This window comes from Paenibacillus sp. FSL F4-0100 (assembly GCF_037993005.1).
Taxonomy (GTDB): Bacteria; Bacillota; Bacilli; order Paenibacillales; family Paenibacillaceae; genus Paenibacillus_AQ.
Map to the genome: position 1 here is coordinate 4,547,711 of NZ_CP150303.1, position 115,343 is coordinate 4,663,053.

114 protein-coding genes, 2 pseudogenes and 1 riboswitch (2 of these 117 running past the window's edge) are annotated in these 115,343 nt (G+C 45.2%); of the genes and pseudogenes, 18 read left to right on the forward strand and 98 right to left on the reverse strand.

Annotated features, from left to right (window positions below; all coding sequences use genetic code 11):
* The 8 genes from MHH48_RS20470 to MHH48_RS20505 all read right to left on the reverse strand — a co-directional run.
* A protein-coding gene (locus MHH48_RS20470) for a heparinase II/III family protein (protein WP_076321756.1) crosses the window boundary here: on the reverse strand, nt 1-1,214 show its 5' portion. Its footprint begins 1,030 nt before the window's first position; only the first 1,214 of its 2,244 coding nucleotides appear in the window; it begins with the start codon at nt 1,212-1,214; the stop codon falls past the left edge of the window.
* An 8-nt stretch (nt 1,215-1,222) separates the two neighbouring features.
* Nucleotides 1,223-1,990, reverse strand: coding sequence for a 3-oxoacyl-ACP reductase family protein (locus tag MHH48_RS20475; protein WP_076321757.1), 768 nt, complete (start codon nt 1,988-1,990; stop codon nt 1,223-1,225).
* A 15-nt stretch (nt 1,991-2,005) separates the two neighbouring features.
* On the reverse strand, nt 2,006-3,877 hold the full coding sequence (locus MHH48_RS20480) for a sensor histidine kinase (RefSeq protein WP_076321758.1): 1,872 nt from the start codon (nt 3,875-3,877) through the stop codon (nt 2,006-2,008).
* Nucleotides 3,874-4,923, reverse strand: coding sequence for a response regulator (locus tag MHH48_RS20485; protein WP_076321759.1), 1,050 nt, complete (start codon nt 4,921-4,923; stop codon nt 3,874-3,876). Before MHH48_RS20485 ends, MHH48_RS20480 begins: the two co-directional genes overlap by 4 nt.
* Before the next feature lie 110 nt (nt 4,924-5,033).
* Nucleotides 5,034-6,611 (reverse strand): extracellular solute-binding protein, encoded by a 1,578-nt coding sequence (locus MHH48_RS20490; RefSeq protein WP_076321760.1) that lies wholly within the window; start codon nt 6,609-6,611, stop codon nt 5,034-5,036.
* Nucleotides 6,612-6,736: 125 nt separating this feature from the next.
* A complete protein-coding gene (locus MHH48_RS20495; RefSeq protein WP_076321761.1) occupies nt 6,737-7,609 on the reverse strand; it encodes a carbohydrate ABC transporter permease in 873 nt (290 codons plus the stop codon).
* Between the two features lie 18 nt (nt 7,610-7,627).
* Nucleotides 7,628-8,590 (reverse strand): ABC transporter permease subunit, encoded by a 963-nt coding sequence (locus MHH48_RS20500; RefSeq protein ID WP_076321762.1) that lies wholly within the window; start codon nt 8,588-8,590, stop codon nt 7,628-7,630.
* A 6-nt stretch (nt 8,591-8,596) separates the two neighbouring features.
* Entirely contained in the window at nt 8,597-8,779 is a 183-nt protein-coding gene (locus MHH48_RS20505) for a tautomerase family protein (protein ID WP_076321763.1), read from the reverse strand.
* A gap of 261 nt (nt 8,780-9,040) precedes the next feature.
* On the opposite strand from MHH48_RS20505, the gene MHH48_RS20510 reads away from it, so the two are divergent.
* Nucleotides 9,041-10,234 carry a glycoside hydrolase family 88 protein gene (locus MHH48_RS20510; RefSeq protein WP_076321764.1) on the forward strand — a complete coding sequence of 398 codons (1,194 nt, stop codon included), beginning with the start codon at nt 9,041-9,043 and terminating at the stop codon, nt 10,232-10,234.
* A gap of 25 nt (nt 10,235-10,259) precedes the next feature.
* Here MHH48_RS20510 and MHH48_RS20515 read toward each other — a convergent pair whose 3' ends face one another.
* The 13 genes from MHH48_RS20515 to MHH48_RS20575 all read right to left on the reverse strand — a co-directional run bounded on the left by MHH48_RS20515 (nt 10,260) and on the right by MHH48_RS20575 (nt 26,866).
* Nucleotides 10,260-11,342: an ATP-binding protein gene (locus MHH48_RS20515; protein WP_076321765.1), complete on the reverse strand. Its 1,083-nt coding sequence runs from the start codon at nt 11,340-11,342 to the stop codon at nt 10,260-10,262.
* Entirely contained in the window at nt 11,339-12,031 is a 693-nt protein-coding gene (locus tag MHH48_RS20520; protein ID WP_076321766.1) for a response regulator transcription factor, read from the reverse strand. The genes MHH48_RS20515 and MHH48_RS20520 overlap by 4 nt, the downstream gene beginning before the upstream one ends.
* A gap of 149 nt (nt 12,032-12,180) precedes the next feature.
* The gene (locus tag MHH48_RS20525) at nt 12,181-13,020 is read right to left on the reverse strand and encodes a sugar phosphate isomerase/epimerase (RefSeq protein ID WP_076321767.1); all 840 of its coding nucleotides are present in this window, start codon (nt 13,018-13,020) and stop codon (nt 12,181-12,183) included.
* Nucleotides 13,021-13,023: 3 nt separating this feature from the next.
* Entirely contained in the window at nt 13,024-14,097 is a 1,074-nt protein-coding gene (locus MHH48_RS20530) for a Gfo/Idh/MocA family oxidoreductase (RefSeq protein ID WP_076321768.1), read from the reverse strand.
* A gap of 293 nt (nt 14,098-14,390) precedes the next feature.
* The gene (mglC, locus tag MHH48_RS20535) at nt 14,391-15,410 is read right to left on the reverse strand and encodes a galactose/methyl galactoside ABC transporter permease MglC (RefSeq protein ID WP_076321769.1); all 1,020 of its coding nucleotides are present in this window, start codon (nt 15,408-15,410) and stop codon (nt 14,391-14,393) included.
* Nucleotides 15,388-16,944, reverse strand: a complete 1,557-nt coding sequence (locus MHH48_RS20540) for a sugar ABC transporter ATP-binding protein (RefSeq protein ID WP_076321770.1) — start codon at nt 16,942-16,944, stop codon at nt 15,388-15,390. Before MHH48_RS20540 ends, mglC begins: the two co-directional genes overlap by 23 nt.
* A 95-nt stretch (nt 16,945-17,039) precedes the next feature.
* Nucleotides 17,040-18,092 (reverse strand): galactose ABC transporter substrate-binding protein, encoded by a 1,053-nt coding sequence (locus MHH48_RS20545; protein WP_076321771.1) that lies wholly within the window; start codon nt 18,090-18,092, stop codon nt 17,040-17,042.
* Between the two features lie 171 nt (nt 18,093-18,263).
* Nucleotides 18,264-19,265 (reverse strand): substrate-binding domain-containing protein, encoded by a 1,002-nt coding sequence (locus MHH48_RS20550; protein WP_076321772.1) that lies wholly within the window; start codon nt 19,263-19,265, stop codon nt 18,264-18,266.
* Nucleotides 19,258-20,994 carry a sensor histidine kinase gene (locus MHH48_RS20555; protein ID WP_256720498.1) on the reverse strand — a complete coding sequence of 579 codons (1,737 nt, stop codon included), beginning with the start codon at nt 20,992-20,994 and terminating at the stop codon, nt 19,258-19,260. The genes MHH48_RS20550 and MHH48_RS20555 overlap by 8 nt, the downstream gene beginning before the upstream one ends.
* A 99-nt stretch (nt 20,995-21,093) precedes the next feature.
* On the reverse strand, nt 21,094-22,728 hold the full coding sequence (locus MHH48_RS20560) for a response regulator (protein WP_076321773.1): 1,635 nt from the start codon (nt 22,726-22,728) through the stop codon (nt 21,094-21,096).
* Between the two features lie 198 nt (nt 22,729-22,926).
* Entirely contained in the window at nt 22,927-24,285 is a 1,359-nt protein-coding gene (locus MHH48_RS20565; protein ID WP_076321774.1) for an MATE family efflux transporter, read from the reverse strand.
* A 320-nt stretch (nt 24,286-24,605) separates the two neighbouring features.
* Nucleotides 24,606-25,766, reverse strand: coding sequence for a phosphoribosylglycinamide formyltransferase 2 (gene purT / locus MHH48_RS20570; protein WP_076321775.1), 1,161 nt, complete (start codon nt 25,764-25,766; stop codon nt 24,606-24,608).
* A gap of 80 nt (nt 25,767-25,846) precedes the next feature.
* A riboswitch (ZMP/ZTP riboswitch) is annotated at nt 25,847-25,927 on the reverse strand.
* Nucleotides 25,928-25,990: 63 nt separating this feature from the next.
* Nucleotides 25,991-26,866: a LysR family transcriptional regulator gene (locus tag MHH48_RS20575; RefSeq protein WP_076321776.1), complete on the reverse strand. Its 876-nt coding sequence runs from the start codon at nt 26,864-26,866 to the stop codon at nt 25,991-25,993.
* Between the two features lie 111 nt (nt 26,867-26,977).
* Here MHH48_RS20575 and dapA point away from each other — a divergent pair, with 111 nt between their 5' ends.
* The 3 genes from dapA (at nt 26,978) to MHH48_RS20590 (ending at nt 30,043) form a co-directional block, all read left to right on the forward strand.
* Nucleotides 26,978-27,877 (forward strand): 4-hydroxy-tetrahydrodipicolinate synthase, encoded by a 900-nt coding sequence (gene dapA / locus MHH48_RS20580; RefSeq protein ID WP_076321777.1) that lies wholly within the window; start codon nt 26,978-26,980, stop codon nt 27,875-27,877.
* 243 nt (nt 27,878-28,120) lie between these two features.
* Nucleotides 28,121-29,563, forward strand: coding sequence for a PAS domain-containing sensor histidine kinase (locus MHH48_RS20585; RefSeq protein WP_076321778.1), 1,443 nt, complete (start codon nt 28,121-28,123; stop codon nt 29,561-29,563).
* Nucleotides 29,564-29,590: 27 nt separating this feature from the next.
* Nucleotides 29,591-30,043, forward strand: a complete 453-nt coding sequence (locus MHH48_RS20590) for a hypothetical protein (protein ID WP_076321779.1) — start codon at nt 29,591-29,593, stop codon at nt 30,041-30,043.
* A 30-nt stretch (nt 30,044-30,073) separates the two neighbouring features.
* Here the strand turns inward: MHH48_RS20590 and MHH48_RS20595 are convergent, their stop codons facing one another.
* Nucleotides 30,074-30,706, reverse strand: a complete 633-nt coding sequence (locus MHH48_RS20595) for a YdcF family protein (RefSeq protein WP_076321780.1) — start codon at nt 30,704-30,706, stop codon at nt 30,074-30,076.
* 145 nt (nt 30,707-30,851) lie between these two features.
* The gene (locus MHH48_RS20600) at nt 30,852-31,373 is read right to left on the reverse strand and encodes a GNAT family protein (protein WP_076321781.1); all 522 of its coding nucleotides are present in this window, start codon (nt 31,371-31,373) and stop codon (nt 30,852-30,854) included.
* Nucleotides 31,374-32,148: 775 nt separating this feature from the next.
* Here MHH48_RS20600 and MHH48_RS20605 point away from each other — a divergent pair.
* The 4 genes from MHH48_RS20605 to MHH48_RS20620 all read left to right on the forward strand — a co-directional run bounded on the left by MHH48_RS20605 (nt 32,149) and on the right by MHH48_RS20620 (nt 37,238).
* A complete protein-coding gene (locus MHH48_RS20605; protein WP_076321782.1) occupies nt 32,149-33,321 on the forward strand; it encodes an ROK family transcriptional regulator in 1,173 nt (390 codons plus the stop codon).
* 18 nt (nt 33,322-33,339) lie between these two features.
* Nucleotides 33,340-34,620, forward strand: a complete 1,281-nt coding sequence (locus MHH48_RS20610; protein WP_076321783.1) for a hypothetical protein — start codon at nt 33,340-33,342, stop codon at nt 34,618-34,620.
* Between the two features lies 1 nt (nt 34,621).
* Nucleotides 34,622-35,803: an MFS transporter gene (locus MHH48_RS20615; protein WP_076321784.1), complete on the forward strand. Its 1,182-nt coding sequence runs from the start codon at nt 34,622-34,624 to the stop codon at nt 35,801-35,803.
* Between the two features lie 226 nt (nt 35,804-36,029).
* Complete coding sequence (locus MHH48_RS20620; RefSeq protein WP_076321785.1) at nt 36,030-37,238, forward strand: peptidase; 1,209 nt, start codon at nt 36,030-36,032, stop codon at nt 37,236-37,238.
* A gap of 121 nt (nt 37,239-37,359) precedes the next feature.
* On the opposite strand, the pseudogene MHH48_RS20625 reads toward MHH48_RS20620, so the two are convergent.
* The 7 genes and pseudogenes from MHH48_RS20625 to MHH48_RS20655 form a co-directional block, all read right to left on the reverse strand.
* Nucleotides 37,360-37,575: pseudogene (locus MHH48_RS20625) on the reverse strand (YebC/PmpR family DNA-binding transcriptional regulator); the annotation flags it as partial.
* Nucleotides 37,576-37,808: 233 nt separating this feature from the next.
* Nucleotides 37,809-38,006: pseudogene (locus tag MHH48_RS20630) on the reverse strand (hypothetical protein); the annotation flags it as partial.
* A gap of 363 nt (nt 38,007-38,369) precedes the next feature.
* Nucleotides 38,370-38,864 carry a DUF4411 family protein gene (locus MHH48_RS20635; RefSeq protein WP_076321786.1) on the reverse strand — a complete coding sequence of 165 codons (495 nt, stop codon included), beginning with the start codon at nt 38,862-38,864 and terminating at the stop codon, nt 38,370-38,372.
* A 2-nt stretch (nt 38,865-38,866) separates the two neighbouring features.
* The gene (locus tag MHH48_RS20640; RefSeq protein WP_076321787.1) at nt 38,867-40,015 is read right to left on the reverse strand and encodes an ImmA/IrrE family metallo-endopeptidase; all 1,149 of its coding nucleotides are present in this window, start codon (nt 40,013-40,015) and stop codon (nt 38,867-38,869) included.
* Nucleotides 40,016-40,795: 780 nt separating this feature from the next.
* Nucleotides 40,796-42,034, reverse strand: a complete 1,239-nt coding sequence (locus MHH48_RS20645) for a HEPN domain-containing protein (protein WP_076321788.1) — start codon at nt 42,032-42,034, stop codon at nt 40,796-40,798.
* A gap of 57 nt (nt 42,035-42,091) precedes the next feature.
* Nucleotides 42,092-42,904 (reverse strand): hypothetical protein, encoded by an 813-nt coding sequence (locus MHH48_RS20650; RefSeq protein WP_256720464.1) that lies wholly within the window; start codon nt 42,902-42,904, stop codon nt 42,092-42,094.
* A complete protein-coding gene (locus tag MHH48_RS20655; RefSeq protein ID WP_076321789.1) occupies nt 42,905-43,351 on the reverse strand; it encodes a hypothetical protein in 447 nt (148 codons plus the stop codon). It lies immediately after the preceding gene.
* Nucleotides 43,352-43,650: 299 nt separating this feature from the next.
* On the opposite strand from MHH48_RS20655, the gene MHH48_RS20660 reads away from it, so the two are divergent.
* Nucleotides 43,651-44,301 carry a hypothetical protein gene (locus MHH48_RS20660; protein ID WP_076321790.1) on the forward strand — a complete coding sequence of 217 codons (651 nt, stop codon included), beginning with the start codon at nt 43,651-43,653 and terminating at the stop codon, nt 44,299-44,301.
* Between the two features lie 225 nt (nt 44,302-44,526).
* Here the strand turns inward: MHH48_RS20660 and MHH48_RS20665 are convergent, their stop codons facing one another.
* From MHH48_RS20665 to MHH48_RS20720, 12 genes are all read right to left on the reverse strand, one after another.
* Nucleotides 44,527-44,730, reverse strand: a complete 204-nt coding sequence (locus MHH48_RS20665; RefSeq protein ID WP_076321791.1) for a hypothetical protein — start codon at nt 44,728-44,730, stop codon at nt 44,527-44,529.
* A gap of 195 nt (nt 44,731-44,925) precedes the next feature.
* The gene (locus MHH48_RS20670; RefSeq protein WP_076321792.1) at nt 44,926-45,780 is read right to left on the reverse strand and encodes a hypothetical protein; all 855 of its coding nucleotides are present in this window, start codon (nt 45,778-45,780) and stop codon (nt 44,926-44,928) included.
* Nucleotides 45,780-47,252, reverse strand: a complete 1,473-nt coding sequence (locus tag MHH48_RS20675) for an AAA family ATPase (RefSeq protein ID WP_076321793.1) — start codon at nt 47,250-47,252, stop codon at nt 45,780-45,782. The genes MHH48_RS20670 and MHH48_RS20675 overlap by 1 nt, the downstream gene beginning before the upstream one ends.
* 316 nt (nt 47,253-47,568) lie before the next feature.
* On the reverse strand, nt 47,569-47,883 hold the full coding sequence (locus MHH48_RS20680) for a hypothetical protein (protein ID WP_076321794.1): 315 nt from the start codon (nt 47,881-47,883) through the stop codon (nt 47,569-47,571).
* A 17-nt stretch (nt 47,884-47,900) separates the two neighbouring features.
* The gene (locus tag MHH48_RS20685) at nt 47,901-48,488 is read right to left on the reverse strand and encodes a hypothetical protein (RefSeq protein ID WP_076321795.1); all 588 of its coding nucleotides are present in this window, start codon (nt 48,486-48,488) and stop codon (nt 47,901-47,903) included.
* Nucleotides 48,489-48,683: 195 nt separating this feature from the next.
* Complete coding sequence (locus MHH48_RS20690) at nt 48,684-49,256, reverse strand: hypothetical protein (RefSeq protein ID WP_076321796.1); 573 nt, start codon at nt 49,254-49,256, stop codon at nt 48,684-48,686.
* 68 nt (nt 49,257-49,324) lie between these two features.
* Nucleotides 49,325-49,756 carry a hypothetical protein gene (locus MHH48_RS20695; RefSeq protein WP_076321797.1) on the reverse strand — a complete coding sequence of 144 codons (432 nt, stop codon included), beginning with the start codon at nt 49,754-49,756 and terminating at the stop codon, nt 49,325-49,327.
* Nucleotides 49,757-50,260: 504 nt separating this feature from the next.
* The gene (locus tag MHH48_RS20700; protein WP_076321798.1) at nt 50,261-51,556 is read right to left on the reverse strand and encodes a DEAD/DEAH box helicase family protein; all 1,296 of its coding nucleotides are present in this window, start codon (nt 51,554-51,556) and stop codon (nt 50,261-50,263) included.
* Nucleotides 51,557-51,558: 2 nt separating this feature from the next.
* The gene (locus tag MHH48_RS20705; RefSeq protein WP_076321799.1) at nt 51,559-51,747 is read right to left on the reverse strand and encodes a hypothetical protein; all 189 of its coding nucleotides are present in this window, start codon (nt 51,745-51,747) and stop codon (nt 51,559-51,561) included.
* Nucleotides 51,748-52,683: 936 nt separating this feature from the next.
* Nucleotides 52,684-55,740: a hypothetical protein gene (locus MHH48_RS20710; protein WP_076321800.1), complete on the reverse strand. Its 3,057-nt coding sequence runs from the start codon at nt 55,738-55,740 to the stop codon at nt 52,684-52,686.
* Complete coding sequence (locus tag MHH48_RS20715) at nt 55,737-55,949, reverse strand: helix-turn-helix transcriptional regulator (protein ID WP_076321801.1); 213 nt, start codon at nt 55,947-55,949, stop codon at nt 55,737-55,739. Before MHH48_RS20715 ends, MHH48_RS20710 begins: the two co-directional genes overlap by 4 nt.
* 883 nt (nt 55,950-56,832) lie before the next feature.
* On the reverse strand, nt 56,833-57,345 hold the full coding sequence (locus MHH48_RS20720; protein WP_256720499.1) for a winged helix-turn-helix transcriptional regulator: 513 nt from the start codon (nt 57,343-57,345) through the stop codon (nt 56,833-56,835).
* 707 nt (nt 57,346-58,052) lie between these two features.
* Between MHH48_RS20720 and MHH48_RS20725 the strand changes: the two genes are divergently transcribed.
* Complete coding sequence (locus MHH48_RS20725) at nt 58,053-58,676, forward strand: NUMOD4 domain-containing protein (RefSeq protein WP_076321802.1); 624 nt, start codon at nt 58,053-58,055, stop codon at nt 58,674-58,676.
* A gap of 50 nt (nt 58,677-58,726) precedes the next feature.
* On the opposite strand, the gene MHH48_RS20730 is transcribed toward MHH48_RS20725, so the two are convergent.
* Together MHH48_RS20730 and MHH48_RS20735 are read right to left on the reverse strand one after the other, a co-directional pair.
* Nucleotides 58,727-59,557 (reverse strand): SHOCT domain-containing protein, encoded by an 831-nt coding sequence (locus tag MHH48_RS20730; protein ID WP_076321803.1) that lies wholly within the window; start codon nt 59,555-59,557, stop codon nt 58,727-58,729.
* A gap of 28 nt (nt 59,558-59,585) precedes the next feature.
* On the reverse strand, nt 59,586-59,777 hold the full coding sequence (locus MHH48_RS20735) for a hypothetical protein (RefSeq protein ID WP_076321804.1): 192 nt from the start codon (nt 59,775-59,777) through the stop codon (nt 59,586-59,588).
* A 142-nt stretch (nt 59,778-59,919) separates the two neighbouring features.
* Between MHH48_RS20735 and MHH48_RS20740 the strand changes: the two genes are divergently transcribed.
* Nucleotides 59,920-60,282: a helix-turn-helix transcriptional regulator gene (locus MHH48_RS20740; protein WP_076321805.1), complete on the forward strand. Its 363-nt coding sequence runs from the start codon at nt 59,920-59,922 to the stop codon at nt 60,280-60,282.
* Between the two features lie 39 nt (nt 60,283-60,321).
* Here the strand turns inward: MHH48_RS20740 and MHH48_RS20745 are convergent, their stop codons facing one another.
* Nucleotides 60,322-60,768 (reverse strand): hypothetical protein, encoded by a 447-nt coding sequence (locus MHH48_RS20745; RefSeq protein WP_076321806.1) that lies wholly within the window; start codon nt 60,766-60,768, stop codon nt 60,322-60,324.
* A 185-nt stretch (nt 60,769-60,953) separates the two neighbouring features.
* On the opposite strand from MHH48_RS20745, the gene MHH48_RS20750 reads away from it, so the two are divergent.
* Nucleotides 60,954-61,199, forward strand: coding sequence for a helix-turn-helix transcriptional regulator (locus MHH48_RS20750; RefSeq protein WP_076321807.1), 246 nt, complete (start codon nt 60,954-60,956; stop codon nt 61,197-61,199).
* 1,102 nt (nt 61,200-62,301) lie between these two features.
* Here the strand turns inward: MHH48_RS20750 and MHH48_RS20755 are convergent.
* Both MHH48_RS20755 and MHH48_RS20760 read right to left on the reverse strand, forming a co-directional pair.
* Nucleotides 62,302-63,213 carry a tyrosine-type recombinase/integrase gene (locus MHH48_RS20755; RefSeq protein ID WP_076321808.1) on the reverse strand — a complete coding sequence of 304 codons (912 nt, stop codon included), beginning with the start codon at nt 63,211-63,213 and terminating at the stop codon, nt 62,302-62,304.
* Between the two features lie 209 nt (nt 63,214-63,422).
* A complete protein-coding gene (locus tag MHH48_RS20760; RefSeq protein ID WP_076321809.1) occupies nt 63,423-64,142 on the reverse strand; it encodes a YebC/PmpR family DNA-binding transcriptional regulator in 720 nt (239 codons plus the stop codon).
* A 230-nt stretch (nt 64,143-64,372) separates the two neighbouring features.
* Here MHH48_RS20760 and MHH48_RS20765 point away from each other — a divergent pair, with 230 nt between their 5' ends.
* Both MHH48_RS20765 and MHH48_RS20770 read left to right on the forward strand, forming a co-directional pair.
* On the forward strand, nt 64,373-64,636 hold the full coding sequence (locus MHH48_RS20765; RefSeq protein ID WP_340386812.1) for a LysR family transcriptional regulator substrate-binding protein: 264 nt from the start codon (nt 64,373-64,375) through the stop codon (nt 64,634-64,636).
* A 106-nt stretch (nt 64,637-64,742) separates the two neighbouring features.
* Nucleotides 64,743-65,948 carry an MFS transporter gene (locus MHH48_RS20770; protein WP_256720465.1) on the forward strand — a complete coding sequence of 402 codons (1,206 nt, stop codon included), beginning with the start codon at nt 64,743-64,745 and terminating at the stop codon, nt 65,946-65,948.
* A gap of 49 nt (nt 65,949-65,997) precedes the next feature.
* On the opposite strand, the gene MHH48_RS20775 is transcribed toward MHH48_RS20770, so the two are convergent.
* The 4 genes from MHH48_RS20775 to MHH48_RS20790 form a co-directional block, all read right to left on the reverse strand.
* The gene (locus MHH48_RS20775; protein ID WP_076321812.1) at nt 65,998-67,125 is read right to left on the reverse strand and encodes a DUF4179 domain-containing protein; all 1,128 of its coding nucleotides are present in this window, start codon (nt 67,123-67,125) and stop codon (nt 65,998-66,000) included.
* Nucleotides 67,118-67,669, reverse strand: coding sequence for a sigma-70 family RNA polymerase sigma factor (locus tag MHH48_RS20780; protein WP_076321813.1), 552 nt, complete (start codon nt 67,667-67,669; stop codon nt 67,118-67,120). Before MHH48_RS20780 ends, MHH48_RS20775 begins: the two co-directional genes overlap by 8 nt.
* A gap of 155 nt (nt 67,670-67,824) precedes the next feature.
* The gene (cysI, locus tag MHH48_RS20785) at nt 67,825-69,543 is read right to left on the reverse strand and encodes an assimilatory sulfite reductase (NADPH) hemoprotein subunit (protein WP_076321814.1); all 1,719 of its coding nucleotides are present in this window, start codon (nt 69,541-69,543) and stop codon (nt 67,825-67,827) included.
* Between the two features lie 37 nt (nt 69,544-69,580).
* Nucleotides 69,581-71,419 (reverse strand): assimilatory sulfite reductase (NADPH) flavoprotein subunit, encoded by a 1,839-nt coding sequence (locus tag MHH48_RS20790; protein WP_076321815.1) that lies wholly within the window; start codon nt 71,417-71,419, stop codon nt 69,581-69,583.
* Nucleotides 71,420-71,664: 245 nt separating this feature from the next.
* Here MHH48_RS20790 and cdaS point away from each other — a divergent pair, with 245 nt between their 5' ends.
* Nucleotides 71,665-72,282 (forward strand): sporulation-specific diadenylate cyclase CdaS, encoded by a 618-nt coding sequence (cdaS, locus tag MHH48_RS20795; protein ID WP_076321816.1) that lies wholly within the window; start codon nt 71,665-71,667, stop codon nt 72,280-72,282.
* Between the two features lie 218 nt (nt 72,283-72,500).
* Here the strand turns inward: cdaS and bshB2 are convergent, their stop codons facing one another.
* The 31 genes from bshB2 to MHH48_RS20950 all read right to left on the reverse strand — a co-directional run bounded on the left by bshB2 (nt 72,501) and on the right by MHH48_RS20950 (nt 94,501).
* Nucleotides 72,501-73,157: a bacillithiol biosynthesis deacetylase BshB2 gene (gene bshB2 / locus MHH48_RS20800; RefSeq protein WP_076321817.1), complete on the reverse strand. Its 657-nt coding sequence runs from the start codon at nt 73,155-73,157 to the stop codon at nt 72,501-72,503.
* A 22-nt stretch (nt 73,158-73,179) separates the two neighbouring features.
* Nucleotides 73,180-73,524: a YojF family protein gene (locus MHH48_RS20805; protein ID WP_076321818.1), complete on the reverse strand. Its 345-nt coding sequence runs from the start codon at nt 73,522-73,524 to the stop codon at nt 73,180-73,182.
* Nucleotides 73,525-73,626: 102 nt separating this feature from the next.
* The gene (locus MHH48_RS20810) at nt 73,627-74,118 is read right to left on the reverse strand and encodes a DUF523 domain-containing protein (protein ID WP_076321819.1); all 492 of its coding nucleotides are present in this window, start codon (nt 74,116-74,118) and stop codon (nt 73,627-73,629) included.
* A 184-nt stretch (nt 74,119-74,302) separates the two neighbouring features.
* Nucleotides 74,303-75,097, reverse strand: a complete 795-nt coding sequence (locus tag MHH48_RS20815; protein ID WP_076321820.1) for an AraC family transcriptional regulator — start codon at nt 75,095-75,097, stop codon at nt 74,303-74,305.
* 188 nt (nt 75,098-75,285) lie between these two features.
* Entirely contained in the window at nt 75,286-76,374 is a 1,089-nt protein-coding gene (locus tag MHH48_RS20820) for a Gfo/Idh/MocA family oxidoreductase (protein ID WP_076321821.1), read from the reverse strand.
* Between the two features lie 14 nt (nt 76,375-76,388).
* Nucleotides 76,389-77,336 (reverse strand): AraC family transcriptional regulator, encoded by a 948-nt coding sequence (locus MHH48_RS20825; RefSeq protein WP_076321822.1) that lies wholly within the window; start codon nt 77,334-77,336, stop codon nt 76,389-76,391.
* 22 nt (nt 77,337-77,358) lie between these two features.
* A complete protein-coding gene (locus tag MHH48_RS20830) occupies nt 77,359-78,360 on the reverse strand; it encodes a Gfo/Idh/MocA family oxidoreductase (RefSeq protein WP_076321823.1) in 1,002 nt (333 codons plus the stop codon).
* A 157-nt stretch (nt 78,361-78,517) separates the two neighbouring features.
* Nucleotides 78,518-79,042 carry a YfiT family bacillithiol transferase gene (locus MHH48_RS20835; protein WP_076321824.1) on the reverse strand — a complete coding sequence of 175 codons (525 nt, stop codon included), beginning with the start codon at nt 79,040-79,042 and terminating at the stop codon, nt 78,518-78,520.
* A 91-nt stretch (nt 79,043-79,133) separates the two neighbouring features.
* Nucleotides 79,134-80,042, reverse strand: a complete 909-nt coding sequence (locus MHH48_RS20840; protein WP_076321825.1) for a hypothetical protein — start codon at nt 80,040-80,042, stop codon at nt 79,134-79,136.
* Nucleotides 80,039-80,404, reverse strand: coding sequence for a glyoxalase superfamily protein (locus MHH48_RS20845; RefSeq protein ID WP_076321826.1), 366 nt, complete (start codon nt 80,402-80,404; stop codon nt 80,039-80,041). Before MHH48_RS20845 ends, MHH48_RS20840 begins: the two co-directional genes overlap by 4 nt.
* 174 nt (nt 80,405-80,578) lie before the next feature.
* Entirely contained in the window at nt 80,579-81,214 is a 636-nt protein-coding gene (locus MHH48_RS20850; RefSeq protein ID WP_076321827.1) for a DedA family protein, read from the reverse strand.
* Between the two features lie 18 nt (nt 81,215-81,232).
* Nucleotides 81,233-82,474, reverse strand: a complete 1,242-nt coding sequence (locus MHH48_RS20855; protein ID WP_076321828.1) for a glycosyltransferase — start codon at nt 82,472-82,474, stop codon at nt 81,233-81,235.
* Nucleotides 82,475-82,496: 22 nt separating this feature from the next.
* Nucleotides 82,497-83,033 carry a phosphatase PAP2 family protein gene (locus MHH48_RS20860; RefSeq protein WP_076321829.1) on the reverse strand — a complete coding sequence of 179 codons (537 nt, stop codon included), beginning with the start codon at nt 83,031-83,033 and terminating at the stop codon, nt 82,497-82,499.
* Complete coding sequence (locus MHH48_RS20865; protein ID WP_076321830.1) at nt 83,034-83,651, reverse strand: VTT domain-containing protein; 618 nt, start codon at nt 83,649-83,651, stop codon at nt 83,034-83,036. It lies immediately after the preceding gene.
* Between the two features lie 331 nt (nt 83,652-83,982).
* On the reverse strand, nt 83,983-84,630 hold the full coding sequence (locus MHH48_RS20870) for an HAD family phosphatase (protein WP_076321831.1): 648 nt from the start codon (nt 84,628-84,630) through the stop codon (nt 83,983-83,985).
* A 31-nt stretch (nt 84,631-84,661) separates the two neighbouring features.
* Nucleotides 84,662-84,823 carry a zinc ribbon domain-containing protein gene (locus MHH48_RS20875; protein ID WP_144023430.1) on the reverse strand — a complete coding sequence of 54 codons (162 nt, stop codon included), beginning with the start codon at nt 84,821-84,823 and terminating at the stop codon, nt 84,662-84,664.
* Nucleotides 84,774-85,472 carry a YjjG family noncanonical pyrimidine nucleotidase gene (locus MHH48_RS20880; RefSeq protein ID WP_076321833.1) on the reverse strand — a complete coding sequence of 233 codons (699 nt, stop codon included), beginning with the start codon at nt 85,470-85,472 and terminating at the stop codon, nt 84,774-84,776. The genes MHH48_RS20875 and MHH48_RS20880 overlap by 50 nt, the downstream gene beginning before the upstream one ends.
* Nucleotides 85,473-85,590: 118 nt before the next feature.
* Nucleotides 85,591-86,172, reverse strand: a complete 582-nt coding sequence (locus MHH48_RS20885; protein ID WP_306024207.1) for a GNAT family N-acetyltransferase — start codon at nt 86,170-86,172, stop codon at nt 85,591-85,593.
* A gap of 28 nt (nt 86,173-86,200) precedes the next feature.
* Nucleotides 86,201-86,857 (reverse strand): HAD family hydrolase, encoded by a 657-nt coding sequence (locus tag MHH48_RS20890; RefSeq protein WP_076321834.1) that lies wholly within the window; start codon nt 86,855-86,857, stop codon nt 86,201-86,203.
* A gap of 51 nt (nt 86,858-86,908) precedes the next feature.
* Complete coding sequence (locus MHH48_RS20895) at nt 86,909-87,388, reverse strand: GNAT family N-acetyltransferase (RefSeq protein ID WP_076321835.1); 480 nt, start codon at nt 87,386-87,388, stop codon at nt 86,909-86,911.
* Nucleotides 87,389-87,403: 15 nt separating this feature from the next.
* Nucleotides 87,404-88,126 carry a class I SAM-dependent methyltransferase gene (locus MHH48_RS20900; protein WP_076321836.1) on the reverse strand — a complete coding sequence of 241 codons (723 nt, stop codon included), beginning with the start codon at nt 88,124-88,126 and terminating at the stop codon, nt 87,404-87,406.
* A 135-nt stretch (nt 88,127-88,261) separates the two neighbouring features.
* Nucleotides 88,262-89,008, reverse strand: a complete 747-nt coding sequence (locus tag MHH48_RS20905) for a GNAT family N-acetyltransferase (RefSeq protein ID WP_076321837.1) — start codon at nt 89,006-89,008, stop codon at nt 88,262-88,264.
* A 121-nt stretch (nt 89,009-89,129) separates the two neighbouring features.
* On the reverse strand, nt 89,130-89,687 hold the full coding sequence (locus MHH48_RS20910) for a GNAT family N-acetyltransferase (RefSeq protein ID WP_076321838.1): 558 nt from the start codon (nt 89,685-89,687) through the stop codon (nt 89,130-89,132).
* 36 nt (nt 89,688-89,723) lie between these two features.
* Nucleotides 89,724-90,203 (reverse strand): hypothetical protein, encoded by a 480-nt coding sequence (locus MHH48_RS20915; RefSeq protein WP_076321839.1) that lies wholly within the window; start codon nt 90,201-90,203, stop codon nt 89,724-89,726.
* Nucleotides 90,193-90,837 (reverse strand): hypothetical protein, encoded by a 645-nt coding sequence (locus tag MHH48_RS20920; RefSeq protein WP_076321840.1) that lies wholly within the window; start codon nt 90,835-90,837, stop codon nt 90,193-90,195. The genes MHH48_RS20915 and MHH48_RS20920 overlap by 11 nt, the downstream gene beginning before the upstream one ends.
* Nucleotides 90,838-90,964: 127 nt before the next feature.
* Nucleotides 90,965-91,510, reverse strand: coding sequence for a GNAT family protein (locus MHH48_RS20925; protein ID WP_076321841.1), 546 nt, complete (start codon nt 91,508-91,510; stop codon nt 90,965-90,967).
* A gap of 48 nt (nt 91,511-91,558) precedes the next feature.
* Complete coding sequence (locus MHH48_RS20930) at nt 91,559-91,900, reverse strand: DUF3139 domain-containing protein (protein ID WP_256720466.1); 342 nt, start codon at nt 91,898-91,900, stop codon at nt 91,559-91,561.
* Nucleotides 91,901-91,917: 17 nt separating this feature from the next.
* Entirely contained in the window at nt 91,918-92,547 is a 630-nt protein-coding gene (locus MHH48_RS20935; protein WP_076321843.1) for a hypothetical protein, read from the reverse strand.
* 4 nt (nt 92,548-92,551) lie between these two features.
* Nucleotides 92,552-92,677 carry a hypothetical protein gene (locus MHH48_RS20940; protein ID WP_256720467.1) on the reverse strand — a complete coding sequence of 42 codons (126 nt, stop codon included), beginning with the start codon at nt 92,675-92,677 and terminating at the stop codon, nt 92,552-92,554.
* 53 nt (nt 92,678-92,730) lie between these two features.
* Nucleotides 92,731-93,897, reverse strand: a complete 1,167-nt coding sequence (locus tag MHH48_RS20945; RefSeq protein WP_076321844.1) for a metallophosphoesterase family protein — start codon at nt 93,895-93,897, stop codon at nt 92,731-92,733.
* 199 nt (nt 93,898-94,096) lie between these two features.
* Nucleotides 94,097-94,501 (reverse strand): NusG domain II-containing protein, encoded by a 405-nt coding sequence (locus MHH48_RS20950; RefSeq protein ID WP_256720468.1) that lies wholly within the window; start codon nt 94,499-94,501, stop codon nt 94,097-94,099.
* 61 nt (nt 94,502-94,562) lie between these two features.
* On the opposite strand from MHH48_RS20950, the gene MHH48_RS20955 reads away from it, so the two are divergent.
* Entirely contained in the window at nt 94,563-94,994 is a 432-nt protein-coding gene (locus tag MHH48_RS20955; RefSeq protein WP_144023431.1) for a hypothetical protein, read from the forward strand.
* A 186-nt stretch (nt 94,995-95,180) separates the two neighbouring features.
* Nucleotides 95,181-96,365 (forward strand): MFS transporter, encoded by a 1,185-nt coding sequence (locus MHH48_RS20960; protein WP_076321846.1) that lies wholly within the window; start codon nt 95,181-95,183, stop codon nt 96,363-96,365.
* A gap of 93 nt (nt 96,366-96,458) precedes the next feature.
* Here MHH48_RS20960 and MHH48_RS20965 read toward each other — a convergent pair whose 3' ends face one another.
* The 12 genes from MHH48_RS20965 to MHH48_RS21020 all read right to left on the reverse strand — a co-directional run bounded on the left by MHH48_RS20965 (nt 96,459) and on the right by MHH48_RS21020 (nt 107,579).
* Nucleotides 96,459-97,442 carry a response regulator transcription factor gene (locus MHH48_RS20965; RefSeq protein WP_076322178.1) on the reverse strand — a complete coding sequence of 328 codons (984 nt, stop codon included), beginning with the start codon at nt 97,440-97,442 and terminating at the stop codon, nt 96,459-96,461.
* Nucleotides 97,443-97,518: 76 nt separating this feature from the next.
* Nucleotides 97,519-97,989, reverse strand: a complete 471-nt coding sequence (locus MHH48_RS20970; protein WP_076321847.1) for a hypothetical protein — start codon at nt 97,987-97,989, stop codon at nt 97,519-97,521.
* A gap of 14 nt (nt 97,990-98,003) precedes the next feature.
* Nucleotides 98,004-98,543: a thioredoxin fold domain-containing protein gene (locus MHH48_RS20975; RefSeq protein WP_076321848.1), complete on the reverse strand. Its 540-nt coding sequence runs from the start codon at nt 98,541-98,543 to the stop codon at nt 98,004-98,006.
* 10 nt (nt 98,544-98,553) lie between these two features.
* Nucleotides 98,554-99,084 carry a MauE/DoxX family redox-associated membrane protein gene (locus tag MHH48_RS20980; RefSeq protein ID WP_076321849.1) on the reverse strand — a complete coding sequence of 177 codons (531 nt, stop codon included), beginning with the start codon at nt 99,082-99,084 and terminating at the stop codon, nt 98,554-98,556.
* 22 nt (nt 99,085-99,106) lie between these two features.
* Entirely contained in the window at nt 99,107-99,742 is a 636-nt protein-coding gene (locus MHH48_RS20985) for a hypothetical protein (RefSeq protein WP_256720500.1), read from the reverse strand.
* A 210-nt stretch (nt 99,743-99,952) separates the two neighbouring features.
* On the reverse strand, nt 99,953-101,404 hold the full coding sequence (locus MHH48_RS20990) for a carbon starvation CstA family protein (protein ID WP_076321851.1): 1,452 nt from the start codon (nt 101,402-101,404) through the stop codon (nt 99,953-99,955).
* 209 nt (nt 101,405-101,613) lie between these two features.
* Complete coding sequence (locus tag MHH48_RS20995; RefSeq protein ID WP_076321852.1) at nt 101,614-102,351, reverse strand: LytTR family DNA-binding domain-containing protein; 738 nt, start codon at nt 102,349-102,351, stop codon at nt 101,614-101,616.
* Nucleotides 102,352-102,370: 19 nt separating this feature from the next.
* Nucleotides 102,371-104,122 (reverse strand): sensor histidine kinase, encoded by a 1,752-nt coding sequence (locus MHH48_RS21000; RefSeq protein ID WP_076321853.1) that lies wholly within the window; start codon nt 104,120-104,122, stop codon nt 102,371-102,373.
* Nucleotides 104,123-104,330: 208 nt separating this feature from the next.
* On the reverse strand, nt 104,331-104,930 hold the full coding sequence (locus MHH48_RS21005) for a GNAT family N-acetyltransferase (protein ID WP_076321854.1): 600 nt from the start codon (nt 104,928-104,930) through the stop codon (nt 104,331-104,333).
* Nucleotides 104,931-104,945: 15 nt separating this feature from the next.
* Nucleotides 104,946-105,530, reverse strand: coding sequence for a DUF6320 domain-containing protein (locus tag MHH48_RS21010; RefSeq protein WP_256720469.1), 585 nt, complete (start codon nt 105,528-105,530; stop codon nt 104,946-104,948).
* A 92-nt stretch (nt 105,531-105,622) separates the two neighbouring features.
* Nucleotides 105,623-106,894, reverse strand: coding sequence for an alcohol acetyltransferase (locus tag MHH48_RS21015; protein ID WP_076321856.1), 1,272 nt, complete (start codon nt 106,892-106,894; stop codon nt 105,623-105,625).
* A gap of 85 nt (nt 106,895-106,979) precedes the next feature.
* Nucleotides 106,980-107,579 (reverse strand): polysaccharide deacetylase, encoded by a 600-nt coding sequence (locus MHH48_RS21020; protein WP_256720470.1) that lies wholly within the window; start codon nt 107,577-107,579, stop codon nt 106,980-106,982.
* 437 nt (nt 107,580-108,016) lie between these two features.
* On the opposite strand from MHH48_RS21020, the gene MHH48_RS21025 reads away from it, so the two are divergent.
* Nucleotides 108,017-110,407 (forward strand): hypothetical protein, encoded by a 2,391-nt coding sequence (locus MHH48_RS21025; protein WP_076321857.1) that lies wholly within the window; start codon nt 108,017-108,019, stop codon nt 110,405-110,407.
* Between the two features lie 1,170 nt (nt 110,408-111,577).
* Here MHH48_RS21025 and MHH48_RS21030 read toward each other — a convergent pair.
* The 4 genes from MHH48_RS21030 to MHH48_RS21045 form a co-directional block, all read right to left on the reverse strand.
* Nucleotides 111,578-113,041 (reverse strand): glycosyl hydrolase family 18 protein, encoded by a 1,464-nt coding sequence (locus MHH48_RS21030; RefSeq protein ID WP_076321858.1) that lies wholly within the window; start codon nt 113,039-113,041, stop codon nt 111,578-111,580.
* A 692-nt stretch (nt 113,042-113,733) separates the two neighbouring features.
* On the reverse strand, nt 113,734-114,342 hold the full coding sequence (locus MHH48_RS21035; RefSeq protein ID WP_076321859.1) for a YdcF family protein: 609 nt from the start codon (nt 114,340-114,342) through the stop codon (nt 113,734-113,736).
* 162 nt (nt 114,343-114,504) lie between these two features.
* Nucleotides 114,505-115,047 carry a GNAT family N-acetyltransferase gene (locus MHH48_RS21040; protein ID WP_076321860.1) on the reverse strand — a complete coding sequence of 181 codons (543 nt, stop codon included), beginning with the start codon at nt 115,045-115,047 and terminating at the stop codon, nt 114,505-114,507.
* A 99-nt stretch (nt 115,048-115,146) separates the two neighbouring features.
* Nucleotides 115,147-115,343: the 3' portion of a hypothetical protein gene (locus MHH48_RS21045; protein WP_256720471.1), read on the reverse strand. 286 nt of this gene lie beyond the right edge of the window; only the last 197 of its 483 coding nucleotides appear in the window; its start codon lies beyond the right edge, outside the window; the stop codon is at nt 115,147-115,149.

The following is a 115,343-nucleotide window of genomic DNA, read 5'->3' on the forward strand; positions in this document are numbered from 1 at the left end:
ACTTCGATGATGTCCCCTACTTCCCATACTCCTCCCGCTGTCTCCCTATGAGAACCCTTCGTCTCAGAAGAAGCCACTCCGGATCTTCCATCCCAATGGCCCGTTCCGTATAACAGAGCTTCCAGCATGCCAACCCGGCCGGCTTCTCCATTCAGTTCACGATACACATTGTCAAGCAGTCGTTGATAGCTCTTGTCTCCAAATACGGATAAACCGATTTCCGCAATCTCGGCAATTTCTCGCTCATAAGGAGCCCTGCAATAAGGACCGTCGTGAAGTGCTGGCAGGAAGCCGTTTGGGTCTGCCAATCGAACCAGTACCGTCAGCATGCCCTGCATGGATTGGCCTTGCTCTCCTCTCAGGGAAAACAGCTCTTCACCAACCCGGGTCCCCATTTCCGCAGCAATCAGGTAGGCACGGAGTACGAATACGTGGTAATAAATGCTGCCTTCAAATTCGAGCTGATCCGGCCTGATGGCAATGCTGAGATGATGCCGCAAGCCGCCTTCCTTCACGACCAGCTGCCGCAGCTTCTCCGTTTCGCCTTGTACCGCATAAATACTGAACAGCGCGGCAATCAGCCAGGCGGTATAGTTGTTCTCGGGATTTCCGCGCTCCCGGGTCAAAATATGATGATACTCTGTCATGCTGCTCTCGAGCATGTGCAAGAACCGGTTAATCTTCCGGCGATCAGCCTCGTCGAACGACACTTGCGCATCCTCCAGCAGCAGGTAGCCGCGAAGCAATGTCGTTGCCCATATGGCCTCGGTCAAAGCCTGATGGAATGCGCGCCCTTTCAGCATCCAGGGCTGGGCATCGGGATGTACCGGGTATAGCGGAAATTGCTCCGCATAGCGGACAATCAACTTTTTTCCAAGATCGGCGTAGGCCTTCTCTCCGGTACCGGCATAGACGGCGGCAGATTGCAGGACGTATCGGGCCATGGCCTGATGCTTGAATACCAGCCACGCCCCCCTGTACGGTTCTCCTTCCACTTCGCAGCCATACGGACAACGAAAGGTGCTGCAGTCCGCCTCCAGCGGATCAAACACCAATTCCGTGTGATGTTCGGGACACACGTATTGGTGCCACCAGCCGCCTGGATCAACGGGAACATCCAGCCTCCGGTCGATGACTTGATCGAGCTCGGCCTTCAGGATATCGATCGTTTGCACGCTCCAAGGATAGAATTTCGACTTCGCGTTGACCTTCATCCAATCCCTCATCGCATGAACATACCGCCGTTGATTTCGATCGTCTCTCCCGTTATATAAGAAGACAGCTCAGAGACGAGGAACAGCACGGAGCCGGCGACATCGTCCGGGGTGCCCTCTCGGCCTAGCGGGATACCCTTGATCGTTGCTTTTCGCGCATCATCCGGGGTAAAGGTCGCATGAAACGCCGTTTGCCCGATAAAGCCGGGGGATACGGCATTCACATTAATTCCGCTTGAAGCGAGCTCCTTCGCCAAGCCTTTGGTAAAGCTCAGGACGGCAGCCTTGCTCGCTGCATAAATGCTTGCGCCCGGTCCACCGCCATTGTGCGCCGCAACGGAAGTCATGTTCACGATACGGCCTTGACCGGCCGCTTTCATCCCCGAAATGACGGCTTTGCTCACGAATACCGTGCTTTTCATATTCACATCCATGACCTTGTCGTAGAGCTCCTCGGTCATTTCCGCATTCGCCAGACGCTCAACCAAATGCCCTGCATTATTAACCAGAATCGTAACCGGGCCGCCGAATGCCTTCTCTACTTCCGCTACGAGCGCCTCTGCCTGCTCCACATGCGTAACGTCTGCTTGAAATGCATGAGCCTCACCGCCAAAACCTCGAATCTCCGCTACGGCTTCTTCAGCGGCATCCTTGCTGCTCAGATAGTTTAGGGCTACCTTAGCCCCACTTCTTGCCAGCTTCAACGCAACTGCACGACCAATCCCTCCACTCGAACCTGTGACTAATGCGATGTTACCCGATAAGTTAATATGCATGTTGATCCCTCCTGATTAGGTTTGCAGCTGTTTCAGTCTGCTTTCTTGTTCACGCACTCTTTCCATTCGCGGCATCGTCATGACGATGCTTGTGCCTTGATCCGGCGAACTATGAACCGTAATCCCGTACTCTTCGCCATAAACCATCTGAATTCGCCGATGGACATTCACGATACCGATGCCACCCCTGCGCCGCGCATGCATCCCCTCTTCATCATCGACCAGGCGGTTTTCCTCGAGCCTTTTGCGCAGTTTATGAAGCTTATGGTCCGCTATGCCTGCCCCGTTGTCCTCGACGATAACCAGCAAGTTGTCCTGTTCGATTCTCGTGTCGATCCGAATGTAATGCCATGCTTCGATCCCTTCCGGAAAAGCATGCTGAAAAATATTCTCGACAATCGGTTGTAAGGAGAGCCTGACCATCTTCTCCAATAGGAGCTCGGGCGGCGTCGCCACCTCGATCTCGAAATCGCGCCCGATCCGATGCTTTAAAATCATCATGTAATGCCGCACATGATTCAGCTCGTTAGCAATGGTGATTTCCTCCAGGTTGGTCTGAATGGAATATCGAAGCATGAAAGCCATGGCCTCCACCATGTCCGAGATCTCGTCGGAATCCTGAACGATCGCGTAACAATTGATCGTTTCCAGCGTGTTGTACAGAAAATGCGGATTGATCTGTAATTGGAGCGCCTGGAACTCTGCCCGCTGGCGCTCCAGCTGGATGTCCTGCAGCTCCAGCTGCGTTTTCTGATTGTGGAGCTCCGTGTCGTATACCTGCTCGATCATATCGGACAAGCGGCTAACCATGAGATTGTAGCTATGGATCAATCCGCCGATCTCGTCCTCCCGCGGCTTCACATCGGTGATATGCGTCCAGTTCCCTTTCTCCGTCTGCCTCATCCCGTTCTTCAAATTGCGGATCGGATTCACGATCGATTTCCCGAATCTGTAAGCCAGAACGAGCGCAATGATCAAAGTGACAACGCCTACGATAATGGTGGTGGAGCGAATGCCCGAAATCGGCGCCCGAAGCTCATCCAGCGGCATCATAATGACGAGGCTCCAGCCCGAATACTCGGACTGGCGCGAGATGATCATCGCTTTCTCGCCTAATACCGGTTCAATGAAGCGATGATCACCCTTAGCGATAATGCGCTTCGGCAGGTCCGTGGTCGTGATTCCCTCCATATCCACGTGATCTGGGGCATAGACGACCTCGCCTTCGCGATCCAGGATGAAGAAGAAACCCTGCTCTCCGAGATCGACGCCATTCCATAAACCCGACAACTGATCTTCATTGAACTCCACCGCGAGCACGCCTTTAACGTCGTAGGAATCCATTCCCCGGATTTTGCGGGCAACCGTAATGACGTTGTCGCGATCCTGTTCCAGCAGGCTGGTCTTCAAGATGACGATCTCCCCGTTCCCCGGCGTCTTCTCCGTCAATTCACGAAGTCGGTCCGACGGATCGATCGACATGGCGGAGAAATTCTGATTCTGATCGAAAATCGACCGGCCATGGAACCCCAGTATGTACATCATATGGGTCTGGGTGGGGTATTGAATGAAGATCTTCTGAAAGACATCCTTTCGAATGAGATGGGTGAACCGGTAATGCTCGTAGCTGTCGCTGGGGTCCATATCCAAAAATCGCTTCACCGAATCCTGCAGCAAAATCGTATTGCTGATCCGCTCGAACATCTTCAGCTGATTATCCGTTTGCCTTGCGGCGTTCGTGATGACGGTGGTCATATACTTCTCGACCTGCTCGTCAATCGCTTCGGATGATTTCATATAGAAGAAAACGCCGACCGTCGTAAGCGAGAACATCACGACGATGAAAAAGTACAGGAAGATTTGACGGGACAGGCTCCTCCGCATCATTGTATCCCCAGCATCTCCCGGTATTCGGAAGGGGTGTATCCGGTGACCTTCTTAAAGGTTTTCGTAAAATGGGGATGATCCGCATACCCCACTTCGAACGAAATGTCCGTAATTTTATAATGCGGAATGGCGAGGAGTTTCTTCGCCTTCTCCATTCGTTTCTTGATCCGGTAATGGACAAAGGTCTCGTCCGTCATCTGTTTGAACAGCTGGCTGAAATACGACGGATTGAGTCCGAGCATATCGGCAACCTCATCCAGCGAGAGATCGCGGGACAAATTGCGCTCAATGTAGGCTTTTGCTTCCTCGACAGGCTCCTTGGCATTTCCTTTTCTCTTGTCGCGTATGAGCTTTACCGTCTGATTTACGGCCTGACGAAATCTCTCGAAATAATGATGGTTCCCTCCGGGTTCAGCCCCCGAGATTCCCGTCATGCGTTCAAACGAATACACGTCCCTGCCGTTTAACTGCTTGATCAGTTTCGCGTACAGCTCATCCAGCAGCTCCTGAAGCTGAATCGATTCGAGCCTGCGCTCACTGCAATAATCCTCGATTTCCTGCAGCTTCGCCTGGATATCGTTCATTTGCAAATGCCATACGGCCAGCTCGAGCTGCTCCAGCCAATCCTCCAGCTTGGAGAGCGGAAAATAAAACCGCTGCTTCTCCTGCATGGACTTTCGATCCGCCATCAATTTATTCATGGTGTTATGTACCACCGATTTGGTCACGGGCTTGAGCAGATATTCCTTAACCCCATACGACATGCATTTCTGGGCGTATTCGAAATCGCCGTAACCGGAAATGACAACTACCGTGATATCGCCGTATGTTTCATATAGCTGCTTGCTTAGCTCCAGGCCGTCCATCTTGGGCATCTTGATATCCGTAAAAATGAAGTCCGGTCGTGCCGTCTGGATCGCTTCCAATGCTTCCATGCCGTTTCCGGCCGTTGCCGCTTGAATCATGGCCGGATCCGTCTGCGTGATCAGTTTCGCCAAGCCCATCCTTATCATAGGTTCATCATCAACGACCAGAATGCGGTACATCACCCATTCCCCTTTCAAAACAGCGAGAGTAGTTTAGCTTTAGCAAGATACTCCTCTGCTTAGACAAGCAGAGGAGTCATTCTTCAACACTATACTAAAACATGCTCTGCTTATTCGAAAGCGTTTTCTTTTTCGTTATATCGTTTCGTGGCTTCCTCAATAATCTCGCTGCCGCCTTTGGACAGATATTCCTCGAGCACCTTGCCATAGTTATCGATAGGCTCCCTGCCGTATACCATGCGGAGCACATGTTCTAGAATCAGCGGCGGCAGTTCATCCGATTTCGGATTCAGCTCCGGATATTTCACCATCGCCTCCAGACGCGGATCGAATTCAATGCCGCGGCGGCCCTCTTTCGTAAGCATGTTATCAAAAGCATTAATCAGCTCTTTGCCGGAATCTGACAACTCGGATACGCGTTTGTTGTAGGTCGTGTCCTGCACCAGCCACAGCCAGTAGTTCAAATAACGCATTTTATCCGCTCCTGCCGTGTCCGTTGGAACCTCGAAGATCGGCTTGCCGTCGGTTACCTGATAATCCTCGCCTTCAAGGCCGAAGCTGAAGAACAATTCCGCATCTTCACTGACCATCCAGTTGAAGAACTTCACGATATCCTCCGCTTTATCCTTCGCCTTCGCGTTGATGAAGAAGGAACGCGTTACCGGATTGTAATGGGCATATCCCCCTTTACCGTCAGGTCCTACAGGCGAAGGAATCAGCGCCACTTTCGCGTCCGGCACATTCTCCTTCAGCTGGGTGCCCCAGATCGGGAGCTCATTGGCATTCATGGACCACATGCCCGCTTTGCCGCTCGTGACGATGGATTTGAAATCCGCGCTTTCAATCGTCGCGAATTCCTTGCTGATCAATCCTTCCTCGTGCATCGTCTTATAGATCTGAATGGCTTGCTTCATGCTTTCTTCATCAAAGAAGGTTGGCTTTACCTTCCCGTCCGGGAACACCTTGAATTGGTTCAGGTAACCCAGCACGTCATACGCACCGAAGAAGGTATCCGCATATTTGAAATTCTGACGTCCGGCATAAGGCTGCTCCACCCCGGCTTCCTTGAACGCGCGCAGCACATCCATCGTCTCTTCCACCGTTGTCGGAATCTCCTTGCCTACCTTCTCCAGCAGGTCGGTCCGAATCCATGTGGCCCGTCTCGACGGATTGGACAAGATTTCGGGAATTCCGTAAGTATTGCCCGTCTTGGAATCCGTCATCCGCTTCCAGGCTTCCTCCGGGATAAACTTGAGCAGGTCCTGCCCATGCTCCTGCAGGAGGTCGTTCAGCGGAAGAAAGACTCCGTTCTCCACGGCACCCGCCAGCTCGGGACCGCTGATTCCGCCAGTGCCCTGCACCACATCCGGAATGTCATTCGTTGCGAACATCTGTACCATTTTATCCTGATATTCGTTATGCGGAATCAGACGGATATCCAGGTCCGTATTCGTCAATTTCTCTAGCTCCAGCACGTACTTATCCTTGTTGATATCCGGATTCTTCTCAACGTAGGATACGTTAAGCGTCCGCATCGAAATGGAAAATTTCGTGGCTCCCGCTTCATTCCCGCCTTGGTCGTCTCCGCCGGCATTGGCTCCTCCGCCCCCGCCATTGTTGCCTGAACAGCCAACGAGCATGGCCAGTACGAGACCTGACGTAAGCGCACGTGTCCAGCTTTTTCTCATGAATACCCCTCTTTTCAAGCTAATATAGTCGCTTATAATAGCGCTTTCAAACTTAATATCAGTATAGAGAGCCGTCTGAGCGGGAACAAGGAATGTCTTTGGCTCGGTTTGTCGTTTTTTTAGGGTTATTCCTTGATCGACCCTATCATCATCCCATGAATGAAGAAGCGCTGCAGAAACGGATACAAGAGAATGATGGGCAGCGTGGCTACCAGAATAACCGCCATCTGAATGCCCTGCACGGACTGGGAGCTTGCTTCGAATGCCATATTGCCTGTATCGGTCAGACCCTCGTTCACCAGAAGCTCCCTCAATTTTACCTGGAGCGGATACTTGGCCCGATCATTGATATAGTAAAGGGCGTCCATATATTTGTTCCAATTGGTTACGGAGTAGAATATCCCTACCGTCGCCAGCGCCGGTTTCGATAACGGAAGCACGATGCTCCACAGGGTACGGACCTCGCTGCATCCGTCGATTCGGGACGAATCGATCAGTTCGCTTGGAATTTGGGTGAAGAAGGTTCGAAGCACAAACAGATTGAATGCGCTGATCGCCGATGGCAGCATCAAGGACCACAGCGTGTTGACGAGATTCAGCTCGCGCATCAGAATGAATTGCGGAATCAGCGGTGCTGTGAATATCATGGTCATCAGGATGATAATCATGATTGTTTTTCGACCGACGTATTCAGGCCTGGAGAGCGGATACGCTAGCGAAGCGGTTGCCGCCAGATTAATGAAGGTTCCGAATAGCGTAATATAGACGCTGATCCCGAATGCCCTCCAGATGGAAATATCGTTGAATACATGCTGATAGTAGGCAAAGGTAAATTCCACCGGCCAGAACATCACTTCTCCGCGATCGATAGCGCCTGGGCTGCTGAACGACTGGGCAATGACGTTGAGAAAAGGGAGCAGCATGGTGAGTGCAAGAAAGGTAAGGATGATATAGTTCAATACAAGAAACAGTTTTCTGCCCGCACTGTCATATTTCACGTTGGTGGTCACTCCCCTCTAATACAGCGACTCGTCGGTCGCCTTCTTGCTGATGGTGTTTGCAATGGAAATCAGGAACAAGCCGACAACGGATTTGAACACCCCGATGGCGGTGGCATAGCTGTACTGAAGCTGCTGCAAGCCCGCTTTGTAAATGTACGTGTCCAAGATTTCGCTGGACTGGATGTTGAGCGGGTTCTGAAACACGAATACGCGTTCAAACCCGTAATCCATGAAGTCCCCGATCTTGAGCAGGAACAGGATCGTTATTACGGGAAGCAGCGCTGGCAGGGTAATGCTGAGGGTCTGGCGCCATCTTCCCGCTCCATCAATTTCGGAGGCTTCGTAGAGATCCGGATTTATGCCTGCGAGCGCCGCCAGATAGATGATGGTCCCCCATCCGACATCTCTCCATAATCCGGAGCCCACCAATACCGTTCGAATGTAGGAATCTTCACCAAGGAAATAAATCGGCTCTATGCCGAACCAGCCGAGTATCACGTTCACGATCCCCGATGATGGGGACAGGATACCCACAAAGATACCGCTTACAATAACCCATGACAGAAAATGTGGCGCATAGAATATTGTCTGGACAATTTTCTTGTACACGACCTGACGAACCTCATTGAGCAATAAAGCCAGAACAATGGGGGCCGTAAAAGCAAACAGAATGTCATATGTACCCAGCAGAAGCGTATTACGCAGAATTTTCAAAAAATCATAGTGCTGGAACATTCGTTGAAAGTGCTCAAGACCCACCCAGGGACTTCCCGTTACTCCCGCAAACAAATTGTAGTTCTGGAATGCGATCACGGAGCCCATTAACGGAACATATTTGAATAATCCGAAGAACAGCAGTCCCGGCAGCGATATGAAGTACAGCGCCCTGTATTTCCACATGAAGCCAAGTATCTTTCTCCGTTTATCGAGCTTTCCCACCACATTCGGGCTTACCGCTGCTTTGTTTGGCTCGGCCATCTGTCATCACCTCTTGTTTCTCAAATTGGCCGGTGCGTTGTCATCTATCGGAATTTCGTCAAACCGGATGCTGATAAATTCAGGCTCACGGTCAATGATCCGCGACAGCTCCTTTGTAAAAACATCAACGATTTCGTTTTTCTGCTCATCCGTGCGTCCTTCGTACATTTTAATCGTAATTTGCGGCATCGGCTTATCGCCTCCTTAGGTAATGGATGTGATGAATATCCTTATCCTATAAGTTTTCATGACCGGGCAGCAATGGAGGAAGATCGGTTCCTTTGTGTTTTTTTTAGGTGGTTCGAAAGGCTTGTGTTTTTTTAAGATCGGCTTGTTATTTCAATAGTTCTTAAGCGGTTGGTATAGAATTCCGAAGCGTTCTGTGGAACAATGGTTCAAAGCAGATGCCAACTCGGGCCGCTCGATGCCATCAGTTATGGGAGGTTAGCGATGAACGGACAAGTTAAGGAAGAGGTAACAACCTATGGGTCGTTATGGGGGAAACTGGAAAAGAAAGTAATGCATATGACGGGACAGCTACAAGACAAAGTTCCCCATGCGACAAAGAACGGGATCTATGATTCCACCCGGATCGATTGGTGGACCTCCGGTTTTTGGCCGGGAATGCTCTGGATCATGTATGATATGACCAAGGAGCCGCAGTATAAGGAATGGGCTTGGGAATGGGATGTTCGACTTGAACAAGCGCTGATCGGGGACAGTAATTTTCATCACGACGTCGGCTTTCAATTTCTGCCGACAGCCGTCATCAAATATAAACTGACCGGCGATCCGGATGCCAGGCGGAGAGGATTGTTGGCGGCTACCCTGCTGGCCGGGAGGTATAACCCGGTCGGCAGATTTATTCGTGCTTGGAATCAAGTGAAACCAGCCTCATGGAATCATGGGAATGAAGGCTGGTCCATTATCGACTCCACCATGAACCTCTCCCTCCTATTCTGGGCTTCCGAGGAGAGTGGCGACCCGAGATTCGCTCATATCGCCAGCGAGCAAGCCAATACGGTTGCCGAGTTTTTCATAAGACCGGACGGCTCCGTTCGGCACATCTGCCGATTTGATCCGTTAACGGGAGAATTCATCGAAGCGCTGGGAGGACAAGGCTATGGTCCGGAGTCTGCGTGGAGTCGTGGAGCGGCCTGGGCATTGCACGGCATGGCTAATACCTATCGTTATACCCGCGATATACGGTATCTTGAAGCCGCCAAGCGGGTTGCCCATTTTTTCATAGCTTCCCTTGAGGAGGATTCCATACCCCGCTGGGATTTCCGTGCGGAGCGCAAGGAGATGGGACCATCCGATCGTGAAGAGACGGAATCGACCCCGATGACTTCCGAACCACGGGATACGTCAGCAGCATCCTGCGCTGCTTCCGGTCTGCTTGAAATCGCGGACCTGGTGCCTTTAACCGAAAGCGCTCTGTACCGCCAAAGTGCCCTGCGTATCATCGACTCCTTGACGGCCCATTACGCCGAATGGGATGACCCCGCGTATGAAGGCATCCTGAAGGAAGCCACGGGACATCTGCCTGCAGGACAAAATATAAATGTCTCGCTTATCTATGGCGATTACTATTATGTTGAGAGCGCAGCCAAGTTAATGGGATGGAAAAACCGGATCTTCTGATCCGGTTTTTTGCATGTCCATTCATCTATTCTTCTTTCGGAATCCGGATATAGAAGCAGCTCCCGCCGGCAAACTCATCTCCGCTTTCGGCCCACACTTGACCGCCATGAGCGGAAACCAGCTGCTTGACGATGGCCAGCCCCATCCCGCTTCCGCCGCTTAACCGATTTCTTGACTTATCGCCCCGATACAGCCTTTCGAAAATATACGGCAGATCGGAGGAAGAAATCCCCTGACCTGAATCTTTGATTCGAATCAGGGCATTTGCCCCTTCGTCCACGAGCTCGGCTTGTACCGTTCCGCCAGCTGGCGTGTAGTGTAAGGCATTACTTAACATATTGATTAGAACCTGGAGCATCCGGTCGGCATCCACCTCGGCTAGGATCGGCGAACCGCTGACATATTGCAGGTCCACCTTTTTTTCTTGATACATTGCTGCCGCCAAGGTGATGGCCCTCTCCATAATTTGACCAAGCTCCTGCTTGGATCGGGATAGTTGAAACTCCGGCGATTCCATATCGTGCAAATCTTCGAGCTCCGTGACGAGCTGAATCAATCGATCAATCTCTTTCAGGCACGTTTGAAACCGATCTGCGGTCGGCTCCCATATGCCATCCTCAAGTGCACGGGTGTGACTCTTTAATGTGGTTAACGGCGTTCGCAGTTCATGTGCGATATCTTGGGTCATATTCCTGCGAAGCAACTCCTGCTTCTGTAACTGCACAGCCAGCTCGTTCAGCGAAGAGCCGAGTCCCGCGATTTCATCGTACCCTTTGGTTGTCACACGGATGTCCCACTTCCCCCGCGTCATCATTTCAGCCGCTCGCTTCATCTGGACGAGGGGGGCCGATATTCTCCTTGCAACATATATGCCTATTACGGAAGCAATCGCAATGGATAAAAGACATGTCAAAATGATGGATTGCATCTGCGCCTGCTCCAAATGATAATTCAGCTCAGCCATCCCATGTTGCACGGATGATTGCTGTTCAAACATGGCGATATGATAATGGTTGGTCACAATATTGATCACGGTAAACATGATTAGAATCCCTGCCGTGATACTGATAATGATGGCGGCAAGCCTCAGGTCCAGCCGATGCTTCAAGCCCCATCACCTCCAAAGCGGTATCCGAATCCGTATACGGTGATGATATACTTGGGCTGTCTGGGGTCTGATTCAATCTTTTGCCTCAGATTCTTGATATGCTGATCAATGATTCGGATGTCGCCGATAAAGTCATAGCCTAACACCCGGTCGACCAGTTCTTCGCGCGAAAAAATGCGCTGGGGGTACTTGGCCAACAGAAGCAGCAGTTTGTATTCGCTTGGCGTCAAGTTTACAACCTGTCCATGGCAGGTAACTTCGTGTTTCATTGAATGAATGGCCAGCGCGCCTTGGTGATATACAATAACGTCCGCCAGCAGCTTGCTGTCATCTCCCCGTCTCAAGACGGCCTTGACTCTGGCCACAACTTCCCGAGGATCGAACGGCTTCACGATATAATCATCGGCTCCGATGGCAAACCCGCCAATCCGGCTGCTCTGGGCAACCTTAGCCGTTAACATCATGATGGGTACCGAGCTGAACGTACGAATTTCCTGGCATATCCGCTCACCATCCATATCCGGAAGCATGAGGTCCAGTATGACAAGATCGACGGATTGCTCTCGCAGGAAATCGAACGCTTCGGCACCGTTGGCCGCTTCCAGCGTCAGATAATGTTCTTTGTTCAGGTAAGATACAAGAACTTCTCGAATATTCGGTTCATCATCCACGATTAATATGGTCTTCATTCTGGTTTCTCCTTATTGAATCCTTCATCAGTACAAATCAACTTTAACATAAGACCCCATTGTAACTGAAACTTGTGAAGATTCAATGAGGATGAACCAAGAAGCCCATAACATTCATGGGTGCTGCTGTTATTGCGTTGAAGTTCGTGTCATAACGTGGCCGCTGTGATTTGGGTCTTCAGATAAGAGACGCTTTGCGGCACCTGACGTTCATGCAGGCCATGAAGAATAAGGGGACCCTTGAAATGATAAACGTGCAGCAATTTCATGTAAGCTTTATAATCCAGTTCACCGGTTCCTGCAGCCGTATAATGGAGTCCGTCTACCGTCGAATAATCCTTGGCATGCGCAATAATGACATGTTCACTGAGCAGTGACAGCGCTTGATCGATAACCTCTGTCAGTGGCCTCCTCTCAGTCGAACTGAACAAATTCGCTGCATCCAAGACTAACTTTAACCGGGGAGAACCCATCGTATCCAGCAGCCGCCTGGCTTTGACCGCATCGCTGATCACATTGGCCGGCTCAGGTTCAATAGCCAGTTCCAGCTCGAACTCCTCTGCCATATTCACTAATTCACGCAGGGTCGTAAGCAGGGCATCCCACGCTTCCGGTGAATCGTTATCCGGATGCCTTCTCCACATATCGATTGGATCTCTCGTGCCTGTGCACAGGGTAATGACTGACGTCCCCATTGAATGGCACATCGCTGCCAAATGGCGAAACCGGCGAATGTCATCCTGCACGCGCTGCCGGTCCGGGTGAATCATATTGAAGGTTCCGGAAACTGCGGCCATATGAAGATGCCGCTTCTTACATTCTTCTCTTATTTGCACCGCGGTTTCCAATTCGATCTCGTCCGGCAACGACCGAAGACCGGCGCAGGTAAGATTGAATTGAATCACACTCAGTCCGTTTGCTTTCACTGCGTCCAAATTTTCCTCCAATGTAGGTCGTTCAAACGTCTTGGAGAAAATGCCCAGCCTCATGCCTCATACACCTCCCGTTACATCAGCCAGCTTCACCGTATTCCCACTCTCCACCGATCGTGCAATTGCCGCCATGGCACGCATGGCTGCCACTCCATCCTCCAGATTGGCCCCTCGCATGGGTGCCTGCTCCATAATCGTATCCGCAAAGGCTTCAACCTGCAGCTTGAAGAAATGCGCATCTTCCCCGAGCGGACGATGATAACAACCGTCGCGTGAGGAGAATACCTCGACGTCGCTGGACTTAAAAAGCCAAGGATTATAGGTCTTGCCAATAACGCTTCCGTGTTCGCCGTAGATCTGAAAGCCCTCATGCCAGTCCATCCGCACGGCAACCGTTAGATCCAGATGTCCTACAGCGCCCGAGGCATACTGCACCGTGACAAACCAGTTATACGCTCCGAACTTTTGCGTGTTCCAGGCTGTAACGCTATTCATCTCTCCACCTAAAAATCGAGCCGTATCCACCAGATGGCTGCCATGTGTCAGCATGAAGTAACGCAGCTTATCCAGCTTGGGATTGCCTTCCGGCCTTAAGGCATTCGGACTAAGCTGCACCATGGGCTGCACGTTACCGGTGACCGTATATCGGTAGGTTGAGTCGCAGTACCACGCTTTCAGCGCCAGCATCTCACCCATTTCTTGATCAATAAACTGCTTGGCATACGCGATGCCGGGGTCAAAGCGCTTCATATTGCCGATTTGGACAATACATCCGGAATGCCGTGCCTTCCGCTGCAATTCCTCACACTCTTCTACGGTGACCCCAAGAGGCTTCTCCACTAGAACATGTTTTCCTGCTTCGATGGCTTTAAGAGCGGCTTGCACGTGAAATTGATCCGCGATGCCAATGATGACAGCCTCTACCTCGGGATCGGCCAGCATATTGTCATAATCATTGTAGATCTTGGAAGGCCGGTGGATTTCGGCCATGCGGTTCAGCAAATCCTCCGCGACATCGCAAATCGTGTATAGCCTCGCATTGTCCGCTCTCCGGCAAGCCTCGAAATGTCCGTACTGCGATATGGGACCACAGCCCAGCACGCCGATATTTAATTGTTTTTTACCTGTAGTCATGACGGCACCTCCTGTAGTTGATGATTATAAGAAAAACGTCTATCGACGTACTTTCTCGGAAGACAGACCGCGGTTAAAGGAAGTTTTTCTTGCGATATCAGGAAGGCCCAAGCCTCGAAGTTTATACTCCCTGATATCTAAAGAAAAACGTCTATCGACGTACTTTCTCGGAAGTCAGACCGCGGTTAGAGGAAGTTTTCCTTGCGATATCAGGAAGGCCCAAGCTTTGAAGTTTATACTTCCTGATATCTTTACAAAAGCCGCGGGATATATTCCAGCGGCTTCTTTTCCTTTTATTTTTTGGCCATATATTTGCGAATATCAAATGCGACCGCTGCTACGATAATAAGCCCTTTAATGATCAATTGCCAGTATGGGCTGACGCCGATAAAGGTTAATCCGTAATTGATGACGCCGAAGATAAGAACCCCGGCCATCACACCTGGCACCGTACCGATGCCTCCCGCAGTGGATACCCCGCCAACCACGCATGCGGCAATCGCATCCAATTCATACATATTGCCGTAGTTATTCGTCGCGCCCCCGGTTCTCGCAGCCTCCAGTACACCGGCGATGCCATACAACGCACCGGAAATCGCGTAGATCGCTATAAGATTACGGGCTACATTGATCCCCGATACATGCGCTGCTTGCACGTTGCCGCCGATGGCATACATGTTTTTGCCGAGCCGGGTTTTGTCGAATATGACCCAGCAGATGAACGCAACGAAGACGGCGATAATGACGATGTAAGGGAGTGAATATCCGCCGCCGAAGTCAATGTAGCCGCTGCCCCACACGGTAAAGTCCGGTCTCAAGCCGCCAATCGGCTGGGATTGGTTCGGCTCCATATCAAAATAGATGGAATTGATGCCGTAAATGCCGACCATCGTACCGAGCGTGGCTATGAATGGCGGCACATGCAGTTTAGCTACAATGAAACCATTGATTAACCCAACGATAAGCCCCGCTAATATACCGATAAGAATCGGCAATACAACCGATACTTGGGGCAGGTCCGGGAAGAAGCGGTTTGCGTATACATCCGTTTGCAGCATGGAAGCCGATACAACCGCCGTTAATCCGACAACGCGTCCTGCGGAGAGGTCAACCCCGCCGGTGATCAGAATGAACGCCGCGCCAAGGGCGATAATTAATCGGGTGGAGGATTGCTGCAAAATATCCCGCAGCGTGGAGAAGGCCAGAAAATTGGGATCTGCGACTGCAATCCCGACAACAAGTAATATCAATACTACAAATATGGCGCGCTGCGCCAAATAATCTTTCACCTTACCGATGGTTTGCGTATTCATCGACTTCCCCTCCCGAATCAGCTGACCGCTGCTGTGCGGCAAGCCGCATGATTTCCTCTTCGCTTGCTTCCTGCCCTGCGAGAATTCCCGTCAGCCGCCCTTCGCTCATCACCATGATTCGGTCGGACATTCCGAGCAGCTCGGGCATTTCGGAGGAAATCATAATAATGCTCTTTCCTTGCTTGGCTAACTGCGTAATGATCGAATAAATCTCAAACTTAGCGCCCACATCGATTCCACGTGTCGGCTCATCCAGCAGAAGGATTTCAGGCTCGGTCAGAAGCCACCTTGCCAGCAGCACCTTCTGCTGGTTGCCACCCGACAGGTTCCGTATCTGGGTATGGACCGAGGGCGTTTTGGTTCTCAGCTGCTCCACGTTCGTTCGCGCATCCTCGATTCCTCTGCGTTCATTTAACAGGAACGCGAAGTTCTGATACCTGCGAAGATTGGCAATGACGGTATTCTCATAGACCGAGAGAACCGGGAATATGCCAGTAACTCTGCGCTCTTCCGTCAGCAGCGCCATGTTATTTTTCTTGGCATCAGAGGGTGATTTGATCTTTACCGGTTTCCCGTTAATCGAGATGGTTCCGGATGCCACCGGACGAAGCCCGAATATAGCTTCAACCAGTTCCGTTCGCTGTGCACCGACAAGGCCGCCAATGCCCAGGATCTCTCCCCGTCTTAGCTCGAAGGATACATTCTGAAACGATTTCGGATTCGTGGAACTTAATTGGTGGACCTGCATCCGGGTTTCGCCGGGAACGTTCGTCCGTTCAGGATAGCGCTCCGTCAAGTCCCGCCCCACCATACGGGTGATAATCAAATCGGTCGTCAGCTCGCCGGCTTGCCAGGTTCCCACATACTTCCCATCGCGCATGATCGTCACGTCATCGGATATGCGCAAAATCTCTTCCATTTTGTGCGAGATGTAGACAATCGACACGCCTTGCGAACGCAGCCTGTTCATGATGCTGAACAGATGCTCCACCTCATTCCCGGTCAGCGATGAGGTCGGTTCGTCCATGACAATCACCTTGGAGTGATAGGACACGGCTTTGACAATCTCAAGCGATTGAATCTTGGATACAGAAAGCGCTCCTGTTCTTGCCCTGGGATCAATATCGATATCGAGCTCGCGAAACAGGCGGAGCGTATCTTCTGCCATCTGTTTCTCATTCACGAATTTCAAAGGCCAGAAGCCCGTCATCGGAAATCTTCCAAGCCATATATTCTCCATCACGTTGCGATGCGGCACGGGATGAAGTTCCTGATGGATCATGGATATTCCATGATTCAGTGCGTCCTTGGAGCTGTTGATGGCTACCTTGCTGCCGTTTAAATAAATATCACCTTCATCAGGCTTGTATATGCCGAATAAACATTTCATCAACGTTGATTTACCTGCCCCGTTCTCGCCCATAAGAGCATGCACGGTACCTGGCCTCACCTTGAATGTTACGTCGTTTAGCGCCTGAACGCCGGGAAACGCCTTCGATATATTCCGCATCTCCAGCACATACGGTTCCGTCACCTTCGGGATACCTCCTTCGCTAGCCGGATCGAAAAAAGCCGAATATAAAGGGACAACGCTTTGATTAGCCGCTGCCCCCTCCTATAACCCTGCTATTATTTCGCGTCGGCGATATTGTCCTTCGTTATTTTTTTGTAAGCGATCCATACGTATTTGCCGTCGGTAATATCAAATCCGGTGTTGTCCTTGTTCGGCGTTTCCCCTTTGGATAGTGCTGCGGCAATCGCAACAGAAGCTTTGCCCTGGCTCTTGGCATCATTAAGCACGGTGCCGAGAAGCGTGCCATCTTCCAGCGCCTGAATAGCCGGAGCTGTCGCATCTACGCCTACGACCGGCATATATTTGTCGCCGCTGAAGTAACCCGCTGCTTTCAATGCCTCAATAGCGCCAAGCGCCATATCGTCATTGTTGGCCAAAACCGCTTCAATCTTGTCGCCATGGGATGCAAGGAAGGCTTGCATCTTTTCCTGTCCTTTCACGCGGTCCCACATGGCGGTATCCACCGCTAGCGCTTCGACTTCTATCCCCGCATCTTGAATCGCCTGTACGGAGAATTTGGTCCTCAGCTCGGCATCCTGATGACCCGGCTCACCCTGCAGCAAGACATACTGCAGCTTGCCATCCCCGTTCTTGTCCGCCTTCGGATTGGCCTTCCAATAATCGACAATAAGCTGACCCGAAATCGTTCCGGATTCCTCCGCTTTCGCCCCTACGTAATACACCTTATCCCATTTGTTCATGTCTTCCGCGATCGGCTCCCGATTCAAGAAGACCACTGGTGTATTCGCGGTTTTAGCCTTATCGATAATGACACCGGCCGCCGTCCGATCCACCGGGTTGATAATCATGGAGCTGTATTTCTTTGAAATAAACAGATCGATTTTCTCATTTTGAGTTGGCTGCGCATTTTGGCTATCCACGATATCCAGTTTGGCTACGCCATTCGCTGCATCGGACATCGCATTGCGAACGCCTGTCATGAACGTGTCGTCAAACTTATAAATCGCCACCCCGACTTGAGGGGTGCTGCCACCCGCCGCTTCACTTCCCTTGCTATCGCTGCCGGTTGAACTGCTCCCGCCGTTATTGCATGCCGCCGTGGTCAGCATCATGCCGGCCATAAGGATTATCAGCCATTTTTTCTTCACCTGGGTTGACCTCCCTTGTTTCATTCGAATTTTCAGTGACGGGTACGGCATTTATATGCCATATCTCACTGTCTACCGCCATTATGCCGCAATGCTCCTGACATTCGAATTCAAAATCCTCATGCTTTCTAGCAAAATCCTCATCACTTACTTCTAAGCATCGCATCTTCTTTACTTCACAAATGGAAATAGCACCTTCTGATTATCCATCCAGAACATGTTGTCGGCATCAATTACCTTGGTCTCAAGCACAATCGGCTTGTCATATTTCGAACCATCTAAGACCTTCACGGCCTGTTCTACTCCCAGATAACCCGTGCTGAACCCGTTCTGCACAACGAGCTTATGAAGGATGCCATCCTGCAGAAGCTGAAGCTGCTCCAGATCACTTCCGAAGGTGACAATCTTGATCTTCCCCTGAACTTTCCTTCTCGCGACTTCTTTGGCCGCTCCCAAGGAAGCCTGAATATCAAGTGCCAGAATCCCGTCGACCGATTCTCGGTCCAGCAGCTGCTTGGCCGCCTGCCAGCATGCATCTTCACGTTTGCCGCACGCAGCTCCGTCCGCGATTTGAATCCCGCTCATTTCCGACAGTACACTTTTGGCGCCCTCTTCGCGGGCCATTAGGTCGGGATCCTCCCTGTCGGATCGAAGTATGGCGATAACACCCCGACCTTCAAGTAAGTCAGCCAGCTGCTCACCCGCCTTGCGTCCGGCCACCTCATTATTGATTGCAATGGCGGACAGGACACCTGTGGTCATTCGCTCATCATTCAAAGAAATGACAGGGACATCAGCCGCTGATGCCTGATCCCCTAATTTCTGCAGTACGGCTTCGGATGCCGGATCGATCAAAATCGCGGAGGAGCCTTTCTCCAGCACTTTCAATGCAGCTTGCAGCTGCTCCGCTTCATCGTCACTTGGCTCCAGCGGGATATAATCGAGCACCAATCCGTTTTCCTTGGCAGCCGCCTCGGCGCCTAATCGGATGGCATCCCCCTGCTCTTCGGCGTGTATGGGAGCCACGAGGGCAATATGCCGGAGTTCGGTTTCATTCTCATCCATGGTTGCGCCTGATGAACACGATGTTAAGAGGATCAAGGATAGGATAAGCACAACGAGACAGCCCTTAGGTACAACCGGTATCCGTACCACACGATGAATTCTAATCATTCTCCCGCCCCTCCCCTATGTCGTGAATGACCGGAATCCGTATGCGAACGGTCGTGCCCACTTCGAGCTCGCTCTGAAATTCCAGACCGTAACGATGCCCATAATACAATTGGATGCGGTCATGAACATTTCGAACGGCCACACCAGAGCCTGCCGTATTGATAAATCGAGCCGGATTATGACGCAGTGCTTCAACCTCCAATATCCTTTCAAGCATCTCGGGGGACATCCCGACTCCATTGTCCTTCACCGTCATCTCCAATAGGTCGCCTTTGATAGCTGCCGTTATGTGAATATGTCCATGATCCACCATATACTCGATGCCATGTACGATGGCATTCTCAATTAAGGGCTGAAGCACCAGCTTTAATGTGTAACAAGACTGCGCTGCTTCATCCGCTTCGATCTTAAAATCGAATTTCTGTTTATATCTCATCTGTTGGATGGTCAAATAATGCCTTGCATGTTCCAGCTCTTCACGGACGCTTATGGATGTCTTCCCTTTGCTCAAGCTCAAACGAAACAGCTTCGACAAGGAAGTAATCATCGTAATGACCTCCTCCTTCTTGCTCATGCCCACCATACGGACCACCGAATTCAAGGTGTTATATAAAAAATGCGGGTTGATCTGAGCCTGCAAAGCTTCCAGCTCGTATCTACGCTTCGATTCCTGCTCCTTCACAATCTGCTTCATGAGCTGCCTGATCTTATCCAGCATCAGATTGAAGCGGCTGGACAACTGTACCACTTCCAGCGGCCCCTGCATCGGGAGCTCCACGTTGAAATCGCCCCGTTCCACTGCCTTCATCGTTCTGCCCATCCGGCGGATCGGGCGGGTCAGCATAGCCGAGAGAATTAGGGAGACCACGATGGCTAGCACCAGAACAATCGCCACAACCTGAACCAGATAACGATTGACCTCTTCTCTTGTTGTCATGATTTCATCCAAATAGGAAACCCCAACGATTTTCCATCCGATATTAACGACCGACTTCACCGTATTCAGCCGCTTGACTCCATCCGATTCATCAATGTAACTGTCCGAAGAAGTAAGTGCCCGTTCTACGCTCTCATTCCGAAGCCCCATGTAAATTAACTGCTGCTGGGGATGATACACGATGTTTCCCGCTCCTTCATCGATGATGTACGCATACCCTCGCTTCCCCAGGCTGATGCGGCTGCTCAGCTCATCGATCTTCTTGAAGTTGATATCCACCAGCAGAATGACATACGTCGGCTCTCCGTTATGAACAACCGTAATTCCTTTGCTCATCGTGACCACCCATTTAAATGTATGGTCGTACAAATTCTGCACATGCGGCAGCGAGAAGCTCAGATGGTCGGAGACTCTCATGGCCGAGTGAAACCAGCTCTGCTCCGTCACCCGGGCGCTGGGCTTAACCGGCATGGCCGGGTGGTTCCTCAGCATATCGCCCTGTTCATTAAATAAAGCGATGGAGACGATGTCATCCCGACTTCGCATGATGGTGTTCAGCTGTTGAGTCACCTGCTCATCGTCCCATTGCCCGTCCGCGAGCATATTTTCCTCAATGGCCCGATACAGCTGTGCCATCCCGTCCACATAATCCTCGAGATTATAGCTGACCTGATCCACGATTTGCTGGGCATTCAAAAACACGCTTTGCTCCGCCGATCGCGAGAATTTATTGAACAACAGAACGGCCACCACGATCACGATAAGCAGAATAAATGCCGAGAAGGACCACATGATGATCGATTGAATGCTGTGTGCGCGAAATCGCCTAACCCACCGCTGAATGGTTGGTTTAAACGAGTCCCGCTTAGCATACGTGATTTTCACCGAGTTTTACCCCCTCGCTTGTGTCCGGTATTCCTTGGGTGAGATGCCGACCTGCTTCTTGAAGCAGAAGCTGAAATAATTCGGATCTGCAAATCCGACACGCTCCGCGATTTCGAACGCTTTAAGTTCCGATGATCGAAGAAGCTCTTTGGCCGTTTCCATCCGAAGCTGCATCAAATACTGCACGTAGGTCATTTTGACTTCTCTTTTGAACACAGCGCTAAAATAGCCTGTACTGATATGAAGCTGCACGCACAGCTTCTGCAGCGATAGCTCCGAGTCACCGTAATGCTCCCGGGTATATTGGAGTGCCTTCTCCACGATGTCTTTGTACGCATGCTGCCTGGAGCTGGCGATATGCTTGCGTATAGTCAAACAGACATCCTGAAGCCAGGCTTTAGCCTCCTGCAATCCGGAAAACTTGAAGATCTCCGCATGCAGCTGAGACCCTGCGCCGAACAACACCTCGATCTCAATCCCGGATTCTTGAGCCGATCTCAATATAGCCGTTACAACCTCCAAAAGGTATACCTGAATGTCCTGAATGGTACAGGAGGCACCCATGAGCTCATCAAATATGTGCGAGATTGCTTCAGTTAATTCCTCTTCCGTTCCGAGTTTTAGACTGCGCATCAGCGCTTGCTCCTTTAATTCATCCAGACGAACTCCCTCCGGTCTCGGGCGCTCAACATCATCAATGAAGATGACTTTCTCGGCGCCAAGAATCAACCGGTAGTCGAGCGCCAGCAGCGCATCCTGATAGGAATACTTAAGGTCGGACAGATTCCGCACCATAGAGCCCACGCCAATCGTAACCGGGAGCTTCAAATAATGAAGAATGCTTTTTAACAAGCGGTCAAGTGTCATCTGCAGCTCGCTAAACCACGCTTCGTTTTCGCTCTCGTCATTCGTAATCAACAGCACAATGCTATCCTGATATATGAATACGCTTCCAAAAAATTCGGGATCCAGCAGCTCCTTAGCAATGTTCAGCATGGCATGCAGCATTAAATCCAAGTCTCCCGAATGGCGAAGGGAAGTTGAGGACGTATGCTCCTTATCTACAGAAGCGGGATATAATGCCATAACCGCAGCCAGGTGACTCCCCCCATTCAAAGACAAACCGTAATTTCGAGTCTTCTCTTCAATGATCGAGCGGGGCAATTTCCGGGTGAGCAGAGACGCAAGAAACGATTCCCGAAGCAAAGGCAAGCTCGTGCGGTAATGCTCCTTCAACTGGCGCACATCCTCACGCTCCGTAACCTCCATATCGATCTTGTCTTTGATCTTCCCCAATAGCTCCGTGAAGCTTTCGGCAGAGAATGGCTTCAGCAAATACTCGTCCACGCTGAGCGTAATCGCTTGACGGGCATAATCAAATTCATCGTATCCGGTTAAGATCACGATTTTGCACAGCGGCTGAAACTCTCTGAGCCACGAGGCCAGCTGGAGCCCATCCTGAAACGGCATACTGATATCGGTAATGACGACATCCGGCTCCAATCGCTCCGCAAGCTCCATGGCCTCTCTCCCGTTCTCCGCCGTTCCCTCGATCGTAAATCCGCAGGCTCCCCACTGGATTTCCTGCACGAGTCCCTCCCTAACATCGGCTTCATCGTCCACTAACAGCACTTTATACAAGGCAACCTCTCCTGTTCTAATCTGTCAAATTAGTTAAAAGAATCTAATGTGATCTTACCCCGGCGCATCCAAATTTGGAATGCATCTTTTTTCAAGCTTGATGAAGCAAAAAAAGAACGAATGCATGGCTCTTGAACAACAGAATGATTTCTGTTCATTAAGTCATGATTCGTTCTGATTTCAATTGTGTAAAAATCCTTACGCCTGAACAGGTACGGAGACAGGTTTAGCAGGCGCGCTTAGTCTTTTAATGCTCAAGTAATAGGCAATGCCGAGCGGAATGACGGCTCCGAGCCAAGCCAGCGGATTTGCCAGGCTTGCGCCGAGGAACCCGATCTGCGCGGTCAGGAAGATGGCTGCCAATACCCGCATAATCAGTTCCATAATGCCGGCTATGGTTGGGATAAAGCTCTGCCCCAGTCCCTGCAGCGTGAAGCGGTAGATGAACAACAGCGACAGCAGCAAATAGGTGCTGCCGTTCGATAAGAAGTACAACCTGCTAAGGGACAGCAATTCTTCCTCTCCTTGACCGACAAAGAGGCTGACGGCTGCAGGACCCGCAAATATAACCAGCAAGCCCACGGCGAGGCTGAAGGATCCCGAGACCCATATGCATTGTTTAACTCCAAGCTTGATTCGGTCTATGCGATTCGCTCCGAAGTTCTGGGCAGCAAAAGTCGCCATCGTAATGCCAAAGGAACTCATGGGTTGCGTAGCAAGCATGTCAATCTTCTGAGCTGCCGTATATGCGGCTACGGCCGTTGCCCCGAGACCGTTAAGCGTAATCTGTAGTATGATGGCTCCAATCGCAATGATGGAGGCTTGGAAGCCCATCGGAAAACCGACCCACATATGCTTGCGTATAAATGTCCAATCGATGGACCAATCGGCATTCTTGAACTGCAGAAGCGGAACCTTTTTGTGAATGTATAATAAGCAGAGCAGGCAGGAGAACAGCTGCGATACCACCGTGGCAAGGCCTGCTCCGGCTACTCCCATCTTGAATACAAGAATAAACAACAGATCGAGTACGATGTTCAGAATGCTTGCGACCACCAAGAAGAGAAGCGGCGTCCGGCTGTCCCCAAGTGCTCTGAGCAGGTTAGCCAGCAAGTTGAACAGAACGGCTGCGCCAACACCCCAGTTAATAACGATTAAATACGAATAAGCATCATCCAAAATTTCTGCCGGCGTGTTCATCATGACGAGGACGGGCCTCGTGAATATGACACTCACAATGGTAAGGAACACCGTGAATATAAGACTAATCCATATACTTGTCCCCACGCTTTTGCGAACGCCCGCGATATCCTTGGCGCCAAAGCGCTGCGCCGTAATGATGGACAAACCGGCCGTCAAGCCTTGGGCAAAGCCAATAACAAAAAACAATATACTGCCTGTCGAGCCCACAGCCGCAAGTGCGTTCACACCAATGGTACGACCCACGATTAGGGTATCCGCCATATTATAAAATTGTTGAAAAATATTTCCGATCAAAAGCGGGATCGTAAACATGATAATCAGCTTGATCGGACTTCCTTGCGTCATGTCTCTCATGTAGATTCTCCTATGCCGTCATAAACGATCCTATATATATTTATTTGATATTATAATGCTTTAATTATGCCTATAGAGCATCGCATTAAGAACATTATAATGGGTGAGGGTCGTTTGTATTCTTGTGTATCTTATCATGAAAGAACATAAATTTCTGCATATTTATCATCAAAACTAAAACAAGAACAGGTTATCAGCATTTGAACCGTTTGTAGCCGATTTTGATCCATGATCTTTCCATAACAGAAGAGGCCAACCGGTTATTCCGGTTGACCTTTTCAACATAATATAATGAGCTATATCAATGGAATCCCGATGATTTATGCTTCTTCAACAGCAAGCTTATCCAAAGCCAGCTTCGCACGCGAACGGGCTTCCTCCACTGTGCCGGCGGTTGACAACGCAACTGCGATCCGTCTTCCGATCTTGGTCACCGGTTTCCCAAAAATGCGCAGCTGCGTATTCGGAACAGCCAGTGCTTGCTCGGCGCCGGTAACTGTATAATTCTCCAGCTCTCTCGCCGCTTTTTGCGGACGGCTGGCTCCCGGCGTTATCAATTCGATCTCCGGGATCGGAAACCCAAGAATGGCACGGACGTGAAGCGCGAATTCAGATAAATTTTGCGTGACCAGTGTAACCAACCCGGTATCATGCGGTCGCGGAGACACCTCGCTAAAATACACTTTATCCTCAGTCAGGAACAACTCAACCCCAAACAATCCATAACCGCCAAGCTCATCGGTAATCTTCCTTGCAATATATTTAGCTTCCTCGATTTGCTCTTCCGACATATTGTGTGGCTGCCAGGATTCGATATAGTCCCCGCTCTCCTGAATATGTCCGATTGGCGCACAGAAGCTTGTTCCATTGACGGAACGAACGGTCAGAAGCGTGATCTCCGACTGGAATATAATGAATTCCTCAATGATCACTCTTCCGTTCTGCACACGGCCGCCCTCCATGGCGATGTTCCAGCAGGACTCGATATCTCCTTCGCAGCGGCATACGCTCTGGCCTTTACCTGAGGAGCTCATCAGAGGTTTAATTACACATGGAAACCCCATGTCCAGAACAGCCTGTTTAAACTCCTCATAAGTATCGGCAAATCGATAGCCCGCAGTAGGCAGCCCTAACTCCTCTGAAGCTAACCGGCGAATCCCTTCTCGGTCCATCGTAAGCTTCGCAGCTCTGGCAGTAGGAATAACCCGGTACCCCTCTTCCTCCAGCTTAACCAGTTCCGAGGTAGCCAGCGCCTCGATCTCAGGTACGATCAGGTCCGGCTTCTCCTGCTCAATGATTGCGCGCAGTTTCTCCCCATCCAGCATATCGATGACATGGCTATGATCGGCAACATGCATGGCAGGAGCGTCGGCATAACGATCGACGGCTATGGTCTCCACACCCAGTCTCTGTGCCTCAATCACGACTTCCTTTCCCAGTTCTCCCGAACCTAGCAGCAGTATTTTTTTCGTTTTTAACATCGTTGTTTTATCCCCTTTTCGTAGTTTCAGAGACTTATAGAATCAGAAATAATAAAGAGGTAAGGGAAATAAGCTTCCCCTACCTCTGCCCAGGCGTACGGCCGTCGTCATCTATGTGCTCCCTCATGGTCCCCCATGCTGCGCCAGTCACACATAAACCTATACATTGTTGTTTAAATCATACTGAATCTTCCCGTTAATTGCAATATCACCATAAGGCGACATTAGGATTTAGACTTCAGCATATCGATCGCATCCTTCAGCGATTGAGAAAACCACTTCTTGGGGTGAATAACCAACTGAATGTCCAGTCGAATGTCGGAATGCGCAAAGGGAAGAATCGAAAGCTCACCACGTTTGATTTCCTCCTCTGCTACCATCTTCGGCAATAATGAGATGCCCGTACCGGACGTCACATATCTCTTGATTGCCTCCGGATTGCCCAATTCCAGGCCTATTCGCATTGGAACTCCGCTAGCACGCAGCACCTTTTCCAACATCATGCGGTAATTACAACTATCCTCGGGCATAATCCATTCGGCATCAGCCAGGTGTTCCAGCTCTATGACAGGTTTAACAAGAAGCGGATGATTCGGATGGGCAATCAGCAGAAGGGGCTCTTCCCGAATGGCGATCCAATTCAAGGAGGAATCCTCTGGTTTTCTATCCAAAATAAGACCGAGATCATACTCGCCCTCTCTCACCTTACTGATAATGCTATCTTCACGATCCGGTTGTATGCGGATGACAAGATCTTCATGCCTTTGTTTCAGCTGGTGAATGACGGACGGAAGAAAATAAGCGGCCAGCGAGTCTATCGTTCCGATCGATAAGGTGCCTCCACCTTGCTTGGTCAGCTTTTCCTTCGACTGCTGAAACAGATCCAGCATTTGAACGGCATACTTAAAAAGCTCCTCACCGGACTTCGTCAGGCGCAAGCCTCTGCCATACCGCTCAAACAGCTTGACGCCGTATTCCTTCTCCAGCTTCTGAATCTGGGTGGTTACGCTGGATTGGGCATAACCCAACTCATCCGCGGCTTTTGTAAAGCTCTGGCGAATCGCAACCTCCCTGAAGGTTTGCAGGTAGATAAGTTCCATCGCTCTCTCCTTATCAATAATATTGATAATAACTATCTATTATTATAGATAACACCGATCTTAATTCCCATGATAAAGTATAGCCATCATTCATGAATTGGAGGAAAGATTATGCTGAGTCAGAAAGAACTGCATGGCATTTATGTTCCTGTGATCACTCCCTTTTCACAGGATTACGAACTGGATTTTCCGTCTTATCATCGTTATTTAAAGAATTTGTTATCCTATGATATTCAGGGATTGGTCATCAACGGAACGACCGGTGAAGCGCCGACAGTTGCTTGGGAGGAAGTCGTGCAGGTTGTGGAGGAAACGCGGGGGAGTCTGGGCGGACGGCTATTGCCGCTCATCATTGGTACCGGTACGAACGATACGGTATCCAGCATAAAGCGAACGGAACTGGCAGGCCATATCGGTGCTGATGCGGTATTGGTCGTCACGCCGTATTACAGTCGCCCTTCGACCGATGGCATTCTGCAGCATTTCCGAAGGGTGGCCGAGGTCGGGATCCCGGTAATTCTGTACGAAGTTCCATCGCGTACTGGAATCCGGTTACCGGTTGATGTCATAAGAAGAATCATGGAGATCCCCGGCGTGATCGGGATGAAAGACAGCACTGAGAGTACGGAGCTCATGAGAAGCTTATCCCATTACGATACGAAGCCCGTTCTATGCGGCAACGATGTCCTCTTTCATGAAATGCTGGTTCATGGAGCCTCTGGTGGAATATTGGCGTCGGCCAATGTGAATACCGAGGTTTTCATTCGGGTGTTTCAATTAGCTGCACAAGGAGATTACTCTCGATCCGAAATGGAGTTCGAAGGTCTGCTTCCCTACATTCGTAAGCTGTTTGAAGAATCCAATCCCGCTCCGCTAAAATGGTTGCTTGCCAAGCAGGGTATCATCTCATCGGACACCCTTCGACTGCCTATGGGACCCATTACGGATGAGCTTAAGCTCTCATTAGATCATGCAATTCAACAACTGAAAAACACCGACTTCTCGGTGTAACCTGCTTTCTCCTCGAGAACGGCTAGGCGTACTCGCTGCCTTGCCATTCTTAAGCTGAAAGATTCATATTATGGGGCATGCACACTTTCAATTCAGGACAAATGTGATGGATGATGCAGATATTTATGCGAAACTATGAAATTCCTGCTTAGATCTATCGCTTTAAAGGATTGATGAATGATTTCGACCCACTTATAATATGGGTACATTCAATCCTCCCAGAATTTTGAAAGGAGATTTGCAGTGCTGCCCTATTCCAGCCCTAATCATGATTTTGCCTTTGAACAATCTGTAATCGGAATGGCAATGGTATCGCTTGATGGAACGATTCTCAAGGTCAATTCGGCACTATGTGATCTATTGGGATACACACAGCAGGAGTTAACTGCCGGGGCGCCGCAAGAAGAAAACAGCTTCCGCGAATTACTGAATCGAGTGGTTCAGAACGCAAAAGCTGCACATGGGCTTCAGCAATCCCTAATCCCGTTTGAATATGCTTATTGCCATCCGTCCGATCGCGAGTTATACCTTAATGCACGTTGCAGCGTTGAGCAGGATCCGGAGCAGGGTCCCAAGGGATATTTGGTACAATTTGAGGATCGAACGCTGCTGAGACAGCTCATGAAACAGCTGGAGCAGAAGGAACAGAAGCTCAACGAGAAGGAACATTCGTTTCTGCAGCTGCTGGAAGGACTTCCCCTCTCCGTACTCATCACAAAAAAAGGCATTGTCCACTATGTTAATCCTGCCGCGCTCAGACTTGTTAACGCTGCGCATCCCCGTGACGTCCTTGGAATTTCAACCGACGTGATCGTCGACGCATCGTACCATAACGCATTGATGAAACGCAGGGCAAAATATGCGGAGAACGGAGAGCTCGGAAGCTTCAATTATCTGATACGCTGTCTGGACGAACAAAAGAAGATGGTCACCGGGTTCACGTTAATCATCAATTATGAAGGCGAGAAGGCCGCTGTCGGCATCTTTAAAGACATCACAGAGCAGCGGGCAGAAGAGGATCGCGTGATGCAATCCGAGAAGCTGACCACCGCCGGCCAGTTGGCCGCTGGCATTGCCCATGAAATTCGGAATCCATTAACTTCGATTAATGGATTCGTGAAGTTGCTGCGATCAGCGGAACGCAGTAACGAGCTCTATTTTGAAATCATTGAATCGGAGCTCAAACGAATCGAGCTCATTGTCAATGAACTCCTGGTACTTTCGAAACCGCAGGGCGTTCACGTCAGCGGACCCATCGACGTGTATGCCATTATGGAACAGATCATTACGCTTATGAAGGTTCAAGCAGCCCTCAAAAATATCGAGATCATCCCTCATTATCCGAGGGTACCGGTCTTCGTCCAGGGTGAAGTCAACCAGCTTAAGCAAGTATTCATCAATTTGCTGAAAAATGCCATGGAAGCGATGAATCAAGGTGGCACCATTACCCTGGACATTCTGCATAACGCTCAAGAGGTTCAAATTATCGTGCAGGATGAAGGGGTTGGAATGACGCAGGAGCAAATCCAATCCCTGGGACAGCCTTTTGTTACAACCAAAGACACCGGGACGGGACTCGGAATGATGATTACCAAGAACATTATTCATAATCATGGCGGAACGATGAACGTAGAGAGCATACCTGATCACGGGACAACCTTTACGATCCATTTACCGGCTTTATAACGCATACATATTATCGGAGGAAAAGGCATGGACAATCAGGAACCAAAAACACATAAACAATTTGCGATGGACTGCTTCAATCAGGTATGGGATATCTTGGAGAACAAACAACGTACACCGGAAGATGAAGAAAACATGATTCACATATGTCACAGCTCGTTTTGGCACTGGACACGGGTTGAAGATCATACACAGCGCAACCTTTCCATTGGATATTGGCAGCTCTCCAGAGTGTATGCGGTAGCGGGCCAAGGCGAACAAGCACTGCGTTATGCCAAGCGCTGCATCATTGTCGGATCATCGGCAAGCCTCGAACCATTCTATATAGGTTACGGGTATGAAGCGGAAGCCCGAGCCTATCTGGTCCTGGGAAACAAGGAGCAAGCTATGGCGTCCAAAGAAAACGCGACAAGGTATCTCGATAGGGTAACCGACAAGGAGAGCCATCAGATGCTTGCGAACGATCTCAAGAATCTGTAATAGGACACGGCCTTCCTCTGGGCAGACCCTTTATCGGAATGGTGCAACCAGTTGATAACCGATATGATAAAAGACTTCTCTGATTAAAAAAGGGACTTTGCTTCTCAGGCTCTGATACGCACTCCGGGATGCGGGTGAAGGATTGGCTTCCAGGCCCATATCTTCTGCCATCATCATCGCCCGCTTCATATGCAGCGGGTCACTTACAATGAGATAGGAGGACAGCCCTGCTGTATCCCCTATCTCATTGGCATAATGCAGATTCTGCTCGGTGATCGTCGAAGCCGTCTCGACAAGGATATCGCGCTCTGGAACACCATGCTCGATGGCATACTGTCTGGCAACTTCCGATTCAGCAAGTTCATCCTCCGAACTACGTCCACCTGTAAATATCAGCTTGTTTACAAACTGACGGTCATACAGCCAAAGTGCATGATCAATGCGTCCCTGAAAAACAGGCGAAGGCTCTCCTTCCCATACTGCAGCCCCCAGCACTATTGCTGCATCAGCCGGGATATTTACTATTCTTTGTGCGTAGTTCCAAATCGTGCTGCCCACATATATCGTATAAATCAGCAGGATTCCCATTAGTCCCAGCAAAACTCGAATCACGATACGCTTTCTTCTGCCCCCCGCTTCCCTTGCCGGCATATTTCGCATCATGTTGCACCTCCAAGCCCAATCTTAATCTAGCTAAGGCATCCGTTCTAAGCAAGCCGCCCTTATTCACAGATTTCAGAAAAAATAAGCCCAATGCACCTCATTGTTATGAGAGATACATTGGGCACAGCATGTTAAAACATCAGAACTATGAAATAGTACGCCATTCAGACTTTAGCATACCATAGGAATACTCATCCCACCAAATATCGCCACGAGGGATACACTGTTGAAAATAGCCTTCTCTCCTCATGCCCAGCTTCTCCATCACCCGGTACGAGGGTGTATTCTCGGGCTGGCATGTCGCAATGATTCGATGCAACCCCAATACCTCGAAGCCGTGCTGAAGCAAAGCTCTGGCGGCTTCCGTGGCAAACCCCCTACGATGATAGGTCGAATTAAACACCCAGCCGATTTCATACGTATGTTCGCCGAACCATGGATGAAACACCATGTGACCAATCACATGCTGATCTTCCTGCAGCATAACCGCATAATGATGAGCTTTTTCGCCCTTGTTCTGCTCCAAAAATTGCTTCACAGTTTCTTCCGTATGCACCGGCTCAGGCATGTAATGCATCACCACCGGATCGGATGTATACTGCAGAACATCCTGCCAATCATCTGGTTCAAACTCGCGAATCACTAATCTTTCGGTAACGATATCCATTTGCCTAACTCCTCTTCAAGTTGTATTTAAGTGTCCTCATTCCTCACACTTCAATACAGAGGCAAATGCGATTCGCCGTATATGCAGATCTTTCTTGATAACGCCGGGTCACCCTCTTTCACTGTACAGACTACTCCGAATATATTCGCCCTAAATTATGAGACTCCTTCATAATATGTCAAATTTCCGGATATTTTGGCTGAGAATCGATTTCATTTTATCAAAATGCATGCCTTCATGATATAAGCAAAAGCTTAAGAATTCTTCTACCCTGGTTAACTTTAAACCTTTGGAGGTTGTATAGAGAGATATCCAGCGTCCGCTTTAACCGAGTGTACTCCAAATGCCGATAATCCGTCCAAATGGACAGCCCTTCTCCCTATAGATATTCTTAACTATAGTCTGTAATCCGTGACGGAAAATCAGCAGCAATAAAGATAGAATATTTATCATTGATTCAACTCGTCCAATAGCTGAAGCAGCGTTTCTTCCTTCACTGCGCTACCCCCTCGTCTTTTTCATCAATAACATGATCCTCCAACAATATGGTATCAGATATGCAACGACTTGAACGTGATCCAGTCGGCAACCATTTATTGTTTAATGAATTTCCATTGACACCGGTTTCATTAAGGATATATTATAAACTTAAATAGAGCTTTCCAATATTAATTCTTCATAAACGTTTTGGGAATCTCACATTTCTGTCTTTTTAAGTTTATTTATTAAACTTAAAGAGCAGAGTGTTTAAAGAGGAAGGTAGTGATCGCACACAATGGAAGTACATTTGCCCAGCACGATTCGCAGGATGAACAAAGAGATTGTGCTCAACACCATTAAGGATATGGGACCTATAGCCCGGACCGACATTGCCAAAGAGACCGGGATAACCAAGGCAACCGTGTCCGATATCGTCAAGACACTCATTGAGGAGAAGTTAATTTTTGACGAGAAGGATGACGCCGATTTAAGCAAACGCGGCACAAGACTTCATTTTGCCAAGAACGCCGCCTTCGGTATCGCCGTTGATCTTGGGGGGACTACCCTCCATTTCGGACAATTCAATCTGGCCGGCGAATGCATCGCTAAGCATACCGTTGCTACTTATAAGCATCAGTCAAGCCGGGAATTTCTAGACCATATGGCAACCGACATCAAAGATTTCATTGAATCTACCAGACAGCCGGCCAACCGCCTCGCATTCATAAGTATTGCCACTCCCGGAATCGTTGATCCATCCTGCGGCATGGTCCTTGAAGGATCTCCCAACTTGCCGGAATGGAAGAACATTGATCTAAGGCAGTACTTTAGCAACGTATTTCAGGTACCCGTTACCGTTGAGAACGACGTGCGAGCTGCGCTTGTCGGCGAGATGTATGCCGGCGCGCTCCAGAATTTAAACTCTGCCGTGCTCATTGGCATTGGAACCGGGCTGGGTTCCGCTATTCTGATTGACGGCAAATTGATACGAGGTGCAAGAAACGCAGCAGGTGAAATTGGTTACATGCTGTTTCAGAAGCATCATTTGTATACCCCATCGGACAAGGGACACTTTGAAATTATATGTTCCGGTTCTGGTTTGGAAGCTGCTGCGCTTAAGATTTTCGATAAGAAGCTTACGGCTAAAGAAGTATTTGAGATGTCTGTGGAGGGAGATATCCAGGCACGTCATTTGGTTTCTAGATTCGAGGAGCATTTGGCCCTGGGCATTCTGAATATTATTTCCCTGCTCAATCCGGAGAAGATCCTGCTTATGGGTGGATTAACGCAATCCCTCTCGCTCGAAGGATTGAATGCCAAAGTGGGGCTCCACACTACGGACGTGACCGATGTTACGATCGAGATATCAACCCTACAGCATCAATCGGCACTGCAAGGCATAGCCATTCTGGGCTTAAAGCAAGCTTACCCGTCACTTCAATATATGAATGACAAACAACTCTACTAACAGGAGCGTGATTATAAAATGTCAGGAATCCAATTGCACCCGCATGATATTGTAGACGAAGGTATACCGCAGATTATGTCTTATATTCGTAAGCTGAAGGATATCCGTTACATCTTCCCTGAAGTTAATACCATTTTCGAACGAAATCCGAACCCTGTTGGCCGTTTACCGCGAAACGCCGTGCACGATGTTGTATTCGGTACGGGAACGATGCACGCCATTCTACCTTCTTATGAGGGCTCTGGACTTGATCAGCGAAGAGAACTCACCCTCAGCCCGGATCAGGACCCTTTGATGATGATTAAAGAATCACTGCAGTACGAAGAGTACGAGATTATCCCGTGGCTGAATATTTTAAATGGCCATTTTGAAGGCCGTTTGCTCGCCAACAACCTAGTTACGGATATGGATGGACAAGTCATACCTCACTGGCTCTGCCCCAATGCCCCTGATGTCATCGGCTTCTGGGAAACAGCATTGCTCGACTTGCGCAAGCGTTACGGATACACCACTTACATGATTGATCGCATCCGGTATCCGGATTGGGGCGGCGAAGAAGTGAACCCGAAAGGATTGTTAACTTGCTTCTGTCCGCACTGCGAGAAGAAAATGCTGAAACAGCACATGGATGTAAGCGCCCTCAAGAATACGCTGAGACAATGGACCTCCCTAATTGCAGAGAAAAAATTCGAGGAGGCCGTAACGTTTGCCCAAAACCATGTGCTTATACAAAAATGGATCACGTTTCGTCAACGAAGCGTAACCGGCTTCGTGGAACGTCTCATCGATCGCGTAAGGAAAGTAAACGAAGACTTTACCTTGTGGCTGGATCTCTGGCCTCCTGCTTACAGCTGGATGCTCGGTCAGGATTATGCAAGCATCACGAAGTTTGCGCCCGCCTTGAAACATTTTCCGTATCATAAGCTGGGCGGCGGTGCGGACGTACAAGGATTGATTCATTATTTAGCGGATACTGCAGAGGAACAGGAAAGCGCATTCCGGGCTTTTAAAAGATTCTTTCAGCTTCCGTACGACCTGTCCTATGAGACGTTTAAGCGAGAAGGGTTCCCTATTCAATTTGTCGCTGATCAGAACAACAAGGTGCGAAATCTATCCGCCCCTGATACGCGTATCTATAGCGGAATTCAGATGTGGAACATCTCTCCTCAGAATCTGATCGAGGCCGTGAAGGCCGGTGAGCGTAGTGCCGCAGATGAACTGCTGTACTACTGTTACGGCTGGGCTGCGGATGATCTGTTTGAAGCCATACAAACCTATCGAGAGAAGGGAATGAACTAGCATGCAAAAAATACAGCGCCCCATTATTTACTTTCTCATCTTTGCTACCATGTTTGTACTCGGCGGAATTCAGAACACCAAGGGTCTCATTCTGGAGAAGGTCCAGACCGATATCAATCTGGATCTCAGCCAAGTCGGCGTTATGGTATCCGTCTTTCAAGTAGGATTTTTGCTGGCAAGCCTTGTGGCCGGTATATTCGCAGACCGTAAAGGCATCAAGATCGTCATGACCTTCGGTACGGTTCTGATGATTCTCGGTTTAATCGGAACCGGCTCCTCCTATGCCGTGGCCTTCTTTCTCGGATTCTATCTGATTGTCGGTATTGGTATCGGCTCCATGACAGTCTCTGTTGCGACGCTGATCCCCACCTTCTTCAAAGAACGATCCGGCGTGGTGTTCAACCTAGCCAACGCGTTATTCGGAGTTGGAATGATTGTTACTCCGCTCGTACTGAATGCGATTTTCTCTCACAACATCAGTTGGCGGATGTTCTATATCGGAGTAGCCGTCGTGATTGCCCTCATTCTGGCTGGACTTATGATGTTTAAACCGGAACGGAAGGTCGTCTCCGAAGGACAAGATAAAGTCAGCTTGATGTCGGTTGCAAGATTGTTTAAGGATCGCCAAATCTTATACGTCATTCTGTTCATTTTGTTCTATGTTGCAGCAGAAGCCGGATTCCTGAATTTCTTCCCTATCTTCTATACGTCGCTGGACATAGCCGGGATGGACGCGGCGCAGAAAGCCTCAACGGCAGCGTATATCATTGCCAGCTTTGCTTTCTTATTTACCATTGGACGTTTCGTGGGCGGGTTCATCATCTACAAGCTTGGCGAAAGACGCACCTTGATCGGATTCTCCGTATTCGCTTTTCTAGCCTTGATTCTCGGGCGGGTCCTGGTTGTGAACGCCAGCTATCTGATGATGCTGTTCGGACTTGCCCTGTCCGTATTGTTCCCGACGGCTCAGGGCATTGCTTCGAAACTCACGAAGCAGGCCGGGTCACTGCAAGGCCTCATCTACGTTGCCTCTGGTTTGGGAGGTGCCGTTGTTGGACTCTTGATCGGAGAAGTATCCGATTCCTTTGGCATTCAGCATGGATTTAATATGATCTTTCTTTTTACAGCAATTATTACAGTGTTGGCCCTGCTTATTCGCACCCCTGGACGGACAAAAGCCTAATCATTTCTGCATAATCATTACGCTCCCCAAGATCGCCCGCAGCATCGGGCGATCTTTTTATTTTTGGACTGCCACGATGCTCACAAGAGATTTTTCATCTTCTGTGCAACATTCGCACGTCCCGTCCGTCTATGGATATATAGCAGCAAGTACATTTTACCAATTCATGATAAGACTTAGCTGAATCCTAGCGTACTAGGATAATCTACATTTGGAGGATACTACCATGAAAAAAATCTACAAAGTACTAACAACCGCTACAGTTCTTGCGATGGCGGCAATGCCGATAGCAGCGAATGCACAGGACGTCCCTCCTGCTTCAGCCCACACGGGACAAGGTAACATCATGAACCAGGTGAAGAAGAGCGTGCCTGGAACGATGGGCTACATAACGGACTTCGTAAATGACAAAACAGGCACATGGATTACCGTAACCGGCCGGGGGTTGGCAGCAACCGATCAACAAGAAATCAGGCTCTCCGTATCCAAGGATACTAAAATCATCGATGCCCAAGGGAACCAGGTCCAGCTGCAAACGATCGTGGATAAAAACAAAGCGATAAAAGCTTTCTATAGCCCAAACATAACGAAGAGCTTACCCGCTCAAGGTTCGGCGCTTACGATTATTGTTCAGGATCACGACTTTGCCGTTATAGATGGAACTATCTCCGAGGTTAACAAACAAGGTATCCTTGTGGAGGGAACCAATCTGTACAACGACAGCCAAGAGACCATTCTGCTTCATCTGGATCCAAAAGCAAAAATCATCGATCAAAATGGCAACACTATGAAAGCAAGCGACCTGAAAACCGGCATGAGCATTCGTTCCTTCTATGGACCTGCCGTTGCGTTAAGTATGCCGCCTCAATCAACAACGAATTATATTCGGGTCAACGCGGATGCCGAGAATAACGATCAGGAGCAAGCAGCCGGTATTGACGGAATCCTTACAGAAGTGAAGGATGGAAGAATTAGCGTTTCCGGTAAACTAGTTAAAGCAGGTGACCTCGAATACATCGTGCTCGCTGTTGATGGCGACACAAAGATTGTAGATGCCGAGGGCAAACCATTAACAGCTGAAGCCTTGAAATCGGGTCTGCGAATCGAAGCTGAATACGTGTCTGTGATTTACCCTGCCCTGTCGCATGCAGATAAGATCGTGGTCTCCGATACCTCAGCGCCCAAAGTCGAAGGCACGATAACTGCATCCGAACGCACTTCTAAGGATCAACTGTATATCAATGTAGGTTCAGATCAATCCACGGATAACGATATCATCATCAACATCTCCAAGGATACTCAAGTGATTGGACTGAATCCCGACGAGAAGCTGGAACCCGGCATGAAAATCGTGGTCTTCCACTCCCCGATCATGACCATGTCCATACCCGCATTCACTTCCGCCGAAGTGATTATGGTTCAAGCCGACAACTAAGCTGATGTCCTGGCTGCTTACCGTAGCTAAAATAAATCGCCAAAAAACAAAAAAACATCGTACTCAGGAATTCCTGAATACGATGTTTTTTTAATGTAGTAAGATATCAATCGTTACTTAACTATTCCTCAAATTCCACGTTGTGATATACCTGCTGAACATCCTCGAGGTCTTCCAATGCGTCGATCAGCTTCTCGAACTGTACCTGTCCTTCTTCCGGTAAGGTGACAAAATTCTGAGCCAGCATGGTAAGCTCGGCAACGGTAAATTCCGTAATACCAGCGGCTTTGAATGCTTCCTGAACCGCATGGAACTGGTCGGGTTCGGCATAGACGATTTATAGTTTATTGCTCTCACTTTTTGTATGAAATTTTATACGTTTATCATATCAAATAATGAATGATTTTACCATCTCAAAATATATGTATATCCTTCTTTATTCAAACCCTGTCATGTTCTGCTGAATATATTGCAAACAAATTCGTTGCTACCTATATTCACTTCTTTTGTTAAATTGACTGCAATCAATCATTATCACAAACTAATCTAATCATGTTAAAGAGACAGAAGTCATTCTAAATTGGTCTCTGTATTTCCCATGCTGATATTCAAACTATAGTAATATAATTTCTCCTTATTCAATATACCCGTACCTATAACTGATATGTCAGTGCTAACCACTTCTGTAGTCAGGAACATAGCCGCAACGGAAGCTGCATTTTGAAGAGCGGAACGCGTTACTTTAGCAGGGTCAACGATACCAAACTGTCACTATTATTATAAAAATGATCGCAATGACCACTTCTTTTAATGAATCTAATAATTACATTGTTAAGTGGTGGTTATAAAATGTAAAGTCTACATTAGATAGGCAAGGCTCATTATCTTCAAGTCAGGCGGTTCACGTTCTCAACTTCGTTGAAAATCTCAGCAACCTTAATTAATATGAGTATTTAAAAGGAAGATACGTTCTCCATAGTCCCATATTTCTGATTAAGGATGTATTTTCAGGTAGAATAAAAGTCCGTTCTTCAAATAAATGAATTATTTTACATATCACATTTTGTGCCATGTGCCTTGGTTACTGAACGAATACATATTTCTCTGCCAGTTTTGTTATATTCGTTCCAACTAAAAACTCACCTGTAAATTTCGTAACATTTCAAAAGTGTTTACATAATCAACATTAAATTCTGCGCATACTACCGGAATTAGAATTCTCTTTTTCATTTCAGGATTGAATGCTTCATGAGTGACTAGCGTATAATGATTGGCTTTTGCATAGGCAATTAACCATGCATCCGCATTTCGAGCGAACTCCTCTTTAGCACTAGGAGTATATTGCGGGTTACTATATGCCCATTGTTGTATTTCTGCATAACTTTGAATCACATCTTGAGAATCCGTTCGCTCAAAATAATCCTTAAAGTTTTCAGCAGTCCACATATGCAATCTATCAGCATTTTTGGGGTTAGGAGAAATGATTTCTTCTTGGATTTTATCTATACTACGAATATTATTTTTGCCAGCATGGCTCAACAGAGATTTCCAAAAGCTTGGCGCTAAATCAAAATCATAATACCCTCTATGTGCACTGATAAATACGTTCGCATCTAATACGTACAATTCTATACACCCCTTTCTCTTACTAGATTAACTAAGTTCCCAAATGTTTTATTTCTTAATCCAGTTAATTTGAATGCATCTGTATATTGAATATTTCCTGTGGTAGTCTGATAAATCACTGCATTTGTGAAAATCCTGCCTAGTCTGCTCATGGTTGTATTATAGAAATCGCCCCCAGAGGAAGGTCTAGATTGCAGATTTTTTAATTTCTCTAGATAACCATTGTAAAAGCTAAAGAACTCATCTTTAGTAATACAGTTTAAGTCCAGTGCCCTTCTACCAATAACAACTGGACTTACCTTAAATAGATTACTTAACGTTTCATAGACTAAACCATCAGGGTAATGAATTTGCCACTGCTTCATAAACAACTCTTTAGGACATAACATTTCCGCGGCTGCTGCATTACACAATTTTTCAACGTCTGCATTATGTACATTTAATGGGGATGCCTCAACAATTGCACTAGAACCTATAAGAAGGTGCGCTATTTCATGTACAAGCGTAAAAATTTGAGCGGATTTTGTATCTGCTGCATTGATAAAAATCAATGGAGCTATATTATCAACTAATACGAACCCTCTAAACTCCGCAACATTTAATGGACGATGAGTATTACTACCTACGATTCCATTTTGCATTACTATAATTCTATTCTTCTCACATTTTTCAATTAAGAATTTTAATGCATCATGGAAGGTTCTATGTTGACGTGCCCAATTTTGCTGTAGTTCTAATAAGTTTAGAATTGTATTTGCTAATTGAGAGACAGTAGCATCACGGTAAGAACCCACAAATTCAAGTTGTGTTCCCACATATTGCTCATAATAGTCTCGCATAAAATCCTGTCTTCTTTGCATGATGTGTAAAGTTTCTATCAGGTCTGGGCTTACTTTTTCGCTTTCTTCATCCTCTAAAGTTCTGTAGTGGGGAATAGGTAACGTTTCTACTGGAGGCTCCATTAGAAAAAAATACCCTAACGGAGTAGCAGTTGCACCAGCAAAATCTTCAAGTTGCTTAAATGTTGGTTGCTTATCACCTGTCAACCATTCCTCCAAAAACTTAAACTTTTTGTGCAACTTATCTTTTCGAACACTACGTTCATAAGCCCATATTAATAACTCCTTTTTAACAGGGACTTTGATAGCCATAGTTCACCTCCTGCAAATTCATAAATTATATTTTAAGTATTCGTTAATTTCATCTAAAATTTATGTATTTTCACAACCCGGACACAATTCATAATAAACAATTAGGACAATTTAACCATACCACAATTTGGAATTCCGTTCTATAGAATCATCTTACTTTTGATTAATATTTGGTCTAAGAATGTGCTTTAGCCTCTATTTGAGCACGACAAATACCTACCACTATCTGATAATATCTGCAGGACGTATACTCCGCCGACAATAAGGACAGAGAGTAATTAGGAATCAGATAATTTAAGGGGCCATAATCACTGCTTGGTTTGTAAGTTTACTCCCAGAACATAGCTGTAACAGACACCATTCATCTACACATACCATTATTCGAAAACATTTTTATAGTACTTCTCAAGTATGAATAACCTTCTCTCACTTTTACAACCTTAGCATCATAACCAATTACTAAGCACACAGCATCTATTTCACCGCTTATGTATACGTCAATCTTGTTGAAAAAAGGCTACATCCGTCGAGAGGAATAATTCCTTCGGTCAGGCCTTACAGCGGATGGTGACTTTGACCATTCATTGGCGTTTCTCAATCTCATCCCTTGGGATGCGCGCCCAGCCAGCGATCATGCCGTCGATGAGAGTTACGCCGTGGATGCCTACCGTTACTTCAATAAAGTAAATTACTATTCATATTCCACGTTGTTTTTGTACTCCAATGGTAGCTGGTAAAGTCAGTGTTTTCACTATGTATGCGGATTCCAAATGAAAAATGTCAACATTGAAAGAGGTTGTAACTAATTAAATAACAATAACCCTTTTCTTCTTCTCTAGTAAGCCAATGAATATATCGATTAATTCCTGTTAGACTTTCGACTTGTGAAAGATATAATGAGGCATGATATGTTTCCGAGTCACCAGTCTCGTAATTGAGCCTTATCAATAAATCTGCGTAATCATCGTCTGGATTAGTGTTTTCTTCTAGAAACGCTTCATAAGATAAGTAATTATTTATACCGTGATATTTACATATAGAATTTACAATATCTATTTCTGATACTTCTAGTTGTACCCTCTCTCTCAAATACCTTGGAGCACCCAGCAACATCATATATTCAAGCTCTGGTATTATCTCTTTTTTTACGTTCATTCCGCACGTTTTTATTAATGCCTTACTTATGTACAACCCAACCCTCTCTACAACAGCCATTTTCTCTTCTGTGAGTGAAAGTTTACTACCATGTACGAATGTACTTCTGAAATTGTAAAAATTTCTAACATCTTCTCTAATTTGCAGCCGCTCACTGTAAGTGTCACCAACAAGTAGTGCAAGGTGAAGTCTTAATTTATATCCTATTTGTTCCTTATCAAGGGAAAGCAAGCTTTCAAGAGAAACAGCGAAATCCAGTATTGCATCCTCTGCAAAGACTTTACACCTTCCAGAAGTATATTTAGCTGCAGCTAAAAGCCATTTTTTTTCTTTACCTTCTACATATACAGTTGCCATTTGCTCGAAGAACTTCTTAATCTCATCATTAAACTTCATATCATTCTTGTATCGGTAAAAAAACGAGGGCGGCATTGTATCCAATCTGAACAAATCCAAGTCCAACTCAGCATTTCTTCCAGAGATTGAAGGGTCAGATAAACCATAACTTCCATGACTTCCTTTAAGAAAACCATGCACTTCACCTAAACTGTAAGGTGCATTATGGAAAATACACAATGCTTGATGCGCTAAGGAAATGGAAGACAGTACATCATCTACATTATTCACTTTTCTAAATGACATACAGTATCTTTTGTCACTTGAAATTCCCACCAAATAATAGTCTGGTTTTCGTACATATGGCCCGAGTCTTGGATGATACAGATTATCGAACTCATCCCTTTTACTCATAATAAAAATGTTATCACTGAGTTGAAATTCCGATATGTTTTCTCCATACAAACCTGCTAATGCTAAACTTTGCGCCTCTGGAAATAAATCAAATAATTTTCCGTAAATACTCACGTTACCTCTCCTTTAATACGAAATTCGGAAGAAAAAAGCCTTTGATAATCAAAGGCTTCAAAAGTTTGAGATTAGCTGTATAAACTTATCGATATGGGTAGTCAAAAGTGAGGTTTCCTCAACTGTACCTCTAATATTAGTTAGTGCATCTTTAATTCTTCTTATCAAAGATGGTTTGGGCTGTTTACCAGACTCCATTTCCTCTTTAGCTTGTTGGACAAAATCAATGGCATCTTCTTTGGCAATCTCATTTGACGTAGGCGTTTCATGTAGTAGGTGCAACAGGCTTTCCGCGATCTTCAATAAGTCTTCATTTCCTCCATTATTATTCACTTGGCTCGCGGTGACATTTCCTGTCTCAGAAAAGTTAAGCTGACCTACATTTCCTTGAACCAAAATCTTAGCGTTTGGTCTTTCATCAATACCCAATTCTATCGCCTTCTCCCCTAAGTAATCCGAAATATGATTAACTAATAGCTTCACTACTTCCCTGTTAAACTCCCTAATACAATCTGAAATTTTTGCTCCTTTATAGAAAGCGTAATGGCGGGCTATGGTATCATATCTTTCAAAATGACTTATACTATACGATAACAGTTGGTAAATGAAGCTGATTTCCTCATTTACCTCTATTGGAATATCAAACTTATCATATTCTCTTTCTCTGATTAATCGCTCCATATCAAAATCAATTGTATGACTTTTACTGATAAAGTCACTTAGTATTGGCTCAGAATCAATAAACATAATAAATCTTTTTGCTAGTCGCATAGCCTCATTCGTATCGCTCGCATTTAGTAAATCCCCTGCAACCCTTCTGAACTGTTTTGACAATAATTTAAACTCTTTAATGTCAATGATTTTTTCCAATTAGTTCACCCCACAGTATGGACAATAAGGATTTATTACTTTTGAAATAAGTGTTAATTTTGCATTCTTATCACAACATAAAAACTGGACTTGTTCTAAGTTATCTTGCTCATACAGTGGAAGTGGACTTGTTGTTGCAATAGGTCTACCCGTCTTAAATGTAATATGCTTATTTTTTCTAAACTTCCGCTCAAGTCCTCTAAGCATATCGTTGATTGATTCAATTGCTTCATTCATAGCAAATGTCTGAGCATGCTCAATAAAATCATCTGTGTAGTATGAGGAGATAAGACTAGGGATTCCGCAGTTTGGACAGAAAATTTCTAATACGTCATCTTCTTGAACTTCACTTGTTTTTAATTTAAACTCATCCCCACAAAGCGAACAACGGAAAGAGTTAAAACCATCTATATCACTTTGCTTTGAAATGACAAATTTTTTCGGCACTCAGTTCTCCTCCTATACCCAACTTGGTGAGATTATACCATATCCCTTTTCAATAACATATAATGCTAATTGCATATTCTCCTTTTAAAAAATAAGTATCTAAATCTAGTTAGTTGCTTTAACATTCTCATATTCACTGACCTTACGATAAAAGGTATTTGGGCTTCATCTTGCTAGGATGAGTAACAAACAAAAAGCCGGTTGCTAAACATACCATTGGCAATCTTGGAGAGAGAAAAAGAATCCTTTTTCGTCAAACAACGTATTAACGGTATACATACTTAAAAGGCGGGGATTTTATGGACTTTTTATTAATTAACAGAAAGAAAGTAATTATCATATCTATCATTATTCTTTCTTTGATTTCCATGTTGATTATTACATATAGTTTACTGAAGAAAGAAGATTCTCGTTATACCTCATACTCTTGTAACCAATCACATTCTCTTTTCGGCCAGTCATTGCTAAGTGATAAAAAAATCAAAGTGATATCGGCTACGAGCTGGGAAGAAAGTATTAGCCCGTTTTCTTTAATTCTTGGTCAGATTACATCTATGAATAAAATTGCAAGTCTCGTCGATGAATCAAATAAGTTGGTTAGTTTAGCAAAACAAAAGAAATCAGATTTTGAAACCGATTTTCTGACTATTTTTAAAAATTCCTGCTACGTATCGGTAAACATAGGGCAACTTTATCAAATAGACAGATCAGTTACTCAATCACAGTCCAGTAAAGTAGAAGTATATAAGTGGATTAAAAACTACAGAGACTATCTTTCTCAGGATTTCCACACAGCAAATACAGTTATTGTCTTGGATAATTTTGCCATACACACTCAAATAAATAGTTCAACAAGGAATAGTATAATCGATTTTTCTAATCTAATATCAGGAATTAAAATAAAGATTACAGTATATAATCTCGATAATACTTTACCAGAAGTCATATAATTCCTATAGATTGCTTGTTATCCTTAATCAAGCACAAGGCACACCTGATTGGTATTTAACTTGGTTAATCAATAATAAACATAAATTACATAAAGAATGAATGATTTAGAATAACAGCCATCCATCTAATTATGGATGGCTGTTATTCATGATAATTTCTTTCAGTTCTTTAACTTCTCGGACTTTAAATTCATTCCCAAAACATAGCTGAACAGATATCTTTAATCATCCACACATACCATTATTCGGCAACATTTTTATATTACCTCTCATGTATGAATAACCTTCTCTCATTTTTACAACCTCAGCATCATAACCAATTACTAAGCAAACAGCATCCATCTCACCACTTATGTATACCTCGACAGCTTGTTGAAAGTAAATGCAGTTCTGCAAGTCAGCATCAGTTCTTACTTCTTTAAGTTTCACTTTATTTTTCCTCCCTCAACAGCAAAAAAAGCACAACTAAATCAAGGACACCAGTCGTCCAAGAAATAGCAGTGCTTCTGCTTTCTTTATACTACATTAGGAATAATATACAAAATCTCAACTAAAAGTTCAATAGGCAAAATTCTAAGACTCTTGACAGGGGAACTTATTGAAATAGTTTTACATAATATTATCTTATAATTCAAAAAAATAATCACATTCTAAGATTCCCCTACTCACCACAGCCTTCCAATAATTTACACCGTGGTTTTTCTCGATGTTTCCAATATCTATCACCATGTTTTGTTTTAAGTCAACTCTGGTCAATCCTTGCTGTAATGATGATTGGTTATTATTAAAAATCCCAAATACGTAACTATTAACTTGATACTCTATTCTTTCAATCACTTTTAATAATTTAAAATGGGACCGTATAATAAAGTAAATCTCATCTTCGTTTGGTGGTGTAAGATTTATTTCTACTAAAGGAATTCCATCATTAATTGATATATTAGCAGTCAGAAATATATCACTTGGAATTCGATCAAAATAGAAGTTGATGAAAAGTCTTCTACCTGTAATTTCATCTTTCCAGCGACTTCCTTTATAAGAATTGCAATCTCCACAACATGGAATTAAATTATAGCTCAAAATAGAATACTCCGGAAATAATTCCTTGGGCAAGTAGTGGTCTCTAGTACTTGGTGAATTAATACCGCAATAGGGGCATTTGTCTTTATTAAAGATATCTTGAATATCAAATACATTGTTATATAACCATCTCATAGCTTGTGAGTCAGATGTGTAACAATTCAACAAACAATTTCGTTCATGTACAGAAAATTCATCCTCTGTAATAACCGATAATTCATTTGAATTTACTATGTATTCTTCATATCTTTTCATAACTCTATTTTGAATACAACTTGTAGCATCCAAGTTGTCATCGTGTAGGAATAGAATATCTTTGTATGGATTCCTTTTTTTAGAGACAATCATATTGTAAATCTCTTGAGGTAAAAATTCAGATATTCTCAATAAATTTCTCATTATATATTCCTCTGTTGATTTTTATGCACTATATTCAAATAAATCATTGCGTTATAACTGAGTCCGAGCGGAAAAAGTTTCTTAATATCTTCGGAATTACGTCCATCTTTAATAACGGCGTTTCTCAGAATCGTTTTATAGTTACTTTCTACATCTTTAATATTGAATACTTCTTCGTTTAATGACGATAAATTCTCCCCGAAAGATTCAATTGTGAGTTCATCTATAGACAATGCATTATTCACTCTTGTGAATTTAGTTATATTCCGAGATGGTACTTCCTGAATTATCAATGGGGAGTGTGTTGAAATAATCGCATATGAGTTGTACTTCGCTAATAGTTCCGATAACATCCTCATCAAATTTGATATTGCATTTGGGTGCAAATGAAGCTCTGGCTCGTCAAACAATAAAATGGATTCCTCTTCTATATTAGAGATAACATTTGTCATTGTGTATATTAAAATGCTTTGTCCTGAACTAAGTTTAGCACGAAAAATATTCTCTGGTTCATCTACAAGATTTTTGAATTCTTCCTCTAATACATTCAGCATAATATTTTTCCATGCAAAAAACCTTTCAGTGTCTTTCATTAATTCTTTTAAACGCATCTCTCCGAAATAACTTAATTCTTTAAGAGAAAGTGTTTTTTCATCTTTTCCTTGTATCCCACAATATATGTAGTTATTCAATTGTTCGGATTCTGAACCTTTAATATTTTTATTTTCATTTTGATGCGGTTTTTTAAATTCATCAAAAGCACTAAATGAAACTCCTATAACTTTACTGAACAAAGGCATTTCATCAAATGCATCACTGCTATATTCTTTGCTGTCCACACCGCCACAAAGAGAGTTTGCAAAGCCTGCCATAAATTGAGTCTTCCCACAGCCATTCTTCCCAACCAAAACATGGGCTCTATTTGGCAAAAATTCATTCTCAGAAAAATCAAATTTCAAAGTAACTTTTTCATTTGAATAAGGGGGGCAATATTTATAATTGAATACGAAAACTTCTTTCTTTTTTTGAGCGCCAAAGAATTGCATAGCTGAATTGAAAGTCTTTCTTGCTTCACTTGACCTTAATAAAGAATCTGATATTCCTTCCTTATCAGGAAATAATTCATACAATTCGTTGTTATAAGCAATATCTCTGAGTGAAGTTAGAATATCACGAGATAATTCCCTTGGTAATTTACCAAGGATGCTATAGTACTCCATAGACTGTCCCAAAGAAATATAGAATTCACTCAGACCAAGAAACTCAGAATCGATGTGATACCTTGTATTTTGAAACAGTTTATGAAGGATTTTAACTTTACCTAATTCTTGTGACAAACCGTATTGAAAATATAGATACGAATTAAAGGAAGTCTCATAACCATAATCATTCCAAGTACTAGGGATTAGAACTATACATGGGAAGATGTCATTCTTACTTGAATCAATCTTACCTCTAACATAAAACTTCATTATAACAACCACCTTTGCAAAAGATGTTCGAAAAATCACTATGCATTTGCTAAATTTCTCGGATTTAACCTTAATTTTACCTCAGAATTCATTTTGGGCAAAGGTCTCTATTACTCCTAAAGTTCAAACCTTTCTCCAAATATATTTACTTTTTCTATTATATCTCGACTATTATATTCTTTATTTGCTAGCTCTTGTATACGCACTTTTTTTCAAAAAAAGTACCCCATTTTAGCGTAAGCCTTCATAGGATACTTATCTTATAATGACAAAACGAATTGAGAAGTTCTACGTCACAATATTGTACGTAACTAAATCAATCATGTTCATCGTCATCATACATAGCTTCAATACTTGACCTCTGATACTCTTCACTCTGTAAGTGCATTGGTTCTATTCGATCATTATGATATTTCATTGTTACCAACCGATCTATTAGTTCATCCTTTGCTAACAAGCCTAAGACTTTATTCTGATCTATTAACTTCCTTTCTATTTTCCACATTAATCTTTCTATCGCAGTCAATCTTTCTTCATTATAGCTCAAGGCTAAATTAACTTTGTCATTCAACGTACTAAAACTCTCTAAAAGCAGATCAAGCTTTTCTTGAATTATATATTCCTTATTCAATATTCCCCTCACCCTATCTATGCTTTATTCTGAAGCAAAACACCCTCAATTATTGCGAGATTCTTTACAGTACTTTGTAAAAAGTATTGTTCTTTACACAGCGAGCAAACAGCACCTTCTACTGTAATACCTAAAATTGACTCTTGATCTGGAAAGTCTAAAGGAATTAAAGCATTATGAACATCATCACAACCACATGAGCAACTTATTAGATTCACTAAATCCTCTTTATAATCACTCTTTGAGTGTCTTTTCTTGAAAAGAGCATTATTACGAGCAATCTTTTGTTGATTCATATTCAAAAAATCTATTAAGTTTATCTCCTCCATGGGTTCAGGATATTTCTCTTTATTTTTAATATCCAAAAGATCAACAGTAATCCTAACTACAGCGTTCAGTGAACTTCTCACTAAATTTGAATATCTAGCCTCCACCCATTCAATGGTCATCTTATTATCCTCGTTTACAATGACGAGGTTATTCATCGCATCCTGCGGATTTTGCCCAGCAATGTATTTTTCGAAACAAGAGACATTGACTTGGTTTAGAAGCTTTAATATTATTTCCAAACTATATTGGGCTTGTCTTGCTATATTTTCAGACATCTTACTGCTCCTTTATCTCAATCAATATCGATTCTAGCAGTGCCTTCTGCTTTATATCATATTAGTATTTAATATGCAGTATTTCCCTCTGTGTTCAATAGATTTGATTTTAGGCGCCCATGTATAGATTGTTCAGTATCATCTTCTTTAAGCTGTTTTAGCTTACGTTGAATCGCTTTGGTTTCCCTTAACTCATTATTGTGTCAGAAAAAAATATTTAAGATGTTCCATTGCCATCTGGTCGCCTTCATCAGCATAGTAAACTGCACTACATCTAGTACAATAATCCTCTTGTATGGTAACAGTTATGATTTTAGAGTCTTTTGATAAAAGGTATACTTCCAACTCAACATTATCAATATTATCAGATTCACAAACTTCGCAGTAACTAACACTATGTACAACAGCATTATTCCCTTCACAAGAGTAAGAGTTAATTATTTTATCTATTTCTTCTAACTGTTTCGTCTCTTTTCTGTTATAATACTTTTCCCCACACTTCGAACAAATAGCTGTAATTAATTTTGCACTTTTGAAGCGCTTGTTTTTTGTGATTAAAGGTAACTCTTCCTCTTGGTACAGTATCTCAGTACCATTACATTTCCAACAATACCGAACCTCCGATTTTTTGCCAATCAGTGCGCTTTGTCTACCTGTAAAATCATCCAATCTCTTCTGATAATTCACCCTGTCTTTCACTGAACTCATGATTACCTTTTCCAAACTGAAAAGACTTCCATCTCTATAATCTCGTTTATTTTCACTCATTTTTTCCCGCTCCTTTTTTAAAATAGTCTTCAATAAAATATCGATTCTATCGAGAATGAACAGTTTAGTTATTTCTCATCTAGCTCATCCTCAAGCGTTTCAATTCTATCTTGTATTTCCTCTGTGTATTGACGAAAATAGTTAAGTGATTCATGCCATTCAGGTGTGTGAAGATTCAGGATTCTGCCACCCATAACTTGGCTCACCTTTACATTGGAATAGTTACATACATAAAGTCGATGATCGTTGTAAGACGAAACGTCAGTATCAAATCTTTTTGGCTGATGTACAATGATAATGATAATTTTGTAGTCTCCAGTTAGAGGAATATATTCGATATCCCAAAGTATCTCAGGTTTCCGATGACCAGATATACGTTTAGAATCATACTCTGCTTTTAAGTAGCTTGGTTTTTTATCAATAACGCAAGTCACCTCAACTTCTTTACCAATCAGCTCAAACAGCGGAGTACCATCGGTTGAACATGGAAAGTTTATCATCTTCGAACCTCCGTTTGACATATTAATTGCTTTATTTTTTGACCGCTCACATCCTCTCCCTTCGATGAATGCCAAAGAAAGTACTAAAAAAAAGCAGAGTAGCTTATAGGTAGCTACTCTGCTTTTTGTCAGATAGTATTATGTTTGACTCCTGAGTTAATTGTAACAGTAGGTTCATATTTGGCACATCTCTTTTCCTTTGAAAAGTTATTTACTGTTATATTAACACAGAACATGATATTTAGCTATATTTATGTTAATAACTATATTATTTATAGTAATGCCAAAGAAAGTACTCTGGATATAAGTTCCTGACGCGGCAAACGCTTCGCGTTTGTCCTTGTCTACGAGTCGTTTCGCTCCGCTCATCGACTCGTCAAAGTTAAATCTTTGATAGTCACAACTAGAATTATTTATTATTACTTTCTATTAAGGAAAATTCAAAAAACACCTGATTTTACAAGGATTCTTGAGGGTACTTAGGCAGTCTGATTGCCTAACCTATTATAAATGCCAGTCATTTGGTGACTCGTTTATGATTGCATTCATTGGTGCTTCTTCAAAATCTTCACTAGATAGATATCTTCGTAATAACCCACGCATTCGACTACTAGGTATATAGATACTTATTGATTTGCCTTCACGAATGCGACTTCTCCAAATCCATTGTATCAGTTCTGATAGCGCCCAAGCGTCTGTATCCACTGTAATGCCCATCTGTCTAAAGAAACCCACTTCTATCGGTCTCATATACCTGTTGGCTAAATACACAAGATTGTACTTCTCTCTATAATTATTAGTCGCTCTTGACGTAACTGAAATATAAGAATCTGCAAATGATTTTGGTGCAACAAGCTTTTTAAATTTCTCTTTATTGCCACCCTTATACGTTGTCCAAAGCGCATTGCTGTTATTTGCCTTTTTCTTATTTGTGAGATAGTTATAAGCATTTTTTCTCAATACTTCACAATCTTTTTTATTCTTAGCGTTTCCGTACCAGCTATACGACAAAGCACTGTTTTTATTTCCTATATCATTTAAATCACCTTCATATATCTCCATATTCTCAGCCAATAAGGTTTTATCTAACTTTTTTCTGTTTTCATATGGTACAAGTTCATACACTCCATTAAAAAATACAACTGATAAGTATTTATATTTTAATTGGTATAAATCAAAATAATATCTTTGAAGCTGACCTTTAAATAGATATGTTAGGATATAAACCTCTTGAAACAAGCTGAAAATTTCTACAGGAAAAGACCATATTAAGGCTGATTTTTGGTAATGTAGTAAAGAATTAGAAAGAGCCATCCTTTTTATATCATTGAATCTACTATCATGGTTTATATGTTCATGCCACTGAATGTATTCGATTCCATTCTCTCTCTTATCATAACTAATTGCGCCAGCCTTCTCTAATAGCTCTAAGTCATTTTTCTTTAATTCTACTTGCTTAATAACATTCAGAACCTCGTCAAGTATGAGAATATATTTATTATTTACAAGTAGTTCTCTTGTGTGTTCATCTGCTCTCATAAATAGATTGTGTGTAGTACAAATATCTTTCCCCTCACCAAGTAATCTGTGTAAATCATCAAGTTTAGTGTCGCCACCTTCATCATGTGGTTCATAGAAAGTTCTAGTTGTTACTAATTCTTTTACTCTAGTAACCTCATTAAGAAATGGGGTTACATAAATGAATTTGTACTCATCCAGCGGAACTGAGTTCATGTACTGGATAGCCCAAGAGGTCTTACCATAGCCGCAAGGCGCATCAATAACATTTACAGTTGTCATTTTTATATCTCTCCTTTAATGAATTGTTTTAGTTTAGTTTTAAGCTCATTTGAAATTACATAAGACTCATTGTGAAGCCATCTGGACAAATGCTCCCTCGAAACTCCTACACTTTTAGCAATGAAAGTAGTTGGCGTTCCGAACTTCTGCTGTAATCTGAACAGTGCTTCTCGCAATTGCTTGTCATTCATACAAATCATCTCCCTTTCATGTCTTTGTGAACCTGTGATATGACCAGCAAAATAAAAACCCTCCGATTTCCGGAGGGTGGTTCACTTTATATAGTGTCATGTAAAACGTTTATTCCAGTGTGCGGCTTTAAAATAGCTTTTAAAGAATTTTATACCTTTTAAAGGTTTCAAAGTACTCTAAAATCATTTCAAAGTACTTAAAAGCTTTGAAAGCTTTAAAACCTTTAAAATTGATGTATCCCCTTTTGTATCGTCGTTTTTCTAATTAGAGAATTGGCATATTTTAATTTGGTCGATTGTTTAGTTCGAAGCGTTAGTATAAACTGTAGACCAACCCCGGAAACATTGAATCTTCCTATATATCTATACAGATATACTTTAAAATCCCACACTTTACATACAAAAAGTAGGAGAAAACCAAAAAGTGTCCAGTAAGCAGCTAAAGAATAATCAAATAACTAAGTATTTCTTTATAATTTCTGTCTAAACTCAGGGATGCTTAGTACGTTGTGTTAATTCCTATTTCTACCTCACACAGACCGAAAAATTAGTTGCTTATCTTTTTGAGAAGGGTCTAAGTTAATCACAATCGTAATATATATCTAAGATTATAGTTTTGATTGGAATAAACGATTTATGGTAAACTTATTAAAGAGCCGAAGTGCTGACAACACTCCGACTCCGCACATGATCTTACCGCGTAAAAGACGGTTGGCTGTGTGTAAGGTGATACGATCAGAAAAGGTAGACCGCTATCCTTGTCACGGGACGGTCTACTTTTTCTTTAAGTAGGTGAACCTAGCTGCGGTAATGAGTTAGGTTCTCTCGGCCTGTCTTAGTGATGCCGAAGCTCTTTTAACTTACTGAGAAGGTCAATTGACTTATGTTATTTCTAAATAATTCGGAATGGTAAGATAATACCATTCTTATACATTATTAATTTAGATCAATTCTTGTCCCTACTATTTTGACACCAGTTGGTGTGACTTCGATGTAGTTGCTTGCATTCGCCTCTAATCTAATTGTGTGACCATTGGTGTATAGTTTAATACCAGCACCAACAGACTCAAGTTCAGCGCCCCAACTTCCAGTACCAACATCGTTATTCATCCAAAACCTTCTTGTGTATCCTCCCGGAGCTTTGTAATCAAACTTGAAAGCATCATGATCTTTTCTTATGAAACCAACTTCATTATCAGAAGTTAAGCTACTACCAATACCCAACTTAATAACAGCATGACCATCATGCCCCTCTCCTTCAATGTGGAAACTTAATTTTTCCAAGTCTGTAGTTGTATCACCAATACCAGTATAGAATTTAAAGAAATTTTCTTTGATGTGAATATAGTCTTGAGCTTGATTACCGTTCATTGTTCTTACTTCATTAACGGCAAGCTTAGAAATAAACGATCCATCTGGAAGCTCTATTGGATCAATATCGTCATCAGATATAATCAAACGTTTAGCTCTCAGCGTTCCGTCATTATGAATCCAAAATCTCGGCTCGCCATTTACATCAATAGCTATACCTTCATTCGCATTCAATCTGATTTGTTCACCATTCTGACCATTGATCGTAATACCATCTTCCCAATCGAGAATGATAGCATCACCAAGCTTACCATCAAGAATCCGAAGTCTTCTTGTGCTTAACTCATCAGCAAAGAGATTTCCGTCGAGATCAACGTAGAATCTTTTCTCCCATAGAGGAGAGCCAGCAGAGCCAACATTCTTTTCGATCTTGATACCCTCAGTAGCATTCAGTGTTGTTCGGTTCATCATGTTACCTCTCGTAACCACAATGCCATTCTCAGCGTCAATAACAGTGTTGTTATAGTTTCTACCCAACTGCAAAGAAGACTTCTCAAGGAAGTCTGCAAGTTTCGCTCTAGCACTTTCGTATGACTTATAAAAGTTTTCCCACACTAGATGGAACTGGTATCTGGTAGAGCCAAGATCAGATACTATGTGAGTAGTTCTATTCATATCGGCAAAAATAGGAGCCATATAAGTGGTCAGAGAATTATAAGTTGATGTCAGTTCATTCCCTGCGGCTTGTAGTTGATTTCTAGCATCATTTAAACCGTAATAAGAAGAATCCCTGTCATTATAAATTGTGTTTACGTAGTCGTTAATTTGCTCTTTTAGGGTCGAATACTGTTTCGTAATACTCTTATAGTTATTAGCTAAAGTGATTTTTTCAGTAGACACAATAACATCATCTATGATGATCGAATCCAACACAGAGAAGTCGAAATTCAAAGCGTCAGCGTCAAGCAGAACGTTACCAGCTTTAGTTTCAATGCGTAAACGTTTTGCAACCAAATCTTCTGCAATGAGTGTTCCATCTTCGTATGAAGAATTTCCAATTGAAGCATACACCTTATTAACCCACTGGTTTCGCTCCCATTTTTGTAGCGCTAAACCATTTGTAGCGTTCAAAACAGATCGGTACTTTCCATCGCTTCTTAGAGCAATAAAACCATATTCGCCAATTACAACGTTATTGTAGTACTGACCCATATTAAGACCCGAATAGAACTGTGCATCCTCAATCTTGTTTCTCAAATTCTTCTCTTCGTCGTAATATGTTTTGAACTTTAAAATGAATTCAGAACGATCAGGAATTTCGCTTGTTTGTTCTGTTTTAGGGGAGCTGACATTTATGTTCAGCGGAGCTTGTATTGTTATGTCAATATACATTGACATGTAATTAAGTAAATCGAAATAGGCATTTGTTAGAGGGGTTGTTGAATATAAATCAATGACGCTTGGCGATTTGGTAAAAAACTGAGCATCCATATCAAAGATGTCATCGCGCTGAGATCGCTTATATTCATCTGCTTGCTCAAGCATTCTATGGTAGCCAGCTTCGATCTTATACAACTCTGTGATGATCTGCATCTTTTCCAAAGTAGTCAGTTTGTTATCCATTACGATATCTTTAAAGTCACCAATATCCAAATACTGATTTTCAGCATCAAGGATCGTTTTACCTATGTCGTTCACAATTTTAATGTTCTCTGCCACCAGATCGTGGGTGTATAGAGTTCCATCACTAGGATTAGCCCACATTATCTTTTGCCAGCCATCAGGATATTTGTTAAGGTCTGTTGTAGCTCTGTCGATTACAAAGCCCTCTTTATCGTCCACCTTGACTCTAGTTATATCGTTAAACGACCACAATCCAAACACATCAGGATTTTCGTCAACCAAACCGAGCTTCGTTACCAATGTTCCGTTGCGATCAAATATCTCGCCCTTTGATCCTTGAAACTTGAGAACTCCATCCTCGTCTTCCAGCGCAAGATTCGTACCCATAAAAACTTTTCCGTAGATTCGCTCACCAACGATACAGTGTTTCTGCTGTTTATGATAAAAGTCTTTGAGAACGTCGATGCTGAATATCCTCATATCAGTTGGCTCTACAATCTGATGCGTTAAATGCAATTGCACACCATTCTTACTAACTCTATACACATACAACCTTCCACCAATACCCTCAAAGCTTATTTGATTATAAGTATCCTTATATATATTCTCCAATTTATTCCCTTGCATTAGATACTCATATGAGATTTCATGAGCTTCTTTTGTGCGAATACCGGCTGAAATAATATTCACCGCGCCCACAGGCAAATCAGTAATAACTACTGGATTAAAATCATTATAAGGAGATAGCTGAGTTACTTGGGTTTGCTCTCCAACATACTCTGCGATAACAATATCTATAGCTTCATTTGTATAACTTTGATATATCAAATTACGTATTGAGTCTATATTTCTGTCTTTTTGTAACCTATACGCTTCCATAAGTTTGTAGCAGTAGTCTAACTCCCCACTACAGAAAATAATAGAATTATCAACATGAAATAGCTTCTGGGCTTCTGTTCCTGCATCCCTATATATCACTCCACCGATTGATACTGAGACCGCAGAATCCGCAGAAACAAAAACTTGCTCTCTTGTCTGAAACACTAAAGCATTACTCACAATTCCCCCTCCCCTGTGTTCCCAACCGCACCAATAATATATTCTCGATATTGTTTTTCTTTTTCCTTAGATAGATTCACAATTTCGTTCTCATACATTGACAGCATAGGAATCGATACCCCGATCTTTGATGCCAATTCTTTTAATTTTATTTTCTGTTGCTTTCTCAACAACTGATAACCTTGCCTTACACTGAACTCAAATTGCATTCTGTAACTCCCCCCCAAAAAATTGTCTTCTTAACTAATTAAGTGATGGCAGCTTAAAAAGTTAAGCGTTTTGGCAGGGATAATAAAAAAAAAAAATTACGTGCGATCTGCGGTGTATACATAATATTGTAGATATATTTCTGTATTTAACTATGGTTATAATGAATATTATATATGCCGTAAACCGTACATTTTAGAGAGGATAACTTTCTTTAGTAACTAAATACACTGCATTCGGTTACTGGTTTTAAACATTTAAAAGCTTTAAACGGCGTTAAAGGTAATCTAAAAGTTCTCATTTTGCGAGTCATGCTACCTTTAAATTGTTTTAATCTCGTTTAAAGTTCTTTAAGCTTGCAAAGGTTTTAAACTTTCACAACCTTGGTTGCAGAGCATGATTTCCTGCAAAGCACAGCCACAGGGCATTATAGAGGGTTATTCCCCCTCTTTATCACCTTTCTCATGAACAGTTAATCAAAGCAATATCTCAGATGAGTAATAGCGCACAATATGAATTATTAAGGATTATCAATAAAGGGTAGCCGAGCGGCTACCCTTTAAAAGTGAAATTCCTAAAAGTAAGGAATTTTGCACGCTTTATAATTTGATAGTATAATTATAATATATACTTATTTATAGTATATATTATATATATTAATTCTATTTATAAAGGGGGCAAAATTCCTTACTTTTGGATTTTTCATTTTTTCATATACCAAAGAAAGTACCGTCATTCGATTTTAATCCCATTCACGTCGTCTCAGATCGATTTTATTTCCGAACCCTCCAATCACTCTACTCGCCTCCTGCGAGAGCGAACAAAGACACTTCCGTTCGCCTGAGAGCCTATTAGACTCAAACTCACCTTTATGGTCTACTGTCGTCACAGTGAATAGTATTTTTGTGTCTTGTTGTTTAATGTGAACTTTGTACTTTGAATTACACCTAATTTCTCAAGTTTAACCATATAGGATTTAACAGTTCTTTCACTACACCCCACCATTTCAGCAAGTTCTTCGTTTGTGATTCTGTACTTGGGAAATTTGTCACACATCATACTGATGTAACCATATATATACAGACCAACATGTCCAAGCTTTTTGTCAGAAATTATTTTGATGAATTTCCCCACATCTATTTTATGTGTATTTTGAAACGAGTAGAATGTCCCTGTATAGTCTTCCCCATCAAATCTCGTCATACCTTTAATTGGTTCTTTTGCATAGAATCGTGGGCTATGATTCATTTCTAAGTTAGGTAACTTTTTTCGTAAATCCTTTATAAGACCAAACTCTAAAAATAGCTGTGTTTGTGTATTTAATGGTTTCCAATATCCCCTCAGATTTAGTGTGGAGGGGGTTTTCAGGAAAGGCAGATGCCTAAATAGGAGACACATCACTGGAAAGACTTGAACCCCCTCCAAAACATCGAGGTCAAAGCCAGTATAACTTAGCTAGATTTACGATAGAGCCTTATCGTGGATACGAGCGAGGTTTTAGAGAATGAACCACTCGTAGAATCGAGGTCGGAAGTCTGGATATATGTGTTCGGCACTTCTAAAATGGAAAAATTTGGTTTTTATCTGTAAACCATCCCCCTCCCCTTTGTCAAGTCTTTTCACATAATTGTAGTTATGGGAAAAGTGATGTGTCCTCTCTTGTATGGCTTCCGATAACTCGGACAAAGAGTGAAGTGCGAAATAAGACTGCCCTGCCCCGTACATTTCTTTTAAAATGTCTTAAACTGTTTGAAAAGCTTTTAAATATCACACATGACTTACGTATTCGCTGATACCTCTTCGTATCGTAAAATGTAATTAGTCACTTGCTGAGAGCAAGTCATTTAATCTCACTTTGATATAACAGCAAACAATTTATCTTCCTAATTATAGCTATACAAAACCAAGTTAAAAACACACGCACCTCATAAAAAATCATATTCGCCAAATCAACTGAACACATGATGTTTTCGACTCTTTTAGAAGTGAGAAAGAAAAGAGGTGCATACCCCTTTTCAAAGAGTGATTACAAATAACCCTTTGCCCATAATGGCAAGGGTTATTTGTCGTTCTCTCCTCAATTCGGCAAGCAGGAGATGGTTATCATGACAATCAACAAACTGAATCAAATGGAAGATTTACAAGGTGAAGAATGGCTGCCGGTAGTAGGCTATGAGGGGTTATATGAGGTATCAAATCTTGGACGAGTCAAGCGTCTTAGCAGTAGTGATACAAGCAAAGAGAAGATTCTAAAACCACAAATTCAAAGAGATAGTTACCAAAGGGTCACTCTGTCTAAGAAAGGTCAGAAAAAGAGGATAACTATTCATAGGTTAGTAGCAATTGCATTCATCCCTAATCCAGAGAACAAAGAGCAAGTCAACCATGAAAATGGAAATAAGTTGGACAATAGATTGAAAAATCTTAATTGGATGACACCTAGAGAAAATATTGCTCACGCAATTGCACATGGGTTAATCAAGAAGAACAGCAAACCAATAGCCGCTACTCATTTGGACACAGGAGAGCAGTGCGAATTTGCATCACAATCAGAAACATCAAGGACTCTGTTCGTGAGCATGAACAAAATTTATGACGTACTTAATGGCCGACTCGCACATGTATGTGGATGGATTTTCAAGTATCTAGATGACAATCGTGTAGAGCAACAAATCGCCCTATCAGAAAGAGAGCAGCATCCTTATGCAAAAAATCGGTCTGTATTTTGAGTTAATACCGCTTCAATCCCAACCAACAAATCTGGTTGGGATTTTTCACATTAACCTATCAACTTTTTCTTCTGTGCTTCAAATTCATCGCCGCTAATTATTCCCTCGTCCTTTAGCCGGACAAGTTTTCTAAGTTCATCAGCGACTGACAAGTTACCTTGTGAATTATTGCTCCTCGTTGAAGTCTCTTTTTGCTTGTCTTCCTCGTCGGCTTGTCTAATAAGAACACCGATTAACTGATGGCAATGATATGCTGTATTATAGCCATCTTTATATTCCTGACTGTCCTTTGCATATGCGGATAATTCCGAATCTAAAAATGCAATCTTATGTATCGGATTTACAGAATCATTAACAATTACGTTCAATTCAACCTTTTTCACTTTTTCTTGACTTGTCGTCGAGCCAGAAAGTCCTCCAATCAATGCCCCAACACCGCCAGCAAGTAAACCACCCAATAAAGCACCGCCCAATTGACTTCCCCTGTTTGTTGACGTAACACTAATACCATCAGTCAGAATCTCTGACTTTAAAATGTCATGATAACTATATACTTTATCTTTGTATGAATTAAGGGAAACGAATGAAATTTGTTTATTCGTCTCGTCGATTGATAATGTAACATCTCCATTTGCTGAGGTATATCTTTGTGACGATTTGTGATTGGAGATACGCTTTAGCCTGTCATCCGTTTCTTGTCGCTTCTGTGCCATTTTCTCTTCTTCAAGTTCTTTATGCTTCTTATAGCAATACCACGAACCAATTCCAAATCCAAAAAACAGAATCCACGCTACAATTGGAGAGTCACCGCCACCACCAAGCACTATGGTGAACATGATAAAAGCAAAGACTGCTAATATGCCGCCAAAACCAAGATACATTTTATTACCCCCAAATCTATAGTATGCCTTAACACTTGCTTACCTTTTCGCAAGCATCGAGATAATCATTCATTAAATCGGTTTCTTTCTTTAGTTGGTTAATCTCCTTATCAAGCTGCTTAATTCTCGCCTTTCGTTTATCGCTCTCTGACTCACATGCTGTTCCCAATAGAACCAAACAAATACAAGTAAAGCCGAGCATGTAGTTCTTTATTCTCACATGTATGCCCTCCTTAGTGGTAAAGTCCTATACCAAATTATAGTATCGTATATATACGATTAATTCAATTAAACTTCTGATATAAGGTTATGTGAAAATCTACACTCCTTCCATACGCTTGTATGGAAGGGAAGTGATAAGAATGTCTTCTGATTTTTTAAAACTCGTTGGTGAGCGTCTCAGGACGTTACGCAAAGAGAAAGGCTACACTCAAGAATCTTTATCGGAAACAAGTGGAATTCATGTTACATATATTTCAGATATTGAGCGCGGCGAACGAAACATCTCGATGGAAACACTGGAAAAAGTGATTATCGCTTTAGATGTAAGTCCAATTGAGGTTTTTCGAATTGAAGGAATAGAAGATATTGAAGAACGGGCTGATAAAAGGCTTTTAATCGGAGCACTTAACTCATTATTAGCTGGAAGGCAGACTGCTGAGGTACAAATGATTCTTAGGCTTGCCAAGGATGTTTTAAGCACTTTTGATAATTTGAATGAATAGCTCACCCATTTACAACACCCCAAATGGGTGAGTCTACACTTACATGTGTAAAGTTTCAATGAGAAAAAGTGACTCTCGAACCGAGTATTTGCTTCGATACTCAACAGCCAATTGATACAGCTTTCTATGTGAAATCATATCAGCATTAAGCCAAGGTATTAATTTCATAAGATCATTTGATTCCGAACAAAACAATCGTTCGAGTACTTTCTTTTTCTCAAATACTTCATGTATTGAGTTGTAAGCTTCAATAAATTCATGGTAATCAGCAAATGACTGCTTATCCTGCATGAGCTTCTTAAATTTGTATACAAGCAGCAGACTGGTTATTCTCCCCTCTTCCTCTTCGTTTTTTATAATGAAGTTATAGAATGTGTACAATGTTTCTTCATCTACTATAATGTCACGTAGATCGTGCAACATTCTACCCTTAAATCCTAATTCTAATAACATTCCTCTTATTGTATCAACTTCGATTCCGACCATTTTTTCCTCCTAATATTGGTTTTTGACAATAGGAAAGTAAGGATATGTATATACAATCCTTTAACATGATGATATAATCGTTTTATGTTTATAGTCGTTAAACGACTATAATCTATATACCCACTATAAAACTATAGACGTTTAATGTCAATAGTTGATTTGAAATACACTTGGGAGGAATAACTGTGGATAATAATTACACCTTAATTTGTAATTTGAAAACGATTCTCGAAGAGAAGAATGTTACTGCATATAGACTCTCCAAAGACACAGGGGAGCGCATAGGAACTATTTACAAAATGGTTGATGGAAAAATCGAGGATGCACGATTTCCTGCGACCTTATTAGCTAATGTCTGTGGCTATCTAAGTATTACAATGGATGAACTCTTCACTGTTATTCAAATTGAAAAGACTGTGGAGGAGAAATAATGATCTCAGACAAAACACTTGCTGAATTAGGAGTTGTAAAAAGCGAAGCGGGAGTATTCATACCGGAGATTTTTGTTTAGTCACGCTACTTTAATTGGTATCAAACCAAGGAGAATACTCTGACAGACGAACAGTTTAATGCTATTACTGATGTTCTGTTTTATTTGAGCTTGATTTGGGGATTTGCAATGGTACGAAAGAAGAGTATTTGAAGAAGCGCATTGTAGATGAAGATCGAAACTTGGGTGATGTTTTGCAAGATTAAACCGCTCTGTCTCTTCACCCGTTTCAGCATTGGATGTAGCACACACTCTATCCATAACCAACAATTTGCTGTCTGAGACTCCCTGCGAGAGTATAACTTCTCTGGAAGCACGGAGTAAGTCATAGATAAAAGAAACCTTACCGAAGGCGAGTAAGGTTTCTGATGGTTTTTAAAATGCTTCTGTTTTGCCCTGATGTTATGTTAAGCAAGGCATTCCGTTCCACACTCAACCGCGTTATTTTTTTCCGTATGGTTTCGCGGCGAGTTGGCATATTTTTCGTTTGGAGTTTTCCATAACAAGCTTACAATGCCTTCTAGCGGCTTTCAACAACCTTTGAGTGGTACATCGTCCAGTTAAGATTGAGGAATTTTGTCATTTTCTTCCTCCGTTACATTTTGCTTGATTTTCAAAGCATTTAGAGGACTATTCAACCGTCAATATGAGGCGCTAATGCGCTGTTTTAATATTCTCTCCCTCAAACCCCCACTCTCCTAAGATAGTTACGAGCCAGCCTACCTTTTTTGTTAATCCAAATCAACATTTAAGCCTATCAGCGTATTAAAAGCTTATATATCCAAATGATTTAAAGGGTTAAACTTATTATTTCTCTCCTTCAAGGCAAGGCAGTTCACCAAAAAGCCAAGTATTTCTTACTCATAATCCAAGTCAGAGTGCGGTAACATTTTTTGAAGGCAAACACATCTGCACCGTTCATTTTCATTCGATGAGCCATTGTATGTCTGAATGTATGAGCTGACAATCTTACATCTTTAAATGCCATCACTTTTTGTAGTCGTTTGAAAATGTACTTAATCGCATTTGGTGTGAGTTGATTACTACAAATTCATCAAAGGACTAGTCGTTTTAGCTAATTCTAGTATCTGCTCATCTTGAATTGACTGTAGATAACGATTAGTGATAACAGTCGACTCATGTCCTAATAATCTACTAAGACTGTAAACATCCAATCCTAATCTTAATTGTTTTTGAGCATAGTAATGTCTAAGTGTATGGGGACTGCAACGAATATGTTTTCGAACCTTAGCCTCCGCTCCAGCTTTTTTGACTATTACCTCAATTGCAACAACTGTAAGAGTTTTACCATTTTGAGATAAGAAAAAACTTGAATCAGTCATAATTTTATCTTTAAAATATGCCTCTTTTACTCTCTCGTATTTGATAATGTACTTTTTCAAAAGAGGTGAAATGTATAAATGCCTCTCCTTATTCCCTTTTCCATGTATCTTTATAACACTATCTCTTACATCAAGAGAACTAAGAGTACATAATTCCAAATTTCTGATTCCTAAGTCCACAAAGAACATTAGAATTAGCTTATTACGTAAACTTAAATAGCAATCCCCTTTAAAAACGTTAAGCATCCTCTTCACTTCATCATCATTGAAAGTCTGAATCAGAACCTTTGGTTCCTTCATCCACTTTAAACTAAGAACAGGATTTCTTTTTTCAGCAATATATCCTTCTTCAACATTGAAACGGAAAAACGAACGAATGTTTTTTTGTATTCCATTGATGTAGGTTTCAGATAAACCTTTGTCTTTTAAGTTCCTAAGATAGGCTTTGATATGGGAAGTATTAACTTCTTCCACTTCAGTCACTTCAAATTCATTAATTAAAAAATTTAAGAAGGCTCTGTTATTATTTCTGTATCCTTTTATAGTTCGGATACTATAATTCTTGATCTCCAAATCAAAAAGAAACTCTTTGTAAACATCCTCTAATAACATAAAAAACTCACTCCTTGTATAGTTATTTCATACAAAAAGTGAGTTAAAATAGCGAGCACTTCTGGAAAGACGTACATCATCATAAATTGCATCAATCAACAAAATGTATACCATCGCTGATTGAGAAAAACGGTGAAACTCGGATATCTCCCCAAGTTTGAATCAGCAGTAAGAGCTTCTAAACACTGAATTTATAGGGTTCTTGTATCCTATTCCTCAAATTCTACGTTGTGATATACCTGCTGAACATCCTCGAGGTCTTCCAATGCGTCGATCAGCTTCTCGAACTGTACCTGTCCTTCTTCCGGTAAGGTGACAAAATTTTGAGCCAGCATGGTAAGCTCGGCAACGGTAAACTCCGTAATTCCAGCGGCTTTGAATGCTTCCTGAACCGCATGGAACTGGTCGGGTTCAGCATAGACGATCACCGCTTCTTCCTCTTCCAGGATGTCACGGACATCCAGATCGGCCTCGAGCAGCAGGTCCATAACTTCCTCAGCCGACTTACCTTCAACGCCGATTACTGCGGTTGGATCAAACATATAAGATACTGAACCGCTGACGCCCATATTGCCGCCGTTCTTATTAAAGGCAGAACGTACAGCAGGCGCCGTACGATTGACGTTGTTGGTTAAAGCGTCAACAATGATCATCGAACCATTCGGACCAAAACCTTCATAGCGCAGCTCTTCATAATTCTCATCCCCGCTGCCTTTGGCTTTATCCAAGGCACGGTCAATAATGGCTTTCGGCACATTGTATGTTTTGGCACGCTCAAGAACAACCTTCAGCGCACGGTTGGACTCGGGATCCGGCTCGCCTTTTTTGGCAGCAACATAGATTTCTACACCGAATTTCGCGTATACGCGACTTGTATTAGCATCCTTGGATGCTTTCTTTTCCTTAATATTATTCCATTTACGGCCCATACATTTCCGCTCTCTTTCATCATTGAATCTGTAGCCGGTATTCAATAAATACCCTTGTCCATTATATCTCTATTAAGTCCCTTGAACAAGGTTAAGAGCGTATATCCGGAAAATAGACACATCCCAGTAATCATCAATCCGTGATGATCGCCGACGAGTAAGATTATCTTTCCCATGCCATGCCCCAAGGGCACAGCCTCGCTGACCATACACCAATTAACTTGGATGAATTGAAGGATAAAACTTTTATTGACTTTAAGGAAGATTTTATATTCCAACAAATGAACGAGAAATTCTTGAAGGAGGCTGGAATTGCCCCGAGATATGTATGCCGGGTTGACGAACCTCCGGCCATTGCAAGTCTTGTTCGTGCTGGTCTTGGTTTTGCCCTCTTCGAATGTCTCAAAGGCACTTCCTGCTCATGTACAAATGCGGGAAGCGCTTTTTTTACAAAAAAAGTAGATGAAATAAAAAAAACAGTTGATTATTTATAGACAAAATAATATTATGTCTATGTATTAAACGACGAAATGCGCATTCGCTTGTTTTTTACGATATCCGATCTGTTAAGTACAGATCCCGAAAGGAGACACCTTCATTTTGCTTAACAATCCCTATGTTCGAACGATTGTCTTGTCACGCATTCTCTTGAATCTTGGCATTTGGGTTCGTAACTTTGCCATTCTGCTATACGTTACCGACTTGACAGGCAATAACCCTGTGTATGTATCCCTCATATCCGTAGCTGAATTTGCGCCCATTTTCTTGTTTGCCTTCATCGGCGGTACTTTCGCGGACCGCTGGCGACCCAAGCGTACTATGGTCAGTTCTGATGCATTGTCTGCGGTATCGGTATTTCTCGTGCTGATTGCCGTTCATAACGGGTCGTGGCAGGCGTTGCTGGTACTCACGTTCTTCTCAGCCGCCTTGTCACAATTCTCTCAGCCCTCAGCGATGAAGCTGTTCAAACAGCATGTACCCGCTGAACAGCTGCAATCCGTGATGGCCATGTTTCAATCCATGGTTGCCTTCTTTATGGTCATCGGCCCGATCGCAGGTGCATTTATATATCAAAGATTCGGCATTGAAATATCGCTGATCGCAACAGGCGCGTTATTCCTGGGTTCTGGATTGATTCTGACTTTGCTGCCTCGTGATTTGCAGGAAGAGACACAATCCAAGCAGCAGAACCTGAAACAAGAGCTTATTGAAGGACTTCGTTATGTATGGAATAATCAAACGCTCCGAACACTGGGCGTGACCTTTGCCGTGGCTGGCTTGGCAGCCGGACTAATTCAGCCGCTCGCGATATTTGTGACGATTGAGAATCTCGGTCAGGATAAGTCATTCTTGCAATGGCTGTTAACGGTCAATGGGGCGGCGATGCTCGTCGGAGGAGGCTTCGTCATGGCATTTGCCAAGAAAATAACCCCTCAAGCCTTACTAGCGCTCGGTCTGACCGTTAGCGCTGTCGGGAACCTCGGTATCGGCTGGTCAACCAGCATAATATTTACGCTGCTGCTTCTTGTGCTTAACGGATTCTTTTATCCCTCCATCCACATTGGAATCAACACTTTGATCCTAAACAATACGGATGGGCCATACATTGGTCGGGTTGGCGGGACCCTGACCCCGATCTTTATGGGAATGATGGTGCTGGGTATGTCGCTGGGGGGATTGCTCAAAGACCAACTGTCCCTGTTCGCTGTTTATGCGGTCAGCGCACTCTTGTTCCTGACAGGTTCGGCGCTGCTGATCCCATTGTTTAAAAAGAAAACGAGCACAGCCGGCGTATTGGAGCAATGAACAACAATAAGAGCCGCCTCACACATTTCAAGAGGCGGCTCTTATTCTCTTATTTTATTTTGAACTCCAGCATATGCTTTTCTACTTCTTGTTCAGATGCATACGATGAACGGGATTTAGGATACAACTTCAGTACCATAGACTCTGGATCATCCAGCATATTGCTGCTGAACGTATACTGAGACCCATCCTCCGTTCCGTGTCCCGACAAGCTGGACAATTTAAAACTTCGCCCATCTTCCGTCTTCGATACAATTTCAGATGGTTGTAACATGTCGCTTATCGAAAGCTTGGTTTGAAAATCAATTTTTTTCCCAGGATCGTAAGCGAATCTTACTTGTGTCATGAGCGGAGAAATCTCAACCTCAGATAACACAATCTGATGATCGCCAAGCATGAAAGTTTGATTTGGGTTATACGTCTCCGTTTTGATTGAAGCAAATTTCGGATCCAAGTTAAACTTAATTTTCATTCTCTTGGAGTACTTCATCTCTGACTTGACCGTTCCTGTCTTGGGATCAGATAGTTTGCCACGATCTACGGATGCAATTTGAAAATCCACTTCAATGCTGCTAGGGAAAGGTTGGCTGCGATCCAACTCTAATGTTCCACGTCCATGCCAACTTTGACTTTCCCCGCCTCCCATTGTTGAGGTAGACCCTAGAGAACGGCCTGTTTGCGCATCTTTTATTCTAACGCTGTTCACATTATAGATCTCCTGGCTGGAATCTGTCTTGGCTGTATATAACAATATTAATTTGTTCTCGTCCGCTGTAACAGCGTTAATGTTAATCTGGTAAGGTCCCGACTTCGCCGACTTATTGATCATCTGAATATAATGGTTTCTTATCGCCGACTCCAATGTACTTTGATCGATATCATAGTCCATTGCCTTAAACTTGCTCAGTGCTCCCCAATCCAACGTCTGCTCCTTGGCTGCCTGTGGAGCAACGGTGTCCTTGAACGGACTGAGCAGCCACAAACCGGCAGCCATTATAGTGATGAGTGTGATAGCAGCCACTTTCAAAGAATGATTTCGAGATTTCCCGCGCGTCCGTCCCATCGCCAACCCGCGCTGAATAGCGTATGTAGCATCGATAGCATGAAGCTGCTGCCGTTGTTCCTGACGGATCTGTTCCGCATCGGCAAGCATTGCTTGTTCTTCAGGACTAGTCATCCTGCCATTCCCCCCGATTATTCATTAATTTTCGTAAATGCTCCAGCCCCTTGTACTGCCATGTCTTCACTGTACCCTCCGGCTTGCCGAGGATCGCAGCTATCTCCTTCAGCGTCATGTCATTGTAATATTTCAATATCAGCACATGTCGGTACTTGGGCTTCACCTTTTTCAGAACGGGCCACATAGCAAGCCTGTTATGATTGAACCCGCCAAAAGCTGGTTCGACAATCGCTTTTTCCAGCTCATGATCAGTCACTGGGACAGCTCGCTTGCGACGTCTCTGTTCGTCAATACAAACATAGATCAAGATGCGGATGATCCAGGCTTTGAATGCTCTCCCTTCTTTTAACGTTGAACGCTTGACCCATGCTCTACACGTCATCTCCTGCACCGCTTCCAGGGCATCATATCGGTTGCGCAAATAACTGTAAGCAATATGGATCAGTGTGTCCTTGTGTTCCATAATAGCCTGGTAAAAATCGGTTTCTTCTTCCGTTGTTGTCAGTACCACCTTTTTCATCTCTGCTTGGGAGCCCATCATGATCTCCTCTCCTTCTCTCTCTATATGATGCTCTATGGGTTAAGACGGACGAACTCCCAAAACGGTTTTAATTTATCTCAATCCCATGTGCAATAAACAAAACAAACCGAAGCTCTCCTCAAGAAGAACTCCGGTTTGTTTATAACTGAGTATCATTATGCATGAAATTGTTGCCCGTCTAATACTTCCTTCACGTAACCGGCACGAATAACAAAGTCACCGAAATGCTCGCCTTGCTCGCGTTCTTGTGCAAATTGCTTCATGATGGGACGAAGGGAACCCAAAATTTCGGCCTCACCGATGTTTTCCTTATAAAGCTTGTTCAGTCGGTGTCCGGAGAAACCTCCACCCAGGTACATGTTATATTTTCCAGGCGCCTTTCCGATAAATGCGATTTCGGCCAGCATCGGTCTGGCACATCCATTCGGGCACCCGGTCATTCGAATGACGATATCCTCTTCGCGAAGTCCGTTCTCTTCCAGAATGACATCGATTTTATCCAATAACGTCGGCAAATATCGCTCGGATTCAGCCATCGCCAATCCACATGTCGGTAGGGCAACACATGCCATAGAATTTCGTCTCAGGGCAGAATAATAATGACCGTCCGTAAGTCCGTAACGCTTGATGAGTTCTTCAATCTTTTTCTTCTTGTGGCTGCTGATATTGGCAACGATCAGATTCTGATTGGCCGTCAGACGAAAATCTCCATTATGGATTTGAGCGATTTCACGCAGGCCTGTCATCAGCAGGTAATCGGCTTCGTCTTTCACACGTCCGTTCTGGATGAACAATGTAAAATGCCATTTGCCATTGCTGCCTTTAACCCAGCCGTAGCGATCACCATTATGATCAAAATGAAACGGTTTTGCCTCCTCCAGCTTCCAACCCAGACGGCTGGTGAGCTCGTTGACAAACCAATCGATTCCGCGATCATCAATCGTATATTTGAAACGAGCATGCTTGCGCACCGCACGGTCTCCGTAATCACGTTGGATCATCACCGTCTTCTCGGCCAAGTCAACGATCTGCTCGGGTTTGCAGAAACCAATGACTTTTGCCACTTGAGGATAGGTTAACGGATCACCGTGTGTCATCCCCATGCCACCGCCTACCGAAACGTTAAAGCCTTTCAATTGTCCTTCCTCAATGATTGCAATGAGGCCAAGATCTTGGGAATACACATCAACATCATTGGAAGGCGGCACAGCCATCCCGATCTTGAATTTCCGCGGCAGATACACCGGGCCATAAATCGGCTCCTGCTCCTCCTGGAGGCTGTCTACAATCTTCTCGCCGTCCAGCCAAATCTCATGATACGCACGCGAGCGCGGATCGAGATGACTGCTAAGCATACGTGCCCATTCGTATACCTCCGAATGAATTTCGGATTGATAAGGGTTCGGATTGCACATCACGTTACGGTTGACGTCACCGCAAGCAGCCAATGTACTAAGCATGGCTTCATTCACTTCTTGAATGGTGTTCTTCATATTCCACTTCAGTACGCCATGAAGCTGAAAAGATTGGCGTGTGGTCAAGCGAATCGTTCCGTTGGCATACTTTTGGGCTACACGGTCCATCATCAGCCATTGCTCCGGAGTTACGACACCGCCAGCGGCACGAACACGCAACATGAACTGGTAAGCAGGCTCAAGCTTTTGCTTGTGTCGTTCGTTACGCAAATCCCGGTCATCCTGCATATAACTGCCGTGAAATTTCATCAGCCGGTTATCGTCTTCGGGAATCGATGCCGTAATGCGATCCTCTAATGTCTCTACAAGACTGCCACGCAGATAGTTGCTTCGACGCTTGATGTCCTCAACATCACTATGCGGCGCACTATGGGGTGATACTAAATTATTATCAGACATGTTCCTTTTTCTCCTCTCGAAAACCACGGGGATGATCTCAATACACATCCCGCTGATAACGTTTCAGTTGCTGCATGAGCGTCAGATATTCCGCAGCTTCTTCCGGACTCATGCCGCCTTCTTGTTCGAGAATGGACCCGAGTGCGGAATGCACGTCATGAGCCATCTTCTTCTCATCGCCGCAGACATAGACGCAGGCTCCTTCTTGGAGCCACTGATATAGCTCCTTGCTCTTCTCCAGCATGCGGTGCTGTACGTACACTTTTTGGTCCGTATCCCGAGAGAAAGCAACATCCATACGCGTCAGTACTCCATCCTTCAACCAACGCTGCCATTCAATCTGATAGAGGAAGTCCGTTGAGAAATGCTGATCTCCGTAGAACAACCATGATTTCCCTTCTGCCCCCGTCTCTTCCCGTTCCCCCAGAAAGGCTCTGAAAGGTGCCACGCCTGTACCAGGTCCGATCATAATGATCGGAGTGTCCGGATTCTCAGGCAGCTTAAAGTTCGGGTTATGCTGAATGTATACCGGCAGCGAATCGCCAGCTTCCAGACGCTCTGCCAATTGTACGGAACATACGCCGTAGCGATGGCGGCCATGTGCTTCATAACGGACCGTTCGAACGGTAACATGAACTTCATCGGGAAACGCTTTGGAGCTGCTTGCGATAGAGTAAAGGCGGGCCGGAATCTTGCGTAGTATGGATACAAAATCGCTTGCCGACACTTGCTGCAGACCATAATCCTGTACCAGATCGAGTAAATCCCGTTCCTCAATATAGGTGCGCAATTCCTGCTCATGACCTGGCTTCAGCAATGATTGTAGTCCTTCATTCCCTGAAATCTTAACCACTTGCTCGATCAGAGGTTTCGTGAGAACCGTAATTTCATAGTGACGGAGCAAGGCATCTCGAAGTGCTCGCGCTTCACCATGCTTATTAATGACAACCACTTCATCAGCATTCCATCCCATAGCAGCGATGAGATCATCCACCAGCTGCGGGTGATTTTCCGGATAGATTCCTAAGCTGTCACCCGGCTCATACTGCAAATTCGAACCTTCAAGAGAAATTTCGATATGACGAGTTTCACGGTCAGATCCTCTACCGTTCAAATTCAAATTTTCGAGGATTTCCGCTTGAAATGGATGGCTTCTCGAAAATTCCGATTCCGTACTATCGCTCAGGGCTACCGCACTCCCATTTTCAACAACGGATGATCCCGCTCCAGCCTCGTTCAACGATAGAAGAACCTGATTCATCCATTCTGCAGCCGACTCATCAAAGTCCACATCGCAATCTACTCTTGGCGTCAGCCGCTTACCGCCCAATTCCTCGAGCCGCTTGTCGAAATCTTTACCCGTTTGGCAGAAAAATTCATACGAGGTATCCCCCAGCGCCAGTACGGAATATTGAAGATGGTCAACCTGAGGTGCCCGCTTGCTATGCAGAAATTCATAGAATGGGATTGCATTATCCGGCGGTTCACCCTCTCCATGCGTACTGACGATAATCAGGAGATTCTGTAACTTCTTCAGATTATTCGGTTTAAAATCGCTCATTGAAGACATCGTGACCTGAAGACCAACCTCTTCCAGCTTCTTCGATAACTTTTTCGATAATCCATGACCATTGCCTGTCTGTGATCCGTATAGGACGGTGACTTCTTTAGCAGCTGTTGCCACCGGCGCCGATACAGCGGCTAACGTGTTCGCTTGTGGTGCTGCCGCAACTGCTGCTGCGGCAGCCGTTCCCTGTAATGCAGCGATAAATCCGCTGAGCCAGGTCCGCTGGGATTCTGTCAGTGTGGGCAGTAGGCGGTTCAACAGTTCCACCTGTTCCTGATTAAAAGGACTGTTCATTACTTGAAGTTCCAACAATATCCACCTCTCAAAAGCGCACATTATTAATTCCTACTATTACGATACAATTAATTTTATTTCTCCTTTGAACCTATCACAGCTTACCTGGACCGGTCAATTACAATGTTCTTATAGCATTTATCAGTTTTACTAATAAATCGGATTTTCCGAGTTTAACTATATGTGAAACTCCACCTGCTTTATAGAATATCGATATCCCCGAATGGTAATGATACCAATGATAAGGAGGAAGATATCGGATGCAAAATCAAGATTGCAATTTTACGCCGCTGAAAAACAAATTGAAGGAGCAGCTCTCAGATATCACGAGACAATTACAGCACATCATCGTCAATTTGGACCAGGATAGTTCATGTCTGCTGGGTGAGTTAGACCTTGTCAGAACTAAATTTTTAGAAGCTGAATCGATTTCATCAACGTATTATCTCAATTGTTTTCTCTTCCCCTTCACAAGCAAATACCAAGAAATCGCGAAATCCATATATCATCTCAGTCAAAAAAAACGGGGTGCACTCATTGTGATTCAACGGGAAGATGGCCTGGATTCGTTAATGACGCCAGGGATTCCCTTGTCTGCAGAAATCACAAGTCCCTTGCTTGAATCCATATTTGTTCCCGGCAGCCCGCTGCACGATGGGGCTGTGCTCGTACGTAAAGAGATGATTATTTCCGCCGCGAACGTGTTGCCTTTAACAGCCAAAACCTATGGTGACCGTAAGCTCGGAACCCGTCACCGTGCAGCCATTGGCCTGTCTGAAATCAGCGATGCCTTGGTACTCGTTGTATCAGAGGAGACGGGCAAAACCTCTTTCTGCATGAAAGGAACGCTTTACCCCTTATCCATTAGCAGCCCCTAATTAGTCAGCACATAAATCTCGGCCGGGCCGGAATCGCTGCATCTTTCATCGTGCAAGACTTAATCGATTAATACCGTTTTGATATCCATCGGATTTGTTCTAAGTAGGCGGCATGCCGATTCATTCTCTCCGCAATGCATTAAGACCAAACCATGCAAAAAAGAGCCGCAGAATTAGCATCTGCGGCTCTTTTTATGGATCCATCCCATGTTGGGGATTTATTCAAATGTATAGGTCCAGAAACGTTCCGTTCCGAAGCGCTGCTCCACTTCCTTGGCCTTCATCTGTTTCTTGCCCAGCAGCTCCGCTGCTTGGAATTGAGAGCGATGGGCTTGAATGGAGTTCAGCTTCTGTACCATAAACATGGATACATCTTGATAAACATCCGGTTTACCCAATTCTTGCTCACAATTGTTGGAGAATGCCAGACATTGAACGACTGGTCGATCCCCGGCAGGCATACGCTGAATCGTGCGGATTACAGCCGCTCCCGTTGCGTCATGGTCAGGGTGAACGCTATATCCAGGGTAGAACGTGAACACCAGCGATGGCTTTATCTCCTGAAGCAGGGAAGCAATCGCGCTATCCAGCTTATTTTGATCCTCGAATTCAATCGTTTTATCATGGAAACCAAGCAATCTCAAATCCTGTATGCCTATCGCTTTGCAGGATTCCTCCAGCTCTGCTTTGCGAATGGTTGGAAGCGTGATACGGTTTGCAAACGGGGGAATGCCCATATTGCGGCCCATCTCCCCAAGCGTTAGGCAAGCATAGGTCACATGAGCGCCTTCCATAATATATTTAGCCAACGTTCCGGATAAACCAAATGCTTCATCATCCGGGTGCGGCAATATGACCAGTATGTTTTGCTCCATCAATCCTCGTCTCCTCTCTCTATTAAAAAGGCTCCCGGCTCAGCTGCAAAGCGACAACCAGTTTGCCCTGACTGTCATGACCTGCCATGATCAGCCGATCGGTATCACTCTGTTCGAAATGGGTGAGTCCTTCCGTATATACCCAGCCTTGACTCATTTTCAATCCAACCCGATAGGGTCCATTGCCGGATATAGAACCGTGGCTGTAACGAATGGTTGCATTCGTAATAAAGTTAGCCGCGGGGTGCTTCGTGCTGTCATAATGGGCAGCATAAGCGCCTGTTGTCATCTCAAGGTGAATATATAAATCCTGGTCCTTCAATTTATCAATCATTTGTTGTACTTCGGTTTGATTTATGAGTTCCATAATTCCCTCCAATATAAAGAATCACAACATGTAAGCAGTCGATATGATAATTCTATCATAATTATAGAGCAGGACGAAAATATATAAACGAAGACGTTTGATTTATCTCCCAATAAAAAGAGAGGCGTATTCCGGCTGTGCTGCATATACGCTAAGGTCGTGCTCTGAAATAACCTTATAACCTTCCCTGCGCAGCAGAGCCGTAGTTACGCCATAACCGGCTATCTTCTCATTGGCAAATTCTCCATTATAAATCATGGCACTGCCGCAGGAAGGACTGCTCTCTTTCAGGACAATCAGCAATGCTCCGAGCTCTTGCGCCACTCGAAGCGCTTGGTAGGCACCATTTATATACATCTCGGTCACGTCTTTCCCGGACAATTCAACCACTCTAGCATTCCCTGCCAGTACGTCATCACCGTTTCCTCCGACGATCTCCGCAGGCTCCCGTGGAGTTGAGAATCCGCCAAGAAGTTCGGGACATACGGTCACAGCTTTCTTCGATTTGACCAGTTGCTGAATGTTCGCATCCAAACTGTCCGTAGCGTTATAACGAACCTGCAAACCGGCTAAACACGAGCTTACAACAATCACAGGTGACACCTCAAATCTCTCGTTCTTACTTACAAATAACAATACTGCCTATGTCATTCGCCCTCATTTAAGTATCAGGAATCAGAACCCAAATGTCAACGAAATGTAATGAAGAGCTGCCATGGTGTGCGGTAGCCTTCAATGCCAAAAGTGTATCAACATACGAACCGATCCTCTCCAGGGCTCAACGCAGCATGGGAGCAACCCTTTTGAGAAAGTGATTCATTAATAATGGCAAAGAAATCAGAATCGGCGGATCATCCAGCCGGGGAACATGCAGAGTTACATGAAGATGCGGGGTCTTAGAATTTGGGGTAACGAAAATGGGTTCCTTCGAACGGGTACGCAGCGTGGTAGACTTAGGAAGCAAGAAATCAACCGCCTTCATGCCCCATGGGACCGAAGTAGCCATCAGATAATACGTTCCGGGTCTGACGTCGCCGAACCGAAACGAGCCGACGGAGGATAGCAAAGTTCCGTATAACGGTAAACCTTCGGGAATCGGCTTGGCGAACAGCCCGATCAAGATGACACCCTGAAATGGAGCCGTTGCCTCTACCGTGCCCTCAACTGTCAGATTGGGATTCACAACCGGTATGGAGTCACGCCAGCTGTTCAGTTTCTGCAGGGATAACAGATGCTCGTCCGCCTCTTCCCTCGAGTTTCGAAACTGGGAAGGGGTTACTCCTACTCTTTCCGTAAAGCGTGTCGTAAATGTACCCAGACTCTGCTGACCGATCTCCATGGCGACATCCCGGATACTCAGATGTGTATGTAATAGCAAGTCCTTCGCCTTCTCCAAACGAAGTGAGGACACGTAATATAATGGAGGCAGTCCGATTCGATCCTTAAATATACGCGAAAAATGATATGGGCTGTATCCTATGTAATCCGCCAGTGTCGATAACGGAAGAGGCTCATAAATATTATTGTGAATATACGCGATTACCTCATCGATTTCAGCATATCGATCAGTCATCAGGTCTGCACCATCCTTCATTCCGGATATTATGTCTGGGTCCAATCCAACTCTTTCGAGGAACAATTGTTCGCATTTATACTATCATATCCATCTAAAAAATGGAAGCTTTTATATGTTAAAAATATCACCTCACAAGTATAAACAAGCACAAAAAAAGCCGCGCTGCACGCGCGGCTCTCTTACCATCAATCCAAGTCCGGAATATGAATCTCAACCTCTTTTTTGCTTTGGGAAGACCGCAAGATGCCGTCCAGAATCGCTTGATTCCGAAGCACCTGCTCACCCGGGATCGGTGCCGGCTTGCCTTCGCGCACAGCGCTTACGAAATCCTTGATTTTCTCCTCAAATACGTTAAGCTCATGGTGGACCAGCGGTATTGCGCTTTCGGTATGATGACCTTGAATATCATGGAACAAGGAGATCGATCCTACCTTCCCATCCCACACACCGCTCCAAGGACCTGAACCTGCCGGTGTAATCTTCATGCCCGCATCCGTTCCAAGGAACATGGTCGCCCCCAAGGTATCCATATGCATAGCCCACGAAGTTTTAAAGTTAAGCACAAGGTCTCCTTCGAATCGTATCATCGCTACGCCGAAATCCTCGACGTTAAACGCTCCGGATTCGGAGTGATATTTGGGATTCGTGCCAAAATAATTCGATGTATACGCGGATACCGTCAACGGTTTGGGATATCCAAGTGCGTTCAGGGCCATATCCAAGGAATAACAGCCAATGTCCGCCATGGCACCTGCCCCTGATATCTCCTGTCGGACAAACGTGCCACCCGGCATTCCACGGCGGCGACCGCCTCCGGTTTCCACATAATAGACTTTTCCAAGCTCGCCGTTTTGGATCAGATTCTTAATGATGCCCATGTTCGGATCATAACGCGGCTGGAAGCCTACATTGAGCATATTCCCTGTCTTCTTCGCGATCTGGACCATCTCGATGGCTTCATCCAACGTGACCGACATCGGTTTCTCGAGCATTACGTGTTTGCCCGCTGACAGCGCATCAATCGTGGTACTGTAATGAGCGACGTTTGGCGTACAGATGCTTACGCCATCCAGGTCGAGATCCAACAATCTGCGGTGATCATCAAATCCGATCGCCCCCTGAAGTCCCCAGCGCTCAATAAATTGATCGGCTCTGCCGGGTAAAATATCAGCTACGGCAACAATCTGCACATCGTCAATTTGTTTATAATACTTTGCATGCTCCCCCGCAATGCCGCCGCTTCCAATAATTCCAATTCGAATGGTTTTGCTCATGGCTGATACTCCCCCTACAATTTCACATTCATTGCTCGATATGTTGATGGCGTATATCCATATCTCTTTCGAAACACGGTATGCAAATAACTTCCGCTTGAGAAGCCTTCGTGGATGGCGATTTTATCAATCGACCAATTGGTATCGATCAGTTTCCTGCATACGGCTTCAAGGCGGACGTGTTCCAGTATTTCGCTGAAGGACTGTCCTTCCGCTTGCTCCTTGAATATTCGCTGCAGCTGCCTCGAGCTGATATGCAGCTTCTCCGCCACGTCATCCAGTACAACCTCTCCCGAAGAGTTTGCATGAATATACTCCAGCGCCAATTGATAACGGTAAGCCTTCATATCCCGTGAAGGCAGCTCCGCTTCCGATGGCTCGGATTCATACGCGCGTACAGCGCGCAGCAATATTTGAATAATGCACTGCTTAATCGTTGTATACAGACCCGAATACTTCTCCTGAGAAGCCTGATAAGCCTCAAGGAAATAAGGCATCGCACGATGGATATCCATCGTTGGCTTCAGCGGTAATCCCCTCAGCTTCTCCATACAGTCATCGGCTTCCGCCATTTCCCATGGATCCGAAACAGGCAGCGCCTGGCTCTCATGATCGGATACCTCATCGCGTGGAATAATGTCCACATGCAGACATAATTCGTCCATCGGCTCCGCTGCATCCGCCTCCTGATAATGAAGCACATTCGGACCCGTTAAATAAAACATGCCTTCCCGCAGCGGATAAGGCTCCTCTTCCATAATAACGGTCCCCTTGCCGCGGGGTATGAAATGAAACTCATACTCCGCATGCTTGTGGAAGGAGACAATCTTTCCTGGCGGAAAGGTGGTGAGATGAAACCGAAGAACCCGGATCTCATAACGCCCCCAATAGACTCTCAGATCAAGTCGCTCCAAGGCATCCTGCCGATCTTTCATCAATTCGTATGGAAAATGGTTATTCATCCTGATGCATCATCCCTGTATCTTATGCTTGCAGTTCATCCAAACGAATGGCGCGATGCTCTTTGGCCGAACGGTTGGATGCTTCCATTAGTTTGGTTAGTTCAACCGCAAATGCGATATTTTCCTCTGCAATGGTATCCTCTTGAATATGGGAAATCCATTGTTCAAATGCACTTGCACGATTCGCCGGTACCGGCAGCTCAATCCAAGCATCCTTGTACTCTTCTTTTTTCGTTGAACGAATCAGAAGTTTGCTATCCGGCGTTCCGTACAGGATCGTACCATCCGTACCATGAATTTCAATCGTAAATGGCGAGAAGCTGTTAACAAATCCGGCTTCTACCACACCGACCGCTCCCGTAGCTGTAGAAAGCGTAGCAACGGCGTTGTCTTCCACTTCCTTACCCGTGATGTATCCGAAATTCGCATTGACATCAACCGCTTCTTCACCCAGGAACAGACGTGTCAAATACATCGGATGGCATCCCAAATCGATTAAGGCGCCTCCACGGCACTGCTCCAGGCTGTAAAAATGCTCAGGCAGCCATCCGGCAGTCGCGCCATTATGGGACAAGCGTACACGAACAAGTGTTACGGTGCCGAGCAACTCTTGCTGCAATACCTCACGGATCGCCAAAGTATAACCGTCATTCAGTCGCGGTAGCGATACCGTTAATTTGACTTGGTTCTCATTCACGGCATTGATGATATCGTTGACCTCTTGCAGGGTGGCGGCAATTACTTTTTCCGTGAAAATGTGTTTGCCTGCTGCCGCGGCCTTCAACATCACTTCTCTATGCATGGATGTCGGAGCATCCACGATCACGGCATCGATATCGTCACTCTGCAGCATGTCATCCAAGGATTCATAAAAAGGTACGCCTTGCTTCTCCGCCGCTTCTCTTCCCCGCTCTGGATTCTCATCCCATACCGCTACGATTTGAGCATCCGGATGCTCCTGCGCTTGTTTCGTATAATCCCACGCGTGCACATGCCAATAACTAATTTTTCCGATTCTAATCATTCTCGTCACCTCAGTATCTAATATTAAGACATCATGCCATTAATCTATCACACGAACCGCCCGATTCACAGTGTAAAATTGCGACAATCAAGTTAGATATCACGACACGGTGACACGTAAAAAACTCCGCCAGTTGACGGAGCAGGCTGTGCTGTATCTAAAATTTCAATCGTTCTCTTGCAGATGTGATATGTGCAGTATGGTGCTTTCCATGCCAGGCGTACATGCCCATGGCGTATTCCAGACTTGTTTTTCGCTGGTTCTCTGGGTGATAGAACGTTCTGAGATAGTCTCCGTTATCCATGATGTCTAACAAAGCACCCCATCTGGCATGCATGCCATCAAGCAAAACAAGCGATGCCTCAATGTCCAGGATCAATGAATCTTGAAGGGCTGCCCACTTCTGCTCGCCATAAGGCTTAATTGTTGGGTTGTCTTCCGTTAAAGCAAGTTTAAACCGAATATAGCTGTTCATGTGGCTATCTGCAAGATGGTGAACGACTTGACGAATCGTCCAACCTCCATCTCGATAAGATACATTCAGTTGTTCCTGGCTTAGCCCCTGGACTGCAGCCCTCAGTTTCTCCGGCAGGCTCTTAATCTCTTGAATCCAGGGCTCCCTTTGTTCTGGCGCGGAGTGCCCTTCCCATTCAAATTGCCCTATCGGGTATCTCAAATCCATGTTCCCTCACTCCTTGACCATCATTTTTTGTAAAATTCCTATAGTAATGATATTAGCATTTTACAACGAGTCCAGTATTCCTGATCCGATGTCACTCCACCGCAATCCTTTCAAAATTACGCAGCGTCCGAAGTGCATTCCATGTCAGAACGCCCTTCCATTCCTCCTTGGCCAACGGCCATACCTCTTCGTACTGGTACCAGCTCCAATTGGGCTCCCAGGCACCATCTTCCCCTTGATTCTCTATAAGCAAATCCAGTTCCAGCGGCAGAAGCTCTTGGTATTTAGCAAAATAAGGTGAATTCGGAGAATCCATAATGCTGAGAGGCGTTGCTCCGTATCCCTCGCGGCTGCCAGGATCCCTGCTTATGCAATTATCCATGAAGACCTCAAGGGTTTCTTCGATCTCGGACGCCTGTTCTTTCGGCAATCTTTCGTTCAAGCGCAAATAACAAAACAATTCATGCATTTCATGAAGATCGCTAGATTGTTTCAGGTAGTTTACAGCATAATCAATCCTTGATTCCAAAAACTCTAAAGGGTATAACTCCCGCTCGTCGATAAAATAGGCGGTGATATCCGCATTCGGATTTCCCCAATGATCCTTGAAGGCTCCGTACTGCCACCAGATCGCCCTCGGAGACTGCTCGGCTTCCTTAGGAATAATGTCCCACCCTGACCGCTCTGGCACATAGGAGTGCTCAAGATACTTTAACGCAGATATAACCCGTTCGCTGCGCTCTGGATGATCTGGATTTAACCGAAGAATCTCAAGCGCTCTGGTTGTTGCCAGAGCAGATGACTCCTTGCAGCGAAGATCGGGCTCAAGACCATGACCAAATCCACCGTCCTCGTTCTGATAGCTGGCAAGCTCAGTTAATACGTCCGTAAACGACCCGTCCTCGAATTCGTACCGGAATAGTGCCCGTTCAAGGTCCCTGGCTTGGTGCAGCATATATTGCCTGGCTTGTTCAAATCGCATCCTGTTTAGCTTCTTCACTTGGATTCCAACTCCTCGTAGAAAGTGATTCGGTTGCCGAATGGATCAACGACACATAGTTCTTTGCTGTTCCAAGGCGCAGTCTCGATTCCGGGCCTGGAATACGGATAGTTCTGGCTTAACAGTTGTTCGTGAAAACCTTCAATCCCTGCCATCTCCACGCGAATGGCTGCTCCTGGGGAACAGTCTCCGTAATGCTCCGTCAAATGAATCGTTAACAAATCCTTTGTTATTTGCATGTAGAGCGGTGCCGAGTCATCAAACCGATGTTCCCAATCCAAGGTAAAACCAAGATATTGGATATAGAATTCCCTTGCCTTCGTTTCATCGAATACCCTGAATAATGGTATGATTTTGCTCATGATCTGCCCCCTACTACATCCTTTATTTTTCAAACTCCTTATGTATGTACTGCTGACTTATTTAGAATATATCATAAATTCTGTAAGGGCTCGTCCCAAAAATAAAAACCCAGCACAGATACATAAAACCACGTTTGCTGGGCCATCTTTGGCAAGTATTCTTTTCATTTATAACTATTCATTCCTGGTCACTTTGGGCAGCTTCTTGGCTTTCTCGCGTTTAACACGACTCCACACCAGCAGAACGAGAAATGAACTACCCAGGCAGATAAAGATCACTTTCAAATAATGCTCAACCACATTCAGAATGTACTGCCACTGCTCGCCGAATATAAAGCCTATGCTGAAAAAGACCAACACCCATGAGGCTACGCCCGTGTACCCATATAGCCACACCGTTCGATAGGGAACCCGAATCATGCCGATAAAATACCCGATAAATTGCCTGACCCCGGGTATGAAAAAACAAATAATGAGCAGCTTATTTCCATACTTGTTGTAATAGGCCTGCGTTTTCTCTACAAGGGACGGCTTGATAAACAACCATTTTCCATAGCGCTCTATAAGCGGCATCCCCAGCTTGTATCCCAGGATATAGGTAATGGTTAGCCCCATGGCCGCCCCCATAAAAGCAGATCCAACGGCAGGAACCATATCGATGATTCCTTTATAGGTTAGAAACCCGGTATAGGTTAAGGTACTATTTCCAGGAGGAATTGGAAGAGCAATAAAATCAAGAGGAAGCCCAATCAATAACACCAGGTAGCCGTATTGTTCAAACAACTGCTCAACCAATTCAAACAAATTCATGGAGAAAACTCCTTCATCTTACCGATAACTGTCATAGTAGTGTTGTAGAGCATCATTTACATAAACTTCTTTGTTCAGCACCTCGTAAGGCACCGGATTCATATCTTCAGACCATTCACGAGAATGGCGCTGATTCTGTTGAATATCCATCAATCTTGTCAGGACTGATAAAGCCGAATCTTTATGCGTGTTAATGGCCGCTCTTCGCTTCATTTCTTGCAATAAGGGCGGACTTGTAATTAATGTTAGCAATTGGTGCTGCAGTTCACCCGCCATGGCTTGCCGTGCCACGCCTATTCCAACCAGGTAGTCTGCATTATCCTGCTCTTGGCCTGGCAAGGGTTTCACTAACAGCATCGGCCGTTCCATCGTTAATGCCTCGGAAATCGTGAGGCCTCCCGGCTTTGTCACCATCAGGTCCGCTATCGCCATCAATTCATGCATACGATCTACGTAACCCATGACCGTGATTTGCGGATGATCTGAAAACTCTTCCAACAGTGATTGATATAATTTCATATTGCGGCCGCACACGACCATAAACCGAGCACCCTGCGGGTATGCCCTTGATTTCAAGAGTTCGATAATTTCTTTATCGATCATCCCTTCTCCACCGCCCATAATCAGCACGACCTGTTCGGATGGACACAAGCCGTAATAGGCTCGGAGCCGTTCCGGATCGACAGGTTGACTATACAGCGGATTAACGGGTATGCCGGTCACAGAGATCTTTTCGCTTGGCACGCCTTTGCGCTCCAATGCAACCTGTACCACATCGGAACCAACCATGTAATAATCCGTATGAGAGTGTATCCAGTAGCTGTGATCCGTATGGTCCGTCATGACGGTTGCCGTCGGCACATTAGTGAACCCCATCGCTTTCAGCAGAGACATGCCCGCTGCTGCCGGCGGAAAGGTACTGACCACGATAGCCGGATTTTCCGTTTCCAGCATCGTGCTGAGCCTGTGAAGACTGAAGGTACTAAAGCGTTTCAGCATCTGGATGAGGGTGTTTTCCTCGCGCGTTTTCTGGAATAAGTATCCATAAAAGGATGGGAAGTGCTTCATCCATTGCACAAAGAAAAACTGACCAGCCACATGCAGCCGTGGATGGGTTAGCTCCATGTAATCAATGACTTTCACGCGCAGATGAGGGTAGTTTCTTTTTGCTGATTCCACAATGGCCTTTGATGCCTGGTTGTGACCCTCTCCCAGACTTCCGGTTAATATGATGATTTTTTGCTCATATATGGATCTCATGAATATTACTCCTTATCTAACGTTATGTGATTCCAATGACATGCATCAGGTAAACGACCAGCCATCCAGAACCGAATCCAATCAGACTGCCTGCCAGGCAATCAGTTGGGTAATGATATCCCCAATATATACGGGATAGACCGACCAGCGCAGCCAGGATAATTAGCAGTATCGTAGGCAGCGGAGATACCAGAAACAACAATGGTGTAATGACGGCAAAGATCGCCGTGGTGTGTCCTGACGGGAAGGAATAGTCCTTCAATGGAAAATTTCCAATCTTCACCTGCTCCAGAACCCGAAACGGACGATCTCTTCTGACGATCTTCTTGATGAGGACAACAATCAGATGGCTAATGGTTAAGGCAATGGCACTCTGATATGCCGTTATGTCCCATGCTTCAAATGCAGCCCAGGCGATGAGCAGTGCGCTCAGAATCGTAAAGGTGGCTCCACCGAGATGGGTAATGCCGCCGAACAGCCGATCAAAGGCTCTGTTGCTGATCGTCTGGTTGCACCAGACAAATACCCGGTGATCAAATCTTCGTAATCGCTCGATCATTCATTCTTCACCTGCCGTTACATCAACTGAATCTTTTGAACCCTGCACGACAGGGATTTCCGAACGTTTTTTCCTGCGTTTTTTGATAAAGTGAACCGTCAGCCAAATCCCTCCAATCAGAGCACCTACGGACATCAAAATAATCGTAAGTACGCTGTCCACCATATTCTCTGCAGCACGGCCATATACGTAGAAGAGCACACCTACGGTATAGAACTTCACGGCGCGTCCGATTGCTGCGTAGGTGAGAAGTTTCCATAAGGGATAGCTCATGCAGCCGGATAGAATGGTGAAGATTTTAAAGGGAATCGGTGTAAAAGCACCGACAAGAATTGCGGCTTCGCCATGCTTGGTAAACAAGGCGGTGGCGGAATCGTACCATTTTTTCTTCATGACCTTGGTTAAGACCAAATTTCCGGAAGCCTTGCCAATTCCATAACCGATCGGCGTTCCGATCAAGCAGCCGACAAATCCGATCGAGGCGAGCCAGATCGCACGGTCCGGACTCAATGCACTTAAAGACAATTGCGAGAAAAGTGCCGGGATCGGAAAAATAATCGCATCGATCATGGCATGAATAAATAATCCGATATCGCCTAAATTACGTAAAAAATCCATCAGGCCTTGTCTCCTCTGCTAGACTACACACTGGGCAATCCCTATACTGTGCGATATCGTGGGTCAAATTTATATCCGAAATCATCCGTTCACATTCCTCTCACATATCATGTTAATGTAAGAATATCATGATTGAAGAAAGATGACTTCCGTCTTCAGACGATAATCAACCTAGACTTAGGTCTAGATACTAATAGTAGATATAATATAGTAGATATAGTATAAACGAGTTTTATGATCAATAAGTTGAGTTTATAACCATTTGGACCATAAACAAAAAAACAGCTTAGCCGCAATATGCGGCCAAACTGCCAAGCTCTAAGACCATGAACTATTCAAATTGACAAATTTGCGCGACCTCTCGGACCGAGTTCACCACATGATCGGCCTGCGATAAGTCCTGATTCCCCGAGTTCGGGTTCACGAAGCCGATGCAATTCATTCCAGCCGCCTTCGCTGCAGCAACGCCATGCCTTGCATCCTCAAGCACCATGCAATGCTCTGGATTCACTCCGAGCAATTCAGCCGCCTTAAGATACACATCCGGTGCCGGTTTCCCTTTCTCCACTTCTTCACCGCTCACAACGCATTCAAACTGATCCAAGAGATCGAACTTACGCAAGACGGCCGATATAAATACTGGTGGCGATGATGATGCAATAGCTGCTGGTATGTTACGTGCTTTAAGCTCCGCAAGGAGCTCCCGAATGCCATCTATAGGCTCCATTTCCCGTGAGGTGAGTATTTCAATTTTATTGGACAATTGGTATTCAATGATTTCCGAAACGGATTGAGCAAGCTGATGTTCATCTTTAATGGCTGCCCACATCTCCGGATTGGTCATGCCTACATACTTCTCCAGCTGTTCATGGGTTATCGCCGATCCGTAGTCGTTCATCACCTGAATATCGACCTCAAAGTGAAGCGGTTCACTGTCAATAATGACCCCATCCATGTCAAAAATAAATGCCTGTATCATGTTTATGCTCCTTTGTTGATATGTATTTTAGTTAACGCCAGATTATATCGAGTAACGTTCCCAGCACTCCGGTTTTATGGCCTCTAAGCACATCGGGATTGAATACTTCGACGAAGCCGCATCGGGTACAGGATACAACAAGATCACTCAGATGAAATAATATCGTGCAGTTCCATAAGGGAATGGATCTCATACTTAGGTTGAATGGATGTCGGGTTTGCCTTGCGCAGTGGGTTATACCAGCAGGTATCAATCCCGTAACGAATGCCTCCCTGTATATCGGAAGTTAGTGAATCGCCGACGATGAGAACTTCCTTCTTGTCGGGATGATTCAACTTATCGAATGCATAATCGAATATGCCTTCGTGGGGCTTCTGGGACCCAGCATCCTCCGAAACAATGATGCATTCAAAGGAATCGCATAACGGAGACCGGCTAATTCGGTTAAACTGCACTTCCTTGATTCCGTTCGTGATGATAGCCATTCGTTGACCACTTTCCGCAAGTTGACTGCACAGCTCTTCTGCCCCCTCCATCAGAAAGGAGCCTTGCCCTAGATATTTTATGTAAACATCGCTAAAGGCATTGGCATCCAAGGCGCACTTGATGTCGTGTTCTGCCAACAGCCGGTCAAACCTGGCCGTACGCAAGTCACTTTGTGTAACCTTCCCCTGCTCGAAATCACGCCACAACTGTTGGTTAATGCGTCTGTAGCTGTCTACGATGGCATCCGTGCACTCCTGATCAATCTCGCCAAAAACGCCGGACAACGCAAAAGCCTCCGATTTGGCATAGTCGTATAATGTTTCATCTGCATCAAATAAAATAACGTTGTAACGCACGGCTGCCCTCCTTCTCATGCTGCTTAACTTATGACAATCTGGATTGCTGATTCACTTAGAAGCTATTCAGTCAAATGAAGAATCCTACACCCAAGGCAAGCTGTTTCATCATACCTCCTTAACCCTCTCTGCGGAGTTTATAGAGATGATACCGCTCCTGCTCATGCTCGATATCCCCCACATACTTAAACCCGCATTTTTGGATCACTTTATTGGAGGCATGATTATGAACGACGGCTAAAGCGCTTAGCTCGCGCTCGCTTGTATTCCGGAACAAGAACTGGATTAATGCCCGTACAGCTTGCGTTGTATATCCCTTATTGTAATGCTGATTCGAGATTCCGTACATAATCTCTCGATTGGGCTGAGGCAGCTCTTCCTTAGGACCTGTATTGCACCAGCCGATACATTCGCCTGTTTCTTTTAAGACCATGGCTAGCCGCAGACGCAGCTTCCCCACGTCCCCGCCGTCATGAACGGTCTGCAAGAACTGCCGATTCTCCACAATTTCATAGTTGATTAACCATTCGAGCCGCTGTTCCCTGGGCACATCCCAACCAGGCAGGAACTGTCTGATCTCAGGTTCGTGCGTGATCTTAAAGATCGCATCAAGGTCTTCCACCATATATTCCCTGAGCAGGATGTCCTCACATTCAATTGTGAAGGGCATTCCTGGGGAATGGATACTTGTCTTGTTCAATATAGTCCTCCTGCATTCATTCGCTCGCTCATTTTCCCTGGCCCATGACGAGGGCTATTAACTGATCGGGCCGAGTATAAATATCATCAGGTTCAACGCTAAATTCTACGTTCTGTACGGTATCAAACCAATGCGCTCCAATGGTGAGCACCTGGGCTGATTTGCCTGCCGCTATATCGGCATCGCTGTCGCCGACAAAAACCACGTCCGATGTACTCAGACCGAGCAATTGAACGGCTTTGAATATCCCTTCCGGGTCCGGCTTGGAACGTTCAACCTCATCACCCGTGATGGTAGCGGCAAAAAAAACGTCCAGCTCCAGATTTCTTAGACATATATCCAGGCACCTTCTGCTCTTGCCAGTAATAATGACCATGGGTTTATGTAAATCCCACAACTTCGAAATAAGATCCTGAATCGCCTCCGAAACCTGTACATGCTTCTGAAAATTCTTCTCGAAAACTTCGTAATAATAGGCTACGGCTTCGTCAACATGAGCTGGATTCGAGAGATTTTCAGTTATAATCTCTTCCTCCGTTGGCCCAAATGTCTGCACGATTTCCGCATCCGTCAACGTTTTACCTTCATATTTCATGAAAACCGCCCGGAACGCTTTAAACGAAAGCGGCAGCGTATCTGCTAAAGTACCATCAAAATCAAACAGCACCGCCTGAATGCTGGACATACATCGCTCCCCTTTCACTCCAAGAACCAGACTGAACAACGTTATTCTGCTTTAGACCAAATTCAGTCTCATCTGAATGGTAATCATCTTCTGATCATCATCTAACGTCGTAATACGGACATCGAAGGGCTCTAATCCAAGCTTATGATAAAAAACCAGCCCTCTGGAGTTAGTATTATGGCAGCTAAGAGAAAAGGTTGTCATTCCATATTTCTCTTTGGCTATATCCATCATGGTCTGTAACAGCTTCTGCGCTGCTCCCATTCCTCTATGCGACGGAGAAACGATAACATTTCCGAGCCACAGAGATTGATCAACATCCTCATAAAAATTCGCATAAGCGACAACCTGCCCTGTAGATTCTTCAACAATAACCGTAGGATCATATCGATTTTCTAGCAAACTCAAGATTTGCTCCGGCGTCCAAGGAAACTCCGATCTGGGACTCACGTAAAACAGCTCCTCCGGCGTTTGAGGAAAGCTGCATATCGTTGATAAATCCTTGTCTGCCAGCGGCCTATGGGTGTACATATTACAAGCTCCTCCTTACTTCATATTTCGTGCAATATACATGCCTCTTCCAATCAAGCCTTGCGGATCATGCTCCACGTGAAGGCCCGTTTCCTGGAATGCCTTAATCATCTCATCCACGGTAAAGAGCCCCATACGATGCTCCTCCGTATAATGTTCAATTCCATGCTCGCTTCCAAACAAATACTCGAATTTCATGATCGAAATATTGCCTTCGCGGTCCGAATGGGACATCCTGCTCATATGGATCCCGCGACGCTCAGTCATGATCGCGTCCACTCTTCCGGCGGTCCAGACATCCGGTGTAAACCACGGCTCAACCAGAATGACACCCTCCTCGTTCAGATGCTCCTTAAACTGCGTAAGGGTCTGTACCAATAGATCCAGCGTTTTCACATAACCGATGGAGCTGAACAGACACAGGATCACATCATATTTCCGATCCAAGTGAAAACGGGTCATATCGGCAACCGAATAATCACCCTCAGGATTTTTTGACTTCGCTATCGAGACGAATTCGGGATTTAGATCAATACCATCGATTGCATAGAACTGCTTTAAGAACAAAGCATGTTCCGCAGTTCCACAGGCAACATCGAGCATGGTCCGGTAATTCTTGCCCTGTCCTTCAATATATTCCCGGATCAGGTGCGCCTCCTGCTTATAATCCTTAAGGCTGTAAATTACATCATAATATTTCGACGATAAATCAAACATGGATTCACCAACTTTCCGCATCGGATAACATCATCTCAAGCCGGGTCATCCGTGCCAGGCATCTTCCATGATTATACAACTGTTCATCAGAATGAGTAACCCCTTGTTCACATAAGCAGCGGATTCATCAATATCCATGATTTGGGTCGCATGTGCTTACCCTTCGATACGTTTGTGTCTGTACCAATAGGAATAAATCTCTTTGTACTGAAGACGATCATACAATCGGCTTGCAGCAAGATTACTCTGTACCACCTGTAAATAGCTGCTCGTAGCTCCATTCTTCTTGGCCCACTGCAGTATATGTAACAGTAACTGTTTGCCAAACCCGCGATTTCGACATGCCGGAGCCGTAGCCAGATCATATATTCCTACAAAGCCCTGCTCCAAAGCTCCGATCCCACATGCTACAGGTTCAGCTTGATCATATAGGATGAAGAATCCATACGGTATCACGGAATAGTTAAACAGCTTTCTTTTCACAGCCTTATTTCTCTCTGAAATTTCGGTTATATCCCCGAGCACGTCCAGCCATTCATCGGTTAGCTTTTCTTCGATCTTAACCTCCTCATGGGATGGAGGCTCAATATCATCCAAGTGATCCAACACTCTAAAGCTGGTAGGATCCTGTATGGTATATCCCCTGGATTCCAAAATAGGATCGAGTTCCTGCGGATTGAATGGTGTCATTTTAAATATGACGTCAAGCCCGGCCTTCACATATAAACGCTCACATTGTTCAATCTGGCCATAAAGGTCTATGGAAGGCTCCGCATAGAGAGCATGAATGGAGTTGGATCTCTTGGTATAGCCATCTGCAAATCGTAACAGCCATCCATGGTGTGTCAAGGTTTGGAGCGCTGGCCAAGCGTTTAAGGTAAGCTCTTCGATTCTCTTATGCACATATACCACTCCTACAATATGGTAGGAATAAATATACGTTAATTCGAATTTTTATTCAATAAATAAAAATGTCTGCTTTCAACCAGAACTTCCACCTGGCTTCGATTGTTCGGATAACCGCCTATAATCTGAACAGAACAGGAACATCCGCGAGCCTTCTTTTCCATATCATATGGTCTGCTCCGTTCCCCCAATGGTCCTGAAGGACATAATCGGGTTCACCCAGCTTCTTCTTCCAGATCTTCTGTGCATGGGAGTATCCGCTATCCAAACAAAATTCGGTCATTCCTTTATTGAGAAGCGTAAGATACATGAGATTTAACATTAGACTTCCGATCCCTTGCTGTTGGCAATCAGGATGAACAAATACCGTTCCGCTTTCAACCACATCACGCAATTCTCCATCGGTAGCTTCCCGAATCAATGCATTGGATGGTCCAAACTCGATGCAACTCACAATGTTGTTGTCTAGCAGTCCGATGAGAAAGTATCTCTGCTCTCCGTGCGTATCAAGATCCGCGTTCAAGTACCTCCTTTTGCTGTCAATCTCCTGCTCCATGTCTTCAAGTAAATCTGATAAACCTTCTTTGGCAAAAGTATCGGTAATCACAAACCTGAAAAAATGCTCCATGGCATCTATATCGCCGCGATTGGGTCGCCTAACTTCTACTTGAAGCATGTAAAGTCCTCCCTTGTACATTCAGTTACAATAGACTCACAGATTTTTGGTGTGTTTCATAACATGGGCTTTAATTTCATCCTTTTGTTCATCGGTTAGCTGGACGGGTTTCCATGTTTGGTCATCAGGGATGTGGATGGTTAGAGGTTGATCAAGCTCCTGTTCGAGATTGTTTGTATCCTCCGTCTGTAGATTTTTCAATCGTTTATGACTCTGATCGTATACCTTTGTAATAATAAAGTTCCCATTGCTATCATAATAATCTTCAATCGCCCGTACTCGTGACTGAGTTGCCCCTCGATTGTCTTCATAATTGGTAATGGAATTCACTTTTTTATAACCTGCGGGTACAGAGAATCCATCTGCATTCATCATTATATTTTCAGCGATAAAAGCTTCAACATGCTCTACCTCTTCCCCTTCGCTCTGACAGGAGCACAAAACCAATACCATCCAGACAGAACAGATCCATAGTGCGATCCGGTCAGCATATTTTCTTTTCAATTTAACCTTCATGTTCATGAATTCCCGATGGGACGAATAATATGCTCAACTCGGCAGCTGTGTCATTTATGAACGTTTCCACTTTATCTAAGGTAAAATAAACCAGCTCAACCTTCGGCTCATTACGTTCATCCAACAGCCACTCTAATTTGAGCGTTCGGTACTGCTCTACCTCTGACTTTTCAACAAAAAGAGGTATGGAATGTCCTGCCGAATCCTTAAGTTTATTCAAAATGGAGTCTGTCCAATGCTCTGATCGTTTCAATTCGAATTCAAGCTGACTGACCTCTTGGTTATATGTATATCTTATGTTTTCTTCGTCCTCTATGTTTTCTTCCTTAAAATCAGCGTACAACGTCTGAACCCACCGTAAATCCGTGTAGATATGGGTAAAATAACCGTATATATATTCTTTCCATGCCTTCTCCGGCTTCAGATTTAGATAATGCAAATAATTCTCCTTGATGAGATTTGCGTCAGGCAGCCTTCCGTCATGTACCAGATGCGTAATCCCTTTCTGTTCTCTCGTGATCTTGCCTCTAACATGAATGGCATCCGGAGCGATGCTCCCGATCAGCAAATGCGGAGACGGCTCCGGTCCGCCCAACTGCTGGGCAACCGCAAAATGGACCATGGGCCACGGCATAGCGATAACCTCCTGAACTTATCGTAATTGTGAGAAAGACCCAGCACCCCAAATGCTCCCATCTCAGGTCTGAGTCTTGATGATCGGTTTGTCTTATAAATCATTGAAGTATACACCTTTCATGTGTTTACTCCAAGCGTTCATTGCGGATAACCATATGTAGGTGGTCTTCCCAGACCCCGTTAATCTTCAGGTATTTAATGGCCAGTCCTTCTTCGTAGAAGCCTAGTCGTCTCACTACATTCAACGAAGCTTTGTTTCTTGGCATGATGTTAGCTTCCAACCGGTGCAGCTCCAACGTATCAAAACAATAGGCGACCACGGCCCCTAGCGCTTCGGTCATATACCCTTTCCCCGTATGAGCCTGTGCCAGCTTGTATCCCACATGTGCCGATTGAAAGACGCCTCGGACGATATTGCTGATCGCAATCGAACCGATGATTTCATCACCTTGATGCAGCCACACTTTAAACAGAGATCCGTCAGCTATGCTTCGACTCTCCGCAGCCAGAATCTCCGCCTGTTTATCGATGGTATAGAACTCAGCTTCTCTGGCGGGCTCCCATACCTTCCAATGGTCATCGTTCTTGACTATAAAATCCACCACATCCGCTGCCCGATCCCGATCCATGCTCTTCAACTGCAGACGCGAAGTTTGTAGTGTAATGGACATGCAAAACTCCCCCTTGAACAGCTTAAACTGAAATCAGATCATACCATATTAGTCCCTTGGGATATAATGCCTTAGCTTTGATTGGGTAATTCCACGGGCTTTCCCCTCTGGCGTCAATCGGTATTCGAACTGCATAATCGTATCATGTGCAAAATAAATATATTCGACATCAGGCTCGTCCTTGAACACCACGACGACATAAAAGGGAGGCAGCTTAACGCCCCAGACGCCTTTTACCGACTGTATCTCATCCTTGCTGTAATGTTCTTCTTCAAGCAGGTAGGCATTCACTTTCTTAGCGTAGATCATTTTATTCGCCTGCACGGACACAAAGGGAGACAGAAGCACAAGAGCTAACAATACCAGTAATGCAATTCTGATTTTCTTCATTTTATTCCCTGCTATTTTCATAGATTAAAATGCCGTTTAACCTCTTCGTAGTTCTCCTGAATGCTTCTGCTTCCGTCTACAAATATAACCTTGAATCCCCGATCCATGGCGTCCTGGGCCACAAATGCCGCAAAGCCGATATCTCGTCCCATCCAATTCTGGAACGCGGTATCAGGATCATCGCATTGATTTAGAATATCATGGATCCATTCCCGCTTCGCATAATGCTCCTTCTGGAAATCCGGTACCGGCACGACCCAAATCGCCTGATGAGGGCTGGATACCAGCTCTGCTACTTTTTCCGGCAAAAGCGCTGCACCCTCCACAATGATGGGGCTCGTATCCGGCATGGCCGATACATCATCCACAATCATCCGGAATTCCTCGCGATAAAACTCCAGTTCTTCATGAACCTGCTGCTCTACAGGTCGTGACCACAACGCATTCCAGGTCATATCCTTCAATCGGATCATGGTGGGAAACTCAGATGGATTGCTTGCGTTCACATGCTTCTCGTTGAACAGATCACATTGATAATAGGTGTAGCCATAATCTTTCGTGATCATTTCAGCAATCGTGGATTTGCCTGAACAGGGGGACCCCCCGATCCAATATACGTGGGAGTAGTCTTTTTTCTCGTTCATCATATAATCATGCCCCTCTGTCGCTATCTTGTCTTAACTCGTTTCGAATCTCCAGCAATACGTTCCAGATCGCCCTCAAATATACCACAACGAATAAAAAGCCTACTATCAATATCAATCCGATCATTTCCATCTTCACCCCACCTTACTGCTTGGACTGGAGACCTGCATTCAACCATATCTCTTCTATATGTAATCCCTCTTGCCTTCAGCGCTTTTTCGTATTCGCAGCGTATCAAACAATCGCCCTTCATCATCGATGGCGCGCACTTCCAAGCGATCCAACGTTACAACGACTTGCAGAAAATGAGGCACCGCCAAAGACTGCGAAGTATGCCATTCCCTCTTGGGCAGCAACCAGCCCGGCATGGCTCCGGCGCCGCCTGCTACGATGTACACGATGCCGTTGTCGTAATCCACGGTTCCTTGCGTCAATGGGTGGCTTCGCTCATATACAATCGTATGCGAGTTGATAACCAGATCCACGCCATACCGTTCAAATACCGGGCAAAGCTGCCGCAAACCCTCGACTTGATAGCCGCCCGAAACATATGGCGGGTAGTGAAAATATACAATTTTCCACCTGCGATTGCTTGTTGAGAGCTCGCGTTCCAAGAAATCATACTGCGCATTTCCCGGACTCATTACGCCGGAGCTGCGAGGATAATCTTCTTTTCTGATCAAATCCGTGCTGTCCAAGCAGATGAAATGAGCGTCTCCGTAATAAAATGCGTAGAAATTCTTCGGTTCGGGAAAAGCAAACAGATCGTAATACCATGACGCATTGTCCTCATGATTTCCCAGGCAACTGTAGATAGGCGTATCCACAAAAAAATCTCGTCCAGGCCCAAAGAAATACTTGTCCCAATCCTCAGCAAGCTTCCCGTCATGGACGACATCTCCTACAAACAAGGCGATATCGGGTCGATACTGCTTCATCCGGCTGAAAATTCTCTGATTTATACGTCCTCCCGACGAATCAAACCCGCTGTAACCCCCGGTTTCACTGGTCACTGTAAAAGAGAATGGCTCACCTTGTCCTGCTGCTGTCTTGAACATATAAAATCCCGAATCAATTTTATAGGATTCATGCTGGGTGTAGATCCTGTAATAATAGGTGGTTCCGGGCTCGAGACCCTCCACCGTTATTTGATGTATCCGTGTTGGAGACTCATTAGCGAAAGTACCGAATAGGTCAACAGGCTGCTTGTAGTTCCCTTGATGTCCGCTATGTATTCTCTCAGCAAGCAGAACATCTACCCTGGAAGTTGCAGGGAGAGACGTTTCCCACATCACGGTCATGGTGTGCTCGGTCGGGTTTTGCAGGTACGGCCCTTTCATAATGGAAAGCATGTTCAGCCTCCTTCGTTCCTATTTTTCGGGAAATTATGGTAGCACGATCTCACTTCCTCTCTAATTATAACTATCCTTTCAGCTAAAAAGTTACGCTAACCTTACATTCACGCCAATGTCCTACATAACGAAAAGAACCGGCAAAAACCCCCGGTTCTTAGTGGAATTTATGATAACCATACCCTCTTGTATCCTGAACTTAGCCTACCACAGCATCCAGTTCCGTCTCACGCTGTTCATGTTCGGGAACTAACACCTCGACCACGACTCTAGTCGGCACGCAGATGATCTGCTGGTAGGGTTCCGAAATAAATCCCATATCCAGTGCAATTCTCCTCGGGGCATCCGAGTATATCATCTGGATCCCGTAGTCGTATACTTTCAGGGTGTTGTGTCCAAACTTGGTCTTAATATCAATGATACGTTCGTCCCCGGTCAGTGGGACGGTTTCGTATTCTTTGCCATTCACCGTAATCAAGGCCTGCAGTTGTCCCTGCTGGTAATCCACATGGCTATGCTTCCACCATTGCAGACCCGTGAAGGTGCCCAGGATCAGGATCAAGGCAAACAGGATCATATCTCCGCGTCTTATTCTGGACAACATGCTCCCTCCTGACATGCACAGTCTTCGAACCCAAGTATGAACAATGTTCAAAGCCATCGAAATGAATTTTGTCACATTCGTCAACTACGCCATACGGCTTGTACAAACGGAAAATGAATCCCGTCTCTTCGTTATGGGAATGTCCGGTCTGTCAACAGGTCTATATCACGCGCGTGGATTTCAACCGACGGAGCCTATTCGCAAGGTGCTAAGCGACGGGTTGGGTTATAAGGAAATTTCGACTGAGGAGCTGCCCTTCTACGCCGGTGACCGTATCTTTATGCTTATTCCCGGCAATGCCGTATCTAGGCAAACTGCGGAAGTTATGATGCAGTCCTCGCTATGGGGCAACCTGCCGGCTGTCCGGAACGGCCTTGTTCATGTGTTGGAGGCAGAACGCTGGAACTACGGAGATGCCCATACGCTGGTAAAGCTTCTGAACCTGCTGCCTGAACTATTATTGTCTACGTCCACTTCTAAAACCGCCTTATAGTTTCTCAATAAGCAATACACAGAAGAATAGGAAAGCCATTCATTCTATCCGTTAATATAATCCGTTCCGCCACAACTTCATCCGCCAGCAGGTAGCCAGTAATCGCGAGTATACTTTAGGCTTATGAATAGCAATGTTCACAACGTAATGTTGCTTCAAATCGGAACGATAGGAGGAAACAATAGAATGGCTAGAATCCGGATCGGCATGTTCTTCAGCGTATTTGTCGCCATGGTCGGATTAATGATCATCGCTCCCGTTATGCCGCCCTTGATCAGGGAATTGGGATTAAGCGAGACGCATTCCGGCTTGATCATATCCCTGGGTTCCATCGCAATGGCCGTCATGGGACCGGTATGGGGAAATTTAAGTGATTCCAAGGGCAGGAAGCCTGTCATTGTATTTGGTTTTATTGGCATGTTCGTCAGTTATATGTTATTCACTGCGGTTATGTACCTGGGTCTTCATGATAGAATCTCCGGTGTGCTGCTTATCCTCCTGCTCATTATTACGCGGGCTATGGTGGGTTTCTTTATTCCCGCTGTTCCCTCTTCGGCTCAGGCGTATATCGCCGATGTGACCGACGAGAAAGGCCGCTCCGCCGGAATGGCACTGCTTGGCGCGGCTAACGGGTTAGGCTTGGTATTGGGTCCTGCTATTGCCGGCGGGTTTGCGCTCATCAGCCTGATCGCCCCGCTGTATGCTGGTGCCCTTCTGCCGGTAATCGCTGTGGTTGCAGTTCTTTACCTTGTCCCTGCCTCAAAACCAGTCATTCAGCAGAAGGCCCCCCGTGTGAATCCGTTCCAAAAAAGAGTTCGTCTTTATTTATTTGCGGGCCTGGCCACCATGCTGGGCATCATTACGGTACAAGTCATCGGCGGGTTTTATTATCAGGATCAGCTCGGGCTGACGACCCAGGAAACAGCCCATATGATCTCCCTTAGTTTAATGATTAGCGGAGTCGCCATGATTGTCACGCAGGGCCTGCAGATGAAGAAACTCAAATGGTCTCCAAAAGCGATGATTCTGATCGGCGCAGTACTGCTTATGGCCAGTATGCTGCTGCTGCTCATCACCGGAAGCTTGATAAGCTACTTCATCGCATTCTTCTTATTCGGTGTAGGCACCGGACTGATGATGCCTGGATTTATGGCAGGCGCTTCGCTTGCGGTTAGTCGCGAGCAGCAAGGCGGCGTAGCCGGTCTGGTGTCTGCCGTTCAGGGCATTGCTGCCATGATCTCCCCGATTCTCAGCACGACCCTCTATCGAGTGGACAAACATATCCCCTTTGCGCTGATCGGGATCATTGTCCTTCTGATGGCATTGGTTGTGCTTGGAACACGGGATCAGCCCTCTGCGAATGATGCTTGATTCGACGACTTAAACAAAATAAGGCGTCCCCAAACGGGGATGCCTTTTATTTCGATCACAAGAAAGTTAAACGATTTCGTGTAAATCTCCGTATCAGTAGTACTTCTTAACTTCAGAAGGACTGACTCCATAAGTTTGGCGAAATGTCTGCGAGAATGCACTCACATTGCGATAACCTACGGTCAAGGCTGCCTCGGTCACGTTAGCCTCCCCGTTATGCAATAATTCCATCGCCCGCTCCATCCTGACCTTCCGGATGAACCCAAATACGGTTGTCCCGTAACATTGCTTGAAGCCCAGCTTAAGTTTATAATCATTCAGCCCAATTTCTTTGGCCAGCTCCAGCAACGAAGGCGGTGAAGCATATCTCGACTCCAAAATCCCATGAGCGAGGCTTAGCTTGCGTACATCTGCCGCTGATAGCCCTTCAGGCAAGGATTCATGACCGAACAGTTGCTGGATCATTCGATCCAGCAGCTCATAAGCTGTACCTTCAACAAGCAGCATGGACCGCATGGGCTGACAGACATCATGAATCATTCTCTTGACCAGTTCTTGTTCAGGGGAGCGGAAAGACAAGTGGATTTTTTGAAATTCGGAAACGTCCAGCAGCTTCCTGAAATGATTCTCTTCACGCCCTGCAGCCTGGGCCACCGCAAAATTAAACAGGGAGACAGGAACTCCAAGCGAGAATGACTGATGCCGCTCTTGGTTCGGCAGCGTAAAGCGAACGTCAATATCCTCCATCAACAGCAGGGCGCTTGTCCCACGGTCCAAGGTGCGATCCTTTCCGCCAATATGGATATGCCGTTCTCCGCTAAAATTGAACTGAATCTCGACCATGGGCTCTTTCGATTGAAACCGGTTCGTAAACCGGCGATGATATTGATAATCCGAATAGCATATCTGTAGGCCGCTAAAGGTCCGCAAACGGTGGAAGCCGCCTTCTCCCGCAGATGGAGCGAGCATATAGGCATTGCTGCCGGACTTTTGAATATTTAAAGTGGCAAAATAAGCATCATAGATCATCTGCAATGATTCCGAGCAGCGTGAAGCTGCCGAAAAATCCGGCTGCATGCCGGGCACCCCCCCACCTTGGATTACAATGTTGATTTCATTATGAACTGCATTAATCACATACCTTTTTCCTCTATCAATACAGCTCCGTTGACCTGCATGCACAGATTACATACCGTCCATAGACTTCGGCTCCCTGATAACACCAATCTCGGCCGATATAAGGGTGCACATATTGCGAGATGCAATCCTGACACTTGGCCCGGCTTCCCACTGGATCGCTCGTATACCACCACCCGGAAGGGTATGGACATAGACCTCGGCAATCGTTAATCACCGTCTTGGGGGTGCAAATGATATAATCGGACGGACAAGAAGCATCTGCGCCGCAGCCCGAGCAATATTGTCCATGCGGAGGCCGGCAGGGCCCCGCAGCAAACGAGATTTTGACGATATCGTCATCATCGGGCCGGACCAATACTTTGGCAAGCGTCTCGGCCGTTTTTTGCGCAAATGTATTCAATAGCGACTTCCGATTCATCTTCCGGGTAACCCGGCTGATCAACACCTGGGTCTCTTCGTCCTTGTTCTCCGGCTTCCGCCACATACTCTCACCTCATCTTAAGAAGCCCTTGATGCTTTCGCGTACGCTTCAAGTTGTTCCCTGCTGTTGACCAAACCCTTATGCCGGATAACGCCGTTCATATCCACCGCATAGGCATAGGGGGTGACCTGCACATCCAGATGATTCGCAAACTCCGAACTTACGATCAGCACCTCATCGTCATAAGCTATTTTTCGGACATAATCCGATGCTAAATCCACGGACGAGAATAACAAAAGAATGGGTTTCACGTTATTCATCCTGGCGATCCGCCTAAAATCAGGCAAAATATCGGCGCATTCCTTACACGTCGGCGATCCGAACAGCATGAGGGAAGGCGTGCCAATCAGCTCGCTCGTGGACCACTCGGTTCCCTGCAGGGTTGTCGTTTTGGCTCCGGGTATTTTCTGGCCGACCGGAATGCCGGACTGATTCACTCCTCTTGCGGTACCCATCACCATAATCCCCAACTGCCGGAACAGGACCAGATTCAGAATGACCAACGGTACGACCAGAATCCACAGGATCGTATATGAGATCCAGAAGAACGTGTTCATCGCGGCCTCCTTACAACCTTTTTATTTTGGAAACATAAGGTTCGGCAATCTCTCGGTACATTCGGATCGCGTGCAGCGCATCCGGAACCCCTATTATGATAAACAGCGATAGCAGCAACATCATCCCCTCCATAAGCAGGCCGGTAACAGCGAAAGAGTGACTATGCGCAAACCAGACAGGATGGCTGTAGGCCAATCCCATGAGACCCATCGCCAGATTGAAGCCAATCAATGTAAAGCCAAGCTTGGAGTTGATCTGAGGTCCGAGGCAGCCGCAGTCCACCCTTCCTTTTTTCCGGATGAAATAAGCGACGCCCAAGCCCTGAACGAAATAGAGTAAAGAGATGCCCAGGAAGCTGAGCCGCGATGGAAAACAATATACCATGGTAACGGACAGGACTTGCAGCAGGATGAGCAGAACATGCAGACGGGCACTTCCGGGGAAAAGATCCGGGTCGCCGAATACACGGCTCCAGCCAAAGCTCACCACCGACAACAGCATGGGCAGAGTAACGGATATCGCGAGCAAAGCGTAATACATGGACCCGTATGCTCCTTTCTCTTCAGTAGCTGATGATCCAGATGATGGAGCCGATAATCAGCAGCTTGGATACCGTTTGCCGCACGGCCGTGAGCAGCGTGAGGTTGCGTACCCTTTTTTCAAGCATACGGTACACGATGGATCGAATCAGCGGGAGGCTGAACACGGTACCGCGAACGACTCCAAACGTTGCCCCTGCCAGCAGGCTCAGCCACCATGGAGCGGCGAACAAGGAGACCAGAATATAGGCGTGAAAGAGGACACCCACCTGCAATGTGATAAAACCCAAGCCCAGAATCTGCCCCCATAATGCCGCGGAACGGTACCCTGCGTGCTTGATCCATTCCGAGGGAACGATGAAATTGCCGGATGGAAGAATCCCTGTTTTCTGAATGAACTCTAAGCCCAGGAGTATGGCAAACAGCACGACAATAATATAGTTTTGATATAAACCAACAGGGGTTAATTTCAGCAAAAAATTAATGAACCCGATCGCCAGTCCCGTCATAGCGCCGCCCAGGGTACAGGACACGATATACACCAGCGCATATTTGGATTTACTGACCTTCGTGCCTTCCAGACTGCCTAACACATTCAGCCCACAGGTGGTGTCCACGCTGGCCACTGCAGCACCGACGGCAAATATAAAGAGTAACATCGACAGCAAGTCATGCCACCTCCCCACAATCCCTAGAAATGAACTCTTCACTTCTTCATCTTATGAGTGACAGCCTGTCGATTATTTACACAAATATCCTATGCATTGAGTATGCCTGCTACATTGCTATCTTATTGAGAAAAAAAGAAACCGTCCATGGACAATCTCCATAGACGGTTTAGATTTATACATGCACGCTCCATGATTTCGTTATGCGACTTTATGATAATCCGAGATATCAACCTCAAGCGGCATTTCGGCTGCGCGTGCTTTTTGGGCCGCTTTAAAGAATACAATAACCAATATGACACTGATGACAGCACCCACGATATAAGAAACATTCATGGACTGCCTGAATCCGATCTCCGCGTTCAGAATGTACACCGTTGTTGTGTAGAGCATAAACGCACCGGGAATCAGCGCAACCCAGTAATTTTTACGGGCAATGAACAGGTACATCGCACTGACAAACAAAGCAATAACCGCGGTGGCCTGGTTCGCCCAGGAGAAATATCTCCAGAGAATATTAAAGTCAATCTGCGTTAAGGCAATGGAAATGACAAACAAAGGAATGGCAATGATAAGGCGCCGCTCCATGCTGAATTGTGGCAGCTTGATATAATCCGCAATGATCATGCGCGCACTCCGGAATGCGGTATCCCCCGAGGTAATCGGCAGCACGATCACTCCCAGTACAGCTAGCGTGCCTATAACCGCACCTAACGTCACCTTCGCGACCTCGCTTACAACAAGACCCGTTCCGCCGGTAGCAAGTAGCTCGTTCAAGCCATTGGAGCCCTGGAACAAACTCATCGCCGCTGCGGCCCATACCATGGCAATGATTCCCTCGGCAATCATCATTCCATAGAAGATTTTACGTCCCTGCTTCTCGGTCTGAGTAGTCCGGGAAATAATCGGCGTCTGGGTAGCATGGAATCCGGATAAGGCGCCGCACGTAATCGTCAGAAACAATAGTGGGAAAATCGGCATATGATCCGGATGCAAATTGGCTAAGGTCAATTCCGGTATCGGTACCTGCTGTACAATCAGCATCCCGCCGACACCAAGAGATGCTATGAGTAACAGTGCGCCGAATATCGGATAGAAGCGGCCAATGATTTTATCAATGGGCAGAAGCGTAGCCAGAATGTAATAGCCAAAAATAAACAGGGTGATGATCCACAAGCTTACCTGGCCGTTCATCAGATTGTGAAGCAGGCTGGCTGGTGAGGTCACAAAGACGGTACCTACCAAGACCAGCAGCAGAATCGCGAAAGCGTTCACAACATGCTTCATCACTTTACCCAAAAACTTGCCAGCAAGCTCCGGCAGATGCGCACCGCGGTTGCGGATGGAGATCATACCCGTCAGGTAATCATGCACAGCCCCGGCAAAAATACACCCCAGCACAATCCAGATAAAAGCAACCGGTCCATAGAGCGCTCCCATAATGGGTCCGAAAATGGGTCCCACTCCGGCTATATTGAGGAGCTGAATCAGCGAGTTTTTGTTTGAACTCATGGGCAGATAATCGACGCCGTCCTGATTGACATAAGCAGGTGTGGCACGTTCTTCTTTAACTCCGAACATTTTTTCAATGTATTTTCCATAAGTGAAATATCCAATAACCAGCAGAATGATCGATATGATGAAGGTATACATGCCTTCGCCACCTTTCCTTGAAATCGCTTACATTGATTATAAGAAATTATCGAGGTCATAGGGCGATTTTGAACTAACATGTCGTCTAGACGCATTAAGATGTTCAAATTTAAGGTTATTATGCATATCAACGGAACTCTCTCATCAAGCTCTTATTAATCCCTCATCGACTCATGAGCATTCCATCATCCTCATCACATCCAAAATTACTAGAGCTCCAAAGCTTCTCGAAATGCCTTGGCATAATTTCGGCTTACGGCTAGTTTGTCACTACAACCCTTAAGCTCAAGCTGGAATGCACCGTTAAACCAAGGAACCAGGCTTTTTACATAATCAAGATGTACCACATAGCTTTTATGAATCCGGAAGAATGGATACTGCCGAAGCTTCGTTTCCAGCTCCTTGAGCGGCGTTTTAACATGATATTGCTTATCGGCTGTGACAATCTTGGAGTATGCATCCTCCCGTGAGATATAAATAATATCATTCGGGTCTATAAACTTGATTTCCCCCTCCACATCCAGCGACAGCTTGCCCGGAGCTTTTGAATACCCAGGTGCTGCAGGGTCTTCCTTCCGTAATGATTGCTCAAGGCGCCTCACCGTCTCCGCCAGCCGATCTTCGTCTATAGGTTTTAACAGATAGTCCAATGCTTCAAACCGGAAGGCCTCTACACCGAATTGAGCATACGCCGTGGCAAACACGATTCTCGGAGGGAGCTTCAACTCGTTCAAGGCTCTCGCCGTTTCAAGCCCGTTCATTAAGGGCATTTCAATATCCAGAAATACGGCTTCCGGCTTCAACTGCATGGTCTTTAACACCGCCTGTTCCCCGGAATCCGCTTCCCCAACGATCTCGAGTGTAGGATGCTGCTTCAATAAATAGATCAGTTCTTCGCGGCTGTACCGTTCATCATCCACGATGAGTGTTCGAATGCGTTCGATCATGTTTAAGAAATCCCTGCCTTCATGAATGGAGTTTTACGTTAACGGCAGCGGGAATCTGAAATTGGATTTCTGTCCCGACTGCTTCATCACTGTTGATGTTTAATGATGCATGGGGTCCATACATCAAGGCCAATCTTCTGTTCACATTGTACACAGCCATTCCCGTACCCGATGAAGAATCGAGCATTTGGCGACCCAATAACTGAAGCCGTTCCGGCGAAATCCCCGTTCCGTTGTCCTTGATCGTAACGAATACACCGTTAGCCGGATCACCCTGAATGCGGATATGTATGACACAATGGTCTGTTTTGTTCCTGAAACCGTGACGTATGCTGTTCTCTATTAATGGCTGCAAGGTCAGCGGTGGTACAAGCGCCTGCAACGCAGAATCCTCTACCTCATATTGAATTTGCAGCTTATCCTCGAATCTGGTTTGTTCAATGCTCATATAAGAACGTATATGCTGCAGTTCATCCTGGAGCGTGGCCTTCTCGGCGGTTGCGGCGGTCAAATTCTGACGAATATAGTCTGAGAGACTTCGCAGCAGCTTTCTTGCCTTCTCCGCATCAATCCGTGTCAAGGAGAGGATCGTGTTTAATGCATTAAACAAAAAGTGCGGATGAATTTGTGCTTGAAGCGTCTTGATCTCAGCTTCCCTGGCAAGTTCCTTGGTTTCCTCCAATTGAGCGGCCTCCAGCTGGTAGCTTAACAGCATCGTAAGACCTGACATCAACTCTGTTGTAACGTGGGTAATGTCCTTCGGACTCCGAAAATAGAATTTGAGGGTGCCCACGGTCACTCCTCCCTGTTTCAAAGGCCCGATGACAGCCGCTCCCAGCGGACAATCGGGCTCCTGGCACTGAATATGCGCCCGATCCGCGATCAGCTGCTCCCCTTGTTCAATGACCCGACGCGTCACTTCCGTCTGCAGCGGACGGCCCGACGCGTGATGATCATCCCCCGTCCCGACATGGGCCAGAATCATCCGATCATTCGTAATCGCAATCGCACTCGCGTTGACTTCCTCGTAAAGAATCCGGCATACCGCTTCCGCGGACTGCACATTCATCCCCTGACGCATGTACCCAATGGTTCTGCGGGCAATACGAAGAGAAGCTTGAGCCTGCTGAGCCGCTACCTTCTCCTCTTCATTCAATACGGATCGGATAATGAGCAGAAACAAAGCGCAACCGATCCCGTTAGCTACAATCATCGGAACTCCAATATAGCCGACCAAGGACATCGCCTGTTCGAATGGTCTGGACAAAAGCAGGATGATCAGCATTTGAAGGGATTCTGCCAATGCCCCCATTAGAAGCGCAGCTGAGAAAGAAACCTGCTCATTCTTCTTATGAAACAAGCTGGCCAGAAGCCCAGCAAGTATAGTCGCGAGCCCACAGGCCAAACTGGTGAAGCCCCCTAATGTAAAACGGTGAAGCCCTGCAATCAGTCCTGCACCGAGCCCGATTCTGTAGCCTCCGAATAATCCAGCCATGACCACACCGACAACCCTTGAATTCGCAATCGCTTCGTCTCCGGACACCTGCATCATCCATTTGTTAACTTCAAGTGATTCGGTGTTTACCGTAATACCGGTATACGTCCCGATAATACCTAAAATCCCGAAGACTAATATGGCTTGTATCTGTTGTACAGACCCCAGCTTGTCCTGGCTTATCATTGTCCGGAAGAACCTCAACCGGGTTACGATAAATGCAATCGTCACAATAATGCCAATCCGTTCGGTCATTGTAATCAGCAGTTCAAACATGGCGTCACCCCGCAATCTGACTTTGAATCGGTTACTCGTCACGCATAGATTCCTTATGAAGTTTGCCGTAAACCTGGCAATACATACTAAATTATCATGGTAGAGGCTCAAAAAACAACAAAAAAACCTCCCGCTTCAGTCAGTTCTAAAGCGAAGGTTGTTAACTCATACCATCCTATTCGTTTGTGCATTTCCGTTTATATGAATATCACCTGATGACCGGCTTTCTCCATTCCATATAAATACGGTCATTGAACCCTTTTTCCTCTGTATCATCCTCGGATTTGCGTTCAAATTCCCGGAACCCTAATTTCTGATATAACGATAGCGCGACCTGGTTGCTGTCGGTCACTTCCAGAACATAACGCTTGTATGGCAGCTCCTCCATGACATGCTTCATTAAAGCGGTGGAAACGCCTTTGCCGCGCGCTTTCGTGGTAGTTGCCACACATTCGATATAACCCGTCTCGTCATCATAGGGCAATGCCGGGTTAAATTCGTTTTTCATGACGTTATAAGCAAGTTCCCCTGTCTTGTCTCCAAATGCTTCCTGAAGCGGAGCTATTTCGACCGGCATGGCTCGCTGCCCATGATGGGAACAGGCTAAAATCCCGATCATGACTCCCTGGACCTCCGCTACATAAAACACCTCAGGACTGAAGAGACTCCGGAAGGCTTTCTTCAATGTGCTTCGGTCCTGGGTGAAATAGGACAATTCGTTATAATACCCATCGACAAACACTTCCGCCACTTCCTCGCGAATGTCTCGTTCATAATCTGCCATTCTTCTAATCGTAATGGAGCACATGATGTTTACCTCCTGTCAAAAATGTAATCTGCGCTTCATATCCTTTCGAAATCCCTTATCTGCAATCAGGCACATCCCGCTAAACGTTAATAAGGCATATACGGCCGCCGCAACGGCTGTCCATAATACGTGCGACATGCCGATGGCGTACAGTAATAAGGGCACAAACCCAAGCAAGATCAGGGTTAACAAGTAACCTGCGAACTCGCGCCAGCGCATTTTTCTGGTGCAGCATATAACGGTAATCAGCAGGGTTGCCGCCATCATCAGGAACGGAATGACGTAGCCGGTTGACCAGTAATTCGTACCCGCTGCGACGTTGAGCCAAAGCAGCATGCCGGACAGCCCGAGCAGCTGTACGACGATTTTGCCACCGAGGTGCGACTTGGACATCAAGGTATGTCTGATGAACAGCCATGCATAGAGCACGCAAGGCATGAGGTACAGACTCCACCATACTTCATGATTTCCCAGGATATTTATAAGAACGGATAAGCCGATGATGGACACTGCAATAAAGGTAAGCCACTTGGATAAAAGACTGCTCGCACGCTGCTCCTCAACAGCCTCATAGACGGGATACCAAGAATTATCTCCCACAGATGGTGCGTTGCCCTTACCCTGTAAATTTCTCCGGCATAAGGGACATGTTGCGTGCGCCGGGTCTACGGATACCTCACAGCTCTCACATCTCATGCACCCATCCCCCAATCGTTGCTGACGATCCTTATATCCAATCCGCTTAAGCTGGCAAGCTGACGAAAAAAGTGCCTGATCACATCGCTTTCAACGATATTCCTGGCAAAGGTGATGGTCAACTGGTCATTGATCGAACTGACGGCACAGTTCATTGGACTCTTGGCTGTAGGATACATCGTGGTTTCCATCGACTCGATATGCGCAGCCATACTCGCAGGGATTTCGACTCGGCCCAGATTGGTAAGCGTTAGCGTTTTGGCCTCTTCACCGAAATGGTCGAATCCATAACGAATCGCCATATCCTTCAGTTTCAGCGGCGTGAATCGGGATAACAGGTTCTTCTCGTATTTCATGCTGCTGGCCATCGCTTGGCTTAGATAAGACTTCGTCGTTTTCTCTTTCATCTGTGCATGCACGATTCCTTGTACATCATCCAATGTCATGCCTTCCTTCATCTGTACGCCAATGTTGATGACTGCAAAAAAGTTGCGCAGGCTGCTCGAAGGGAAGATTTTTCGCAGGTTTACCGGCATGCTAATCACGATCGGCCGGTTCTCGTTGTTGAAAGGCAACGTGGTCTCATAAACCGCCATGATCAAAATCGCTGTCAGGTAAGCGGTGAGGGTCACTCCCTTCTGCTTGGCAGCCGCATTCAGGCGCGAGGCGTGAATCATGCCGTGGATGACGTTGTGTCCATAAGGCGAGAATCGGGTGCCGGGAATTTGTAATGCCTCCGGCATTCTGGAATCGGCCGTGACTGAAGTATAATGAGCTTTAAAGCTGTCCTGTGCTTCGGCATAACGGGCAAATGAAGCGGGCGGCAGAATCAGACCTTCCTTGTCCTCCACGTTCTCACCGAGCAGATATAAATACTGGAACACCAAGGTTTTGAGGAACTCCAGAGCCCCACCGCCGTCTGTTAGCGCATGGAAAATCTCCACGCTGATTTTGTTGCCATGATATAAAACCCTTACCAAGCTTCCGTTCTCAGTCGAGAGGGCTGCAGGAGCACAGGGATAGGTGGATTCCGGTTCCACCATCAAACGTGTCTCCTTCTCCCGTAGAAATTTCCAGAACAGGCCATTTCTAAGCTCGACGTTCAATAGAGGGAATCTCTTTATAACGCTATCGAGCGCCTGTTGTAAAACTGATGGCTTCACGTGACTTGTCAGCATCATCGACAATCGGTAGGTTGATGAATTCTCCCTCCCCGCAACCGCGGGAAACAGCTTCCCGGCGTGGTCAAGTTTATACCATTCTTCCATCTGTAGCTCTCCTCATTTCTTGTAGAACTCCCATTTAGCAGTTTATAACTGGATTACCTTATGTACGTCGCAATGCCTCTTTTACTCAAGCTTCAACCGCAGCCGATACCAACAGGGCATCATACCCCTCTTCATGTGAAGGCCGCTTATCCGCCATTGAAAATCGCTTCATCAGCGATGAGCGGGTATGTATTAACATCATCGGAACAAGTAATTCGGTTCTTCGATCAATCCGGCTCTTGCCATCCGGGTGCATCACCGATAACAGCATTCGCAGGTAGGAAGTGGTCAGCTTCTGGAACAAGTCCGGTTTCATCGCTTGATGCTCAAAGCCAAGCCCGTGCGTTAATCCACGGTGCAGCAGGGTAATCCCGACCAATGCCCTGACCTCGCTGAACTCCGATTGGCCTTCATATGCACGGCTAATCTGCAGCATGGACTTTCTTGCAAGTCTTGCTATTTTCAAAGCCGCACGATCTGGCCCTTCCGATCGGATGAGTTTCAGAATCGTTTCATTATCCAAATGAAGCTCGCCTACGAGATCTCCATTCTGAATAACCGTCGAGTCCTCGCAGACGATGCACTCGCCTCGATGCTTCTTAATCATGACCGTGCATATGCCAAAGCGCGAGATATGCGAGCTGCGGAACCTGGAAATGAAGCTGAAGATACGTTCCCATATCATCCAGGAGCTTTGCATGACGGTTTTAAATAATTTTCGCAGCAGTTGAAACACCTCACTATATATTTGATTGAATATTTCATTCCATGATTCTCCAAAAAAATCCCGTTAATCTCATCATAAAGGAGATCTGCACAGGTTCACACCGCCTCAGGTACAGAGTTGCCCTCGGTCTCCAGACGGAGATGCGGATCAAAAAAAGTTGCCAATCTGAACTTTTTCGAGATGAGCACAGCTCTTGTTGAACTACTCAAAGACATTCCCCTATTCAAATTAATAACCTGCCACGTTCCTAACATCAGTTCTAATTGGTTTTTTTCGTAATATTAAAAAGTAAGCGCTTCATATTTGTGCAAATGTATACTCTTAGGATAAGCAAGCCATTGTAACTGCCGTAGAGTCCATTAGGTTTACATCAAACTGACAAGGATGTGACTACGATGATGCTTTCACATTTACGTAGGTGCGGGCTTTTGTTTCTGGCAGCAGTGCTCATCTCTGCAATCTGGGTTCCACTCCCACATGCCAAGGCAGCAGCGTTAATTACAATCGATTCCCATCAGGATGGGCAAACGATTCAGCCGGGTGTGTCTGAGTTATTCGGTTCCTACAATGGTGTGTATGAGCTTCAACTCATCGTAAACGGAGAGTTTGTAACGGATGTTCAGATGGATGATCCCAATGGCGATGACAGCGGGACCTGGTCCTACAAGCTCGATACGAGTCAATTGGACGGTTCAGTCGAAATGGTGCTGAAAGCAAATGACGCGGTTACGCGTTATGGCATCTGGTCTCCTTGGATGCACCTGAACATCGATAATCCCGCAGCTCATATTCCAGAAGTGGAGATTACCAGCCCTATTGAGTATACTTTGCAACGCAACAAAATGGATATTAACATATCCGCAGCAGGTAAAAATCCAATATCACTTGTTGAGCTCCGCATCGATGGTGGAGAATGGCTGCAGGTCTCCCCTGCCAAAAACGGCTATAAATATACATTCGATTCGCGTCAATCCCCGCTACGGGTTCACAGCCTGGAAGCCAGAGCAGCCGATTCTTATGGCAATATAGGCTATAGCCTAACGGTCTATGCAAGAACAGGGGGGCAGCCACCGGTTAACCAAGGTAACCATCCCGCGACGGTTACAGATGCCGTTTATACGGATCTCTTCCACCCAACTCCCGTTAACGTAATTGAAGAAGTATACAGTCCCTCCGCGACGAACCCTGAAACGGTAACTAGCAGCACCTATAACACAGAACCGCTGACAGATCAAGATCGTGCGATCTGGATCTGGGAAAATGCCTCCTACCCTCTCGTTCTGAATTCGAATTCCCGCGTTGTCCTCTCGTCCATGGCAAAGGATACCGCAACCTTTAATCAACGTCCGATTACGACGCTTTATTTGGCTGTAGGTCAATATAACGGAACCAAAATGCTGGAGGATCATCGTAGCAAAGTCCAACAATTCATCGAGTGGGCACACGCCGAGGGTTTTCGGGTTCAAGCGTTGATCGCCGGTGGTACCACCCCACCTTACTTCGGAGCCTATAATCGATATCAGTCTCATGCCGTAAGGGAATTTGAGCAGATACTGAATTACAATTTGGCCTCCGGCGAGTCTGCTCGTTTTGATGGCGTGAACTTGGATACAGAACCGTATATCCTGCCGGATTTCAAAACAGCAAAGCCTTCCGTCCAAATTCAGTACCTGGATATGCTGCAGCTGCTAATGGAACGTAAGCAGGCATCGGGACTCGCCTTGTCAGTCGGCGCAGCGATTCCTAGATGGTACGACACTTCGGCCGACGCCAGCAATATTACATGGAATGGAAAGACGAAATGGCTGTCTGAGCATATCCAGGACACGGCCGATTATATATCGATTATGAATTATCGCGATCAGGCCGATGGGAGCGCCGGTATTATCGCACAAGCGCTAAACGAGCTGGCCTATGCAAATACGATCGGCAAGCCGAAGTCGGTTGTGATTGGAGTTGAAACGAAAGACATCGCGGATGGAGGGGATCCGGAAACGATCAGCTTCCATGAAGAAGGGCGAACTTACATGGAGCAGGAGTTAAACAAGGTGTATGACGCTTTTCTGAACGATTCGGCGTTTGGAGGCATCGCTCTCCATCACTACTCCTCGATCGTTGATTTTCCAAGCGAATGGGGACCTGGCGGCTACGCATGGCAGCCTCCTGCTGACCATGAACCGCCAAGTACGGTTAGCGGGGCAACAGCTGCCACGTTTGATTTTCAACGCATTAATATAACTTACAATATGGCGATGGATAACTCGGCCGTTAATGCATATCGGATCTACCGCGGGACCGAAGCCGACTTTGAGATCGGATCCGCTACTTACGCCGGAACCTCTAAAGGACTTTCCTACAAAGATACGGGGCTGCTGCCGAGCACCACCTATTATTATAAAATCACGGCGGTCGATATCAGCGGCAATGAAGGAGCTCCCAGCGCGGCTGCTTCAGCAACAACGGCGCCGTCCACAATGAACCCGATGGTGATTGATCAGATGACCATCACCTATTCTAATGGTGCCGCCAGAGTATCCATGCAGATGGTTGATATGGAAACAAGGCAGCCTGTTACGGCCAAGATCAGCGGAAGATTCACCCATATGGCAGGCAAATATGTTAATGCCACAACAAATGCGGAAGGCGTGTTCCAATCGCAATCCGAGCTCATCTCCGCATCCCGTGGCGAGATCGGTTTCCTGCCACGGCGCATCATGGCCGACTCCTATTACTGGGCCAGTGCTTATGACCAACTCCCGTACCCAACGGTGATATGGGAGCCTTGAGGCTCAGTTTGATTGTACGTTACAGTCGCATTTAGACAAGAAACGCCCAGGCCTAAGCCTGGGCGTTTCTTGCTTCACTATTTTTGAAGGAATCGACATTCTCTCTATAGGATCGTACGGGAAATGATCGCACCTAGTTAATAGCAATATCCGCATCAACAAAATTGTTGAGCCATGTAGGTCTTACCTGTACAGCTATTCCCGCTGATTAATATGATCATGTATGCACCTCCCATAACGGCCATGTCTTATGATAATGGTTATATAGGCTAATCAAAATACTTCTTATAGTTATCTAATAAACCTATTGGACTTACTTCATCTTCTTCCTTAAAAGACTCCTCGTCCGATTCAGCTTGGTATACGAATTTAGAGCCGGTTTAAAAGGAAGCTCGAGAGGAGACAGTCTCGGAAATTGAACGAGAAATCGTACATATGGGCGTGCCGTGGGCGGACAGGTTCAGCATTTGTGCGATATATTGTACAAATGGGCATACCGCAAGCAACCAGACTCATCATTTGTGCGAAATATCGTACAATCGGGCTTGCCGTCAGCAACCAGACTCAGCATTTGTACGATATATCGTACAAATTGGCATACCGCGAGCAATCAGATTCAGCATTTGTACGAAATATCGTACAAATGGGCATACGCAAGCAATCAGATTCAGCATTTGTACGATATTTCGTACAATTGGGCTTGCCGTCAGCAACCAATCTCATCATTTGTACGATATATCGTACAATTGGGCTTGCCGTCAGCAACCAGATTCAATATTTGTGCGATATATCGTACAATCGGGCTTGCCGTCAGCAACCAATCTCATCATTTGTACGAAATATCGTACAATTGGGCATACCGCAAGCAACCAGATTCAATATTTGTACGATATATCGTACAATCGGCCTTGCCGTCAGCAACCAATCTCATATTTTGTTCGAAAAATCATACAAACGAACGCACCACGAACGTCTAGTTTCGGCAAAGAAACCAAACAGAAACCTCTCCATGTTTATGATGGTTTTATACCACCACATATCAAAGAGAGGTTTCCTTTTTGTTAACTATAATCTACTTAATGGTCGAGAGCCATCCACACAGCTCTGGACCACGCAACGTGCGCACAAGGAGCAGTACACACGTTGTACTGATTGTACAGTATCCTTAAGTTAAGGCAGCGTGTTCAAGAATGGTCTTACCGTTTTGGCAAGCGTGTAATTCGTGGTCGCATCCCAGTTAATGGACCAAGTCATTGCTCCCCGTATATCAGGGTATTTAGCAACGGGCTTATAACTTCCACAGCTGTTTCCAGTTGCTAGACAATTCAGGGCATTATTTACGATCGTTGAAGAAACATATCCGCCTCCAGCTGCTGAAGAGGTAGCAGGCACGCCCAATCCCAATTGGGAAGGTGATACCCACTGCAGCGTTAAGTCCGAAAGAGCCGTCAGGAAATCAACAGTGCCTTGGGAATAGCATTTTCCGTCACGACCTAGCATGCATCCGGAATTATAATACTGGACGTTAATTACGGTTGTTATATCCTTTAGATTGTTATAGAGCTGCATATAGGAGGTGTTTGGATTCTGCATGTCTATCGTTTGGGGAGCCATCGTCAGAACAAAATCATTTCCTACTTTTTGCTTCAGTTGGCGGATCGCATTGGTTAAGTTAGGTACATTCATGCCATGCTCCAGATCAATGTCTATCCCATCAAGTCCAAATTGAGTGATGATTCCGTACATGCTGTTCACAAAGTTCGCTACATTCGGGGAAGGGTTATTCAAATTAATGTTCCCCTTTTCCCCTCCAACGGATATAATGACCTTCTTGCCTTGAGCACGTTTAGCCTGAATGTCCGCGATCAGTTCAGCATTTGTGTACCCACCGAGAGCAGCGGATAGCGCAGAATCTACAGTGAAAGTGACACCACCAGGGTTAACAGGGTCCATCTCGGCAAACGCTAAAACAATGATGTCGTACTGATCCGGTATATCTCTCACTTTCAATTTGCTGGCACCATTGACGAAGTTCTGCCAGTACCCTGTCAATATATGCTTCGTCGGCTGGGGACCTCCGCCTGGTCCTTCTGAAGTTGTTGCATTCACGGTCGCACTGGCAGGAGAAAGATTCCCGGCAGCATCCTTAGCAATGACCTTAAAAGAATATGTCGTTTTCGGTGAAAGACCCGTTATTGTCGCTGTCGTACCGGTAACAGATATGGCAAGGGCTGTGCCTTGGTATACATCATATCCTGTCACGCCTACGTTGTCCGTAGATGCTTGCCAGGATAAAGTAACACTTGAAGAGGTGACTGCGCTTACAGTTACATTCGTAGGAGTTGTCGGAGCTACAGTATCACCACCTCCACCACCTTGAACAAACTGCCACAATGCAGGAACATTAGGCGGTTCCCACCCGGGTAATGAGGTATGAGATTGAATGGCTTTATACGCTTTCCCATCGTATGTCACGTTGTCGTTTACGGCATAAGACACATTGGGTGCCCAAGCACCTCGTTCTGCTGCAGAAACCTCTAGGGGAAAAAAGTTCATAATCATAGACACGACGACCAATAAAGGCAACATCATCACTCTCGATTTGTTCAGCACTCTGGATAAACCCTTGTTCATCCATTAATCCCTCCTCAATAATTGATAATTAAGCTTTAGCCCTATCTTGAATAAGACGACAAACATCACCTCCTGTATAAAATACAATCATCCTGTTACATTCTCAAAAACCAAGATGATCCATTTCACTTACTCAATTTTGATTCATTTACATATTTCGCAAGTTGATTTATATGTTAAAAATTTACTTTATATGTTAATTATTATAAATAGCTCTGGATGATCAAATTAGTCTATGTAAGAAGATTTTCAAACAAGATGCGCCCGGGCCTAGGCCTGAGCGTATGGCTGCTTCCCTATTTTGCAAGATAAAAATAACCGTCCTCCTTGAAGTGTGTTCAGGAAAACGGCCGCTGTTTGGTTATAGGTTATGTTTCAGGCATCTCCCGAATAGATTTCGCCACTCTTATGGCCGTATGCAATGGTGATAAAAACCCAACTCTTTGTGAAGCAGCACTACGAATGCGGATCATACTTTCGATCCCTGTTGCCCCCAGATTTCTTATTGTACTTCTCCAAGGTTGAAATCCGGGGGCAAAGGGGACCGCTCTGCTTCTCCAGCATGCTTCCGCCTTCTCCGTTGGAGAATCGAAGACCCTAAAATGCGAATTATCGAACATGCTTCAATATAGTAAGTTCGAATCCTTGTAACGGTTAAAAACTGGATATACTCAGCGAAATCGTGATAATGTTCAAAATTCAATATCCGCATCAACAAAATATCGGCCCTTTACCCCGCCAATCACTTTGTTAAGCTCACTCAGTACCCGCTTCTCTTCGATAGGATTGGTCCACCAATAGTCGCGCCTCCCTTGAGAACGATGGTCTGGGCACCACACATACTCATACCAAGGAGGCATAAAGGTCCTGAGCATCAGCTGGCATCGACGCATATGACCAGGTGCACTGACGAGCAAGAGTCGATGGATTCGTTGTAACCCTAATGCCCGATCAAGCACGGTTAGGGAAGCCATAATGTTTTCCTTCGTATGGTTGGACATCGTTTCAATAAAAATGGATTCTGGCGGAATACCCATTTTTGTCGCTTCATCCCGCATCATGACCGCCTCGGGTTGCTCCCACTCGCCAAATCGGTCTCCACCAGTTAATAATAGATAGGGGGCGCGACCGCTTTTGTATAATTCAACCGCTTTCCATACTCGATCCAGTTTTTTTCCGCCAAACACAAAGATACAATCTCCGGACTGCGTACCATCATCCACTTCCGTTTCCGCCCCGAATACCACCGTTGTGATCTGTTCTCTCGTTAATGTCTCCGGATTCATCTGTGAGATCAACAATAAGAACGCCTCCCGTTTATCATGTTCATCAAACCCAAGCAATGCTTGGTCGACTTCAGTATCGATAAAATTGCAATAGCTTTGCAGCGTCTGGAGCCCTCATTGTCCCATTAACTTGGACTGAACGGGAGCAGCATCCGTTAGGAAACTCTATACTTTAATCTAATCTACAGATTTAACACGCTTTGCCATAATAATATCCGGTTTTCCTATTCCATTCGCATCTGGTATAACGCCGACGATTACAAAACCTAACTTTCTATAAAAGTTCGCTGGGTGATCTAGACTTTCAAAATTGGATAGATGGGCCGGAATATCATCATACAAATTCACGTTTGCTAGACTGGTTTGATTATACTCATCATCCGTACCCAATATGATGGTTATACCTCCGCGTTGGTAGACCTGACGTTCAAAATCGATCACTAATAACTTGCCAAAGCCTCGCATTCTACTATCTTTTCTAATAACTAACGGATGCAGTTCCCACACATTACCGTCATACTGACTTCTCCCGCCAATCCACCCTATAACTTCATCATCCCCATTAACTAATACTCTACTAATTGAATCATCACTAAGAGATTCGAAAACTTCACGTATGGCAGAATCTATTGTGGGCCATGCTTCAAAACTCTCATGCAATAGCCTAGCTGTTTGATTTATCTTTTCTATGTCATTTTCTAACAAATCAATTATGATCATGCATGTACTCCCACCATTCTTTAGGTTCTATAACTTCATCTCATTCCTATAGATTATTCAAAAAAAGACGGATCACACGATCGTCCCATACCTGCGCTTCTATATATCGTTCTGGTCCATGATCTCCATCTTTGTTCCATTCTTGCGGCCAACCATATTCAGCCGGAGGATTTCATTCTTTAAGTAGACCTTCCCTCTGTAAGGCTTTCCGTCTTTATAACGCATTGTGGGAAATAAGTCACCATACGTAAAACTAATCGTCTCGGGGTCAACATCATCGAGGGGAATCTTGAGTT

Coding starts and splice junctions, on each gene's coding strand:
- MHH48_RS20475 (WP_076321757.1), bottom strand. CDS start 1,990: ATGCATATTAACTTATCGGGTAACATCGCATTAGTCACAGGTTCGAGT.
- MHH48_RS20480 (WP_076321758.1), bottom strand. CDS start 3,877: ATGATGCGGAGGAGCCTGTCCCGTCAAATCTTCCTGTACTTTTTCATC.
- MHH48_RS20485 (WP_076321759.1), bottom strand. CDS start 4,923: ATGTACCGCATTCTGGTCGTTGATGATGAACCTATGATAAGGATGGGC.
- MHH48_RS20490 (WP_076321760.1), bottom strand. CDS start 6,611: ATGAGAAAAAGCTGGACACGTGCGCTTACGTCAGGTCTCGTACTGGCC.
- MHH48_RS20500 (WP_076321762.1), bottom strand. CDS start 8,590: ATGGCCGAGCCAAACAAAGCAGCGGTAAGCCCGAATGTGGTGGGAAAG.
- MHH48_RS20505 (WP_076321763.1), bottom strand. CDS start 8,779: ATGCCGCAAATTACGATTAAAATGTACGAAGGACGCACGGATGAGCAG.
- MHH48_RS20510 (WP_076321764.1), top strand. CDS start 9,041: ATGAACGGACAAGTTAAGGAAGAGGTAACAACCTATGGGTCGTTATGG.
- MHH48_RS20520 (WP_076321766.1), bottom strand. CDS start 12,031: ATGAAGACCATATTAATCGTGGATGATGAACCGAATATTCGAGAAGTT.
- MHH48_RS20525 (WP_076321767.1), bottom strand. CDS start 13,020: ATGAGGCTGGGCATTTTCTCCAAGACGTTTGAACGACCTACATTGGAG.
- MHH48_RS20530 (WP_076321768.1), bottom strand. CDS start 14,097: ATGACTACAGGTAAAAAACAATTAAATATCGGCGTGCTGGGCTGTGGT.
- mglC (WP_076321769.1), bottom strand. CDS start 15,410: ATGAATACGCAAACCATCGGTAAGGTGAAAGATTATTTGGCGCAGCGC.
- MHH48_RS20550 (WP_076321772.1), bottom strand. CDS start 19,265: ATGATTAGAATTCATCGTGTGGTACGGATACCGGTTGTACCTAAGGGC.
- MHH48_RS20555 (WP_256720498.1), bottom strand. CDS start 20,994: ATGTGGTCCTTCTCGGCATTTATTCTGCTTATCGTGATCGTGGTGGCC.
- MHH48_RS20565 (WP_076321774.1), bottom strand. CDS start 24,285: ATGAGAGACATGACGCAAGGAAGTCCGATCAAGCTGATTATCATGTTT.
- purT (WP_076321775.1), bottom strand. CDS start 25,766: ATGTTAAAAACGAAAAAAATACTGCTGCTAGGTTCGGGAGAACTGGGA.
- MHH48_RS20575 (WP_076321776.1), bottom strand. CDS start 26,866: ATGGAACTTATCTACCTGCAAACCTTCAGGGAGGTTGCGATTCGCCAG.
- dapA (WP_076321777.1), top strand. CDS start 26,978: ATGCTGAGTCAGAAAGAACTGCATGGCATTTATGTTCCTGTGATCACT.
- MHH48_RS20590 (WP_076321779.1), top strand. CDS start 29,591: ATGGACAATCAGGAACCAAAAACACATAAACAATTTGCGATGGACTGC.
- MHH48_RS20595 (WP_076321780.1), bottom strand. CDS start 30,706: ATGATGCGAAATATGCCGGCAAGGGAAGCGGGGGGCAGAAGAAAGCGT.
- MHH48_RS20600 (WP_076321781.1), bottom strand. CDS start 31,373: ATGGATATCGTTACCGAAAGATTAGTGATTCGCGAGTTTGAACCAGAT.
- MHH48_RS20605 (WP_076321782.1), top strand. CDS start 32,149: ATGGAAGTACATTTGCCCAGCACGATTCGCAGGATGAACAAAGAGATT.
- MHH48_RS20610 (WP_076321783.1), top strand. CDS start 33,340: ATGTCAGGAATCCAATTGCACCCGCATGATATTGTAGACGAAGGTATA.
- MHH48_RS20615 (WP_076321784.1), top strand. CDS start 34,622: ATGCAAAAAATACAGCGCCCCATTATTTACTTTCTCATCTTTGCTACC.
- MHH48_RS20620 (WP_076321785.1), top strand. CDS start 36,030: ATGAAAAAAATCTACAAAGTACTAACAACCGCTACAGTTCTTGCGATG.
- MHH48_RS20640 (WP_076321787.1), bottom strand. CDS start 40,015: ATGGCTATCAAAGTCCCTGTTAAAAAGGAGTTATTAATATGGGCTTAT.
- MHH48_RS20660 (WP_076321790.1), top strand. CDS start 43,651: ATGGACTTTTTATTAATTAACAGAAAGAAAGTAATTATCATATCTATC.
- MHH48_RS20670 (WP_076321792.1), bottom strand. CDS start 45,780: ATGAGAAATTTATTGAGAATATCTGAATTTTTACCTCAAGAGATTTAC.
- MHH48_RS20675 (WP_076321793.1), bottom strand. CDS start 47,252: ATGAAGTTTTATGTTAGAGGTAAGATTGATTCAAGTAAGAATGACATC.
- MHH48_RS20685 (WP_076321795.1), bottom strand. CDS start 48,488: ATGTCTGAAAATATAGCAAGACAAGCCCAATATAGTTTGGAAATAATA.
- MHH48_RS20690 (WP_076321796.1), bottom strand. CDS start 49,256: ATGAGTGAAAATAAACGAGATTATAGAGATGGAAGTCTTTTCAGTTTG.
- MHH48_RS20695 (WP_076321797.1), bottom strand. CDS start 49,756: ATGATAAACTTTCCATGTTCAACCGATGGTACTCCGCTGTTTGAGCTG.
- MHH48_RS20700 (WP_076321798.1), bottom strand. CDS start 51,556: ATGACAACTGTAAATGTTATTGATGCGCCTTGCGGCTATGGTAAGACC.
- MHH48_RS20705 (WP_076321799.1), bottom strand. CDS start 51,747: ATGAATGACAAGCAATTGCGAGAAGCACTGTTCAGATTACAGCAGAAG.
- MHH48_RS20715 (WP_076321801.1), bottom strand. CDS start 55,949: ATGCAATTTGAGTTCAGTGTAAGGCAAGGTTATCAGTTGTTGAGAAAG.
- MHH48_RS20720 (WP_256720499.1), bottom strand. CDS start 57,345: ATGTGTCTCCTATTTAGGCATCTGCCTTTCCTGAAAACCCCCTCCACA.
- MHH48_RS20725 (WP_076321802.1), top strand. CDS start 58,053: ATGACAATCAACAAACTGAATCAAATGGAAGATTTACAAGGTGAAGAA.
- MHH48_RS20730 (WP_076321803.1), bottom strand. CDS start 59,557: ATGTATCTTGGTTTTGGCGGCATATTAGCAGTCTTTGCTTTTATCATG.
- MHH48_RS20740 (WP_076321805.1), top strand. CDS start 59,920: ATGTCTTCTGATTTTTTAAAACTCGTTGGTGAGCGTCTCAGGACGTTA.
- MHH48_RS20745 (WP_076321806.1), bottom strand. CDS start 60,768: ATGGTCGGAATCGAAGTTGATACAATAAGAGGAATGTTATTAGAATTA.
- MHH48_RS20755 (WP_076321808.1), bottom strand. CDS start 63,213: ATGTTATTAGAGGATGTTTACAAAGAGTTTCTTTTTGATTTGGAGATC.
- MHH48_RS20760 (WP_076321809.1), bottom strand. CDS start 64,142: ATGGGCCGTAAATGGAATAATATTAAGGAAAAGAAAGCATCCAAGGAT.
- MHH48_RS20775 (WP_076321812.1), bottom strand. CDS start 67,125: ATGACTAGTCCTGAAGAACAAGCAATGCTTGCCGATGCGGAACAGATC.
- MHH48_RS20780 (WP_076321813.1), bottom strand. CDS start 67,669: ATGATGGGCTCCCAAGCAGAGATGAAAAAGGTGGTACTGACAACAACG.
- cysI (WP_076321814.1), bottom strand. CDS start 69,543: ATGTCTGATAATAATTTAGTATCACCCCATAGTGCGCCGCATAGTGAT.
- cdaS (WP_076321816.1), top strand. CDS start 71,665: ATGCAAAATCAAGATTGCAATTTTACGCCGCTGAAAAACAAATTGAAG.
- bshB2 (WP_076321817.1), bottom strand. CDS start 73,157: ATGGAGCAAAACATACTGGTCATATTGCCGCACCCGGATGATGAAGCA.
- MHH48_RS20805 (WP_076321818.1), bottom strand. CDS start 73,524: ATGGAACTCATAAATCAAACCGAAGTACAACAAATGATTGATAAATTG.
- MHH48_RS20815 (WP_076321820.1), bottom strand. CDS start 75,097: ATGACTGATCGATATGCTGAAATCGATGAGGTAATCGCGTATATTCAC.
- MHH48_RS20820 (WP_076321821.1), bottom strand. CDS start 76,374: ATGAGCAAAACCATTCGAATTGGAATTATTGGAAGCGGCGGCATTGCG.
- MHH48_RS20825 (WP_076321822.1), bottom strand. CDS start 77,336: ATGAATAACCATTTTCCATACGAATTGATGAAAGATCGGCAGGATGCC.
- MHH48_RS20830 (WP_076321823.1), bottom strand. CDS start 78,360: ATGATTAGAATCGGAAAAATTAGTTATTGGCATGTGCACGCGTGGGAT.
- MHH48_RS20835 (WP_076321824.1), bottom strand. CDS start 79,042: ATGGATTTGAGATACCCGATAGGGCAATTTGAATGGGAAGGGCACTCC.
- MHH48_RS20845 (WP_076321826.1), bottom strand. CDS start 80,404: ATGAGCAAAATCATACCATTATTCAGGGTATTCGATGAAACGAAGGCA.
- MHH48_RS20850 (WP_076321827.1), bottom strand. CDS start 81,214: ATGAATTTGTTTGAATTGGTTGAGCAGTTGTTTGAACAATACGGCTAC.
- MHH48_RS20855 (WP_076321828.1), bottom strand. CDS start 82,474: ATGAGATCCATATATGAGCAAAAAATCATCATATTAACCGGAAGTCTG.
- MHH48_RS20860 (WP_076321829.1), bottom strand. CDS start 83,033: ATGATCGAGCGATTACGAAGATTTGATCACCGGGTATTTGTCTGGTGC.
- MHH48_RS20865 (WP_076321830.1), bottom strand. CDS start 83,651: ATGGATTTTTTACGTAATTTAGGCGATATCGGATTATTTATTCATGCC.
- MHH48_RS20870 (WP_076321831.1), bottom strand. CDS start 84,630: ATGATACAGGCATTTATTTTTGACATGGATGGGGTCATTATTGACAGT.
- MHH48_RS20875 (WP_144023430.1), bottom strand. CDS start 84,823: ATGAGATCCATTCCCTTATGGAACTGCACGATATTATTTCATCTGAGT.
- MHH48_RS20890 (WP_076321834.1), bottom strand. CDS start 86,857: ATGTCCAGCATTCAGGCGGTGCTGTTTGATTTTGATGGTACTTTAGCA.
- MHH48_RS20895 (WP_076321835.1), bottom strand. CDS start 87,388: ATGTACACCCATAGGCCGCTGGCAGACAAGGATTTATCAACGATATGC.
- MHH48_RS20900 (WP_076321836.1), bottom strand. CDS start 88,126: ATGCGGAAAGTTGGTGAATCCATGTTTGATTTATCGTCGAAATATTAT.
- MHH48_RS20910 (WP_076321838.1), bottom strand. CDS start 89,687: ATGCTTCAAGTAGAAGTTAGGCGACCCAATCGCGGCGATATAGATGCC.
- MHH48_RS20915 (WP_076321839.1), bottom strand. CDS start 90,203: ATGAAGGTTAAATTGAAAAGAAAATATGCTGACCGGATCGCACTATGG.
- MHH48_RS20920 (WP_076321840.1), bottom strand. CDS start 90,837: ATGCCGTGGCCCATGGTCCATTTTGCGGTTGCCCAGCAGTTGGGCGGA.
- MHH48_RS20925 (WP_076321841.1), bottom strand. CDS start 91,510: ATGTCCATTACACTACAAACTTCGCGTCTGCAGTTGAAGAGCATGGAT.
- MHH48_RS20930 (WP_256720466.1), bottom strand. CDS start 91,900: ATGAAGAAAATCAGAATTGCATTACTGGTATTGTTAGCTCTTGTGCTT.
- MHH48_RS20935 (WP_076321843.1), bottom strand. CDS start 92,547: ATGATGAACGAGAAAAAAGACTACTCCCACGTATATTGGATCGGGGGG.
- MHH48_RS20940 (WP_256720467.1), bottom strand. CDS start 92,677: ATGGAAATGATCGGATTGATATTGATAGTAGGCTTTTTATTCGTTGTG.
- MHH48_RS20945 (WP_076321844.1), bottom strand. CDS start 93,897: ATGCTTTCCATTATGAAAGGGCCGTACCTGCAAAACCCGACCGAGCAC.
- MHH48_RS20950 (WP_256720468.1), bottom strand. CDS start 94,501: ATGTTGTCCAGAATAAGACGCGGAGATATGATCCTGTTTGCCTTGATC.
- MHH48_RS20955 (WP_144023431.1), top strand. CDS start 94,563: ATGAATTTTGTCACATTCGTCAACTACGCCATACGGCTTGTACAAACG.
- MHH48_RS20960 (WP_076321846.1), top strand. CDS start 95,181: ATGGCTAGAATCCGGATCGGCATGTTCTTCAGCGTATTTGTCGCCATG.
- MHH48_RS20965 (WP_076322178.1), bottom strand. CDS start 97,442: ATGCAGCCGGATTTTTCGGCAGCTTCACGCTGCTCGGAATCATTGCAG.
- MHH48_RS20970 (WP_076321847.1), bottom strand. CDS start 97,989: ATGTGGCGGAAGCCGGAGAACAAGGACGAAGAGACCCAGGTGTTGATC.
- MHH48_RS20975 (WP_076321848.1), bottom strand. CDS start 98,543: ATGAACACGTTCTTCTGGATCTCATATACGATCCTGTGGATTCTGGTC.
- MHH48_RS20980 (WP_076321849.1), bottom strand. CDS start 99,084: ATGTATTACGCTTTGCTCGCGATATCCGTTACTCTGCCCATGCTGTTG.
- MHH48_RS20985 (WP_256720500.1), bottom strand. CDS start 99,742: ATGTTACTCTTTATATTTGCCGTCGGTGCTGCAGTGGCCAGCGTGGAC.
- MHH48_RS20990 (WP_076321851.1), bottom strand. CDS start 101,404: ATGTATACCTTCATCATATCGATCATTCTGCTGGTTATTGGATATTTC.
- MHH48_RS20995 (WP_076321852.1), bottom strand. CDS start 102,351: ATGATCGAACGCATTCGAACACTCATCGTGGATGATGAACGGTACAGC.
- MHH48_RS21000 (WP_076321853.1), bottom strand. CDS start 104,122: ATGTTTGAACTGCTGATTACAATGACCGAACGGATTGGCATTATTGTG.
- MHH48_RS21005 (WP_076321854.1), bottom strand. CDS start 104,930: ATGTGCTCCATTACGATTAGAAGAATGGCAGATTATGAACGAGACATT.
- MHH48_RS21015 (WP_076321856.1), bottom strand. CDS start 106,894: ATGGAAGAATGGTATAAACTTGACCACGCCGGGAAGCTGTTTCCCGCG.
- MHH48_RS21020 (WP_256720470.1), bottom strand. CDS start 107,579: ATGATATGGGAACGTATCTTCAGCTTCATTTCCAGGTTCCGCAGCTCG.
- MHH48_RS21025 (WP_076321857.1), top strand. CDS start 108,017: ATGATGCTTTCACATTTACGTAGGTGCGGGCTTTTGTTTCTGGCAGCA.
- MHH48_RS21030 (WP_076321858.1), bottom strand. CDS start 113,041: ATGAACAAGGGTTTATCCAGAGTGCTGAACAAATCGAGAGTGATGATG.
- MHH48_RS21040 (WP_076321860.1), bottom strand. CDS start 115,047: ATGATCATAATTGATTTGTTAGAAAATGACATAGAAAAGATAAATCAA.